Annotated in this window: 71 protein-coding genes and 1 riboswitch; of the genes, 9 read left to right on the top strand and 62 right to left on the bottom strand. The window is 41.0% G+C overall.

From position 1 onward, the window contains the following. Positions 1–255 precede the first annotated feature (255 nt). A complete protein-coding gene (locus BLP87_RS13900) occupies positions 256–1,458 on the top strand; it encodes an IS110 family RNA-guided transposase (protein WP_074462992.1) in 1,203 nt (400 codons plus the stop codon). 766 nt (positions 1,459–2,224) lie between these two features. Here the strand turns inward: BLP87_RS13900 and BLP87_RS13895 are convergent. The 11 genes from BLP87_RS13895 to rsxC form a co-directional block, all read right to left on the bottom strand. After that, a complete protein-coding gene (locus BLP87_RS13895) occupies positions 2,225–3,208 on the bottom strand; it encodes an ArsR/SmtB family transcription factor (RefSeq protein WP_074463201.1) in 984 nt (327 codons plus the stop codon). 14 nt (positions 3,209–3,222) lie between these two features. Next, on the bottom strand, positions 3,223–4,032 hold the full coding sequence (locus BLP87_RS13890) for an ABC transporter permease (protein WP_074463200.1): 810 nt from the start codon (positions 4,030–4,032) through the stop codon (positions 3,223–3,225). Beyond that, a complete protein-coding gene (locus BLP87_RS13885) occupies positions 4,029–5,024 on the bottom strand; it encodes an ABC transporter ATP-binding protein (RefSeq protein ID WP_074463211.1) in 996 nt (331 codons plus the stop codon). Before BLP87_RS13885 ends, BLP87_RS13890 begins: the two co-directional genes overlap by 4 nt. Positions 5,025–5,031: 7 nt before the next feature. Further along, positions 5,032–5,844 (bottom strand): ABC transporter permease, encoded by an 813-nt coding sequence (locus tag BLP87_RS13880; RefSeq protein ID WP_074463199.1) that lies wholly within the window; start codon positions 5,842–5,844, stop codon positions 5,032–5,034. A gap of 258 nt (positions 5,845–6,102) precedes the next feature. Then, a complete protein-coding gene (locus BLP87_RS16125; RefSeq protein ID WP_176756658.1) occupies positions 6,103–6,258 on the bottom strand; it encodes a hypothetical protein in 156 nt (51 codons plus the stop codon). 125 nt (positions 6,259–6,383) lie between these two features. Next, positions 6,384–7,178: an RnfABCDGE type electron transport complex subunit B gene (locus BLP87_RS13875; protein WP_074463198.1), complete on the bottom strand. Its 795-nt coding sequence runs from the start codon at positions 7,176–7,178 to the stop codon at positions 6,384–6,386. 27 nt (positions 7,179–7,205) lie between these two features. After that, positions 7,206–7,793, bottom strand: a complete 588-nt coding sequence (locus BLP87_RS13870) for an electron transport complex protein RnfA (protein ID WP_330390080.1) — start codon at positions 7,791–7,793, stop codon at positions 7,206–7,208. After that, complete coding sequence (rsxE, locus tag BLP87_RS13865) at positions 7,790–8,485, bottom strand: electron transport complex subunit RsxE (protein ID WP_083334627.1); 696 nt, start codon at positions 8,483–8,485, stop codon at positions 7,790–7,792. The genes BLP87_RS13870 and rsxE overlap by 4 nt, the downstream gene beginning before the upstream one ends. Further along, positions 8,482–9,102 carry an RnfABCDGE type electron transport complex subunit G gene (locus tag BLP87_RS13860; protein ID WP_074463197.1) on the bottom strand — a complete coding sequence of 207 codons (621 nt, stop codon included), beginning with the start codon at positions 9,100–9,102 and terminating at the stop codon, positions 8,482–8,484. The genes rsxE and BLP87_RS13860 overlap by 4 nt, the downstream gene beginning before the upstream one ends. Continuing rightward, on the bottom strand, positions 9,099–10,049 hold the full coding sequence (locus BLP87_RS13855) for an RnfABCDGE type electron transport complex subunit D (RefSeq protein ID WP_074463196.1): 951 nt from the start codon (positions 10,047–10,049) through the stop codon (positions 9,099–9,101). The genes BLP87_RS13860 and BLP87_RS13855 overlap by 4 nt, the downstream gene beginning before the upstream one ends. A gap of 13 nt (positions 10,050–10,062) precedes the next feature. Beyond that, positions 10,063–11,379, bottom strand: coding sequence for an electron transport complex subunit RsxC (rsxC, locus tag BLP87_RS13850; protein WP_074463195.1), 1,317 nt, complete (start codon positions 11,377–11,379; stop codon positions 10,063–10,065). Between the two features lie 213 nt (positions 11,380–11,592). Here rsxC and BLP87_RS13845 point away from each other — a divergent pair, with 213 nt between their 5' ends. Then, positions 11,593–12,801, top strand: coding sequence for a ribonuclease H-like domain-containing protein (locus BLP87_RS13845; protein WP_074463194.1), 1,209 nt, complete (start codon positions 11,593–11,595; stop codon positions 12,799–12,801). Between the two features lie 63 nt (positions 12,802–12,864). Here the strand turns inward: BLP87_RS13845 and BLP87_RS13840 are convergent, their stop codons facing one another. Next, positions 12,865–13,647: a CheR family methyltransferase gene (locus BLP87_RS13840; protein WP_074463193.1), complete on the bottom strand. Its 783-nt coding sequence runs from the start codon at positions 13,645–13,647 to the stop codon at positions 12,865–12,867. A 344-nt stretch (positions 13,648–13,991) separates the two neighbouring features. On the opposite strand from BLP87_RS13840, the gene BLP87_RS13835 reads away from it, so the two are divergent. Then, positions 13,992–15,884, top strand: a complete 1,893-nt coding sequence (locus BLP87_RS13835; RefSeq protein ID WP_074463192.1) for a right-handed parallel beta-helix repeat-containing protein — start codon at positions 13,992–13,994, stop codon at positions 15,882–15,884. Between the two features lie 149 nt (positions 15,885–16,033). Here BLP87_RS13835 and rpsA read toward each other — a convergent pair whose 3' ends face one another. The 15 genes from rpsA to BLP87_RS13765 all read right to left on the bottom strand — a co-directional run bounded on the left by rpsA (position 16,034) and on the right by BLP87_RS13765 (position 31,503). Then, a complete protein-coding gene (rpsA, locus tag BLP87_RS13830; RefSeq protein ID WP_026654116.1) occupies positions 16,034–17,173 on the bottom strand; it encodes a 30S ribosomal protein S1 in 1,140 nt (379 codons plus the stop codon). Next, a complete protein-coding gene (gene ispH, locus BLP87_RS13825) occupies positions 17,154–18,008 on the bottom strand; it encodes a 4-hydroxy-3-methylbut-2-enyl diphosphate reductase (RefSeq protein ID WP_074463191.1) in 855 nt (284 codons plus the stop codon). The genes rpsA and ispH overlap by 20 nt, the downstream gene beginning before the upstream one ends. Positions 18,009–18,018: 10 nt before the next feature. Further along, on the bottom strand, positions 18,019–18,681 hold the full coding sequence (gene cmk, locus BLP87_RS13820) for a (d)CMP kinase (RefSeq protein ID WP_074463190.1): 663 nt from the start codon (positions 18,679–18,681) through the stop codon (positions 18,019–18,021). Between the two features lie 21 nt (positions 18,682–18,702). Then, positions 18,703–19,989: a BaiN/RdsA family NAD(P)/FAD-dependent oxidoreductase gene (locus BLP87_RS13815; protein WP_074463209.1), complete on the bottom strand. Its 1,287-nt coding sequence runs from the start codon at positions 19,987–19,989 to the stop codon at positions 18,703–18,705. A gap of 26 nt (positions 19,990–20,015) precedes the next feature. Beyond that, positions 20,016–20,954 (bottom strand): MurR/RpiR family transcriptional regulator, encoded by a 939-nt coding sequence (locus BLP87_RS13810; protein WP_074463189.1) that lies wholly within the window; start codon positions 20,952–20,954, stop codon positions 20,016–20,018. Next, positions 20,951–21,502: a TetR/AcrR family transcriptional regulator gene (locus BLP87_RS13805; RefSeq protein WP_026515001.1), complete on the bottom strand. Its 552-nt coding sequence runs from the start codon at positions 21,500–21,502 to the stop codon at positions 20,951–20,953. The genes BLP87_RS13810 and BLP87_RS13805 overlap by 4 nt, the downstream gene beginning before the upstream one ends. A 110-nt stretch (positions 21,503–21,612) precedes the next feature. Beyond that, entirely contained in the window at positions 21,613–22,716 is a 1,104-nt protein-coding gene (locus tag BLP87_RS13800; RefSeq protein ID WP_074463188.1) for a tetratricopeptide repeat protein, read from the bottom strand. A 14-nt stretch (positions 22,717–22,730) separates the two neighbouring features. Continuing rightward, on the bottom strand, positions 22,731–23,120 hold the full coding sequence (locus BLP87_RS13795; RefSeq protein WP_074463187.1) for a RidA family protein: 390 nt from the start codon (positions 23,118–23,120) through the stop codon (positions 22,731–22,733). Positions 23,121–23,154: 34 nt separating this feature from the next. After that, the gene (locus tag BLP87_RS13790) at positions 23,155–23,397 is read right to left on the bottom strand and encodes a hypothetical protein (RefSeq protein ID WP_074463186.1); all 243 of its coding nucleotides are present in this window, start codon (positions 23,395–23,397) and stop codon (positions 23,155–23,157) included. A gap of 14 nt (positions 23,398–23,411) precedes the next feature. Beyond that, positions 23,412–24,338, bottom strand: a complete 927-nt coding sequence (locus BLP87_RS13785) for a GDSL-type esterase/lipase family protein (RefSeq protein WP_074463185.1) — start codon at positions 24,336–24,338, stop codon at positions 23,412–23,414. 14 nt (positions 24,339–24,352) lie between these two features. After that, positions 24,353–25,636, bottom strand: coding sequence for an MBOAT family O-acyltransferase (locus BLP87_RS13780; protein ID WP_242871873.1), 1,284 nt, complete (start codon positions 25,634–25,636; stop codon positions 24,353–24,355). A gap of 132 nt (positions 25,637–25,768) precedes the next feature. Then, positions 25,769–27,154 carry a tetratricopeptide repeat protein gene (locus BLP87_RS13775; protein WP_074463184.1) on the bottom strand — a complete coding sequence of 462 codons (1,386 nt, stop codon included), beginning with the start codon at positions 27,152–27,154 and terminating at the stop codon, positions 25,769–25,771. Beyond that, positions 27,154–27,318, bottom strand: coding sequence for a hypothetical protein (locus tag BLP87_RS16120; RefSeq protein WP_034461884.1), 165 nt, complete (start codon positions 27,316–27,318; stop codon positions 27,154–27,156). The genes BLP87_RS13775 and BLP87_RS16120 overlap by 1 nt, the downstream gene beginning before the upstream one ends. 13 nt (positions 27,319–27,331) lie before the next feature. Then, a complete protein-coding gene (locus BLP87_RS13770; protein ID WP_176756657.1) occupies positions 27,332–28,696 on the bottom strand; it encodes a bifunctional folylpolyglutamate synthase/dihydrofolate synthase in 1,365 nt (454 codons plus the stop codon). 134 nt (positions 28,697–28,830) lie between these two features. After that, positions 28,831–31,503 carry a valine--tRNA ligase gene (locus tag BLP87_RS13765; protein ID WP_074463183.1) on the bottom strand — a complete coding sequence of 891 codons (2,673 nt, stop codon included), beginning with the start codon at positions 31,501–31,503 and terminating at the stop codon, positions 28,831–28,833. A 592-nt stretch (positions 31,504–32,095) separates the two neighbouring features. Here BLP87_RS13765 and BLP87_RS13760 point away from each other — a divergent pair. Continuing rightward, a complete protein-coding gene (locus BLP87_RS13760; RefSeq protein ID WP_074463182.1) occupies positions 32,096–33,091 on the top strand; it encodes a hypothetical protein in 996 nt (331 codons plus the stop codon). Positions 33,092–33,476: 385 nt separating this feature from the next. On the opposite strand, the gene BLP87_RS13755 is transcribed toward BLP87_RS13760, so the two are convergent. Beyond that, positions 33,477–33,932, bottom strand: coding sequence for a hypothetical protein (locus tag BLP87_RS13755; protein WP_074463181.1), 456 nt, complete (start codon positions 33,930–33,932; stop codon positions 33,477–33,479). Continuing rightward, complete coding sequence (locus BLP87_RS13750) at positions 33,922–39,366, bottom strand: DUF6531 domain-containing protein (RefSeq protein WP_074463180.1); 5,445 nt, start codon at positions 39,364–39,366, stop codon at positions 33,922–33,924. The genes BLP87_RS13755 and BLP87_RS13750 overlap by 11 nt, the downstream gene beginning before the upstream one ends. 378 nt (positions 39,367–39,744) lie before the next feature. On the opposite strand from BLP87_RS13750, the gene BLP87_RS13745 reads away from it, so the two are divergent. Beyond that, positions 39,745–39,939 (top strand): antitoxin, encoded by a 195-nt coding sequence (locus tag BLP87_RS13745; protein ID WP_074463179.1) that lies wholly within the window; start codon positions 39,745–39,747, stop codon positions 39,937–39,939. Positions 39,940–39,977: 38 nt separating this feature from the next. On the opposite strand, the gene BLP87_RS13740 is transcribed toward BLP87_RS13745, so the two are convergent. The 14 genes from BLP87_RS13740 to BLP87_RS13680 all read right to left on the bottom strand — a co-directional run bounded on the left by BLP87_RS13740 (position 39,978) and on the right by BLP87_RS13680 (position 55,483). Next, a complete protein-coding gene (locus tag BLP87_RS13740) occupies positions 39,978–40,160 on the bottom strand; it encodes a hypothetical protein (RefSeq protein ID WP_074463178.1) in 183 nt (60 codons plus the stop codon). Positions 40,161–40,226: 66 nt separating this feature from the next. Then, a complete protein-coding gene (locus tag BLP87_RS13735) occupies positions 40,227–40,772 on the bottom strand; it encodes a prolyl-tRNA synthetase associated domain-containing protein (protein WP_026654094.1) in 546 nt (181 codons plus the stop codon). Continuing rightward, positions 40,697–40,858 (bottom strand): hypothetical protein, encoded by a 162-nt coding sequence (locus BLP87_RS16115; protein ID WP_176756656.1) that lies wholly within the window; start codon positions 40,856–40,858, stop codon positions 40,697–40,699. The genes BLP87_RS13735 and BLP87_RS16115 overlap by 76 nt, the downstream gene beginning before the upstream one ends. 180 nt (positions 40,859–41,038) lie before the next feature. Beyond that, on the bottom strand, positions 41,039–41,992 hold the full coding sequence (locus tag BLP87_RS13730; RefSeq protein ID WP_074463177.1) for an ABC transporter permease: 954 nt from the start codon (positions 41,990–41,992) through the stop codon (positions 41,039–41,041). Positions 41,993–42,004: 12 nt separating this feature from the next. After that, positions 42,005–43,501, bottom strand: coding sequence for a sugar ABC transporter ATP-binding protein (locus BLP87_RS13725; RefSeq protein WP_074463176.1), 1,497 nt, complete (start codon positions 43,499–43,501; stop codon positions 42,005–42,007). A gap of 11 nt (positions 43,502–43,512) precedes the next feature. Continuing rightward, positions 43,513–44,460, bottom strand: a complete 948-nt coding sequence (locus BLP87_RS13720) for an ABC transporter permease (RefSeq protein ID WP_074463175.1) — start codon at positions 44,458–44,460, stop codon at positions 43,513–43,515. Positions 44,461–44,595: 135 nt separating this feature from the next. Next, complete coding sequence (locus BLP87_RS13715) at positions 44,596–45,795, bottom strand: sugar ABC transporter substrate-binding protein (RefSeq protein WP_074463174.1); 1,200 nt, start codon at positions 45,793–45,795, stop codon at positions 44,596–44,598. Positions 45,796–45,872: 77 nt separating this feature from the next. After that, positions 45,873–46,322 carry a hypothetical protein gene (locus BLP87_RS13710; RefSeq protein WP_074463173.1) on the bottom strand — a complete coding sequence of 150 codons (450 nt, stop codon included), beginning with the start codon at positions 46,320–46,322 and terminating at the stop codon, positions 45,873–45,875. A gap of 142 nt (positions 46,323–46,464) precedes the next feature. Then, complete coding sequence (locus BLP87_RS13705; RefSeq protein WP_074463172.1) at positions 46,465–47,073, bottom strand: ECF transporter S component; 609 nt, start codon at positions 47,071–47,073, stop codon at positions 46,465–46,467. 21 nt (positions 47,074–47,094) lie between these two features. Next, positions 47,095–48,684: a response regulator transcription factor gene (locus BLP87_RS13700; protein WP_074463171.1), complete on the bottom strand. Its 1,590-nt coding sequence runs from the start codon at positions 48,682–48,684 to the stop codon at positions 47,095–47,097. A 49-nt stretch (positions 48,685–48,733) separates the two neighbouring features. Further along, a complete protein-coding gene (locus tag BLP87_RS13695) occupies positions 48,734–50,533 on the bottom strand; it encodes a cache domain-containing sensor histidine kinase (protein ID WP_083334624.1) in 1,800 nt (599 codons plus the stop codon). Positions 50,534–50,564: 31 nt separating this feature from the next. Next, positions 50,565–52,202, bottom strand: a complete 1,638-nt coding sequence (locus BLP87_RS13690; protein ID WP_074463170.1) for a GGDEF domain-containing protein — start codon at positions 52,200–52,202, stop codon at positions 50,565–50,567. Between the two features lie 451 nt (positions 52,203–52,653). Continuing rightward, the gene (locus BLP87_RS13685; protein ID WP_074463169.1) at positions 52,654–55,119 is read right to left on the bottom strand and encodes an ATP-dependent DNA helicase; all 2,466 of its coding nucleotides are present in this window, start codon (positions 55,117–55,119) and stop codon (positions 52,654–52,656) included. A 154-nt stretch (positions 55,120–55,273) separates the two neighbouring features. Next, positions 55,274–55,483: an HPr family phosphocarrier protein gene (locus tag BLP87_RS13680; RefSeq protein ID WP_242871872.1), complete on the bottom strand. Its 210-nt coding sequence runs from the start codon at positions 55,481–55,483 to the stop codon at positions 55,274–55,276. Positions 55,484–55,773: 290 nt separating this feature from the next. On the opposite strand from BLP87_RS13680, the gene thiT reads away from it, so the two are divergent. Then, the gene (gene thiT, locus BLP87_RS13675; RefSeq protein ID WP_074463167.1) at positions 55,774–56,475 is read left to right on the top strand and encodes an energy-coupled thiamine transporter ThiT; all 702 of its coding nucleotides are present in this window, start codon (positions 55,774–55,776) and stop codon (positions 56,473–56,475) included. A gap of 1 nt (position 56,476) precedes the next feature. Here thiT and hflX read toward each other — a convergent pair whose 3' ends face one another. Then, on the bottom strand, positions 56,477–57,808 hold the full coding sequence (gene hflX / locus BLP87_RS13670) for a GTPase HflX (protein ID WP_074463166.1): 1,332 nt from the start codon (positions 57,806–57,808) through the stop codon (positions 56,477–56,479). Between the two features lie 253 nt (positions 57,809–58,061). Between hflX and asnA the strand changes: the two genes are divergently transcribed. The 3 genes from asnA to BLP87_RS13655 all read left to right on the top strand — a co-directional run bounded on the left by asnA (position 58,062) and on the right by BLP87_RS13655 (position 61,248). Continuing rightward, on the top strand, positions 58,062–59,072 hold the full coding sequence (gene asnA / locus BLP87_RS13665; protein WP_074463165.1) for an aspartate--ammonia ligase: 1,011 nt from the start codon (positions 58,062–58,064) through the stop codon (positions 59,070–59,072). A gap of 152 nt (positions 59,073–59,224) precedes the next feature. After that, complete coding sequence (locus BLP87_RS13660; protein WP_074463205.1) at positions 59,225–60,589, top strand: TrkH family potassium uptake protein; 1,365 nt, start codon at positions 59,225–59,227, stop codon at positions 60,587–60,589. 14 nt (positions 60,590–60,603) lie between these two features. Then, complete coding sequence (locus BLP87_RS13655) at positions 60,604–61,248, top strand: potassium channel family protein (protein ID WP_074463164.1); 645 nt, start codon at positions 60,604–60,606, stop codon at positions 61,246–61,248. Between the two features lie 76 nt (positions 61,249–61,324). On the opposite strand, the gene BLP87_RS13650 is transcribed toward BLP87_RS13655, so the two are convergent. The 18 genes from BLP87_RS13650 to BLP87_RS13565 form a co-directional block, all read right to left on the bottom strand. Continuing rightward, positions 61,325–62,698, bottom strand: coding sequence for a glycoside hydrolase family 53 protein (locus BLP87_RS13650; protein ID WP_074463163.1), 1,374 nt, complete (start codon positions 62,696–62,698; stop codon positions 61,325–61,327). Between the two features lie 28 nt (positions 62,699–62,726). Beyond that, the gene (addA, locus tag BLP87_RS13645) at positions 62,727–66,440 is read right to left on the bottom strand and encodes a helicase-exonuclease AddAB subunit AddA (RefSeq protein ID WP_074463162.1); all 3,714 of its coding nucleotides are present in this window, start codon (positions 66,438–66,440) and stop codon (positions 62,727–62,729) included. Further along, positions 66,430–69,975 (bottom strand): PD-(D/E)XK nuclease family protein, encoded by a 3,546-nt coding sequence (locus tag BLP87_RS13640; protein ID WP_074463161.1) that lies wholly within the window; start codon positions 69,973–69,975, stop codon positions 66,430–66,432. The genes addA and BLP87_RS13640 overlap by 11 nt, the downstream gene beginning before the upstream one ends. Positions 69,976–69,991: 16 nt before the next feature. After that, positions 69,992–72,145: a GGDEF domain-containing phosphodiesterase gene (locus BLP87_RS13635; RefSeq protein ID WP_074463160.1), complete on the bottom strand. Its 2,154-nt coding sequence runs from the start codon at positions 72,143–72,145 to the stop codon at positions 69,992–69,994. A 213-nt stretch (positions 72,146–72,358) separates the two neighbouring features. Beyond that, positions 72,359–72,922 (bottom strand): TIGR01440 family protein, encoded by a 564-nt coding sequence (locus tag BLP87_RS13630; protein ID WP_074463159.1) that lies wholly within the window; start codon positions 72,920–72,922, stop codon positions 72,359–72,361. Positions 72,923–72,935: 13 nt separating this feature from the next. Then, the gene (locus tag BLP87_RS13625; protein ID WP_074463158.1) at positions 72,936–73,481 is read right to left on the bottom strand and encodes an ECF transporter S component; all 546 of its coding nucleotides are present in this window, start codon (positions 73,479–73,481) and stop codon (positions 72,936–72,938) included. 141 nt (positions 73,482–73,622) lie between these two features. Beyond that, positions 73,623–75,053: a MocR-like pyridoxine biosynthesis transcription factor PdxR gene (locus tag BLP87_RS13620; protein ID WP_330390077.1), complete on the bottom strand. Its 1,431-nt coding sequence runs from the start codon at positions 75,051–75,053 to the stop codon at positions 73,623–73,625. Between the two features lie 6 nt (positions 75,054–75,059). Next, entirely contained in the window at positions 75,060–76,397 is a 1,338-nt protein-coding gene (locus BLP87_RS13615) for an ATP-binding protein (protein WP_074463157.1), read from the bottom strand. A gap of 339 nt (positions 76,398–76,736) precedes the next feature. Next, positions 76,737–77,915 carry a phosphoribosylaminoimidazolecarboxamide formyltransferase gene (locus BLP87_RS13610; protein ID WP_026654067.1) on the bottom strand — a complete coding sequence of 393 codons (1,179 nt, stop codon included), beginning with the start codon at positions 77,913–77,915 and terminating at the stop codon, positions 76,737–76,739. 92 nt (positions 77,916–78,007) lie between these two features. Continuing rightward, on the bottom strand, positions 78,008–78,715 hold the full coding sequence (locus tag BLP87_RS13605; RefSeq protein ID WP_074463156.1) for an IMP cyclohydrolase: 708 nt from the start codon (positions 78,713–78,715) through the stop codon (positions 78,008–78,010). Positions 78,716–78,944: 229 nt separating this feature from the next. After that, positions 78,945–79,030, bottom strand: a riboswitch (ZMP/ZTP riboswitch). Between the two features lie 356 nt (positions 79,031–79,386). After that, on the bottom strand, positions 79,387–79,656 hold the full coding sequence (locus BLP87_RS13600; protein WP_074463155.1) for a hypothetical protein: 270 nt from the start codon (positions 79,654–79,656) through the stop codon (positions 79,387–79,389). 95 nt (positions 79,657–79,751) lie between these two features. Beyond that, positions 79,752–80,831: an FtsW/RodA/SpoVE family cell cycle protein gene (locus tag BLP87_RS13595; RefSeq protein WP_074463154.1), complete on the bottom strand. Its 1,080-nt coding sequence runs from the start codon at positions 80,829–80,831 to the stop codon at positions 79,752–79,754. Between the two features lie 151 nt (positions 80,832–80,982). Next, positions 80,983–81,789, bottom strand: a complete 807-nt coding sequence (locus BLP87_RS13590) for a hypothetical protein (RefSeq protein WP_074463153.1) — start codon at positions 81,787–81,789, stop codon at positions 80,983–80,985. A gap of 26 nt (positions 81,790–81,815) precedes the next feature. After that, complete coding sequence (locus BLP87_RS13585; protein WP_074463152.1) at positions 81,816–83,312, bottom strand: hypothetical protein; 1,497 nt, start codon at positions 83,310–83,312, stop codon at positions 81,816–81,818. Between the two features lie 109 nt (positions 83,313–83,421). Next, positions 83,422–83,604: a hypothetical protein gene (locus BLP87_RS13580; protein WP_026654061.1), complete on the bottom strand. Its 183-nt coding sequence runs from the start codon at positions 83,602–83,604 to the stop codon at positions 83,422–83,424. A 209-nt stretch (positions 83,605–83,813) separates the two neighbouring features. Continuing rightward, the gene (locus BLP87_RS13575; RefSeq protein ID WP_242871871.1) at positions 83,814–85,985 is read right to left on the bottom strand and encodes an ATP-dependent helicase; all 2,172 of its coding nucleotides are present in this window, start codon (positions 85,983–85,985) and stop codon (positions 83,814–83,816) included. 82 nt (positions 85,986–86,067) lie between these two features. Further along, complete coding sequence (locus tag BLP87_RS13570; protein ID WP_074463151.1) at positions 86,068–87,099, bottom strand: hypothetical protein; 1,032 nt, start codon at positions 87,097–87,099, stop codon at positions 86,068–86,070. Between the two features lie 217 nt (positions 87,100–87,316). Beyond that, positions 87,317–87,585, bottom strand: a 269-nt coding sequence (locus tag BLP87_RS13565; RefSeq protein ID WP_242871870.1) for a hypothetical protein, incomplete at its 5' end; no start/stop codon positions are given.

Below are 87,585 nucleotides of genomic sequence, written 5' to 3'. Positions count from 1 at the left end.
TTTAGTACCATAAAAGTGTAGTTGTTAGAGAGTAATTAACTCTGACATCTGCACTTATTTTTTTATAATAAGGGGAGTAATTGGTCTGACGTGGCTCTTTTTGGATCAGCGCATCCGTCATATAAACCGTTAGCCAACCCCTTATTATAAGCATTCGCTTAAGCAGGTAGGGAGAAACACCCGCGTAACCAACTAAACTGAATGGTAATAAGTGTGGCTGGAGCAATTACTATTTACAGTTGGAGGAGGTTCAGAATGATTAGTGTTGGAATTGATGTATCAAAAGGAAAAAGCACTGTCTGCATACTTAAGCCGTATGGAGAAATAGTGTGCAGTCCTTTTGAAATGCAACATGTTGAGAAGGGGCTAGACGGACTCGATAGTATTCTCCAGAAGTTAGATGGTGAAATACGTATAGTCATGGAAGCAACGGGCATCTATCACTTGCCAGTATTGACTTATCTTACAGAAAAAGGCTATTTCGTATCTGTAGTAAATCCTTTTGTGATGAAGTCATTCGCAAAGGATAACAACTTTAGGGGTGCAAAAACTGACAAACTTGATTCGGTCATGATTGCTAATTATGGAATTGAAAAGTGGTTTAAACTCCAAAAGTATGAAGGTGCCGAAGAGGTATATGCTGAGCTGAAGCTGCTAGGGCGCAGATATAGGTACTATATGGAACTCCATGTTAAGGCTTTACAAGAATTAACTCATATCCTCGATTATGTCATGCCTGGAATCAAGAAAAAGTTTAATAGCTGGAACGAATCAAGCAACAAGGACAAGTTAAGCGATTTTGTGGAAAAGTTCTGGCATTATGATGTAATTACTTCCATGGGTCTTGAAAAGTTCAAAGATGAGTACCTTCTCTGGGCAAAAGAAAAGAAATATCACCGGAGCATATCCAAAGCTGAAGAAGTCTATGAATTAGCATCCGGTGGCATTCCTACACTATCTTCCAGTACCCCATCGACCAAAATGTTAGTACAGGAAGCAGTATCAGTATTAAGGGCTATAGATAGCTCCTTGGCTACTATATTAGCACGAATGCAGGTTCTTGCTAAGTCCTTACCAGAATACTCTACAGTTAGAGAAATGGGTGGTGTTGGAGATGTGCTAGCGCCAAAACTAATTGCAGAAATAGGAGATGTAAGAAAACTTCATAGTGCAAAATCTCTCATTGCTTGTGCCGGTATAGATCCACCGCCTTACGAGTCAGGACAATTTGTGGGCACAAATCGAAGGATGACAAAGAGAGGATCATCAACTTTACGAAAAGTAGGATATGAAGTAATGAGGGGACTTAAGAGTCATCCGGCGCCCAAAGATGCTGCTGTATATAATTATATAATCAAGAAAGAAAATGAGGGAAAGTGCAAAAAACACGCTAAAATAGCGGGATTAAATAAATTTCTACGTATATATTATGCAAGAGTAACCGCAGTCTACAAATAAGTAGCAACAGCTATAAAAAGGCTGGAATTATTCATCCAGCCTTTTTGTGATGCTTAAAAATGGTAAAATTGAAAACACTTAAAAATAAGCCGTTTCGCTATTGACATTTGTTAGCAGGTTTATATTCGCAGATTTTCTTCTATCTTACAAAAACTCCCCACACCCCGAGGGTACGCAGATGCAGTATTTTTGATGCAACATCTCAAAGCATTATATTGTCCGTGAGATTGGATAAGCATATGCTGCGCTTCATCAACTCGCAAATGCACCTTAGGAATTCCGTCTGCTTATGCAGCTTCATTTTATACCATCGTTTGTTTTTCTTAAGGTCAAAGACCACTTTCCTGCATGCGGAGAAAAATGTCTGAAGCAGGACGCCTAGATGTATTAAAGCGGTCATGGTCATGTCCGCAAAGCGGACTTCCACAACAAATAGAAGCACGAACTTCCGAGCTCATCATTTCGAGTTCGGAAGTTCGTGCTTTTATTTGTTGTAGGCGCTACGCGCCGTATGACCATGACCTGATAAAGTTTATCGGGGCGTCCTGCAAGTTCTTTTCGGAGCATGCATAAAAGGAAAGTGGTCTGACCTTTAGAAAAACACCGATGGTATATCGAAGCTGCACAAGCAGATGTAATTCCTAAGGTGCATCTGCTCAGACAACTTCGCGCAGCATATATCCAATCTCCCGGACAATATAATTTCGATGAAAGCATCAAAAATACTGCATCTGCGTACCCTCGGGGTGTGGAAAGTTTTTGTATCTTACATAAGATATTCATATATGCGATAAGTCAAAAAGTCCAAAGCGGTTTCATCGACGGAATATATCATATAATTCCCTTGTCGCCTCTTTTTAACCAGTCCGCCTTCGCTTAAAACCTTAAGCTGCTTGGATACAGCCGCCTCCGATATGCCAAGTTTCTTAGATAAATGCTTTGTTGAATCGGGCATATGCTTTAAACTTCTTAAGATCTTAAGTCTTGTCGCATCCGCCAATCCGTTATACAGCTCAACAAGCTCTTTGGGCGGAGAACTCTGGATCTTTTTATTATTGAAATACTTTACAGTAAAAAGCTCTTTGTTATTATGCCCCATGATAAGATGCGGGCTTAAAAAAGTGCTTCCGGTCAGATAGATTTTATCAATATCGTCATAGGCATAATGAAACTCTCTGTTTTTATAAAAAACAATTTCCCTATCCGATAGTTTAAGCCTGTCATGTATGGATGAAAGTTCCTTTGCCATTCCTTCTTTTTCCCACGCTTTAAAAACTTTTCTAAGCGCAGCGATCATAAGCGGCTCTATGATCACTGCTTCATTCCTGAAATACTCTTCATAAAACCTGCGCGAAACTTCAATTATCCTCTTCTTCTGAGATAAAGTCACATCCCTTTCGTTTAGTTCAAATATTCTTTTCCATCGTCTTATATTATATCCGTCAAGAGTAAAAAGAGCCTCTTCGATATCCATGTTTCTTATATCTGTGCGGTCGTCAAACAGCAAAAAATCAGGCGGTGCCAGCCACTCTCTTGTACACTCCGAAAGTGCCCTTATCTCATCCAGAAGCTCTTTATCAACAAGGCGCTTTACTCTCTCACACCATTCAGCCCTTCCCGTATGATGCTCCGGATTGCATATCACATGCATTGCCGCAAACATCTCAAGAAGCGGAGAAAAAAATATCTCTCCGCTCATACCATATGTCCAAGATCCTTCAATTCTGTCTGTATATATACCAATCTTCATTTACTTCCCTTTTTTCAGAAAAGGATAAAATTTCCTGTCTTTCTCATATGTCTTTCAACTACATATATTGTAATCAATGTTGCCGAAAAGAGCACCAGAATTATTATAATGCTGATGATAAAGACTTTTTTCATATCACCTATCCCCGCTGCGTTTAGCGTAACCTGCCTCAGTGCCTCCAATGCATATGTAAGCGGAAAAATGCAGCTTATAAGCCTCGCCCACTGCGGAAAGATATTTACAGGAATCTTTACTCCCGCAAAAATCTCCATTGGCTCCTCAAGAACGGTAAACAAAAAATCCGAATCTCTTGAATACAAAAAGCAGGCATTCATAAATGCTCCCCAGCACAGCGACGCGCACAAAAAGATCGGAATCACCGCCATAAGCCCGAAGAGATTTATATTTAGCGCCGCTTTATTATAAAAAATAAGTAGCATCCCAAAAACAACCATAGCTACAGAGCCCTCAAACACCGATGATAAGGCATTTCCAAAGATCACGGCTATGCGGCTTGCAGGAGAAAGATAGATATATTCCAGAGTCCCGCCTTGTCTTTCCTGAGAAAAGTGCCACGCCGACTGGACCACGGACCTGAAAAAGCTCATCCCCATATAGCCGATAAGCAAAAATACCGGCATATTTCCTCCGCTGATATATGAAACAATACTTCCTTCAACATCAAAAGCCTTGTAACTGTAGTAACTTGCCATAAAACTCAAGAGCGGCCACAAAAACAACGATACATATATCAACATATTGTTAAAATAGTTCCTGTGTTGCTTGTGGCATTCCGCAATAAGCACCTTGATAAAATTCTTCATGCGATATCAATCCCCTTATTTTCAATATTTTGAGAAAGTTTTATCACTGCCTGCTCAAGTGAAGGCTCAACCTTGTGAAGCTCATTTATCACAAGCCCTTCGTCAACCGCAAATGCTGCAATATTGGACGACAGCTCTGCCTTTGAACTTATCACTGCATTTCCCCCTAGATGCTCGACTTCCGATTCAAAGTCGATACCTCTTAAATAATCTCTCAGCTTAATAACTATCGCTTCATCCATTCCCTTTACGGAAAAGATATATCGATTTCCCGAAAAAACATAGTCTGTAAGATCCTTCTTAGTTCCCTCAAATACAAGCTCCCCGGCGTTTACCAGATATATATAATCACAGAGTTCTTCTACTTCAGACAGATAATGTGATGTCAATAAAATCCCTTTCTCCTTCTCTTTTGCAAGCCTCCTTATCTCCTTGTGCAGTTCCTGAGTAACTATGGCATCCAGACCTATTGTGGGTTCATCCAGAAATATGTACTTCGGATCGTTTATCATCCCTCTTGCTATCTGCAATCGCTGCTTCATTCCCTTGGAAAATGTCTCAACGGGAAGATCTGCTTTTCCCTCAAGCCCGACAAGCTTAACGAGTTCTTCAATCCTTTTTTTCAAAAGATTATTCTCTATTCCGTAAAGCTGCCCGTAGTACCAGAGGTTCTCATAAGCGGTCAGTTTCCAATATATCATCCTCTCACCGCCGGCTATCATATTTATCTGTCTCTTTACAATGTCGGGATGGGCTATCGCATCAATCCCGTCAAAGGTATATGTCCCTTCCGTAGGCTCTATAAGCGTTGTCAGCATCTTTATGGTAGTCGTCTTCCCTGCTCCGTTTATTCCGAGAAGTCCCACAATGCCGCCTTTTTCCATCCTGAGCGAAATGTTTTTGACCGCTTCAATCTTCTCTTTTTTTATGAAAAAAAACTTTTCTCTTCTCTTTACTTCATATATCTTCTTTAAACTATTAACTTCTATCATATCTGCTTTATCCTTCCATCTTTTCAAGTGTTATTTTTTCCAGCTGTTTCATGAGCGGTAGACCCGTAAAAACGTACACGGTTCCCGCTATGAATACTTTGATCCCTATATGAATAAACCTGTCCGTAGAAAGCCCACCGAAAAACGCTGAGCGTATAAGCGTCAGACTGTCTGTGACAGGTATGATATCCCCGATCATTTGGAGTATCTTCGGTAAATATTCTTTTGGAAAAGTTATCCCGCATACCAGAAATATTGCCGCAAACAACGTGTTCTGGGAAACATAGGTATCCCTTGCATAGATCATCACGCATCCCAGAATAAGAGACAGCCCAAAGAATCCGTACAATGACAAAAGCACAGCCGTTATAAATTTCCAAAGACAGAATTCATGTATCCTAAGTCCAAAGAATATGCCTATTATTGCCGCGATGACCGTCTCTCCCAAAGTCATGATCGTCTGCAATATCATATTTCCCACAAAATACGATGTTCTTCTAAACGGTGCGAGCATAAGACTTTCAAGTGTCCCCTCACGAAGTTCGGTAATAAGCCTTCTGCTTACGTTAAGGCACGTCCTTACAACAAACAGATATACCAGACTTCCTACTATCGCATAGCTCATATAATCGCTTGTTCCTGCAAGATCGGCGAAATCTGTCGCAAGTCTCTTTCTAAAAAAATAATGGTACATCATCCAGGCACCAAATACGGTATAGAAAGATGTCAAAATACATCCCACCATAAAATCGACCGGATAAGCACGAAGCCGTATCTGAAACTCTTTCCCGATTGTCGCCCTTAAAACTTTTAAATCCATTTGCGCTCCTTCTGATTAACTGTTTGGTTAATCATTTTATTTTTTCCAAAATTTGAACGCATTTTAATCAGTCTCCTGCGATTTGTCAATCGTATAATTTCCCCGTAATACACAAAAGAGCTGCCACACTGTTCTAAGTGTGTACAGCTCTTTTTAGACCTTACGTCTTATTATTAAATTTCAATGTTTTCAAAAAATATATCCCATATGTTTCGACGGACGATTCCGTATCTCTAAACTCAAGGATTTGGTAATCAATTAATAATTCATACTTTTAAGCATTTCGATAGCGGTCTTATTTCTTCCATCGGAAACGGGATACTCGTACTTCTTCAAAAGTCGCTCCCTCATCTCCTCAGGATGATTATATAATTGATCCATAATTCTATCAAAAGCTTGTCTCCATTCGCCCATACTAATGTACCTCCATTTGACAAACAACGATAGCGTGTACAATAGTATAGTTTTTTAGAGATTTAATCAATAGGTAATTCAACCAAAAATATGAAATAATTTTTTGCCAACTTCTATTCTTGAAGTCAGATTGCAGCAATAGCCTTCTTTGGACACTTTGAAACGCAGGTGTCACAATGTACGCACTTATCCTGATCGATACTAGCAACATTGTTCTCCACAACTATTGCGCCTTCAGGACAGTTTTTCTCACAAATATGACATCCGATACATCCCACTTTGCAATATTTATTGACATATTTACCCATATCCTGTGACTTGCAGGTAACAGCCTCTCTTGCATCGTAAGGAATGAAATCGATAAGGTGTCTCGGGCAGATATCAACGCACTTTCCGCAAGCCTTACACTTTTCCGTATCTACAATTGCAACACCGTTTACTACATGTATCGCATCAAATTTGCACACCGATACGCAGCTTCCACCGCCAAGGCATCCGTATCCGCATGTCTTTGCTCCGCCACCGGGAGCCTGTGCCTGGAATCTACAGTCCGGAGCGCCCTTGTATTCATACTTCTGGGTTGCCTGCTCGCAGTCGCCGCTGCAATGCACAAACGCAACCATTCTCTTTGTTTTTTCAGCCTTTACACCCATTATCTCAGAGATTACCTCTGCTACCGGTGCTCCACCGACAGGGCACTGATTTACAGCCGCTTCTCCTTGTGCTATTGCCGTCGCACAACCCGAACATCCCGGATATCCGCAACCTCCGCAGTTATTACCGGGAAGTGCTTCAAGGATTGCAGCTTCTTTTTCATCAATATCAACATGGAGCTTAAGATCTGCCACACCAAGGATCAATCCTATGGCAACTCCAACGCCTGCAACAACAATCGTTGCTATGATTATTCCACTGATCATAAGTCATTCTCCTTCTTTCAGCCCTTATTACTTCAAAGCTGAAAATCCCGTAAATGCGATTGCCATAAGTCCCGAAGTAAGGAGCACAAGCGGCATTCCCCTAAAGCTCTCAGGTATGTCGTTATACTCCATCTTCTCACGAAGTCCTGCCAAAATAACTATCGCAATGGTAAATCCAACGGCTGTTGAGAAGCCGCATACCGTACTTCCCTCGATGGTATAGTTGTCTGTAACGTTATTAAGCGCAACACCGAGAACCGCACAGTTTGTCGTGATAAGAGGAAGATACACTCCAAGTGCCTTGTACAGTGAGACCATATATTTTTTCAGTATCATCTCAACAAACTGAACAAGCATCGCAACAACAAGAATAAACACGATTGTCTGCAAATATCCGAGATCAAACGGTTTAAGAACAAACCAGTAAATTGTACTACATACAAGTGATGAAAGAGTCATTACGAAAATACACGCTCCGCCCATTCCAAGCGCAGTGTCGATCTTTTTTGAAACACCGAGGAACGGACAAAGTCCGAGGAACTGACTCAAAACAACGTTATTGATAAGAGAAGCGGAAAGTATGAGCACAAGAAATTCCCTAATTGTATCTGTCATTTTTTCTCAGCCTCCTTCTTTGCTACTTTTGCTTTCATTCTGTTCATTGCCGCAATAAGAAACGCAAGTACAAAGAACGCGCCCGCCTGCTGAACAAAAATGCTGATAGGTTGATATTTTGCAAGATATCTTCCGACAATTCCCGTGATAACCGTATCAGGGCCAAGAACAGGCACATTAAAAGCCGTTCCCGCACCGATGAGCTCTCTGAAAAGACCTATAACGGTGATCGCGCAGGTAAATCCGATTCCCATTCCGACTCCGTCAAAAAATGAAGGAACAATGCCGTGTTTACTTGCATACGCTTCCGCTCTTCCGAAAATGATACAGTTTACAACGATAAGCGGTATATACACACCGAGTGCCTTGTTAAGTGTCGGCACATATGCCTGCATAAGAAGCTGAACCAAAGTAACAAACGAAGCGATTACGACAATAAACGAAGGAATCCTGACCGTAGCAGGTATAATCTTTCTTAATGCCGAAATTACCGCATTACTGAGTGCCAAAACAAATGTAGTCGCAAGTCCCATTCCAAGTCCGTTTGTAGCGGAAGATGTAACCGCCAGTGTCGGACACATACCGATCATCAATACAAGTGTAGGGTTCTCAGCAATGAGACCGTTAAAAAATCTCTCGGCGGGAGAATCCTGTTCCAATCCCAGCGCGCCTTTCTTTATTTCTTTACTCATTGCCTTGCTCCTTTCTTCAATGCCTTTTCAAAATATGCATTGGCAACGTCCACACCATCCGTAATTGCCTTAGACGTAATTGTTGCTCCGGATATTGCCTCGATCTGGGAACCTGAATCCGAAAGCTGTCCCGACTTCACAACGGAAAACTGCACGGCATTTTTTCCCGCAAACTGAGGTGCGATGATCTTCTCCGCATTCATTCCCAGTCCCGGTGTCTCCGCGATTGAAATAATGGAGATTCCGTTCATCTTTCCGCCGTTGGTTATTCCGACCGTGAATATTATCGAGTCACCATAACCTTTGGTCTTGATCTGAAGAACGTATCCGAGAAGATCTCCGTTCAGATCGAGCGCCTGCTTTATGCCCTGCAAGCGAACTCCTTTAACACCAAGTTCATCATACACATCTTCCAATATGCCTTCATCCCACCTGATGTCATTGAATGTGATAGCATCACTGAATACGGACTGGTTGGCCTTGTTCTGTGCCAGCATATCCTGATAAGCTATCGGATCTTTTGTAACCTGATATACAAGTCCAAGCAAAGCTCCGGCAACCAAAGTAATGATAAAAAGTATTAAGGCGTTTTTTATCATGCCAAAGAATTCTCTCATGCTTTTCTCGCCTCCTTTTTAGCTTTTCCTCTGATTCCGAACGCTCTCGGAATAGTCACTCTTTCAATAAGCGGCACCAAAAGATTTCCGATTATGATAGCATATGAAACACCCTCTGCATTTGCTCCGAAAATACGGAAAAGTCCGGTCAAAATACCTAATATAATTCCGTAAATATATCTTCCCTTAGGAGTAATGGGGCAGGTTACATAGTCTGTTGCCATAAAGAATGCACCGAGCATAAGTCCGCCGCCCGCAAGTTGTGCGGCAATATATCCCCAGTTAAAATGATAGGTTCCGAACAGACCTACAAAAGCCACAAATGAAACAATATAGCTGAATGGAATAACATAATCTATTACTCCCACAGCAAAAAGGATGATTGCTCCGATAACAATACAGAGCATAGATGTCTCTCCTATTGTTCCCGAAGTATTTCCTATGATCATGTCCTTGATATTAACCTGAACGCTGTTCTTAAGGTTAAAAAGCGGTGTTGCTCCGGAATATGCATCACAGTTAAAATTCGTCATTATTGCCGGAAATGAGATCATCAAAAAGCATCTTGCACCGAGAGCAGGATTCATAAAATTCTGTCCTACGCCTCCGAAAAGCTGCTTAACCATAACGATCGCAAAAACTCCGCCGAGTACGGGAACCCAGAGCGGCGCTGCAGGTGGCAGGTTAAGTGCAAGAAGAAGTCCCGTTACCACCGCGGTAAAATCACCTATGGTAATAGGCTTACGAAGCACCATTGCGCTTATGATCTCAGAAGCAACGCAGGATGCGATTGAAACTCCGATCAAAAAGATAGTGTAAACACCAAAATTGTATATTCCATATCCGGTAGCCGGAAGAAGCGCGATAAGTACCCAGATCATAATATTTGAAGTGGTCACGCTTGATCTGACATGCGGATTGGATGACACCTTTCTCAATTTATCCATCAAAATGTCCCCCTTACTTTTTCCTGTTTGCAAGCTGTATTTTTCTCATACCTTTGATCATCTGAGTAAGCTGTCTCCTTGCGGGACAAATATAACTGCAGCATCCGCACTCGCAACATTCCATTCCATATAACTGTAAAAACTTTTTCTCATCGTTGTGTTCTACCGCATCCGCAAGATTCTTGGGAATAAGTCTTTCGGGACACACTTCGACACATCTTGCACAGTTGATGCAAGCCGATGGTTCAAACTGTGAAACCGCATCTTTTGTAAGACACGTAAGTGCAGATGCAGTCTTAGTTGTGGGAACATCGAGATCGAATATGGCAAATCCCATCATGGGACCACCGGATATTATCTTTGCAGGCTCCTTGTGGAAACCTCCGGCATCTTCCAAGAGCTGGGAATAGCTTGTTCCAATCCTTACTTTGTAGTTTCTCGGATTTTCAACAGCATCACCTGTAATGGTAACGATTCTCTCCATAAGAGGTCTTCCCTCTTTTACAGCTCTGCAGACAGCACAAAGAGTATCAACATTATCAACGATACAGCCTGCATCCGCAGGAAGCATGGATGAGTTGATCTCTCTTCCCGTTACGGCATAAATAAGCATACGCTCGGCGCCCTCGGGATATTTAGTCTTAACAGCTTTTACGCTTATATTTTCCAAGTCCTTTGTAAGATCTCTGAATATCTTGATCGCGTCCGGTTTATTATCTTCAATCGCAAGTATTCCTCTGGCATTAGGGAAAATGCTAACGGCAATCTTCAGTCCTTCCAAAAGCAGTTCAGGTTCCTCGATCATACGTCTGTAATCGGAAGTCAGATACGGTTCGCACTCTGAGCAGTTAGCAATTACATAATCGATCTTATCGGGTTCCTTGGGTGATAATTTAACAGCGGTAGGAAAGCCTGCGCCTCCCATACCTACCACGCCGGCCTCTCTGACAGCTTCAATCTTGTCTTCTGCTGTCATCTCGTCATAACGCTTGCGCGGTCTGAATCTCACCTCATCATATCGTTCATCGTTTTCAACGATGATACTCTCACACATAGCTCCCGTAGCAAGTCGTCTCGGTTCGATTGAGACAACGGTACCGGAAACAGTTGCATAAATAGGCGCAGAAACAAAGCCGTTTGCCTCCGCAATCTTCTGTCCGGTCAAAACATGGTCTCCTACGGCAACAATGGGCTTTGCTGGTGCACCAATGTGCTGTGACAAAGGATAAACCAAGTCTCCTTTTGGTAGCACTGATTTTATGGGCTTATCCTTAGTTAACTCTTTGCCTTCATAAGGATGTATACCGCCCTTAAAAGTACCTTTTGCCATTTCCTACCCTTCTTTCGATTGTTTTAGAAAAATATTTACCTGAATAGATAATTTCAGATTGGTCTTTATACCACTACTTTAATTGTATCAAAATTTTAATCAAAATTAATGATTAATCTCAAAAATTGCGGTTATTATTTTAACAAAATACTGCTTTAGTTTTTGTGGTACAATTATTTATAAGGTGATTTTTGAAAGTAGGTATAACGCAGCATGAAGAAAAGTATCAAAAACATCACATTTTCAGACGATCATATCATCCACAAACTGCCTCAGATACTCGGATGCAGTAACAGCGATATATTATTTATAGATATAGAAACAACAGGCCTTTCTCCCAGAAATTCAGATATATATATGATAGGCCTTTCTTATTGTGAAAATGATTCCTGGCGCATAGTCCAGCTCTTTGCCGAAAATGCAGGTGAAGAAGCCCATATTCTCAGGACTTTTGCAAAAAATTTCGGTAATCATTCCAAAATAGTTAACTTTAACGGAGACAGGTTCGATCTTCCTTTTTTAAAAAGCAAATTTGATAAACATAAAATTACAAATCCAATTGAAGATGCCGATTCGGTCGATCTGCAAAAAATCATTCGGCCTTATCAGGATCAGCTGGGCCTCATAGATTGCAAGCAGAGAACCATCGAGATGTACCTTGGAACCACGAGAAAAAACAAACACGACGGAAAAAGTCTTTTGCCCATCTATGCATCATATAAAAAGACAATGGCAAGACAGCCGCTTGAAATCCTTTTCCTTCACAACTATGAAGACGTAAAAGGTATGTTTGCTCTCTTACCCATGTTCCTGTTTCTTAAATTCTTTTCACTTTTCAGGAACTTGCCCGCAACGTCGATCAAGACGGATGAACCCATTTCACCGGAGAGATACTTTAGTCCCGACTCACCGGATGAAGAGATTGTTCTTCCTGTAAAAGCAAAAAAGGTCCAGGCAAATTATTACAATGATTATGAGGGAAATCTTAAAAAAGAGATTTTTATGAAGCTCGCCCTTCCCTTTGCATTGCCCTCATCTTTGACAGGGCATATTGATGACTGTTATTTCAAGACAGACAAGGATGAAGCAATTCTCCGGATTCCGATATATGAGGCGGAACTTAAGTATTTCTATTCCAATTACAGCGATTATTACTATCTTCCGAAAGAAGATACGGCAATCCATAAGTCAATCGCATCATTCGTTGACAAGAAATACAGGGAACAGGCCAAGCCCGATAATTGCTACACCAAGAAAAACGGGCAATACCTAAGAGAATGGGATCTTGTATTTACGCCCTTCTTTAAATCAGACTACAAGGACGAAAGATTATTCTTTGACCTAAATGCAAATCTCAAACAGAGCCGCTTTGCTTTAAGCGTCTACGCATCGCACATAATCGCACATATTCTGGAAATCTAAAAGGCTGTCGCACAAAGAGTGTGGCAGCCTTTAATGATCAAATGAGTTTTTGATAAAAAAATCTTACATGGGCCTCTCGTAATAGAAGGAGTTCTTTCTCACATAGCCCATTTCCTTATAATTTATGATCTGCTCCGTGCTTCCGATAAAGAGTATTCCGCCGGGTGCAAGGGAATCATAATATTTTCTGAATATCTCATCCTTAGCTTCTTCCGTGAAATAGATAAGGACATTTCTGCAAACAAGAAGATGACAATCCTTCGGATAAGGATCGCGCAAAAGATCTGCCTGCTTAAATGTAACTCTTGACTTGATTTCTTCCGAAACCTTCATCTTTCCGTCAGGAGTCTCTTCAAAATATTTACTCTTAAATTCTGCAGGAACCCCCGCTACTTCCTTCTTATCGTATATTCCCGCTTTGGCCTTCGCAAGAACAACCGCGTCAAGGTCTGTTGCCAATACATTGATCTGATTAAGCGGCATGTGCTTTGAGAGCATCATTACGATAGTGTACGGCTCGTCGCCTGTAGAACATGCAGCGCTCCAGATCTTGAGATTCTTACCAAACTTCTTCATAAGTTCGGGAACCATCTCTTTATCCATAAGATTCCACTGGTCTGCATTTCTGAAAAACTCAGATACATTGATAGTAAGATAGGATACAAAAGAATCAAGCGCTTCTCTATCCTTCTTGATCAGATCAGCAAAGCCATCATATCCTTTTACATCATACTTCCCTATGAGGGTATCGATTCGCCTCTTCATCTGTTTTTCTTTGTATGAATTGAGGTCAATCTTAGTCAGATCATAGACTGCTTTTTTAAACCACTCATAATCATATGCCATGGATAATCCTCCTGAAATATAATGTTAATTCATGCTCATAAAGCACAGAAATTTTCAATACCATTTTATAATAGTTCGAATTATATGTAAAATTAAAAAAACATAAATACGTCTCACAGTCTACTGTTTAAAGCTTTTTCCCATAATTTGGAATTATGTAATGTTAATTTCAAATTACCTAGCTTAACAATTTCTGCAACATTTTAAAAAATGCAGGCAATTGATATGCGCTTAATTCGCCGTTATACTATATATATTGCTTTATATTCATTGCTTTAAAATTGTTACATCATGTAAACTTTGTTAACTATATCAATATGTCGTTTTATTTAAGGAGGACCGTCATGCATAAAACAATCAAAAAAATCCTTTCGGCAATCTTGACTTTTTCTCTTGTTGCCGGAATTACGATTGTTGCCAAACCGCTTGAATCTCAAGCAGCAACATCTACATCGTGGAACTTTAAAAATACATCTTTTAAAAATCTTGGGACAATTAATTCGACGATCACTATAGATGATCTGACACTTGTAGCAACAAAAGACTTGACCATGAAAGTAAAATCAAAGAAGGCTACAATCGGAGATATCTCTTATACTTATGCACTTGCACTCTGCGGAAAGGGCGATAAGAACGGAAGATCCGTGAAAGTTCCCGTAAGTGGAAATGACACGATAAAAGTCACACTTTCCAGCTCTTCAAACTCATCTGCCCGTACACTTATTCTTGCAAATGAATCAGGCACTCAACTCGCGACAATGAATGCCGGAACTTCCGCCTCTACAGAGTCTTTTAACTATGTCGGTTCAGATAACTATATATGGCTGTATTCGCAAAATAGCGGCATAGATATTTTTAAGATACAGGTAGATTCAAAAGGAAATAACCAAACACCTGTAAAAAACGATGATTCTTCAAGTGATGCCTCAAGCCGGCAAGATATTCCCGAAGATAAATCTCAGGATAATTCGGAACCACCTAAAGCTCCCACTGAAGCTCAAAACACATCTGACGGAAAAGTGGTAACAAGTTTTAAAGAGCTTGTTTCAGCAGCTTCTTCTGCACAATCATCGGGCGGCGGAAAAATATATGTAAGCGGAACTACGATTCCCTGTGACGGACAGCTTGCCCTTTCATCATCAAATGCAAATATACAGATTATCGGACTTCAAAATAATGACGGTACTTATCCGGTACTTGATTTTACTCCGTTTATGAAATCATATATCGGAAAAAAATCCTCTGATAGCGCTGTAGGAATCAGAGTAAGCGGTTCAAAATACACGATCAAAAATCTCATCATAGAACATGCGCCCGATAACGGAATTCAGATAAAAGGCGGTTCTGCAGGAAATAATACAGTTTCAAACTGTATTGTACGCTACAATAACGACGCCGGCCTTCAGGTAACCGCAGGCGCATATAACAACAACATTGAATATGTATGCAGTTATCGTAACTGTGATGTATATACCAGAGGTGGAAACGCCGATGGATTTGCTCCCAAACTCGGTGCAGGTAAAGGCAATACATTTTCTTATTGTTACGCCTGGGACAATTCCGATGACGGATGGGATTCATTTGATAAAAGCGGCGAAGAAACACCGGATATATCTTACAAATACTGTGCTGTATGGAATAACGGAAATCCTAATGTATTTACAGGAAAATATGATTTTGATAAAGGAGAAAAGCTGGATGAAAACCTACTGTTGGTCAACTTGATAGAATCAAAAGATCCATCTTTTGCATCAAAATATAACAGCAGAAATTTTGCTCTTCCGAGCGGAAATTTTATCGCAACAGATAACGGTAATATTTCGCTGTCAGCATGGACAGGTGATAAATACGGCGGCAATCCCAACGGATTTAAATTAGGTTCCGCAAAGTCAACTTCAAGATCAACACGTACACTTTCATATTGCCTTGCATTTGATCAGTCAAAAAAAGCATTTGATAATAACAACAGTGCATTAACAGCAAGCTTTGATCACTGCATTGCATTTGATAACGGATATAATTACTATATTCCTCCATTCAAGATCACAGGCTGGACAAACATAGTCGGCTTCGGCGGAAAATCAGCAGATAAGCTTCCAAGCGGATATTCAGTAACAAAACCCTCGTCCTCAGATGAGTCAAAAATCAGAAATACCGTTGAATCCACAAAGAATTCTATTATTTCAAGCTGCAAAAAGAATGTGATCCCCGGCAACATATACTTTAATATCTTCTAAACAGCAAAGTGCTCCGTAAGACGCTCGTCATGCGTATCTTACGGAGCACTTTTAACATCATAGTAAAGGATTTATATTATGATATTAAAAGGAGGCTGTGAAAAATGATAATCTCATCTTTCACAGCCTCTTAAATTTCTACTTATAGATCAGTTCTCTTCCTGTTCCTGCTCAGCGATAACCTTATCGATATCTACAGAAACAACGTCTCCGCTCTCAGCCTCTTCTTCCTTCTCAGGAGCGAACATAGCCTTGATTGAAAGGCTAATCTTCTTCTCCTCTTCATTGAAGTCTACGATCTTAGCTTCAACTTCCTGACCAACTTTAAGTACGTCAGCCGGCTTCTCAACATGCTCTTTAGCAATCTGAGAAACATGAAGAAGTGCGTCGATACCGGGCTCAAGCTCTACGAATGCACCGAAATCAGTCATTCTGGCAACCTTACCGGTTACAACATTGCCTACAGCATACTTAACTGTAGCATCCTTCCAAGGATTCTCGTTGTCGAACTTTCTTGAAAGCGCAATCTTGCTACCATCGATGCTCTTAACGAGTACCTTAACGGTGTCGCCGATCTTGAATGCTTTCTTAGGACTCTCAACACGTCCCCAGCTCATTTCTGAAATATGAAGAAGACCGTCTGCTCCGCCAAGATCGATGAAAGCACCGAAATCTGTAACGTTCTTTACAACGCCTTCTACAACATCGCCAACTTTGATTGAATCAAAGAGCTTCTTAGCCTGCTCAGCCTTCTCAGCTGTAACAAGCATTCTTCTGTTACCGATGTATCTTCTTCTCTTAGGATTGTACTCAGTAACAACGAATTGGATCTCCTGATCCTGATACTTTGAGAGATCTTTCTCATAACTATCGGAAACAAGGCTTGCTGGTATGAAGATTCTAACTTCGTCAACAACAACCGTAAGTCCGCCTTCGAGAACCTGTACAACCTTGGCTGTAAGAACTTCCTTGTTATTGAAAGCTTCTTCGATTCTCTTATTTCCTCTGTCAATAGCGAGTCGCTTGTATGAAAGAATAACCTGTCCGTCTGCGTCATTTGTCTTGAGCACTTTGACATCCATAGTGTCACCGACTTTGACTACAGTTGTAAGGTCAATACTGTTATCGTTGCTATATTCGTTCTTAGTCAAGATACCATCGGACTTGTAACCAATGTTAAGAATTATCTCGTCAGGCTTAACGTCAATAACAGTTCCCTCAACAACCTCCCCCGTGTGAATTGTTTTGAAAGATGCGTTAAGCAACTGTTCAAAAGTTTCTTCTGACATAATTCTGAACCTCCTCAATAATGTTCTTTGGGGTTGATGCCCCGGCGGTAATCCCCACTAGTTTAACCGCTTCATTTCTATCTAGATGCAAGTCATCCAGTGTCTGAATAAAATATGTTTTGGCACATCTCTGATTGCATATCTCGTATAGTTTTCTCGAATTAGAACTGTGTGCCCCTCCGATCACTATCATCACATCTGCCTTGGATGCAATTTCTTCAGCTTCGGACTGACGCTCGTCAGTAGCGTTACATATAGTATTCACAATATTAATATTGTAACCGTTATTCCCAAAGATTTCAACGGTTTCTTGAAATTTATTCTTGTTAAATGTAGTCTGAGAAACTATAGTATACTCTTTTTTGCGGTCACCACGGAACTTTTCGGCACTTTCAGGTGAATCGATAACAAAAACTTCACCATCGGCATAACTTACAATTCCTTCGACTTCGGGATGGTTCGCACTTCCGACTACAACTATTGATTTTCCCTTCCCGCTCTCCTCAGAAACGATCTTATGTATGCGTTTTACAAAAGGGCATGTCGCGTCAATGATCTCAAGCCCCGTCGCAGCTATTTTTTCATGAACTTCTCTGGTGACTCCGTGGGATCTTATCACTATTATACCGCTTTTTATTCCCTCAAGTTCATCAACGGACTCAATGACTTTAACGCCCTTTTCTTCCATATCTTTTACGACTATCTCGTTGTGGATTATGGGACCGTATGTATATATATTCATTCCGGGGTTATTCTTTATCTGTTCATAGACGGTATCCACCGCTTTTGTGACTCCAAAGCAAAAACCCGCATGTTCGGCCAGTATTACTTCCATCTGTTTCCTTTCAGACTCCCTTGTAGAGCTCAATAATCTTATCCTTGACTTCATCTATCGTCATATCGGACGAATCAAAGAATACCGCATCATCAGCCTGTTTAAGCGGAGACAATTCTCTGTGCATGTCTCTGTAATCTCTGTCGATTATATCCTTTTCAATTTCTTCAAGGTTACACTCAACGTTTTTTGCAACAAGTTCCTTGTATCTTCTCTCCGCGCGAACGCGTGAACTAGCGGTAAGATAGATCTTAAGGTCTGCATTCGGAAGAACCACGGCTCCTATATCTCTTCCGTCCATCACGACATCGGTAACTTCCGCAAGTTTTTTCTGCAATCCGACAAGCTTCTCTCTGACAGCCGCATTTACGCTTATGGCAGAAGTCATTTTTCCGACTTCCTCTGTCCTTATAAGACCGTTTACATTATCTCCGTTTAAATATACAACCTGCTCGTTGTTTTCATGCTTTATGGTAACGTCAGCCCTCTTGCAGGCACTTACGACATTATCTATATCGTCTGAAGCGATTCCTTCCCGTATCATATAAAGAGCCAGCGCTCTGTACATAGCTCCCGTATCAACATAAATAAATCCAAGCTCTTTAGCCACTCTTTTTGCGATAGTACTCTTACCTGCACCTGCAGGTCCGTCAATAGCAATACTTCTAGCCATTGTAATTATTTCCTCCTAAAATCAACCGTTCATTCCGGCGCATTCTCCCGCAAGTCGTCCCGTAGACCACGCAACCTGCAGATTAAATCCTCCGGTCTCGGCATCGATATCCAATACCTCTCCCGCAAAGTAAAGCCCTTTGACAAGCTTTGACTCCATTGTTGAAGGATCTATCTCTTTAACATCAACACCGCCTCTTGTTATTATAGCTTCATTAAAGTTTCGTGTCCCATTAACCGTCATTGGCACACTCTTTATAAGCTTTACAATATTCTGCCTCTCCTCTTTGGTGATATCGTGAACTGCTTTTTCCGGATTGATACCTGAGAGTTTAATCATAACAGGAATAAGCTTTGTTGGAAACAGTCCGCCCAAAGCATTCTTAAATTGCTTATTTATAGCGCCTTCAAAATCTCTGAGAATTCTTTTATCAAGCTGTTCCTCTGAAAGAGCAGGCTTTAGATCAAGCAAAAGCCTTGCCTTTGCATTTTCTTCATAGTGGCAGCTGGCCGTAAGAACGAGCGGTCCGCTGACTCCAAAATGTGTAAAAAGCATCTCTCCAAAGCCGTCGTAAACAGGCTTATCCGCTTTTTTCTTTTTACCGGCAGACTTTTCTTTTTCATCGCCTTTTGACAAAAAGAGCTTCAAGCCTACATTCTTAAGCGAAAGCCCCTGAAGTTCTTTGCACCAGTCCTCTTCTATAACAAAAGGAACAAGCGAAGGTACGGGTTTTACAACCGAATGTCCGAGGTTCTTGGCAAATTTATATCCATCTCCCGTAGAGCCGGTCGAAGGGTATGATGCACCACCCGTGCACACTATAACAGAATCGAACTCTTCTCTTGTGATCGGATCGCCGCCCTTTGCATAAGTAACCGCCGATACAACACCCGCACTGCTTTCTACAGACAATACCTCTGTATCAAATAGAACCTTCACTCCCGCCTTTTTTACTGCGTTATAAAGAGTCCTTATTATATCGGATGAGTGGTCCGAAACGGGAAAAACCCTGTCTCCGCGCTCAACCTTAAGCTTACATCCGTTATTTTCAAAAAAGTCCATGACAGCGCTGTTATCATATCCGTAAACCGCGCTGTACAGAAATCTCGGATTTCTTTTGACATGTTCAAAAAAATCCGTCACATCACAAGCGTTTGTAACATTACAACGCCCTTTGCCCGTTATATATATCTTTTTCCCGGGCTTTTCATTCTTCTCAAAAACAGTGACGCTCGCGCTGCTATCCGCAGCAGCAAGCGCCGCCATCATTCCGGCTGCACCACAGCCGATAATTGCTATTTTTTTCATATACTGCCAATCCTTAAAAACTGCATTCATGCCGGACTGTCGTCACGGGCAATGATATTTCCGATCATCATCGGATTATCGGAAGCAAAATCTATCTCGTCATTGAGATAAACCTGATAGTTATTCCAAGCTTCTTCGAGCATCTTAAGATCCGCCTTGACTTCATTCGGCTTTCTCATACAAAGCGCAACCACAAGAGCGTTTATTACGCTGAGCGGTGCCACGAGCGAATCTACGATTGACGCCATCTCGCTTCTTGCAAGAAGATTGCAGGATGAATAAAGATTCATAGGCGAATGAACGGAATCCGTTATGGTTATTACCTTCGCATTCCTGTCATTGGCAAATTCCATGCACTTAAGCGTTCTCATGGAATATCTGGGGAAGCTTATACCGATTATAGCATCCCTGTCGCCAATCCTTATCATCTGCTCGAACATTTCCGAGACACTTGTAGTTTTGATTATAACATTATTACCTCTTATCATGTTGAGATAAAAATGCAAAAAGTCTGCCAGAGGCTCACAACTTCTTATACCTACTATATAGACCGTCCTCGCCTTTAAGATGATATCAACGGCCGTCTTAAATGCGGCGACATCTATATTGTTGATGGTATTTTCGATATTCGCCATATCTGACTGAAGAATTGTCGAAAGTATCTCACCTTCGCTGCTTTTCCCAAACTTTCTTCCGACTTTTTCAACGGAGCCAAACTTATCGCTCACCCATACCGAAAGTGCTTTCTGAAAAGCAGGATATCCGTCATATCCAAGACTCATGGCAAATCTGACAACGGTCGATTCACTCATACCTACGATCTTACCGAGCTCCGCCGCGGTCATAAACACAGCCTGCTCGTAGTGATCACAGATATAAGTGGCGATAGACTTCTTGCCCTTACTCATCTTGGAGTAACATTCATTTATTCTTGTTATTACATCTTCATCATTTTCAAATTTCATAGACTGAATGCCTTATACGCCGATTCAAGCATAGAAACCGAAGTTGCCTCATCAAGATCGTAGTCACCCGTAACTGCCATGCAACCCGCTCCGTGAATATAGATCCACATCTTCATAAAAAGTTGCTGTGCGTTGGAAATGCCATCATCAGACGCTCTTTTGATTTCTTTTACCACGTTCTCTTTTGAACCGTTTACAAGATCATACATACTCTTCTTCTCGTCACCCTGTTCGGATACAAAAAGAAGTTTAAATAAATAGGGGAATTTCTGGGCGAACCCAATATAAGCAAGACCAAGGTCCACAAACGGAACCTCATGATTTTTGGAACAATCGTTGTAGTAATCTTCATAGTATGCGGCCGCTTTGTCATAGACATCTTTCTTAAGCGCATCCATACTGTCATAAATACGGAAAATAGGCTGTGTGGAACACCCTGCCGCTGCTGCGAGCTTTCTTGATGTTATCTGCTCGAAGCCTTCTCTCTTGGTAATCTTAAATGCTGCATTTACAATCTCTTTTTGCGTAATTGTCGCTTTCCTGGACATACAATCCCCTCCCAACATAATTCTGCATAGATAGATTCATATAAAAGCATGCGTTATCATTTTACAGAATTAACGATAGAGTGTCAACGAATTTCACTACTACCCATACATTATCGGGTCTTTAAAAAGATTCCTTCATCAGCCGCAACCTTATCCAAAGGATATATCTGCATATACTCATCCATAAGACTTTTTGCACCCGCAAAATCTCCCTTGTACTCATATGCACATATCCTGTTAAACATAAGTGCCTGCTGCACCGCGCTGTCATTAAGTCCTATAGCGGCATCAAAAGTAACGATTGCTTCCCCAAACGCATTTCCGGCTTCTTCATCATTGCCGGAATCAAGATAAAATTTTCCCTTGTTGATCTGGCACATGCCAAGCTGATTACTTATATTTGCACTCTTGGAATTAGACTTCAAATATTCCTTATAAACACTGATAGCATAGTCATACTGCTGCAATCTCTCATAAGAGCGCCCCAAAAGAAGCACCACAGACTCTTTTGCATCGTGTCCGCCGTTCTCTTTGTTGGCCTTGCTGAGATAATTCTGCGCCTCTGCATCATTTCCCAGGTAAAAATACATCTCACCCTTCTCGAAATTGGACATGGTCTTCTCACCATTGTCAAGCGCCTGCTGAAGTATGTTCTTGGCCTTATCCTGCTCGCCGTTTTCGGCATAGGCCTTATAGATCATTACTATCATCGAATAATCTTTGTCATTAAGACGGATTGCGCTGGTGAAATCGGCATCTGCGCTTTTTTCCTCACCGTCGCCCGCCTTAAGTTCGCATACTCCCCTGAGGTAATATGCGGTCGGATCTTTGTCTCGAAGGCTCAAAATGGCATCATAAATTCCTTTTGCCCTGTTGAAATCCTCGAGTTTCATGTATGCCTCGGCAAGGTAATAGTTGGTGTCAAAGTCCATGTCATCAACTATACCGTCGTCCTCAGCAAGAGAAGCCAGAAACTCCTGTGCTGCCTCCTCATCTTTATCACTGTATAAGTATGCTATTCCCTTGCCTCTATGAACAAGGCACGCGTCTTCACCGTCCTCTTCAGCTTTTTCAAAACTTGCCAATGCTTTTGCATACTCATGACTGTCTATGTAAGCAAAACCGGCATCTATACCATGTCTGCCTGCAAAAGATCCGCATCCGCTCAGAGTAACAGAAATACATATTGCGCCCGCAATAATCCTGTACTTCACATTTAACCCCCTAATTATCCCAAATATGCAACAACCTCTACTTCACAAAGAACATCCTTGGGAAGTTTCTTAACTGCAACGCAGCTTCTTGCAGGCTTTCCTGTAAAATACTTCTCATATACACCGTTAAATGCCGCAAAATCGCCCATCTCTGCAAGGAAACATGTTGTCTTTATTACATGCTCGTAGTCTGTTCCGGCTGCCTTCAAGATCTCGCCGATATTCTGACATACTCTCTCAGTCTGATCTTCGATAGTTGTTGTGTCGATCTGACCTGTTACGGGATTGATCGGAATCTGTCCCGATGCATAAAGAAATCCACCTGCCTTTATTGCCTGTGAGTAAGGTCCGATAGCTGCCGGAGCCTTATCTGTAACAATGTATTCAATCGTATGTTCGCTCATTTTGTAAATCCTCCTCAAAAATATAATTTTCTATTTATTCGTTCTCGCCCCCAAATACTGCGGTAACGTAGAAACCTCTTGCATTCTCTTCAACCTTCGTGACAACTCCCTCTCTCTCGAGCATGCGCTCTCTGAAAGGAAAATTACCCGACATGGCAAGAGACGGATCGATCGTATAGTAATAGTTACTCGGAAGCACTCCCTCCGTGACCGTGACACGATCTCCTTCTTTTAACAATCCCGGTCGTTCCATTTTAAATGACATTTCTCTAGACATTTTAACACTCCTGATCAGTCTTTTACAATCGCATGCTTAAGCAAGTACTGATGCCATCTTTCATAAGATGAAGCCTTCAAATGTATATCATCTGTAGATAATTCTTCCAATAAATTTCCGTTTTCATCATCCACAGCTTCATTCATATCAAGATAAAAAATATCCACATTATTTGCCAAATGAGACAGCGCCTCATTTCTCTCATTTATTCTCTCGTTGGTAAATATCTTATCATTGCTGCTCTTATTTTCGGTAACATGCATGATACTCTGTATATAAATAATCGCATCCGGCTGAAGTTCCCTTATCCTTGCAAGAACTTCGGCATACTTGGCAACAAATGTCTCCGTTGTACCCGTTCCAAGCTCGTTAAGTCCCAGCATGATATAAATCTTGCCGTAAGGCTCATCCTTTTCAAGAGCCTCCTCAACAGTCATCTTCTTGCCCTCTTCATCTTTAAGGAAATCGTTCTCAAGAACACTGTGAATACTAAGCGACACCTTTGCATAAAACATCGCCTGTTCATCAAGTCCTTCACAATACTCCGAAAGGCCTACCGTTCTGGAATCTCCAAGGAAAAGAGCGTCTGCAAAATAATCGTCCGTTACTTCCTTAAAAGTAATCTCTTCCGATGCAACATCATTTCCCGAAACATCGTTTCCCGAGATGTCATTCCCTGAAATATCGGCAAGAATCGCCGCCGCATCTCCCATATCTTCTTCCTTTGCGGCCATAACGCTTTCTTTATCGAAAATCTTCCAAGGCATAACACCGCCCGAAATACCTTTTATCATGACAACAAAAAGAGGCTGCTCCGCGGGATCGTATCCTTCCGAATAAGCGGCATAGATAGAGCCCTTCGCAACAAATGTCACAGCGGATATAAATATTGAAAATACAACCACGCCCGTCACCAGCGGACAAGACTTAAAAAAATTCATTACATACACTTTCTTCAGAATGCAAAATACATAAACGGATTACCTGCCGAATTGGTCAAACTGTAAACCGAAAACCAAAACAACACAAACAAGCATATCATTATCAGCGGATTCTTCCTGTGTTTTTCAATAAACTTAAACACATGCGGAATCAGAAGAACCACTCCAACGGCCAAAAGACCTCCGTATATTCCAAGATTTTTAATATAATCATTGTCATTTACAGCGATACCTGCTCCAAAGAACGGGAAAAGTCTCTTAAAATAATTAAGCAGCATTCCTGCATCTGATATTGCAAATATAACCCATGTAAGCGGGATAAGAACAAGCACATTAAATCTTCCGACTATTGTCTTAAGCACTCCCGGAAGCTTGAATACTATAAAGCGCTCGCACATTATTATCACAAAAAGAATGATTCCCCACAAAATAAAATTAAGGGTTACGCCGTGCCAAAAGCCCGTAACAAGCCATACAACAAGGAGATTTAATATTATCCTTACGGTACCGACTCTGCTTCCGCCCATCGGAATATAAATATAATCCCTAAACCACGATCCGAGTGTTGCGTGCCATCTTCTGTAGAACTCAGAAACACTTGCCGAACCGTATGGATGATCGAAGTTAACAACAAAAGGAAATCCGAGCATTACTGCGATTCCCGATGACATAAGTGAATATCCCCAGAAATCAAAGAACAACTGGAGTGAATATGTCACTGCTCCAATCCATGCAAACGGAGTTGAGATACTCTCATATCCGATCGTCCCTATCTCCTTCCAGAGCATTGCGTAGTGATCCGCAAGAAGAACCTTCATTGCAAGACCTGCGATGAAATACTTAAATCCGTCTTCTATATTCGCAAGTATCTCTTCTTTGGAACTCTTGGACGCTCCAGGTATAAGTTCAAGGTTATCACTGTAATCTGAAAAGCGCATGATAGGTCCCGATACAACCTGCGGGAACATGCAAAAATAAGCCGCAACATCCTTAAAGAGCGGCTTAGAATCAATCTTACCGTTATATGAATCCGCCTGAAAAGAGATCATCTTGAAGGTATAGAAACTGATTCCGATAGGTATAAGGCTACCGTCAACAAACTGTCCCAAGAGTTTAAATGTAATGAGCATAACCGCATCAAAGATCACGATCAGAGCAAGAAACACTTTCTTTTTCTTGCCCTCAGCGTTTCTGACAGCTCTCGCAAACAGATAGTTGACAACAACCGCTCCCAAAAGAGCCGGAAACATTTTAAAGTTTCCGACAGAATCGATGCTTCCCACGAGATAAAATATCAAACTTCCCAATAACAAGGTCCATGTCCTAAATTTGACGGGAGTCACATAAAACACTATTAAAAAAGCAGGTAAAAACCTAAAAATAAATGTTATATTCGAAAAACTTATCATTTAACATAATTCCCAAAAATACTAATTACCGGTGTTATCGGAGTTATCAGAGGTACTGCTCTTTCCGGCGCTTGAATTGTTGATCTCCGCAAGTTTTGTCTTGGAAGACGTAGCACACTTCGACTTGGGGAAATTACTGATGATCAGATCGTACTTCTCCTTCGCCTTTTCAATGTCTCCGTTATCATAATAAGAATTTGCAAGATAATAAATTATATTTTCATCATCTTTATAATACTGATAAGCCTTTGCAAATTTCTCTATAGCAACCGTATAATCCTTTTTCTTATAAGCTTCTTTTCCTTCATCATAGTAGATATCTGCAAGACGCGATCCGACTTTCTGCATGAGCGCACCGTATAAATCCTTAAACTCTGCAGAAAGATCTTTTTCATTCTCATCGACATTTACTTTTTCAAGCGCAAGCGCAATTCCGTCAATGTTGGTCGGATCTTCCATGTAGATCTTAACCGCCTTCATAAGACATGTGCTTGCGGCATCCTGATTTTCGCCGACTCTCTCATTAAGATCTTTAAGCTGCTTATTGAGTTTAGCAATCTGCTGCTCGTACTCACCTATCTGTGCCGACTTCGAATCAGATACTTCGCTTATGCCGGTGATAGTCCTGTTATTGTTGTTTGTAATATTTTTTATCCTCTGAGGAAGTATCAAAAAGCATGATACAGCTATTCCAAGCACAATACCAAGGACAATTCCCCAGATCGATCCTGACTTTGTAAGAACAGACTGCTTACGAGGCTGTATTATCATCTCGTTTCCGCTGTTATATCTGATTGTCTCGTTATTTCCGGATGATGCGGCATCAGATACAAGTTTGCCGCCGTCTCCGGGAAGGAGCATATTATCGGCCTCCTTAAGATATCTTCTTGCCATGAGATTACCGGTATCAAGCTTAAGAACCTTCTGTGCCTCAACCTTGGCCCTGTCGAAATTGCCGGCCTTAAGATATAAAAGCGCCAAAAGAAGGTGTGCCTTAATAAATCCCGAATTTAAAGAAAGCACCTTCTTAAGCTGGATTACCGCAAGATCCAAACTGTCCTGACGGCAATAATTATATGCGATATTAAACTTCTTTATAGTCTGATTGATGTCCTCAAGTTTAGCCGGACTGTTTCTGACCATATCCATGTAGTCATCAGCAATATTGTCTTCAGGTCTGAAATTCTTACTGATAACCCATTCCGAAAGCGCAGCAACAACTTCGCCCATCTCATAATAAACAAGTCCCAAAAGATTTCTCGCATCGATATTGTTCTTGTTCATCCTAAGACTCTGCTGCAAAGACTCTATAGCTCCCGTTAAATCTCTGACTCCCGCCTTTTCAAGACCATCGTTATAAAAAAAGTTTGATAAGCTCTCAAGTTTTTTATATGTAGCGATAGCCATTACTTACTCCTTTTTGTACTCTCTGATTCTTGCTTGGCATCCTTAAGAAGCTTTATAAGTACATCCGACATATCATCAAGATCCTGATTGTAGATAATGTCTTCGGCATCTTCAATTTCCAAACTGGGTTTGAACTTCTTAAGTTCTTCTTCAAAATTTATCATTATTCTTCCTCGTTTATAACATCTGTTTAAGCTGTCCCGCAAGATACAAAGAACCTGCTGCAAACACAACATCTTTAGACTTGCGCACAGTAATAAAATCCGTCACGGCATCTCTTACATTACTGTAGTATTTAATGGGAACGCCTATTATATTGTGCTGTTCCTTACTCTCTTCAAAGGCACTCTTAAGCTCCGATACGGAAACGGATCTCTCTGTTTCGAGCACGGTTACGAATATCGCATCAAACACTTTGCTGGTAAGCACTCTGTCAATAATGTCTCTGTACTGCTTATCAGCGACCATGCCAAACAACAGCATCTTTCTTCCTTCCGAATCAATTGCTGTTGCACATTTAATAAACGCTTCTATTCCATCCATATTATGAGCGCCGTCCACATAGACACCGGGCCTTACTTCTTCCATCCTTGCATCCCACTTGGCACTCATAAGGCCTTCTCTGATGTCAAGTTCAGATATCTCAGCACCTTTATCGCGCAAAATTTCTGCCGAAGCAATAGCCAAAGCGGCGTTTTCCGCTTGATATACAGCTTCGGTAGTAACTTTTAACTCAACATAATTATCATATAAGGAATTATATGAAAAAGCAACGTATTTGTTCCCTGCTTCATCCTTCACAGTCTTCACATCCGTAATGCTTTTATCGTCCACGGACACGACTCTGGAATCCATCTCAAGGGCTTTGCTTTTAATGACATCGCTGCATTCTTTTCTCTTATCAAAAAATACAACAGGAACTCCTTTTTTGATTATCCCTGCTTTTTCTCCCGCAATCTCGGGAAGTGTATCTCCAAGATACTGCATATGATCGAGGCCTATCTCGGTAATAACGCAAAGAAGCGGTGATTCCACGGAATTGGTCGCATCAAGTCTTCCGCCAAGTCCCGTTTCAAGCACGAGATAATCCACCGAATATACATCATAAAGAAGCATTGCTTCAAAGAATAAAAACTCAAAGTAAGTTGGGAAATATTCTCCGTTCTTATACTCCATTATCCTTTTTAAAAGTTCTGTAAACACTTCCGCAAAAACGCCGTCAGTCACCATCTTGCCGTCAATGCAGAATCTTTCGTTTATCTTCATAAGATGCGGAGATGTAAACATTCCGACTTTATATCCCGCTTTCATCAGGATATTTGACAGGTAGCTGCACACAGAACCTTTTCCGTTTGTGCCGGCTACATGTATTATTTTCATGTTCTTATCGGGATTCCCCAGAAAAGCCAAAAAATCTTTTGTATCTTCTATAGTATGCTTGTCGGTAAAACCCGGAACTGTATTCAGAAATTCCTCACACTCTTTAATATCCAACTTTTCGTCGTTGTCAGAGCGTCTGATGAACTCCTCCACTTTTTTCATTAATTCATTATGCATAATCACACCATTAAGCTAATACACATTAGTATACCGTCTTATTCATCATGAATGAGACAACACACCGAACACTGCTCACATCCCCCAATGTGAGCAGCATCCCATATAGTCTGTGTAATTTATTTTGCCAGTTGCTTAAGTCTTTCTGTAATCTGATCGTAAGTCTGCTGGTACTTCTGCTGTTTTTCTTTTTCCTCAGCGATCTTATCCGCAGGAGCCTTTGCAAGGAACTTCTCATTGCTTAGCATATTCTGTGAACGCTTAAGTTCGCCCTCAAGCTTCTTCTGTTCCTTTGTAAGACGTTCTATCTCCGCAGAGATATCAACAAGATCCGAGAAAGGAATGTATACCGTTGCTTCCGCAAGTACTACGGAAACAGCATCATCCGCAATGCCGTCCTTATTCTTCTGGCATACAGACTCTGATGCATACGCAAGTGATTCAAAGAAAAGCTTACCTGTTGAGAAAATATCAAGCACTTCGTCATTGTCGCTTACAACAAATACTTTGGCCTTTCTTGAAGGAGCAACGTTCATCTGTGTACGAACGTTACGGATTCCTCTTACAGCTTCCTTAATTGTCTCGATAGCCTTCTCATCTGATGCAAAGTTCCACTCATCCTTGTAAACCGGCCAGTCAGAGATCATGATTGACTCTTCCTCGTCCTGAAGTGTGCAGAAAATTTCTTCGGTAATGAATGGCATGTAAGGGTGAAGGAGCTTAAGCGCATTTATAAGCACTGTCTGAAGTGTCCAAAGTGCTGCCTTGTGTGACTCCTTGTCATCTGAATTGTAGAGACGGGGCTTAACCATCTCGATATACCAGTCGCAGAATTCATCCCAAATAAAGTCATAAACCTTCTGAACCGCGATTCCGAGTTCGAAGTGATCCATGTTATCTGTAACTTCTTTAATAGTATTGTTGAGCTTTGAAATAATCCACTTGTCAACAGGCTCAAGTCCCGCAGGTGCAGGCTGATGGATAGCACTCTTTTCGCCATCCTCCATGTTCATCATGATAAATCTGGATGCATTCCAAACCTTATTTGCAAAGTTACGGCTGTTCTCAACTCTTTCATTATAGAAACGCATGTCGTTACCTGGTGCGTTGCCCGTGATAAGTGTGAGTCTGAGTGCATCGGCACCGTAGTTCTCGATAATATCAAGAGGATCGATACCGTTTCCGAGTGATTTACTCATCTTTCTTCCCTGAGAATCTCTTACAAGACCATGGAAAAGAACTGTCTTGAACGGGAATGTTCCCATATTCTCATAACTTGAGAAGATCATTCTGATTACCCAGAAAAAGATAATGTCATAACCTGTTACAAGTACGTCTGTAGGGAAGAAGTACTTAAGGTCTTCAGTCTCATTGGGCCATCCGAGTGTCTCAAAAGGCCAAAGGGCTGATGAGAACCATGTATCAAGAGTGTCGGGATCCTGTGTAAAGTGAGTCTTGCCGCACTTAGGACATACTGTAGGAGCCTCTTTTGATACAACAACTTCTCCGCACTCATCGCAGTAGTATGCAGGGATTCTGTGTCCCCACCAGAGCTGTCTTGAGATACACCAGTCACGGATATTGTCTGTCCAGTTGAAATATGTCTTCTCCATTCTCGGAGGAATAAGCTTGATATCGCCGTCTTTTACAGCCTTAACAGCGGGCTTAATGAGCTCGTCCATCTTAACGAACCACTGTGCCTTAACCATAGGCTCAACTGTTGTATGGCAACGATCGTGTGTTCCAACGTTGTGAGAATACTCCTCGATCTTAACAAGAAGTCCCATCTCATCAAGCTCTTTTACAATAGCTTCTCTTGCCTCATATCTGTCCATTCCGGCAAACTTACCGCCGTTGGCATTGATTGTGGCATCGTCGTTTAATATATTGATAACTTCAAGGTTATGACGCTTTCCAACTTCGAAGTCGTTAGGGTCATGTGCGGGTGTGATCTTAACTACACCTGTACCGAATTCCATATCAACATAAGAGTCTTCTACGATAGGAAGCTCTCTGTTCACGATAGGAAGAAGTACCTTCTTGCCCTTGAAGCTCTTGTATCTGTCATCATCAGGGTTAACTGCAACAGCTGTATCTCCGAGCATTGTCTCGGGACGTGTTGTTGCAAACTCGATAAACTCTGTCTTTGAAACAGTTCCGTCAACATCGATAACAGGATATTTGATGTGCCAAAGATGTCCGGCCTGCTCCTCGTACTCTACCTCTGCATCAGAAATAGATGTCTTACAGATAGGACACCAGTTTACGATACGGCTTCCTTTGTAAATGTAGCCCTTGTTGTACATCTTAACGAAGACTTCGTTGACAGCTTCATTACAACCATCATCCATTGTGAAACGCTCTCTGTCCCAGTCACATGAAGAACCGAGCTTTTTGAGCTGGGAAATGATGGTTCCGCCGTACTCTTTTTTCCACTGCCAAGCTCTCTCAAGGAACTTCTCTCTGCCAAGATCTCTCTTGTCGATTCCCTCAGCTTTGAGCGCATCGATGATCTTAACCTCTGTCGCAATACTCGCATGGTCTGTTCCGGGCTGCCAAAGCGCATTATATCCCTGCATTCTCTTGTAACGAATAAGGATATCCTGCATTGTATTATCAAGGGCATGTCCCATGTGGAGCTTACCTGTGATATTTGGGGGTGGAATTACGATGGTAAAAGGTTTTTTGCTTTTATCCACCTCAGCATGGAAATATTTCTTTTCCTCCCATTTGGAGTAGAGTCGGCCTTCGATTCCCTTGGGATCATAGGTCTTGGCAAGTTCTTTGTTCATAGTCTTCTCCTTCTTTATAATCATTTGATCAAGCGCTCTGCTAATTGGGATATGTACTAAACTCGAAAATACCTCGTTAAGTACATCCCCATGGCTCGCACTAGCTTCGATAAAACCTCAGCAAGTGCTCTGCTCAAAATATAAAAGTCCCTAACAGCGTTAAGCTGTTAAGGACGTTAATAACGTGGTACCACCTTAATTCACAGAAGATCCTATAGACTCTTCTGCCTCATTTTGCATCATTCAATGCAATGGTCCTTTAACGCAGACAACGCGGGGACACTTATTGAAAACTCTTATCAATTTCCTTTCTGGGTGCCCGGTTCAGAAGCTACCTTCCACACACCGCAAGTCTGTATCCTCTCAGCGCGAATTCATCGCAGATACATTCTCTTTAGACCGCAAGCTGTATGTACTCCTCTTCCTCACAACCTTTAGAATATTGTTTGAATTTTAGCTTATCAAATAGGACATAGCTTTGTCAACATTACTTGCACTTCGAATGATTCGTGTTGTATCATTCGATATGAATTTATTTGCAAAAAAAGTATTGTTTAAGGAAACTTTGTTTCCAAAAGGAGAGTTTAGTTCTATGTTCAAAAAAAGATTACTGCCTTTACTTTTCAACTTGGTATTCATCTCAGGTTGTACTCCGCTTCTTAATCCCGACATTGCTTCTCAGAGCATGCCGCAGGAACAGGTAAAAGAAGACATTGATAAAGTATTGGCTGATGAAGAACCTATTACAGAAGCATCCACAGAGGCTACAACAGAAGAAGCCGCTGGGGACGCAAGTGCCGCTATAAGCGCCTCAACTTCAGAAACCCAAGATGCCGCTGCAACAGCTGCATCATCCGCATCTTCGGCAAACGCTGTACCTCATTTTGTACAAGCACAGAATGCCGCTTCTGAAAAAACTGCTCAGAATAATGCTGCATCCACACCTGCTTCTACGCAGAACACTCAGGATACTCCCGCACAGACAACTTCTGCAGAATCAGCTCAGCCTGCTCCCGTTCAGAGAAATCTCGGAGCTGTGGGTAAAGCCTATGAGAAAGCCGCAAAAGATTTCAACGCTAACTACAATAATTATAAATATGACCTGATTTACAGCGACGATGACAACACACCTGAGCTTGTAATAGACACAGGAAAAAAAGTCACAATTTATACCATTACAAACAACAAAGCCCGCCTCATCGTAAGAAATCAGAATACCGCAAAATGGAAATATGGCACATCTTCTTTCTGCTATGTTCCCAAAAAAGCTTTATTCTTTGACAATAACAACAATTGCTTCGGATGCATTTGCGAAGACGGACATGTAGGAGACGGATCCATGCTTGTGTCTTACACCATCAACAACATGAACATTTATCCGAAAGTCAGCGAAGTTACTCCATCGGCAGGTGCAGACTATCCCGATTCTTCTCAGCCTGCAAGCTATAGAAACCAGAAAGACAATTCAGTGTCTGCAGAACAGGCGCAAAACGAAATCCTGGCAATCTTTAACTATGATTGGCAAAAGATTCAAGGAACCATGGATTTCAATGCTCTGCTCGCAAAACTTGAAGAGATGGGAGTATGATATAAAAAAGAATAATTTGCAGAATAAAAGCGTGAAGGAGCCATCCTGGCTTCTTTCACGCTTTATTGCATCTGCTACTGTATAACTTTTATTTTATAACTTTTTCACTAACCTTTTTCATCAGCCTGTCTGCGTCCTGCCATGTTGCATTTAATCCAATCATATCCCTTTAATTAGATTTCCAAATTCACTGAACTCCATCAACTTCAACAATAATAGATTTTGATAGTCCCAATAATCCTCCATCAACTACTCTTTGAGAGGCGATTCCATTGCGTACTTTTTCGCTAAAATTCCTTTAGCTTTCATCACCCCTCCAACTGCTAATGCATTAACATCTGCGCCTATAATCTTACTTACTTTTTATACTTCATTTTCATAACATTTATATGCTGATGTCTTTGTCCTCTTCAACATCAACAACGTTATAGTTTTCTCTCATATATTTTTCAAACGAATCAAAATCCCGATATAACTCTGAAGCAAAATATATTTTTTTGTTTATGACTATTCCAATAGCTCTTACAAAGCCATATCTTTTATTAAAACTAACATTATGCGCCGAAATTGCATAAACCCTTTCAACATCAGAAAGAGGAAAAGTTTTCTCTCCACAATAAAGCCTCATACTCAGCTCAGTATCGCTAACTTTAAAGCTATATATTTCATTCAGAATTTCAACAACGCCTTTTACCGTCAGTAAAACTAAAAAGACTGTTCCAAATAAAATATATAAGGATTTACCAAAGCAATTTCTTATCAAAAACAAATCAAATAATATCACACATAATATAAAAATAACTTTCCCAAATATAACTTGTTTCTTTTGTTTAATTACCATTTCCCGCGCAAGTCCCCTCTCCTGTCATAAACAAATTATCAATTGCTCCAAAAAACTGGTTAATTGCTTCTCCAAAACCATCAGTATATGTCGGCATTAAATCAGTATATACATTACTTGTACAACATGACATAAATGTTCCCGGTAAACTCCACAACGCGCCATTAATACCTGATACAATTGTATTATTCATAATCTCTTTTTCAGTATACTTAGCAGATACTGTTTTATCCATATTATCTAATCTATTAGTGATATTCGTACCAATTGCATTTCCTAACGCTCCACCAACTTCATTTCCTATAGGTCCCATAAACTTTGCTCCCACATACTGTATTGCACCAGCAACTGCTCCTCCTACGAATCCATTTGTATAACTTCCTCCATGTTTCTCATTTACAAATCCAGAAACAACTCCCGCGCAAGCAGCACTCGCTGCAAATCCTGTAGCAACAACCGCTATTGCTGGCGCAGAAACCGCAACTGTAGCAACAGCTCCTACCACTGCAGCAGCTGCTGCTACCACAGTGACAGCTTTAACTGTATTTTCAATCCATTTAGCCCAGTTTCCATTCCCATCAACCAATACGATTGGATTGCTAAAACAATAACCATAATGATTGATTGTAAACGGACTGTCAATGAATCCCTTTACATTATCTTCAGACTGAAATCTACCATTATCTGCGCTATAGTATCTAGCCTGCGCAAACTTGAGCCCTGATACTTCATCTTCCTGATAGCCTGTGAACACAAACGGCTGAATAATGTTGCCATTTGTCGTGTAAGTATGCTTCTGATTTTTGCCTCGTCTCTTTCCTGTGAACGGATCCATGTTTCTTCCAAAGTCGTCGAAAGCATATGAACTTACAGCCATTCCGTCTGTACCTGTCATGTACATAGGTGATCCGAGTTCATCCTGAAGGTAGTAGAAGTTATTTCCGCTCTTTGACATCGAGATCACGTTGTTATCGTAAACAAAACTCTCTGTCTCTCCGTTTACTGTACGTTCTAGAAGGTTATAGTAATCCCTTGAAAGGTCACAGAGGTACTCAATCCTTTCTTCAGGTCTTGTGGATGCTACTCTAAATCCAAGTCCGTTATAATGGTTCTCAAGTTCTCCCTTATCCTTATCAACTACCTTTGAAAGCATGTTTGTAGCATCAAAAGTAAAGGTCTTCTGTAAGAGGCCGTCTATGAACTCTTTTGTCTGGTTACCACGCTTATCATAATCGTAAGTCTTAAGGATTGCCTGCGAGTTATTAAGTTCCTTAGCTTCTATAAGTCTGTCTAGGACATCATATGTGTAAGATGTCCTTGTCTCTGTCTCAGACATGCTTGTTCTGTTACCAAATGCATCGTATTCGTAGGAAGCCTTTACCTGTCCGTTAAGACTTGATCTTGTAAGACGTCCGATAGCATCATAGCTATATTCATATCTTCCCGATACTTTATCAAGACCGCGTCTGTTTCTATCGATACCACTGATAAGTCCGGCATTATTGTATGAATAGAAGTATTTATCAAGTACGCCCTGTTTATCGGTACTTGTCATACTCTCAAGATTTCCGCCCGGCATATATGTATAAGCCTGGCTTACGCCGTTAGCGAAGTTCTTGCTTACAAGTCGGCCAATCTCATCATAAGCATAGGTTGTCTCTTCTCCGTTTCCAACGATACTTGAAAGCTGAAGCTTATCGTCATAGTTATAAGAAACTACCCTTCCGTCAGGATATACAAGTTTCGTTCTTTCTCCTGTAGCACCATACTCATAAGCTACCGTCCTGTTCTTAAAGTCTGTTACCTTTGTAAGGCGTCCTAAGATATCATTTTCAAGAATTGTCTTTCCGTACCAGTCATTTATCTGACTTAACTTATTAAGCTCGTTATAGGAGAATGCAACGCTTCTTCCATCAGCATATCCCACCTTTGTTACTACACCGGCATTGTTATACTCATATGTTGTTGCATAGTTATCCCTGTCAGTCTTTGTCTTAAGACGTCCATACTGATCGTACTCATAAGTTTCCTTCTGCCCAAGAGCATCTGTTACTTCCGTAAGCTGGCCTGAAAGATCATATGAATAGATTGTTACTCGTCCATCTTTTCCAACTGTAGGGAATACGTTTCCTGATTTCTCTTCATCACTTACAAGGCCTTCTGCTCTGTGTACGCTCTTTAAGTTATCAAGCGCATCATAAGTATATGCTGTCTCATTTCCAAGAGCATCTACAACACTCTTAAGGCGTCCTGTAGCTGTATATGTATAAAGAGTTGTGCTGCTTGCGTCAGTTACCTTTACAACTCTTCCCATTGAGTCATACTCATAGGATACAGTTCTTGAATCAGATCCTTCTACTTTTTCTACTCTGTTGAGGGCATCATAAGAATAGCTGATCTCGTATCCATCAGCAAAACTTCTCTTTTCTACTCTTCCAAGCCTGTCATATATAAGTTTCTGCTCAAGTTTGTCACAGAAGTATGTAGCTATGAGCTGACCTTTTCTATAGTCAAACCTTCTTACTCTTCCTTCGGCATCTGTAACACTCTGTACATCGCCTGTCTTTGTATATGTGTAGGCTGTGCTGTTTCCAAGAGCATCTGTTTCTTTTGTTATTCTTCCAAGAGCATCAACTTCTCTTGTGTATCTATTACCTGCTGCATCGGTAACTGCAATGAGGTTTCCGTTCACATCGTAGTCATACTTATTTACATGACCGAGAGCATCTGTCTCTGATGTAACGTTACCGTTAGGGTCATAGGTAAGGCTCTTTACCTTGATATCACCGTTATACTCAGCAATTACATTTCCGTTCTCATCGTAGTCATAAGATACTTCCCTATGCTCAGGATCTGTAACCTTTATGAGTCTCTTTAAAAGGTCATACTCATAAGTAATCTTTCCTCCATTAGGGAGTGTTATCTCTTCTTCATCCCAAACGTTGTTATATTTTATCTGTGTTGTTCTACCTGCTTCATCTGTATACTCAGATACCTTACCGATGTTATTGTGGTCCCATGTCTTTACTGTCTTATCTGGATTTATAACCCTTATAAGCTTACCTGCTATGTCATAAGCATACTCAGTAACGTTTCCAAGAGGATCAGTTACCTTGCTGATTCTGTCCATGACATCGTATTCATAAGTAGTCTCTGCACCAAGAGCATTCTTAGTAGAGATAACTCTTCCGAGGTTATCTCTTTCATAAAATGTCTCAACACCTTTACCATCCTTTATATAGCAGATATCCTTATTATCATCATACTTAAGGTATGTATAGTTTCCTTCCGCATCCCTTATTCTCTCTACCTGACCATTGTCATCATAGTAGATTCTATTTTCTTCATTAAGGGGATTTACTACATTTGTAAGTTCACCGTAGCTGTTATAGGAATACTTGTAAGTTGCTCCATCAGGTCCCTTAACAACGATAGGTTTTCCTGCAGCATTATAAGTAATATTAGTTATATTACCCTTTGCATCGATGACCTTTGTAAGGTGCCCTCTGTTGTCATAGCTAAGCCTTGTGGTATAGCCTCTTTTATCCGTTGCTGTAGTCTTCTGATTTTTGTCGTTATATGTAAAACTCTCACCTATTCCCTGCTCAGGATATCTTGTTCCTATATGGCGCCCAAACTCATCAGAAAGGTACTCAACTTTAAGTCCGTTCTGCTCTGTTGCAGTTGTTATATGATTCTCTTCATCATATGAGTATGTAATCACACCTCCATCAGGGAAGCTCTGCTTTGTGACACGCTTCTTATCGTCATACTCATTCTTAAGAAAGGTTATATCACTGGGATTTGTTACTTCATCTATTATTCCGGCGTCATTATAACTATACTTTCTTGTCGCACCGTCAGGGTATGTTACAAGTGTAATATGATTTACACCTTCTCTTTCTTCATACTCATATCTTACAGCTCTTCCTGTATTATCCTTTGCTGTGCAAATGCATCCGTTATCATTAAAGTAAAGTCTTATATATCTATATTCATCGCAGATACCAAGAGGACGCTCGCCGTCATACTCAACTCTTGCAAGTTCTGTCCTTTCGTTACCAAACGCTGATATTTTTCCATCTTTTCTAAACTCAGTATAGGCCCCGTCATCCTGAATGAGTCTGTAATGATCCTTATACTCGATAAGTCTTCCACTCTCACCGTGTTCTTCTATATATTCTTTCTCTTCATTCTCGTAATCTTCTTTTACGACAGCACGTCCGTCTTTTGTAGTTACAAACTCGATCTCGCCAATTTCATCAAGATCATATTTCTTGCTGTCTTCTTCGCTGGAAATTTCATTATCTTTTCTCTTTTTCTCATTTGTTGAAGCCTTGGTAAAGTATCTTACATAGCTTCCCTCATGCCCATCCGAGAAGAGGATTTTTATCTTGCTGTCATCATCTTCACCTTCTTTAGTAAGGTGCATGTCAAAAAGGCTCGTCCAGCCTTTGCCGAAATAACCACTATTTTCACTCTGTGCATTATAAAAACGCCTTACAGATAACGGGAATACACCTGCAATGTTAAGGTCTTCCCTGTCATTTATGTAGTTTCCGTTATTAAGGTTTACGGGATCGTAGAGATATACCTGGCATCTTGGGATCATTCCCTTAAGATAAGCCTTGTAGCTCTCAAAGAATTTAAGGTACTCTTCGGCATCTTCAGGCGCAAGGATGTCCTTTGGATCCTTCCAGCTGATGTTGTCTTTAGTACCATCAAAATTTGTTATATCTAAAGCGCCCTTGTTCATACCTTCTACTATCTCATGGAGATTATGAACGATAGTATCAAGAAGGCTCTTGAACGCACTCTTTTCTATGTCATTGGAATGTTCTTCATGGAATGCAAGGAACTTCCTTGAAAACTCAGGAACAAAACCACCACTCTTATCGGGAGTCGTGATAGCATCAAGTGCAAGATGGGATTCTCTGGGGTTAGGCCATGTGTAGCTTTTCCTTGAGATAACGTCGCATCCTCTTGCAATATTTTCTACTTCTCTATGTATATGGGTAATCTTGGGATAAATCTCATTAAAGACTGAGTTGTAACCTGCAAAGTCTTCTGCAACCTTATCAAGATGCTGCGTCTTAATTACTGCATCTTCATGTTCTGCAAGGTCAGCAATGAAATCTTCAAGAAGTGGCACTTCACTCTCAAATCCCGCTCCCTGCATCATGCTCTGGAGCTTTTGGATACAATAGATAGTATCTTCTACAAGTTTTATCTGCCTCTGATTTACAAAACTCTTTGCTGAGTCAGCTTCAGGTCCTGTATGTGTCTCATCAGTTACAAAAGCTGTAAGTGCCTGTATAAGTTCAGATGACATATGAAGAAAAGGATCATATACTTCTCCAAAACAATCTGAAAAATATTTCCTTATTTTCTCCTGATGCCACTCTATGTTTCCGCCAAAATTATTGTTACTCATAATTCTAAACTACCCCAATCTTTTGTAATGTCCCCTCTGATGTTAAATATAGCAAAACAATATTTAACACAAAAATTATACGATTATCAGAAGCTAAATGCAACAACATAAACAGCAAAATAAACCCACTAGCATTTTTGTCGGGGTGCTAGTGGATTCATTTTAATAGCAATATTTAACTCGAATGTATGGGAAACATAAGTTATAATATTGAATAGCATCAGAGATATATTGACACTTTATTAATAAAAAGTCAATATTTTTTTGACTTTTATCATTTTAACAATGCGCTATGAACTAGAAAAATAATATGGCAGTGCACTTTCATTAACGTAGTATATATTGGGTACATATTATTGTCAGAAGGAGGTAATACCCATGATAACTGCAAAAGTTCTTGAAACCAGAGAAAATCAGACTGTATTATTGCCTGAAAATTGCCGTTTTTCTTCCGACGAGGTGATAGTTAATAAGATAGGCGATACAGTTTTGCTAGTTCCGCCCAGTGATAAGTGGAACTCTTTTATGCAAGCTATAGACATGTTCTCAGATGACTTCATGTCAGAAAAATGAGCAAATTATTCATATCATCAAAATATGACAAAGAGCAATTACTCTTTGTCCCATTTTGATCCGATTTCCAGACCATTCTCTATAAGCCACTCATCTTCAACCGTGACATATCTCACTTCACCCGCTTCGTTCTCAAGCGTCACTGAGACCTTAGGCTTCTGTCCCGGCTGAAGTTCCTCGCAACCATAGTCACCGTCAAATATCTGTTTTATAGTCCACATAGTTAGTCCAATCGCTTTCTAAAAATCTATTTCTCATGCTATGTCTAATCTCAGTATAGCCTTACCTCAGTCTTCCCCGACAAGATGCACTACCACGGGTTCATGTCCGACTTTGGGAAGGAACTTATTGAATATATCATCCGTCTTTATCTTCAAGCTCGATGTGCAAACACAGGGATGACATCCGATATACTCGCCCTTCTTTACATCTTCGTCGACTAGCAGCTGCACGGCATGTTCTTTATCATTCATAAGCCCCATTATGCTTACTGCACCCGGCTCTATATCAAGGAATTTAAGCATATCATCCGCGTCTGCAAAAGAGAGTCTTGCAGAGTTGATCTGCGATGAGAGTTCTTTTGTCTTAAACTTCTTATCTCCCGGCATCATGAGCAGATAATACTGAGTCTTCTGCCTATTGCAAAGAAAGAGATTTTTGCATATCAGAACTTCAAGCACTTTATCAATCTCATTGCACGCTTCCATCGTATTCGCAGGCTCATGATCAGTCCTCTTATATTCTATTCCGAGCTCGTCTAAAAAGTCATATGTACGAACTTCTCTCTGAAGTCTTCCTTCTGTATTTTCAGGTCTGCCGCTAAACAATTCCATGTTGTCTCTTCCTTTCCGCTGTATTTAACATCATATCCCATGATACCACAATTCTTTTCACCAGTCCTTGCACCATACAGTTTCATTCTACTCTTCCTTTATTGCGCAAAAAACAACCGAGGCCCCCCGCGGGCCCCGGCTGTTATATTAAATTCTATTTGGAATATAAAGTATTCCAAATAAGGTTATTTAACTAATTCATCTAACAAGCATAATCTTCGTAAGCTTCAATTTCTATCTTCCTCGGACTATCTTTTTATGCCATCTTACTTAACGATCATACCTGTCTCTCTGTCGGCAAATACTGCTACCATTACAAGGAAGACAATTCCCATGATGAGCTGCTGTGTCTTGGGCTCGATACCGAGCATTACAAGTCCTGCGATAAGGATCTTGTAGGTCATTGCACCAAGGATGATGTTGTAGAACTTAACCTTAGCACCGCCGTTAACGGGCATTCCACCAAGAACAAGTGCGATCATGATCTGTGTCTCAAGCTGATTACCTGCTGTTGAAGTAACAGATCCAACCTTGATACTGTTGATGAATGCTGCAAGTCCTGTGATCATACCTGCTGCCGCGTATACGAGCATCTTGGTCTTTTCAACTCTTACACCTGCAAATCTTGCTGCAGTCTCACCTGCACCGATAGCTTTAAGTCTGTTTCCAAGTCCTGTGTACTGGAATACAGCAAAAGCAATAAGGAGGATTGCTATCGTAAATGTAAGATTTACCGCAAGTGTGTTATAAGAAGTAATGTTTGATGCTCCGTATACGGGAGTCTTTGTTGTTGCATAAGCAACGATACCTCTTATAAGGTACATGTTACAGATAGTAACGATGAATGATGTGATCTTACGCTTTACATTGAAGAATCCGTTTATAAATCCAATGATTCCACCTGTAAGCACACCACACAAAATTGCAAGCACTATATTGTAATTTGACAAGTAGCACACAACAACCGAGCAGATACCAAGCATAGAGCCCTGTGAGAAATCAAGTCCGCCCATTGTCATAACCATAAACACGCCAACGCATGAGATAAGAAGCACATATGATTGTGACAAAAGAAGCTTAAGACTTCCCATTGAATAGAGCTGACCTTTGGTAAGTACCGCAAAAAGCAACACAATAAATATAAATCCGGCAAAAGGCATTATACTTCTTATGATCGGCCGCTCCATGAAAGGTGTTTTGATTTTTTTCTCGTTTTCCATAATCGGCCTCCCTTATACCATATTCGCAATAAGATCCGTATCCTTCAGATCTTCTGAACGTTTAAACTCACCACTTTGGCGACCGTCTTTCATGATAATGATTCGGTCCGCCATACCAAGCAGCTCTGAAATTTCTTCAGATATCATGATGATCGACTTACCATTCTTTCTCATTGTGTCCATCATCTGATAGATATCCGCTTTAACCTTTACGTCGATACCACGTGTAGGTGAATCAAGGATGATTATGTCTGAATCTTTACCGATCCATCTTGCCAAAACAACCTTCTGCTTGTTACCTCCGGAAAGAGCTGACATAAACTGATGCACACCTTCCATCTTGGTACTCATCTGCTTAGCAAACTTCTCCGCAAAAGCCTTCTCATCCTTTGCGTGAAGAATATGGTTCTTCTTGATGTCTTCAAGCGAAGGAAGACAGATATTGTCCTGAATAGTGTCATTTATTACAAGTGACTCGTTATCTCTGTCCTTTGACGCATATGCGATACTGTGATCTATAGCAGTCTTGATGTCATTTATCTTAGTTCCGTCCGCAAGAGTTACACTGCCCTGTCTGTCATAAGATGCTCCAAAAAGAGCTTTTCCGACTTCATGCATACCGCATTCGGAAAGTCCGCCGATACCGATAATCTCTCCTTTATGAAGCTCAATACTGAAATCATCGATCTCATCCGGTACCGTGAGGTGTTCACCTTTTAATACAACCTCATCGGAAACTCTCTCGTTATAATCCGTGCGATAATAGTTGTTGCTCATCTCACGTCCTACCATAAGTTTCTTTAGATCATCAGTGTTGACATCATCACTCTTAACCGTTCCGATAAACACACCGTCTCGAAGAACACTTATGTTGTCAGACTGCTCAATTACCTCATCAAGATCGTGTGAGATAAAGATAACGCATCTTCCGTCATCACGTGTCTGCTTCATAACCTTGAAAAGCTCGATTCTTCCTTTTTCACCAAGAGCCGTCGTAGTCTCGTCCACAACAAGGATCTGTGGTTTAAAGTGTGTTGCCTTAACAATCTCTATAAGCTTTCTGTCCTCAAAGTTATAATTATCTATAAGGTCTGTAGCCTTGATGTAATTAAATCCATAGGAATCAAGAAGTTCCTGTGCTTTTTTGTTCATGGCGTTTGTGTTCTTTACGCCAAATTTTGTAAATTCATCTTCTTTTCCCAAAAAGATATTCTCAGCAACGGAAAGTCCCGACAAAGTTCCGATTTCCTGTACGATAACCGCAACTCCCTGATAATTTCCGTCTACCTGGTTTTTTGCATTGACTTCTTTTCCGTTTAATGTAAATGTACCGCTGTCCTTATGGTAAATTCCCGTAAGACAGGATGTAAATGTTGATTTACCCGAACCGTTCTCACCGATGAGTGCATGGATCTCGCCCTTGTAAAAATCAAGGGTGACATGATCAACGGCATGTGTGACACCAAAGTTTTTGTCGATCTGTTCGGCATGCAATAATACTTCGCTCATGTCTGCCCCCTTTACTTTACAACTGCACCCTTAACGGGTTTGATGGTCATAGTTACGATTGCAAGAAGTACGATACCTGTTACGATATTCTGTACCGTTGTAGGAGCTCCGAGAGCAACGAATCCCTCGAACAACAGCTCAATGATGAACTCTCCTATTACTATAGCTACTATCGGATGTCCGTATTTCTTGAATGCAAGTCCGAAGAACGTTCCCATAAGAGGCGGGAAGTTACGGCTCATTGATGCAAGATTTGATGCACTTGTCATTGATGTTCCGTATGAAATTGTAAGGATTGATTCGATTCCTACAAACAAGCCGCAGAGAGTGAATGCCACAACCTTATATTTGTCTACATTAACGCCCATATTCTTGGCAACAACTTCATTTGAACCGATAGCGTAGGTGTATGTTCCTATCTTTGTATACTTAAGGATAAATCCACAAAGGAAGAACGCTGCAAGTGCAAGAACAAGGTTCCAGGGATAATCTCCGAATGCTCTGTAGTTGGTTGCAAGGATTGCTTCTTTTCCGTTCGTGGCATAGATGGAAAGAGCCTCATAAACAAGAGATAATCCCGCTGTTACGATAAGAGATGAAATTCTAAGTTTGATATATACGATTCCGTTGAGGAGTCCTACAAGAACTCCGCTTATGATAGGTGCGATCAAAAGACCTGCATAACCGAACTGTTTACTCATATTTACCGCAATCACCGATGAAAGCACGATGTTTGCGCCCACACTCATATCAAAAGGTCCCATTACGCAGATAAAATATAATCCGCAACCGCCAACCGCATAATAAAGGGCTGTCTTTAAATAGGTTTGTAATTTATTGAAATCGCCGAATGTCTCAGGAGCGAGCATTTTGAAGAACGCCCAGAATACAAACGCGATAAAGATCAAAAGTAATAGCCCAAATGCCTGGCTCTGTTTAAATTTTTGAAACTTACTCATATAATCCTCCCGCAAGAGTTTTTGGTCCAGATACTATTTTTGATATATGCCGTATTTTCCATTCGCGGAAAATACGGCATATCCATGTTTTTTCCTAAAATATATATCTTTTATAAGCGTTTAGTCTTTGTTTTATCAGTTGCTGTGACGAGAAATAACATCGTCGATTGAAAGATTTGAAGCGGCTTTGCTGAGGTCTTCGAAGCTGTAACCTGCCATCTCAACCATTTCTTCTTCTGTATAAGGATCGTCATTTACAAAGTACTTCTCATAGTTTGCATAATCATCGGGTGATGATACATACAGATAAGGGAAGAGGATCTCATAACCGAATGTACCTTCTTCTTTTACGTAATTGCCCTTAACTGCGTTAAGTACAAGGAAGAATGCGAACAAAGGATCACAGAAGTGTCCGCCTGACTCAGCAAACATTCCGCCTGACTTAAGCTGATCTGCAAGGTCATCAAGGAAGTCTGTTGATACAACGTCGATCTTACCCGTAAGACCTTCGTTAGCATATGCACCGATAGAACCTACAAGAGGATCTCCGCCACCGCCGGCAACGATAAGTGCATCCATCTTGGGATTTGAATTGTAAAGTGACATAGCTGCCTTAGCACCTTCTTCTGAAGATGTATTTGCATATACAGGCTCTGTGATTGTAGCCGGGTCGTCAGCATGTGCTGCGTTCCACTCTTCAACTGCCTTCTTATATCCCTGCCATCTGAGCTGGAATGTTGCATCACCTACTGTCCAAGCCTCAAGTCCGATATTTCTGTCACCCTTTTCAAGAAGAAGATTAACAAGTGTATATCCGTTTGTTATTTCATCTTCGTGAACGGCACCTACGTAATACTTGGAATTGCAAGCTGTCTTGTATACTTCGGGACTGTTCGTTTCTGAAATAATACGGAAGAACTGTGCGATGTAAACTCCATTCTCTGTACATGTGTTGATTGCTGATGTCATCTCTGAATCGGCTGAGTTACAAATGATGATTCCTTTACATCCTGCTGCACAAAGCTGCTCAACAGATGCTGTAACCTGCTCTGAAACGTGGCCCTGATCAACATACTGAACTTCAACACCGTTTGCTTTAGCTGCCTTATCAACGATCTTCTTACACTGGCTTCCGAGAACGTCTGTTGAACTCCAGATCGATACACCGATCTTGATATCTCCGGTTGCTGCCGGCGCTGCCGCTCCGTCTGCCGATCCCCCGGCACTATCTGCAGGTGCAGAACCACCCGATGCCGAACCACAACCAACGAGCATAGATGCAGCCATAGTTCCGGCAAGAAGCATTGCACCTAACCTTTTCATTTTCTTTTTCATAGATCTACCTCCTTTTGAAAATAAGAAAGAAATATAATAATCGGTCCGCACCTCAACGGATCCGACTTGGAACCTGATTACTTCTTGAGCCCTTCAACTTTAAAGCTCCTGTCCTTCTCTTCTCCGAAAACAACACCTGCCGACTGAGCTGCTGTTTCGTCGTATGTAACCGATACAACCACTTCATCCCCGTTTGAAAGTTCTTTATTCTTGTCTATGCTAACCGAAATGGATGAAACAGCATTTATATACTTTGTGAGTTCTGTAAGATCTCCGAGTTCATCGAGCTCTTCAATCTTCTCTTTTCCTCCGACCATCTCTGTTTCCATTCCGTCATAGTCAACATTCACAAACGCGGTTCCTTCACCGTTCCTGCCGCTAAAGTCAACAGTCACATAATCAAGAATATTTGTGATTCCGTCGGTTGTATTTATCTGTGTTTTTTTCTCCGCGCCGCAGCCAGTAAGTGCAATCATCATGCTCATGCCTGCTGCCGCCGCTACTATAGCTTTTTTAAATTTAAACACCGATTATCCCCTCCCGAAAGAAGTTATTTGCTTCTTCTATATCAAATGAAAAAGCTTTGCAAACAGAAATGAAATAATATTTCTTGTTTACAAAGCTATTTTATCAATTAAGTTTTTTCATAATTAGCACAATTTAGAAAATCTAACTATCACTTTTTTGAAAAAGTGATAAATCCCGCTTCACTGCTCGTTTTAGCACTGTATAGACAAAAAATACATATGCAAATCCGATGCAAGCCGTCAAAAATTGTACTACCGAAAATGTCTTCTGAAACACAGGCATTTTATTTCTCAAAGGGCTGTTCTGCGGAATAAATGTGGGAAGCAGCCACATGGATATCGTAACTCCCATAAATACGCCTTTTGCCAGCGAACACAAAATTGCCCTTGCCATGTTTGATATCCTAAACACATTGTTTCCGGAACCCATGAATGACTTTTTGAAAAGAAATTCCACAGTCACGGCAAGCACGATATTTCCAAGCATTATGAAAATAATTATTGCGGGAACCGCCATCATAACGGGACTCATTGCGATCATATACGCAGTTACCGGAGTGATTATGCTCAAAATAATCCCACACGGTAAGTTGACCATAAGTACCGCAAGTACTATACAAGTGTTTACGATCGGTCCTGTAATAAAAATGCTAAGATTCTTAAACACCTGACTCACGATACAGATTGCCAAAAGAACTGCCGTTGTCGCAATCTGCCTTGTTCCAAAGTTGTTTTCTTTGCTTCTTTCCATACTCCCCCACCTCCGCACTTTTTATTTTACGTTTTTCTTCCTGTATTCACTCGGACTTATGCCCTCAAGCCTTCTGAATACGCGGCTGAAATAGTTATAGTCATCGTATCCGACTTCAAAAGAAATCGCTTCGAGCTTGTTCTTTTCATCCTCCATAAGCTTTTTTGCCCTGTCCATACGACATCTTGTAATATAGGTCGTTATGGTCTCGTTATATTTCTGCGAAAACTTACGTGAAAGATAGGTCGGTTCAACAAAGAATTGCTCAGCAAGCCCCGACAGTGACAGGTGTTCCATATAATGCGTCTCGATATAATCCCTGATATTCTCAACCTGACTGCTTATGGAGTTGTTCTCATTCGCTGATTCGCCCTGCGCTATGGAAAGAGCAAGCTCCATGTTGTCTGTTATTATCTCTTTATTAAGAGAACGAAGCCCGTAGTTTATCGCATCCTGAACTTCCTCATAGGCACGTTCGTCGCTGTTCTTATCCGAATCCGCGATCGTATTGAGTGCGCCCGTCGTAAACTGCGTCACTTCAAAAAGACTCCACTTCTGCTCGTCGCACTTTTCAAGCCCTGCCGTTTCCATGAGTATCGTCTTCGCGCGACCGATATCTCCTTTTCCCAAACTATCGTTAAGAAGTGATTCGATACGACTCGTATATCTGTCATTAAAAGCCAGTGCCTTCCTGCTGCCCGTGCACACAACCGTACTGTGATCTCGTCCAAAAGGCCTGGTGACAAGATTTGCGATCATTTCTCTGTAGACAGCGGCGATATCGTCAAGTGAAGTTGCCTTGTCGTGCAGCACTATGGTGATAGGCCCCTGCTTTTCAACGGGAAAAGCTTCAAGAATGCGGTCCGCGATAAAATGAAGCCTCGTCGGAGTCGCATTTAGTTCTATCACAAACTCATTTACCTTATCTGTGTAGTTGAAAACAATGGTTCTTTCATTTCCGACAATCTTGCGAAGCTTTTCCTTCAAGTCATATGACATTCGAAGCACATCTTTTTCATAGCTCTGCTTTAAGATCTCAACATCATGGAACTTCACAAGTATGGTAGACATCTCGGAAAAGACCTTTGTGCTCGGCACATGAAATTCTTTTCCCGGTCTGAAAAGTTTGCCGTTTAAAAGAGATGAAAATTCATCATCCTCAAGAAAAGATGAAACATATGTCTCCCTAAGGCGACTGTCCTCTTTTACCGCTTTCTCTGTCTCTCTTTCCTCGAGCGTCTTGAGCGCTTTGCTGAGCGAATCGACAAGCTGTTCCCTGCTGACGGGTTTTAACAGATAGTCGATACCTCCCGACATGAAAACGCCTTTTACCTTTTGGAAATCATCATATCCGCTTACAGCCAGTGTGATAATATCGGGATATTCCTCTTTTATCCTGTCAAGTAGCTCAAGTCCGCTCAAAAACGGCATATTGATATCCGTGATCAAAATATCCGGCTTTTCTTTGGGGATTCTCTCAAGCACTTCTTCCCCATCACAAGCAGGCTCAAGAAATTCTATCGAATAATCCTCCCACGGCAACATACGCCTTATATTCTCACGGCTCCAAAGCTCGTCATCCGCCGCCAATACCCTATATTTTGCCTTCACCCTCTGTTCCTCCTAAATACATCTTAAACACCATAGCTTTATCACGGCGTCAATCAATACCTGTAACCATTTTTACCGTCGGCAATATGATAATTGCCTTAGTCCCCGTTTCGTGATCGCTTTCATAGCGAATCCCGTAATTGTTCCCATATACATTTTTGATGCGGGCATTTACATTCATTATACCAATGGAACGCCCCATCTCAATCTGCTTTAAATCAGCCTTTTCAAGCTGCTCATTCATCGCATCCGCATCCATTCCGGCGCCGTTATCCTCTATTGTAACAAATAATTTTCCGTCATCATGCTTTGCCGTAATTATGAGCTCTTTGTCTTTTCTCCTGGTCATGCGAAGCCCGTGCTGAAGCGCATTCTCAACTATCGGCTGAAGCGTTATTCTCGGAATGCTGTCCTGCAGCGTATCCGTATCAATATGATAAGTGTATTTTACGGAGTTGCCGTTTCGCACATCCATAACATACAGATAATTGCGAACATGAGCCATTTCCTGCTGAAGTGTCGCCTGAGTATCGGAAATATCCAGACTGTACCTGAAAATAGCCGAAAGAGACTGACACAATCCGCTAACAAGCATACAATCCTGTGACGCGGCTATTCCGCTCATCGTATCAAGCGTATTGTAAAGAAAGTGAGGATTTATCTGTGCCTGCAAAACTTTGTACTGCGTTCGCTCCATCAGCACCTTTGCCTCATATTCTTCCTCAACCATCTTTTGTATCCTGTCGAGCATCTCGTTGAACTCTTCGCCCATTACCTTAAGTTCATCGCTCCATCCGTCCGTCTTAACCCTAAGCTCGGTATCTCCGTTCTTTATCCTTATCATCGTACTGCTTAGCGCTTCCACCGGCCTATAGATAAAGCCCGAAATAAGTGTTCCGAGTAAAAGCATCAGCAAAATGATTATTCCGGCTATCAGCAAAAGAGTCCGTGCCAACGCGCTCTGCGTTTCAAGAAGCAGAGACTGCGGCGTCAGCATGACTATATGAAGGTTATACTTTCTCATAGCTATGCTGTTCAGATAGAAAGATCCATATTCATTTTCAAATTCCGGGAATTCACCAGATGAGGTTGCAATTGTCTGTGTTAAGTCGGAAAAGATCTTGCTCTCTTCCTTCGTGATATTTCCAACCTGTGCGATTGAAATATCCCCTCTTGGCTGAAGCCACACGTACACATCTCTCGATGATATATATTTACTCATAAGGTCCGATATATTCTGCGCATTAAAATCACAGACAATATATCCGTACTGAGATCTATTATCATCATATGTATGGAGTTTCAGACAAAAACGTAAAATATCGCTGTTTGCGGCTTCGTTGTGATAACCCGAGATCATTACAGCATAATTATCCGATTCCAGATATCTTCTAAGATGTGATTCATTGACGTACCGATCGCCGTCGTAAAGATCGAAAGGATAGGCAACAGGCTGCTTTCTCCATGAACTGATCAGCTTATTGTCATTGTTGTAAATATACATTGCAAAAAGCTGATCTGCCGAATCAAAGCGCGCTTCAGAAAGACGCCAGGCGCTCCAATAATAATTTAATATTTCGCCCTGCGTCGAATCGTCCCTTCTCATAGCGGCAATCAGTTCAGTTTCTGTATAGATGGTCTGCATCTTGACAATAAGTCCGTGAATATACGAATTGAGTTCATTCTCGATACGCTGAAGCGTCTCATCGTTACTCAACAGACTTTCTTTCCTGATCTGCTGTCTGGATGTCACTTCAAACGCAACAGTCTGTGCTATTACGGCAAAAAGCGTGCATCCGATGACCATACCAAGAATTGCCCGACGCATTGTCCATTTGATTTTTTTCATAACCCGTCCTTATTCCCCAATAAGGATATAATTAACTGTATTTTGCTTCATCAAGTGATTCCTGAGAAATAAGCACCTTGTGAAGCATAACAATCTCGCCCTTCCTATGCTCTTTTACCTCATAAAGAGCATTGTCGGCGGCATACATGTAATCCCATAATTTGTTTGTCGATATGGGAACAGAGTTGCATATTCCCTGTGATATCGTAACAAGCTTACCGTACTCTTGTGAAGGAGCCAACAGATTACGCTCCTTTATCCCCAATCTGATATTTGAGGCATACCACATAACCTCTTCATCAGTCATATCTTCATAGACGATAACAAACTCATCGCCGCCGTATCTGAAGGCGCGTATCTTGTTATTACCGCCGCATTTTTCAACTATTATCTCAGCTATTGTCTTAAGACAGGTATCTCCCGCCTGATGGCCGAAAGTATCATTGTACTGCTTGAAATTATCAACATCGAGAATTTCAACCGCAAGCGACTTCTGATTAGCATATGCGTTATCAAAAGCCTTGTCGGCATACTCATTAAGGCCGTACCTGTTTCCGAGCCCCGTAAGCGAATCCGTTTCAGCCTTTTTCAAAAGAGCGATATTCTCACGTTCCATTTCACTCAGCTTCTCTCTGATATCCGTAAAGAACCTGTAATTTGCGATACCCTCTTTCTCCTGAGCCATTGAATACGTATAAAACTCCTCATACGCCTTATATTTCTGCTCATCATCATTCTTAAGAGAATACAGTTCGCACTTTATCTTCGCATACTGCTTTCTTAAATAAGCAATACTGATACTGCTTATTGTAGCTTCAACATTTTTTACTATATCTTCAACTTCATCGACTCTTCCTATCTTCATAAGGAATCTGCAGGCTCTGTAAATATCGTCGATGTTATCTACGGAAAAGAAATTTTCAGTCTGTATTGTTTTTAGAAGAAGCTCAGCGTATTTTTGGTACTCTTCCATGTTTCCGAGAACATAATTTCCTCTCATACGCACATCAAGTACAAGAATATCCTGGAAATAATCACTCTTCACCCTCGGATCCGATTCAAGCCTCTTTATTGCAAGAAGACACTTCTTGACAGACTCAGGTTTGTCCAGAAGAATGTAACATTCCGCTTCGTTACAATAGCACAAAAGAACATTCAAATAGTAAAGACTGTCTTCCTTATTCTTTCGAATATGTTTATATCCCGACTGGATATATGAAAGCGCTGTCTCGATCTCGCCTACATCATAATAGATAAGACCAATGTTGCACTCTACAAATCCGACAGCTGAATTTTTATCATATTCATCGCAATCTCTTATTCCATTTAAAAAGAAATCCAATGCCAGTTCTATATTTCCGTGATTAAGCGCATCGATACCAAAAAGATTGTAACATCTTATGATATGCTCTTTGTCACCGCACATCTGAAGATACTCGATCGCTTTAAGGAGATTCTCATTAAACTTGCGATACTCCGTACTTAATTTGTAGTAAGCATCCGCAAGATAATAATATGCATAACCTATAAGATTGATGTCGCCAACCTCTTCCGCTTTCTCAAGCAGTCTGTCACATACCCCCACAAGGTCGTTGGACATATTCGTTCTGGCAGTCATCAACTCACGGTTTATAATTTGAACTTCGTTATCATAGTTTTGAATATTCATGAATTTGTAACCTGTTTAAAAAAAGCAAAAATACGCTATTCTGATTATTTTCAATTTTATATCATACTTTTCACTCTTGCAAGATAAATGAACTATCCTGACACACGTGACAGGTAAAAAATGTGGTTTACATATAACTTTTGACCTGCTCGGTCATAAGATTACTTTTACACTTTATTCCGCTCAAATTTGTCACAGTATTTAATACCAGTCGTCTTGCGCTTTCCCGCAAATCTGTTTCTGAATAATCCCCCATTTCCACAAAGTTATCCACATGACATTAACGTCATTTGCATATGACTTTTGTATGATTTTTCGGCCATTATATACAATTGTGTATAATATAGATACAATTCTTTATAATGTCAGGTTTACATAAATTGCAACTTTTCAATTTTATGTAACCTCAGTATTTCACTTTTATCAACTATGCCGTCAATATCATCCTGTTTTAATCATTAAATCCGCACCAAAACTGAGAAACAGCATCTTTGACCGACGTGGTCAAAACAGGCTTCATTTTTATCCACTCCCTCGGGAAAAGCGCTCTGTATCCGGCTTGCGTGAATCTGTCATCCAAAAGTGCCACAACTCCCTTGTCTTCTTCTGTTCTTATAACTCTTCCCGCTGCCTGAAGAACTTTGTTCATTCCGGGATATCTGTAGGCGTAATCGAATCCGTCAACGCCTTTTTCTTCAAAGTAATTTCTAAGTATCTCGCGTTCGTTGCATACAAGCGGTATTCCCGTGCCGACTATGATCACTCCGATCAGGCTGTCGTTCTTAAGATCAATGCCCTCACTGAATATGCCTCCCATAACACAGAATCCGAGAATATTCCTGTCTTCCTCGACCTCTATGTCCATGTGGATAAATTCATTAAGGTTCACGTCATTTCCCTGCGAGAATCTGTCAAGGAAAGACTCCCTTGCTTCTTCGGTCATGTAGCTTTTTTGCACCAAAAGCTCCGTTGTTCCGGCATCCCAAAACTCTTTTTCATAAATATCGTAAACTTCATCAAGAAAACTGTGCGACGGAAAGAATATAAGATAATTTCCGCCTCTTGCTTTAATAATATTGTGGATATATGAAGCTATATTGTAATACTGCTCACTGCTTCGCCTCGAATACCTGCTTGTCACATCTTTTCCTATAAAGATTCCGAGCCTGCTTGGATCAAACACGGATTTTGCATATATCTCGAAATCCTCATCGGTTCCGCCAAGAAGCTTTTTATAATACTGAATCGGAAGGAGTGTTGCAGAAAAAAGTATCGATGAGCGTCCGCGTCCCATGCATTCCGCAAGATTTAGAGACGGATCGACGCATGAGAGCCTTAATATAAAGCTTCCGTCTTCTGCAAATTCGCTGTAAATGACATAATGATCGTCGACTTTGTCATATATTGTAAGAAATCTTGATATATCAAAATAGAACAACAAAAGTTCCTCTCTGCAAGGGCCTGTCGTATGCTCCTCCAGATACTCCGATATTATTCCCGACAGGCGGTTCAGAGCATTTACAAACTTTTCTATGCTGTCTACAACCGTACATCCGTCGCAATTTCTTTTAAGCTCCAAAAGTTCTTTGTTACACTTATCAAGGTGTCCGGCAATTCTTGGATGAAATTCCTTTATCGTGCTCTTTAATTCCAAAAAGCTCTCTTTTCGAAGAGCCGCGCTGTACATATCCCTTCCCCTGTCCAGAAGATTGTGCGTCTCATCGACCAGAAATACGTAATCGGACTTAACTCCGTCCGCAAAGAATCTTCTCAGATAAACAAAAGGGTCGAACACATAGTTATAATCACAGATAACGCCGTCGGCCCAAAGGCTCATGTCAAGCGACATCTCAAACGGGCATACCTCATGTTTCTGCGCATACTTTACTATCTTCTCCCTGTCAAAAGAGTCCTCATTTGTCAAAAGATCGTATATCGCGTCATTTATCCTGTCATAATGCCCGTTTGCATAAGGACATGCCTCTGGATTGCACTCTCTTTTATCTTCTTCCAAAAAGCAGATCTTGTCTCTTGCCGTTATAGTCACAGTCTTAAACTTAAGATCCTGCGACTCTCTCAGCGTATTGTAAGCATCTTCCGCAACGGTCCTTGTTATCGTTTTTGCCGTAAGATAGAAGATCTTGGATGTCTTTCCCTCTCCCATCGCCTTGACCGTAGGAAAAACAGTCGTGATTGTCTTGCCGGTTCCCGTAGGAGCCTCCAGAAAGAGCTTTTTTCCATGAATGATAGTCCTGTAAACACCGGCGGCGAGGTCTTTCTGTCCTTCCCTGTACGAAAAAGGAAACTGCACAGCCTTTATCGATGCAGTTCTGATCCCGTCCCACTCGTACTCAAAGTCGGACCACTTCAAATATTTTTTTATCAGATTTTCAAACCATGCTGTTATTTCTTCGGATGAGTACTTGTAATCAAAATACTTCATTTCTTCAGTATCCATGTTGCAATAACTCATTCTTACTTTGATTCCGGGACAGTTCTTTTGTCCCAGATAGATTGCGGCGTAACACTTCGCCTGCGCAAGATGAACTTCAACCGGCTCTTTCATCTTTTTGAGATCTCTGTATGTTCCCTTGATCTCATCGACAAGAGGCAGATCTTTTCCGCCCTCAAAAAGAGATTCCTGAGCATCATATGAAGCTTCATTAAAGAATTTATCCAGAATTCCGTCGGCACGCCCTTCTATGATAAGGTCGTATCTTCCGGTGTTATATGTGTACTTAAGCGGCACTTCGGCGTGATAATCGGGTCCCATGCTCTTCTGGATCATGCGATGTATCCGACTGCCTTCCTGCATCGCATCGGCGGAAACCTGATGTATTCTGTTGTCTATGCTTCCGCTTCGCAGTACAAACTCAACCAGCCTGCGGACTGAAATTTCTATCGAATAGTTTTCCATAATAGTAAAACTCCCCATGGCATATTTTATACCATGGAGAGCTTTACTACCACAATGAACAATTATTTTCTTATTGAAAGGTATTACACAACCTCTCTTGATAAGTATACTGAATCGTCCAAAATTAATCAAATAATGAACGCTTCATTCAAACTTAGCTGGCAATTGCCAATTTCTGCAAATAATTTTCAAAATCGCTGTTATATCCGCGATATTCTACTGTAAGAATCTGGGAAAGATCAAGTCCAAACACTCCCAGGATTGACTTAGCGTCAACAACATACCTGTTATAATATATATCTACATCGAAGTCACACTTAGTTGCGGCGTTGACGAAGTCTTGTACCTGATTGGGTCTAAGCATAATGTTTCTCTTAACACATCCAAACATCAAATGTTACTCCTTTTCTGTACTGCTTTGCATTACTTAAATTTAACCTCTAAAATATACATTCTACGCGAGAAAATGTAAATGGAAATTTGTTAAAAAACTGTGAAAAAATTGCGGAGATTTTATGTCCGGAGTTTTGTTATTTCCATCAAAAGTGTGACAAATGCCCGAAAACATTGACAAATCGCAATACTGATAGTTTAATTGATATAAAATCATACTATTTTTTTGCAATGTAACTTGCTATCAAGGAGGAAAAAACAATGAATCTTTTTCTGGAAGAAATCTCATCTGAAGAGGGCGTGGTATACAATTTAACCACAATGGGATATGCAGGTCTGGTATTTCTGATATTTGCCGCACTTGCAATAATGAGTTTCTTCGTTAATAAGGAGGGCAAGGGAAAACTCAGCATCAAGCAGATCACGGTATCGGGACTTTGTCTCGCTCTTGCATTTGTTCTTTCTCACTTCAAATTTGCAAAGCTCCCGATGGGCGGCTCAATAACACTTTTCAGCATGTTTTTTGTCACCTACATCGGATACATCTACGGCCCCAGAGTCAGCATCGCATCAGGTATTGCTTACGGACTGTTGCAGCTCATTGAAGATCCTTACATAGTAAGTATTCCGCAGCTGTTTTGCGACTATATCCTTGCTTTTGGCGCACTTGGCCTCGGCGGATTATTCTATGAAAAGAAACAAGGCATGATAAAAGGTTATATCGCCGGAGTCATCGGCCGTTACTTCTTTGCAATATTATCGGGCGTTGTTTTCTTTGCATACTACGCCCCCGAAGGAACATCACCGCTTGTTTACAGCATCACTTACAATGCAACTTATATCGTTCCTGAATTTATCCTTACAATAATTGTTCTGTCAATTCCCGTTATTAAGAGCACTCTCAAGCGCATCAAGCTTGAGGCAAACGAAAAAGACATCAGGAAGACCGTTCAACTCGGATAATTCAATCCACAATATAATCACTGTACTGTGAAATGTCAGCCCTTTGGAGCATCGCTCTTATGCGAATTCCGGAGGGCTCATATTTTGTCTCTTTTACAATACCTCTGTTTTCAAAGGCATTCACTATACCACCCTCGGTGTAGGGCAAAAGAAGTTCGCACTCCTTCTCATCTTCGCTTAACTTTCGCTCTATTGCCACGATAAGTTCATCAAGTGAAGCATCCTCTTTGGCACAGATATATATCCTGTCACCGGAAGCCTTCGGAACTTCCATAACAAGGCGTCCGCTCTCTTCCTGCTCTTTTTGAACAAGATCTGCCTTATTAAATACATATATGACGGGAATATCTCCCGCTCCTATCTCAGCAAGAGTCTTCTCCGTTATTTCCATATGAAATCTGTACTCGGGATCCGAAAAGTCAATTACTTCCAAAAGAACATCTGCATACTTTGCTTCTTCAAGTGTTGACCGAAATGCTTTGACAAGTGCATGAGGAAGTTCGCTTATAAATCCAACCGTATCCGAAAGTAAAAATGGTCTTCTTCCGGATGGTGTTATCTTCCTGACAGTAGTGTCAAGTGTCGCAAACAACATATCTTTTTCAAGGACAGTTTTGTCATCTGCGCTCTCTGAGCCGTATAAGCGAAGCAGATTATTCATAACCGTTGATTTACCTGCGTTTGTATAACCGACAAGCGCGACACGTGCAATATTTGATCTTAGTCTCCTGTTTCTCTGAGTTGTTCTTTCTTTTTCAAGATTTTTTAGTTCGTTGGAAAGTTCACTTATTCTGTGCTCAATACGTCTTCTGTCAAGCTCAAGCTGCTTCTCGCCCGATCCCTTATTGGAAAGTCTGCCGCTTCCGCCGCCCTGCCTCGACAGAGTTTTGCCCATTCCGACAAGTCTCGGAAGCATGTACTGAAGCTGCGCAGACTCAACCTGAAGTCTTGCTTCTCTTGTTCCGGCTCTCTTTGCAAAAATCTGCAAGATAAGTCCGGTCCTGTCTATAACTTCCGTATCAAGTATCTTCTCAAGGTTCCTTACTTGCATGGGTGAAAGCGAATCGTTGAAAATAATTATGCTTGCATCAAGCACGTCAAGCGCCGCAGCAATCTCCTGAACCTTGCCGCTTCCTATATACGTACCTTTGTCCGGAGTATTGAGCGACTGAGTCACTGTTGACGCAACCTCTATATCTATAGCCTTTGTCAGCTCTTTCAGCTCATCCATCGAACGTTCAAACTCATCATCACTCCTGCCCGTATTCAATCCGACCAGGATAGCCCTTACGTTCTCTACCTTCTGAGTATTTTCATACAATTCATTTTTCATATCTATCTTATTCCTTGCTATTTTTTCTTGTTGGCGGTTCACTTCCCATTCATTATAAGTAATGAACGATGCACTCTCAATAACCGATATGTTATATTTAAATACTTTACGACCGACTGATGTAAAGGTGCATAAATAATCATTTTTTTCTTGCAATATGAAGGAAAAAGCGATTTAATTAACTGTGAGACATTTTTCATGGGAAAGCATTTTCTGTGGAAAAAGGAAACTATATAAGAAAGTGGAAAAGATTATGGAAAACCTTAAAATTCCCAAGAACTACAAATCTGCTCTTGATCTCCACGATACACAGGTAGGTATCAAGACTGTCAAAGATTTTTTTCAGGGCATGCTCTCAAATAAGCTCAATCTTCAGAGAGTAACCGCACCTCTTTTTGTAACACCCGAATCAGGACTTAATGATAACCTCAATGGTGTTGAACGTCCCGTTTCTTTTGATATTCTCAATGAAAATGAGCGTCCTGCAGAGATTGTACACTCTCTTGCAAAATGGAAGAGATATGCGCTCAAGAAGTACGGCTTCAATGTCGGTGAAGGTCTTTATACCGATATGAACGCTGTCCGCCGCGACGAAGTTCCGGATAATATCCATTCTATCTTCGTTGACCAGTGGGACTGGGAAAAGGTTATAAATAAAGAAGACCGCAATATCGATTTTCTTAAAGAAACAGTAAAAAATGTATACAAGGTCCTCAGAAAGACTGAGAAATTCATGTCTATTCAGTATGACTATATCGAAGAGATCCTTCCTGAAGATATTTTCTTTATCACAACTCAGGAGCTTGAAGATATGTTCCCCGAGTATTCTCCCAAGGAGCGTGAATACTACATTGCCAAGGCTAAGGGCGCTGTATGTATCATGCAGATCGGTGATGTCCTTGCATCAGGTGATAAGCACGACGGCAGAGCTCCGGACTATGATGACTGGGCACTTAATGCCGATATCATCGTATATTTCCCTGTTCTTGACATCGCACTCGAATTATCAAGTATGGGAATCCGTGTAGATGAGAACTCGCTCAAGACTCAGCTTGAAAAAGCAGGATGTCCCGAAAGAGCCGAGCTTCCTTTCCAGAAGGCAATCCTTAACAAGGAGCTTCCTTACACCATCGGTGGCGGAATCGGTCAGTCAAGAATTTGCATGTTCTTCTTAAGAAAAGCTCATATCGGTGAAGTACAGTGTTCCATCTGGCCGGATGAAATGGCTGAAGAAGCCAAGAAGAACGGAATACAGCTTCTGTAACACCAAGAGACAGACCGGCAGTATTTACTTCAAAAGAACAAATAAGGTTGCGGATTTTTCGCAACCTTTTTCATTGAATAGGAAATTTCTCTGAAATTCCCTATTTGACACGAGGTATTATGAAACCTTTCTCAATATTAAAAAACAAAATAATGAAGCAAAAAAAATTATCTCCGGCGCATACTATCCCGATAAGTTTTCTAATAACAATTCTGATCGGAGCACTGCTACTTATGCTCCCCTTTTCGTCAGCAAGCGGAAAAGCAACGGATTTTCTGACCGCACTTTTTACAGCAACAACTTCCGTCTGTGTTACCGGCCTTGTTGTGGTTGATACTTACGCGCACTGGAGCTTTTTTGGCCAACTTATAATTATGATACTCGTACAGATGGGCGGACTTGGAATGATCGCTATCGCTGCAACGCTGATGCTTCTTACGCACAAGAAGTTTTCACTCGGCGACAGAATGTTACTTCAGGACTCTTTTAACCTAAGTTCAGGAACAAAACTTCTGACTTTCCTTGTACGTGTGCTTAAGGGAACGCTCCTCACAGAAGGAGCCGGTGCCATCCTCTACTCGCTTGTTTTCATTCCGAAGTTTGGCTTTATTAAAGGTCTGTGGATCTCGATCTTTAATTCCGTATCGGCATTTTGCAATGCGGGAATGGATGTTATCGGTCAGGGAAGCCTTGCAAATTACAGAAACGATCCCATCGTTATGACAACCACGATGATGCTCATTATAATGGGTGGTCTTGGCTTTGTCGTATGGTTCGATGTTCTTCATGCGGCAAAAGAGGGCGTAAAAAAGAAGTTCTCTCCCATCACCGTTATAAAAAGATTTTCCGAGCACAGTAAGCTTGTTCTGAGTTTTACGCTTATACTGATAACGAGCGGCACGCTTATTTTTCTTTTGACCGAATATAACAATCCGGGAACCATCGGGAATATGGGATTTGGGCAAAAACTCGTAAACAGCCTGTTTCAGTCGATAACTCTTCGAACTGCAGGATTTACGACCATACCGCAGGAAAATCTCACGGTTGCATCCTGCCTCGTCTCATATCTGTTCATGTTTATAGGCGGATCGCCTGTAGGAACCGCAGGCGGCGTCAAAACGGTAACGATATTCCTGCTGTTCATGAACGTGCGCTCTTATGTAAAGAATGAAAATCAGAATGTCATCTTTAACAGGCGCGTTTCTGTGGATTCAATGCGAAAAGCAGCCGCAGTCGTGTATGTGAGCGTATTTGCAACCCTGTTACTGGCTGTACTCTTGTCAGTATTTAATCCCGTTCCTATGGAAGATGCTTTGTTCGAAGTCGTAAGCGCCTGCGGAACCGTCGGCTTATCAAGAAATCTGACGGCTGCGCTCAATCCAATCGGACGGATCATAATAATAATCGCAATGTTCCTTGGAAGAACGGGTCCGATATCGATGGTTGCTTTCTTCTCGGGAAATGAATCAAACAAAAACAACATCAACTACTCCGAAGGAGTATTCTACGTCGGATAAACGGAGGTATTTAAGTGAAAAAATCAGTAGCAGTTTTGGGGCTTGGAAAATATGGTCGAAGCGTGGCAAAAAGCCTTTATGCCATCGGTGAAGATGTCCTTGTTGCAGACAAAGACGAAAGACGCATTAGAGATATTTCATCAAAGGTAACTTCCGCAGTTTGCGCGGATCTTGAAAATGAAGACGAAGTCATGGCTCTGGGACTCCAGAACATGGATATAGTCATAACCGCAATGGGCGGAAATATCGCAGCAAGCATAATGGCGGTATCTATCGCAAAAGAAAAGGGCGTTCCGCTCGTAATCGCCAAATCCTCTTCTTCCCGTATGGCTACGATTCTTCAAAGAGTCGGTGCAGACAAGATAGTCGATCCCGAGAAGGAAGGCGGTGTGCGCTCGGCAAGAATCCTTGCTTCACAGTCAATTCACGATTACATTGAGCTTGACGACAACCTGTGCCTGGTTGAGCTTCAGCCTAGAAATTCATGGCTCGGAAAGAGTCTTATTGAGCTCGACCTTCGTAAAAAACACAACATGAACGTCGCAGCAATCAAGGAAAAAGGCGGCAACTGGAGATATATCAACCCTTCCCACAAACTCACCGAGAACAACCTTCTTATGGTCATTCTTGAGAAAAAAGATATCGAAAAATGGAAATAAAAAGGAAAGTCCACACCCCGAGAGCGTGCAAACGCAGGGGTGTGGGCTTTTTAATTTTCGACTTATTGCACCTATATCATCGTATATATTTAAATACCCTCATCGATTCCAACGGATGCCCGTCAAAATCAAAGAATGCCTGATTATCCCATGAGCTTCCGCCGTAATATTTTGCGGCATCTGCATCGTAGTCCGAGGCGAAACTGCTTGCCCAGCCACTTCCGTACTTTTCCCAGATTGGCATATTATCTGAACTTGCGGAACCGACAGGAATCCATGCGCCTTCCCAATAGAATACGCCTATTCCTCCGGCGCTGTTTACGTCCCGATAAAGGTCATGCATAAAAGATGCCTGTCCGTCAATAGTTGCGGGATAACCTTCCACCAGATCACTCTTTGAAACTCTGTTTGCAAAACCGTCTCCGTCTTCCATGCTATAGCAATAGGATGTTTCCGCGATAAATACTTTCTTGCTGAAATGCTCGCCGATATATCCGATAACATTTTTCATATTATCCAAGTCGCCATGCCAGAAAGGATAATAGCTAAGCCCCATCATATCAAAATCAAGACCGCCGTTTACAAGTTTCTCTATAAGTGAAAAGACGGCTTCTTTCTTGTTTATATCCGTGTAATGAACCACGATGCCGATATCCTTGCCGCGCTGTCCCGCCACCTCACGAACAGCCCTGCTTCCTGCCTTCAGCAGTTCGATCACGTTATTGATATCGCTTTCGCCTGACATTCCGTTATTGATCTCATTTCCGATCTGTACCATTCCCACATCAACGCCGGAATCAAAGAGCTCTGCCAGACTGTTTTTTGTATAATCGTAAAGAGCTTCGGACTTCTCACTGAGGCTCATACCTTTCCATGCTTTTGGAGCATACTGCTTCTGAGGATCCGCCCAGAAATCGGAGTAGTGAAAATCGATCAAAACCTTCATTCCGTAATCTGTAGCTCTTTTGCCCAGTTCTATTGCGGTTGGAAGATCGTTGTTACCACCGCCATAGCCGTTTCCGTTCTCATCATAGGGATCGTTCCAAACGCGAATACGGATGTAATTTATACCTGAATCGGCAAAGGTTTTAAGCGCATCCTGCTCATTGCCGTCAAAGTCATAGAATTTTACTCCGCTTTTCTCCTCTGCAAGCAGTGAAGATACATCCATTCCAAAGATAAAATCATCTGAAAGACCATCAATTGCAGTTTTCCATGTCTCCATATCGGCCTCCTCACCTTCCGGCTCCACCATATCCTCAGTTGCAGCCACAGTTGCACTCATAGCACCACTAGGTGCATCACTCGTCACACCACCGGACACATCCGCATCTATGGCCGTTTCTGCGTCTGCACCCACTGTGGAACTATCGGCACCGGCACATCCACTCACGGCACAGATTGTCAAAAAAGCTGTTGTAACAAAAGTTTGCATGCTCCTTAGCTTCATCTTTCGGCGTCCCTCCTACTTATCAAAATCAGTATTTCCCCAGATTCACCTCTTTTGCCAATGCGAAGGAATAAATATATGTGTCTTTAACTTTCTTTCCCGTCGATGCTTCCAGCGCTCTTTTATAAAGTTCAAGCTGAATCTTGTATCGCTTTACAAGCTCCTCTTCATCCTTTGTGCGGTCTGTCTTGTAATCGACAAGCACGATCTCATCATCCTCTATGAACCACGCGTCGATGATACCCTGAATAAGAACAAGCTCATCTGAAGGGAATTTCTTATCAAGTTCGCTCGCGGAAACTCCCATCATAAACGGTTTCTCTCGCATAAGAAGCCCTGCGTTAAAAGCTGCTCCCATTCGCTTTCCGAGATCAGTCCCCAGGAATTTTCCGATATCCTCCGTCTTGATACAATCAGCAGAAGCCCTAGTTATCCTGTCTTTCTGAACAAGCTCGTCAAGGAACATTCCAAGCTCGGCAGCACCGCTTCCCACGCTGTAATCAAGAAGCTCCATGATCCTGTGGTACGCCGTTCCTCTCTCAGCTCCCGTAAGCCCGGACGCCTCAGATACTTTTCTTTCCGGCTCCAAAAAAGACTCACCATTTTCCAGCGCATAATTGCTACTTTCCGCGGCTTCATCATACTCCGCTCCGTACTCTTCCTCTTTGGTAAAATGCTCGCCGTTCTCTTCAAGAATATGCTTTTTAAGCTCTGTAACCGTAGTCTTGGTATAAAGCCCCTTAAGATGCTCAAATCCATATTTGGAATCAAGCTTTTTTTCCAGCTTCTCGGCAAGCTCTTTGTCATAATAAGCCTCGATATTATCAAGCCTTATAAGACCTTTCACACTTTCCTTCTCACCAAATGCATTTATATCATCCGCACTCACAGACTTAACGGCAAATTTAGGCACATTTTCCGCGCTGTCCATAAACTTATCCGTTATAAGCTCCGACAATCCGTACTTTTCGGCAATATCATATATTGCAGGATGCCTTACAAGCGAAGGAAGCACAAGATCAAGATAACTTGACGCTGCAAGCCTTACAGAAAAAGGCATAAGCTCTTTTCCCTGCGATACTCCGTGCGCAAGCTCGGGAATAAGCTTAAGCTCCTTTGCAATAAGCTCCGGAAGTTTTTTGACCGAAGCAGTCATTATAAGTTTTTCTTTTGCCCTGGTAAGTGCAACGTAGAGCACGCGCAGTTCTTCACCGAGGCTGTCTGTGTTCATCTTATCTGCGATTATCACGCGCTTTAAGGTTTCGGACCTAAGTCGCAGCTTGGAATCAACACACTTAACTCCGATCCCGAGATCCATATCCGCGATAAGATTGCCCTTGGTATCGGTCTTATTGAACTGCTTGGACATTCCCGCGATGAATACAACCGGAAACTCAAGTCCCTTACTCTTATGGATACTCATGATACGCACAACATCGGCGTTTTCATCGATGATACCCGCTTCGCCGTAGTCAACCTGCACGACCTTGATGTGCTCAATGTATCTTACAAAATGGAACAATCCCTTAAAGCTCGTCTTTTCAAAGCTTTCAGCCTTAGATAAAAGAAGTTCTATATTCGCTCTTCTCTGGTTTCCCGCAGGCATGGCGCTTACAATCAGCTCAAATCCCGTGACATCGATGATATACTGAAGCAGCTCATGTACGGGGGTATATGCGGACATATCTCTGAGTTCTTCTATAAGTGAGACAAAATCAGAGAGTTTATTGAGTAACGACTGATTTTGAATACTTCCCGTATCTTCGCCTTTTCTGCGCACAAGTTTCAATATTTCTTCATACAAAGAAGATGCTGCATCGTCCTCTTTGTTTTTATTAATTGTAATTTTAATAAGTGCAAGCTCCTCGTCTGTAAAGCCTCCTATAGGAGAATGCATTACGGCAACAAGTGGTATGTCAACGGTAGGATTGTCTATTACCGACAAAATATTCAGCATGACAGACACTTCCCACGCGTCAAAATATCCGCTCTTTGACTCTATGTATGAAGGAATCCCCTGCTCTTCGAGTGCTTTTTTGAACACATCATCCCAGCCCGAATTCGTCCTAAGCAAAATTACAATATCTTTAAACTTTAGCTCCGGATCCTCCCGCATAAGCTCAAGAATCCTGTTTCCTATCACATGAGCCTCATTTTCTCTTTCACCCTCGGGATCGTCTATGAGAATAAGCTCGGGAGTCATGTCAAAAGAAGGATCGTCAAACCCTGCACCCGTAACAAGCTCAGCGTCCTTGTCATACTCAACACTTCCGAGGTCCTTACCCATTATCTTTCTGAATATATAATTGGTTCCTTCAAGAACCTCCGCTCTGCTTCGGAAATTCCTGTGAAGATCTATTCTCCTGTCGCTCGCAGATTCATCCTTACTGTATGTTGCAAGCTTTTTCATGAAAATCTCGGGACGCGCAAGCCTGAATTTGTAAATACTCTGCTTAACGTCACCGACCATGAATCTCTCGGAAGATCCCGCTTTTATTCCTGATATCGCCTGCAAAATAAGCTCCTGCACAGCGTTACTGTCCTGATACTCGTCAATTAAGACTTCTTTAAAAAATTCCCTGTATTCAAGCGCAACCTGCGTAGGCGCTCCCTTCTCATAATCAATAAGAATATTAAGCGCAAGATGCTCCATATCGGAAAAGTCGATCAGACGCTCTTCTCTTTTTCTTTCATCAAAAAGCTGTATATAGCGAAGCGTAAGTCTGCAAAGCTCTTTCACCGCCCTGTCGCAAAGTTTCATCTGCTCTGCAACCATATCGGAAGTCAGAACGAGATAATTCTCCGTCACCTTCTTTAAATCCTTCTTTACACTGTCCCTCAGCTCTTTTGCGCGTTCTTTCTTATCGGGCGATACGCTGTCGTCCTTCTTCGAAGGCAATCTGTCAAAAGAAATCCCTCTGACCGCGTCATACAGCTCATCATACGAATCGCAAACAGCGACACGTTCCATCATCTCCGCTTCTTTTTCCAAAAGCTCTCCGTACATGTATGGTCCGTCGGGCAAAAGAGTCAGCTCATGGGCGGTACTTAATTTGTCCTTTGCTTCCAAGAGAATACGCTTTACGGATGTGACACATTCTTTTACCCATTCAAGTTCATCAAAATTCTTGTCTGAAATATCATAGTCAAGCGCTCTTTCTTTGATATAAACTTCCGGCCACGGCATGCTCATGGAAAAACGATAAAGCCTCTCAATATATTCTTCAACAACCTTATCGCTGCTTCCGGTGCCAAAATATTCCATGCAATATATGAAATCTTCATTACTGCCTTCTTTTGCCTTTACATATTCTTCCTCAAGCATATTCTTCATTACATCTTCCTGAAGAAGTTTGAGCTCGCCTTCATCTCCGACATTGTATGAAGGATCCAGTCCAACGAAATTAAAGTTATTTTTAATAATGTACTGACAAAAAGAATCTATCGTGGTTATCTGTGCATTATGAATAAGCGTCTCCTGCTTCTGCAGATGTGTATTCTGAGGGTCCTCCAGAAGTTTGTTCTGGATGGCAAGAGTAATCTTTTCCTTCATCTGCGAAGCTGCCGCTTTGGTAAAAGTCACGACCAAAAGGTGGTCGATATCAACACCTTCATTTATCATCTGTATAATGCGCTCGACAAGAACAGCGGTCTTTCCCGAACCCGCTGCCGCCGAAACAAGCACATTACATTTTCTGGCGTTTATTACCGCCTTCTGTTCATCAGTAAACTCAACTTTCATTCTTTATAAGCTCCATTGCCTCTTTATCACTAAGTTCAAGTTTTCTCTTTGAATATCCGGGAATCTTGTTGTCAAATCCGCATATTCCCTTGTACTCACAGTATTTGCAGGATTCTCTTGAATCCATCTCATAGGGATTGACCTTTATATCTCCGTTTAAGATGGACTTTCCAAACTCTCGTATCTTCTTATCCACATATTTGGAAATAGCGAGATAATCCTCGTTTGAAACGGCGCTTGAAGCCGCCGTAAGTTCTCCGCTCTTATTAAATCCGATTGGTATGACATCCGATGTACCGCTAATGCTGTCATCAAGCATGTTTATGATATCTCTGTTTCCGTTGACCAATCCGGTCGTTCTGAGTGCCTTTATTATCTCCTTATTGATAACATCAGGTTGTAAATCTCCCGAGCCGTTTACCATCGGATCATCCACATGATAATAAAGAACCGCGGCAGGCACCGCTTCTTTTCCGTCATAAATCTTTTTACTTGCGGCAACCGCAACATTCATATACATGACAAGCTGAAGCTGAAGGCCGTAATAGAGTGAAGCCAGACTTATCTTTTTTCCGCCCGATTTAAAATCAATTACCTTCACATAAACATGATCCGAATCTTGGCACAGATCGACACGGTCAATTCTTCCGTGCAATTTCATGCTCTCAACTATTCTGTGTTTCTCATCTTCAGAAAGAGTTATATCTATCTCATCAATCTTGCCGGCTTCCCTAAAATCCATCTCGACATAGGAAGGCTCGAAACTCCCTTTGGATATCTGGTATTTGAGCGTATCGACCGTTCTTATAAGTATCCTTTTTATACGCTCTACCATGAATTCATTACGTGCGTTACTTAAAAGGATTGTCTCTCCGTACGCATCGACGCACTCTGTTAAAGCTCGATTTAACATCTCGTCGGATTCCTCTTTGGATAAGTCTTTCCACGATATGTGCCTGTTTATTATCTCAGCGGTATATTTTTCAAGAACTTCATGAAAGACATTTCCAAGATCAGACGAAGCAAAATCATATTCTTTTCTCTCGGAAAGCCCGATACCGTATCTCAAAAAGTGCGCATAGCAACATGAAGCAAACTTCTCAAGCCTGCTCACGCTGTTCTCAAGATTTGCCCCGTATAATGCAAGCGCAATGCTCTTTGCAAGAGGCTTGTCTTCATAGTGCTTAAATGCAGCCTCTGTCAGCTTATCCAAAAGAGTCTTCTCTTCGCACTTTCTTTTGATGATCTCATAGATTGTCGAAAATTCAGTCTTTTCCTTATCACTCAGTATTCCGAGCGAGTATTCCCTCATCATATCCGCAAGATTGTCCATGCTGTCATTGACACATGAAACCTGCTCTTCAAAAGGTGCATCCTCAGGCCTTTCAACTTCTATTCCGTCAAACAGCGCTTCTATCTTTGATATCAGATACGCGGGGCGAACGCTCTTTCCGTCGGTTCCAAGTTCCGAATACGACAAAATAAGCCTGTCCGTCGGCTTTGTGAGGTTCATATACAGATAGAGCCTTTGAATATACATCTGCTGCCTCGGTGTCGGTGCAAGCTCAACTCCCGTATCGAGTTCAAGAAGGAACTGTCTGTCCATATCGGATAAAATTCCGCCGCCACCTGTATTTGCCGGAATAAGTCCGTCGTTTACTCCCATGAAAAACAGTGCCCTGATCTCGCGGAGCCTCGTTCTCTCGATGTCTCCTACAATAACCCTGTCTACATCCTGAGGTATTGTTCCAACTTCGATATCGCCGAATCCGACCTGCAAGATATCCTTATATTCTTTGAGTTCAAGCCTGTCATCGCCGATAAGCGCGGCGATCTGCTTAAGAATATCCTCAACTTTACGATATACCTGGTCGTACTCTTTTGCTTTTTCTCTATCTCCGAGCTTTTCAAACTTCTCTTTGTATTGCTCAAGTTTCTTACTGCAATCATTGCCCTCTATCATCTTTAAAAGAGCTTCCGTAATTTCTGCGGCAGTACCCTGTTTTGCTTCAAAGAGTGGCTTTAGCTCAGAGCTTATGCGCGCCCTCATGCCGTCAAGCTTATTTATAAGTTCAAGCTCCGAAGTATCGTCTTCTCCGCCGTTTTTCTTTCTCTTAAACTTCGTCGGCATCCTGCGCATAAAGCGGTCTTCCCACTGCTTTCTTCCCTTTATGCCAAGCGCTCTTACATAGTTTTCAAGAATATCGGTATCCTCTTTGGAAAAATCTGTCATTCCGCTTCTCATATAGTGGAATACATCTTCATATCTGTATCCCGAAATAACTATATTTATCGCACTTGTAATATATTCAATAAAAGGATTCAGCAAAAGTCCCGTATTCTGATCGATATATACGGGAATGTCAAATTTTCTCGCAGCTCTTTTCACAAGATTTCCGTATGAAGTGAGTCCTCCGCACACAACCGCGATATCTCTGTATGCGTAGCCCTCATCCCTGACAAGAGAGCGGATCTTTATCATGGTTCTTCGAACTTCTTCTTCGGTTGTCTGAGTCTCAAATATCCGTATAGAATCCTGGTTCCCGGTATATTTGCAAGAATTATATCTGAAAAGATTCTGCTCAAGAAAAGCAAGCGGCGGATTGTCCTTAAGCCTCACAACTTTCTCATCTTTGATAAAGATATCTCCGCCCGTTTCTTTCCTACTCATCTCATCGTTTCTGATATTTCGCCACGCCTCAAAATCAAGTCCGCTCTGCGCGATAGCACCCGTCTCTTTGCACAGCTCATATTCTATCTTTTCAAGATCGTAAACCGTCTTCTTCGTGAGCATAAACAGTTCCTGTTCTTCAAAAGAGCCTGAATACGGGTTTTCTTTCGGGCCTATCGTAAGGGATACGCACACTTCTTTGGACACTCGAAGAAGCTCTTTTATAACCCTGTACTGAATGGGCGTAAATCCAGTAAATCCGTCAAATACAATAACGCAGTCTTTCAAAAGAGATGACTGCGGAACGGCCTTACATAAAATATCAAGCGTTTCTTCTGTGGTTATGAATTTTCCTCGAATGTAGGAAAGAAATTCGCTGTATAGAAGTCTCAGATCTTTTATCTTGGAATTGAGTGCGGCCTTTGAGGAACACTTTTTTTCAATGATCCCAAGTGACTCATCATCTATTCCATACTGCATAAACTCTGAGATTGTGGACTTTACTTCATCGATATATCCGGGTTTATGCATATTTGCGCCGATCACGGGGAGTCTGTCACCGAGAATATCCGCTACTCGCCTTAATACAAGGCTTTTTCCCACATCATCAAGCACAGAAAAAGAGCTTCTGGACGTTTCCTCCAACACTCTGTGAGAAAGACGTCCAAAGCTCAATACGTCAATATTCATTATTGCGTGCGAAGGGTGCATCCTTACTACATCCTTCTGCGTCTGCATTGTAAACTGATCCGGAACGATAAGTAAAAAATCATCACCGGTGTTATTAAAACTTCTTTTAATTAGTTCTTCTATCAGTCCCGTGCTCTTCCCCGCACCGGACGCCCCGAAACAAAACCTAAGCATTTACGATATGTCACCTCTATTTGTCCATCTGTTCCAAAACATCTGCGAGAGTATCAAGTTGATCAATATACCTGCATCCCGCAATAAATTTCCACTTACCATTATAGTAAAAAGGCAGAATGATGTACATTAGGATTCTGTCCTCCTCTCCGGGAAGCGCAGACTTATAATAATCAGTAAGATAATGCCTGCCGGTATTGTCAATCCGCTCGTGGACAGTGTTTATATCAAAGAACTTTCTAAAGCGTTCCCTGTCCTCCTCTCTTATGTGCATATTTGAATAAAGCTGCACAGCCGTGGTGGACCTTCGTTCAACATCAGAAAGCATCTTCTGATTACCGCTGATAAAGATGTTTTCTACAGTGCCCTCTTCTTCAAATATATCTATTCTGTTGTAAAGATTCATAAGATGCATGACAACAGCGCTGTAATCATCTGCCGTATGCGCAGTCTTTTCCGCCGTGATATTTTTTGAAACCAGCGCAAATGCAGCCTTATCGCCATGTCTTGAAAGAAATCTGACCTTAGTATTTACCACATTGCCGTTGGCGACAAGATCCGCTTCACTCCTATGATTGTAGGAAGTCTCAGCCAGTTTGAGGATATTGGCAAGACCTCTGCTGTTGTCCATTTCCTTTGACACACTAAGCTTATTTGCCTGTTCAAGGTCTTCCGCACCGATATTTTTCATAAATTCGATGTAGGCCTCATTGGCATATATGAAAGTCACTTTATCATCGCACAGCTCAGCTATTGCGATCGGAAGTTTTATCATTATCTCCATCGTCTTGGTGCGAAGCGGCGTGCTGTTTAAGAAATTCACGGTTCCGATATCATCGTAATATGAACTGAAATCAAATTCCTCACAATTTTCGGAGCTACAATCAGCGCTCCTTACAAATTCAGAAACAGGCTTGGGCTTTCCAAAGAGATACCCCTGCATCTTTTCACATCCTATTTTCAAAAGAAATTCATACTGTTCTTCCGTCTCCACACCCTCTGCAAGTGTGTGTATTCCGAGCTCTTTTGCCATATTGACGATGGATGCAAGAATTATCCTTGATTTCTGATTCGTCTCAAATTCACGCAGGAATCCCATATCTATCTTTACAACATCAAAATCATAGTCTTTCAGGTTGTTAAAAGAGCTGTATCCCGCGCCAAAATCATCCATCCAGACTTCATATCCGGCATCCCTGAACTTCTTTATGTGCTTGCCGAGAAAATCTGCCCCCGCAGCTATCGCACTCTCCGTGACCTCGATATGAAGGAGTTCCTTTGGTATATCATACTTTGCTCTGCACTTATCAATCTCGCTCATGATGTCGCAAAGCTCAAAATCAAGCCTCGAAAGATTGACCGATATCGGCTCAACTTCATATCCCGAATCGATATCATCCCTCAGATCCGAGCATACCTGATCTATCATATATATATCCAGCCGGTGTATCAGGTGAACGCTCTCAAGCACTTCAATAAAAACAGCGGGAGAAATGATTCCATACTGTGGATCGAGCCATCTTGCAAGTGCCTCGTATCCGCAGACTTTTCTTGTTACAGCTCTTATCTCTTTCTGGTAATAAACCTGAAAATATCTCTGTTTAAAAGCGTTTTCAAAATTATCTATAACATACTGACGAAGCTCATTTCTTTTGTCCAGTTCTTCCGTGTACAGGTTGTTGTCTCTGTCATAAACTCTTATGATGTCATCGCACGCCATTTTAGCCCTGTCAACCATGATAACAGGGTCTTCTTCGTCACCTTTGGCGCAGTAGATGCCGGCCTTTATCTTCATCTTAAGGCCCTTTTCATAATTATGCACAGCCTCTCTGAATTCTTCCAGTTTTTCGAGAAGCTCTTCTTTTACAATGGATTTTCCAAGGACAATAAACTGGTCGCCGCTTGTTCTCGCAACCAATTCATCAGGGAAAAGATTTTTAAGTTCATGTGCCATTCCTCTCAGAAAGTCGTTACCTCCGGCGAAGCCGTACTTCTGATTGAACACCTTAAAATTCATGACATTTATATAGATGATAACGGTGCTGTCGGATGCGGAATATTGATCATGTCCCTGCAGATGTTCCAGGATTCCCGTAAGATTATGCAATCCCGTGAGTTCATCTATATGATTTTTTTCTTCGATAGTTATAACATCTTCAATTTGCTTCATAATGTTTCTATAGCCTCCAAAAAAGTAAGCCGACACTTATTAACGCAAATAAAAATATCAATTATCGTATAATTATAAATATTATAACATAAGATTTACACAATAATTGATATTTACAGTAATTTAAGATGTTTGCTATGTTTCGTTTACCAGATATGAAATATTATACAAACACTTCAGGGACGCTTTCGCTCCACCTCGCTCATCCCCTCCTTACATGAGGTTTTCATCGTAGATGGCTCTCTGGCCGCCGACGTACTTCGGACGGTGACGAGCACAAATAATCGGAGCGGCTCCGATTTTTCTGAGTGAGATTCTCATTGGAACAACAACCGAATGCAAGTGCATACCGATCATGGTTCCGCCGATATCTATTCCTGCGTCTGCCTTTCCGTTGATCGATTCTACGAGAACAGGATTTTTGAATCTCTGATAACAAACGGTTGCAAAAGCTCCGCCGGCGTGATTTGGCTGAGGAATTGCATTAACCTGTTCAAAGCCGTATTTCTCCATGGTCTCTCTTTCAACCACAAGTGCTCTGTTGAGGTGCTCGCAGCACTGCGCTGCCATAAAAATACCTTTTTCCTCAAGCACGGGAACAATCCCATCGAATACCGCATTCGCAGAATCCAGATTTGTAGCGGTTCCTATCTGGTCTCCCAGTATCTCACTTGATGAACATCCAACCACAAAAATTGATCCCGGCGCAAGATTCGCCTTCTCAAGTATCTCTGTTACCGCCTGTTTGCTCTGCTCTGTTATCTCTTTAAAATCCATAATTTCATCCTCTTTATTCAAATTCCATTCGCCTGAATATCTTCATAAGTCCAAGCTTATAGCACAAAAACAGCGAGCCCACAACTCCGAGTAAAGCCTGCGCTATCTCGTAAGGAAGCTTGATCATGGCATATTCAAACGTACTGTACACATATATCTTTCCAAGTGTATATCCAACAACCATTATAACAGCGCCTATCAGTGTTGCAACAACCGATGTGATAAAATGTGTCTTCTTTATCCTTCCAAACTTTGAACTTACTATAATCGAGATGACCGCAGCCTGAAGCCCGTGTGTCACAAGCGATACAAACATCGGTGCCGGGTAAAAGAGAACATCTCCCAAAAAAGATCCGATTCCTCCAACCACGAAAGCCGCAAGCGGGTCAAGCAAAAGCGCCGCGGTGCATATAATAAGATCGCATAAATACAGATGCCCTCCGGGAACCGGGATTCCGAAACTCGACATAATAATGTTAAGTCCCATAAACAGTCCCGTCAGCGCTATCCATCTTACATAATTTTTGTTTTTAAGATTGTTTGTCTGTGTCTGAGTCATATTTTTTCCGCCTTTAGTCCTTTTATTTTAAGCACCTGCACATGTTTTCACGAAAAAACTCTGCGCGGCTTTTAAAATATAACACCGTCATGGTATTTATATAATACATAATTTTATATTATTTTTTAATACCACTTTTTTTCACAGGCAGGACCTTAACGTTTGCAACGCTTTGGGCAAAAGACCTGTATCAAGATTGGAATAGTCTATTATAAATCGCCCCTGCAGCCGCTTATCGGGAGTTTCCATGCAGTAATCCGAAACCGCAGAGATTTTTATCCTGCTTTTTTTCAGCATATCTTCAATCTCTTTGTCCGTATGCTTTGTAAAAAGCTGCAAGATAAAATGCAGACCGGAATCATTCTCGATAAGTCTGTAATCTACGCCGTCAAGCTCTCTTTTTATTATCTCAAGGACGCTCTCACGCTTTCTTGTATACTGATGCCTCATCCTGTTTATATGCTTCTCGAAATATCCTTTTTTGATAAAATCCGATAAGTTGTACTGATCGAACGTAGGGACCGTGCAGGAATAAAAGGACAGCTTCTCGTAAAAGCGCTCCGCAAGATGCGCGGGAAGCACCATGTATCCTATTCGTATCGTGGAAGTAAGCGACTTGGAAAAAGTATTGATATATATAACTTTCTCTGACGTATCCATGCTCTGCAGCGGCGGAATGGGGTTGCCCCTCAGCCTGAACTCACTGTCATAGTCATCTTCGACAATGTATCTTCCTTCCTCTTCCATTGCCCATGCCATTATCTCGCCGCGCCTTCCTATGGGCATTGTTATCCCCGTCGGAAAGTGGTGTGTCGGGCTTATATGCGCAATATCAGCTTTTGTCCTCACAAGTTCCGAGACAAGAAGCCCTGAACTATCCATCTTGCCAAAAGCATGTTTTACTCCTTCAGCTTCGTAGATCTGGCTTATCTTTCGGTAGCCGGGATCTTCAACGCAGTATTTCTTGTCTTTTCCAAGAAGCTTTATTATAAGTCCGTAAAGATACTCGGTTCCCGCTCCCACGACAATCTGATCGGGTGATGCATGGAGTCCCCGAAATGACGCAAGATGCCCCGCTATAGCCTCTCTAAGCTCATAAATACCGCTACTTTCCGAAACTTCAAGAAGTTTGTCGCTCCTTCCCGCAACATTCTCTCTTGTCAGCTTCGCCCACACCGAAAAAGGAAATGTCTCCGCCGCCGGACGGCTCAAAGAAAAATCAAAGTCATACTCGTCCTTCGTTTTCTTTGCCTTCGCTTTATAATCACTTTTTTTCTCCTCGGGAAAAGAAATCTTCAAAGTCTCGGCAACGAAATATCCCCTCTTTGGCACAGCCTCTATATATCCCTCTTCCACAAGCTGATCGTAGGCATTGTCCACCGTTACCGTGCTTATCCCAAGATTTCCCGACAGACTCCGCCTCGACGGAAGCTTTTCCCCGGGCAAAAGAACTCCTTTGGTGATGTCAGCTTTTATAAAATTGTACAGTTTCTGATAAAGGGGGCCTTCCCCTTTCGAAAAATCGTATGTAAGCATAGTTATAATATAATATGAATAATTTTTATTTGGCAAAATATATTACAGTTCTTCTATTATAAACGGAAGCATGTAGATCGGCTTTAAGTGTAAGTTATTATCCTTTCCAACATCCTTTTGCGACAGAAGCACTGCCTGCGAAACATATTTTGAATACTTCTTGCAAAATGAATCTATGGACTCATGCCTTTTGGTAACTGAAGACTTTACTTCCAAAGGGAGCAGTTTTGTCTTATCCTGAATCAAGAAATCAACTTCATAATAATGTGTGCTGTTTTCTTTTTTCCATGTATGGTAATATGCTGCTCTGTTTGTTGCGGTTATCATCTGTGCAACTGCATTTTCATAAAGATATCCAAGGTCTGCCGGCAACTTATCTCCAAGAAGCTTGCTATATATACTTTCATCTGTCTTAGGTGAAGCATTAAAGATCATTGTTGTAAACAGACCAATATCAGACAGATATAGCTTAAACGTATCTTCATCTTTAGACTGTGCCAATGCTATGCTGGGATTATACGTGTTATAACATGCAATTACTGTCTTTGAATCCAAAAGATCGGACATTCTTTCCACATCTTTATTTGTCTTCCGCTTTCCTGTCGCCTTTGCAATAACATATTTCTTCTTGTTTGTAGCCAACTGGCTGGGTATAGACTCATACATCTTGCCAATAATCCCCGAGCTGTCTATTTTTTTGAAATCATCAATGTAAAGTTCAATTATGTCACGTTTTACTCTGTCAATTTCAGAAAAGTTTTTTCCACTTACATAGGCTTCTACAGACTGAGGCATCCCGCCCACAGCCATATATATTCTAAAATCCCTCATTAGTTTTCTGTTTGTCCCATTTCCCACTTCCGTCCCCATCTTATATAGGTCACGGAGTAATGGATATGTGTCATTTCCTATTGCCCACATGAACTCTTCATAATCCATCGGATACACAGGAATCTTATGCTCCTCTGAAGGTATAACGATGTCTTTAACATTTTTCTTTATACTGATAAGTGACCCTGTTTCTATATAGTCGTATGTGCCATCAGCAACCAGATATTTTATTGCCTGACGTACCAGTGGTTGACGCTGAATTTCATCAAAAATTATTACCGATTCCCTTCGATATAGCGTAACGTTTGTCACAGCCTGTAATCGCAAAAAGAACATCTTATGATTGGCTATATCCGTGAATACGTCCAGAAGTTCCTGCGTAATGTTAGCAAAGTCAATCTTTATGTATGATCTGTAGTTTGCCTTTGCAAATTCTTCCGCTATGGTAGATTTTCCCACTCGCCGTGCACCCTCAAGCAAAGCTGCGTATTTTGGTGCATAGTTGTTTTTCCAATCCGTAAGTTCTTCAAATACTTTTCTTCTAAACATTTATTGACCTCTTTGTTAACGATACAGGGTTTATTACATTTTATCAACATAATTTTATTATAAAAATGTCGTTTCTTCAATATTTTTATTGTCAGAAAATGTCATTTCTTCACTTTTTCTTTTTTCAAAAAATGTCATTTCTTCACTTTTTTATTTTGCAAAAAATGTCATTTCTTCACTATTTTTATTTACAAACTGCGCCAATACAAGATAAAGCCGATAAACTGCCTGTTTCGTCAGGTCAGCCTACCGGCTTTATATCTGTCGGAAATCTTCGACATGCTGTCATATAAGATATCCGTATGATTCATGTACTGATCAAGTTTTTATCTGTGCGCATCAATGATGGAAAAGTCTGAGTCCTGTAAATGCCATTACCATATCGTGGCTGTTTGCTGCCTCGATAACGTTGTCATCACGAACAGATCCGCCGGGCTGTGCAACATACTTAACACCGCTCTTGAATGCTCGCTCGATGTTATCTCCGAAGGGGAAGAAAGCATCTGAGCCAAGTGCTACGTCTGTGTTCTTGTCAAGCCAAGCTCTCTTTTCAGCCTCTGTGAATACTTCGGGCTTCTCTTTAAAGATGTTCTGCCACTTGCCGTCTGCAAGAACATCCATGTAATCTGCACCGATGTAAAGGTCGATTGCGTTGTCTCTGTCAGGTCTCTTGATGTTATCAAGGAAAGGAAGGTTAAGAACCTGAGGTGCCTGACGAAGGAACCAGTTGTCAGCCTTAGAACCTGCAAGTCTTGTGCAATGGATTCTTGACTGCTGTCCTGCTCCGATCCCGATAGCCTGTCCGCCCTTTACGTAGCAAACTGAATTGGACTGTGTATATTTAAGTGTGATAAGTGCGATGATAAGATCAATCTTAGCAGACTCGGGAAGCTCTTTGTTATCTGTAACGATATTTGTGAGCATGTCCTCACCGATCTCGATAAAGTTGTGTCCCTGCTCGAAAGTTACGCCGAACACCTGCTTCTTCTCAATCGCATCGGGAACATAGTTCTCGTCAATCTTGATAACAGCGTAGTTTCCGCCCTTTTTAGCCTTAAGGATCTCAAGTGCCTCATCTGTGTAGCCTGGAGCAATGATTCCGTCTGAAACTTCTCTTTTTACAAGCATTGCTGTGTCCTTGTCGCACACATCAGAAAGAGAGATGAAATCTCCGAAAGATGACATTCTGTCAGCTCCGCGAGCTCTTGCATAAGCGTTTGCAAGAGGTGAAAGCTCGCCAAGATCCTCTACCCAATAGATTTTCTTTTCAATATCTGAAAGAGGTGTTCCTACAGCGGCACCTGCAGGTGAAACGTGCTTGAAAGAAGTTGCCGCAGGAAGTCCTGTAGCTTTCTTAAGCTCAGAAACAAGCTGCCATCCGTTCAAAGCATCAAGAAGATTGATATATCCCGGTCTTCCGTTAAGTACTTCGATGGGAAGATCTTTTCCGTTTTCCATATAAACCCTTGAAGGCTTCTGATTGGGGTTACATCCGTATTTAAGTTCGATTTCGTTCATATTGATTCTCCTGTTATATGATATCCGAATTACCGTGTTCCTTCTAAAAACGTGCAATCATGCGCGTTACAAATAAAACTTGCGATATTATATCACTTGTTCTTATTGATGATTCTTGTCTCGTACTTACCTGTCTCGATGTCAATGAATCTTGTGAAAAGAGATACCTTATTATCTTCGTTAAGGGCTTCCCACACATTATTTGTGAAAGTATCGATGTCTCCCTCGATGTTTACAAGTGTAGGCTCTCCTTCGTAGCTGGGAAGGGGATTTGCGTCCTTCATATATGTGTGAATGAAGTATCCCTCGCCTGCCTTGGGGTTCTCATATGAATATGTAAATCTCTGGCATGATGAAGGATCACCGTTGTTGCTCTTTAAGATAGACATTGAAAAGTCGTACTTGCCGTTTTCAACGTTCATGATACCTGAAATACGAGGTGTGTAGTTAGGAGCATCGGGCTCAAACTCTCTTGTGCGAAGAGCCTGCTCAAATGTCTTACCCTCTTTCATAAGGTCATATACTGTATCAGTCTGATCGCCGTTTGTAACGATCGTTGAATTTCCAAGAACACGTACAGGTGCATAAATGATAAGGCTTGGATCTTCCATCTTGGAAGGATCGAATGCCTGTGTACGGATTCCCTCTCCGTCTTCAACAAATACTCTGTTTCTGCTATTCTCACTTCTTCCCATGATGAAGTAAGCACAAGCTGCCTTCTTGCCGTCAGCTGTAAAGCCGATAACAATACCTCTTCCCGGGTATGTTGTGCGTGAAATTTCCTGCTTCAAATCTACCATTTCTTTTCCTCCGTATATATCACTGAACTCGCTTGTAACAAGGAAGTTCCGCTCTCGCATTCGCTCGCCGGAACTAAGTAGTACACTACGGTTCGAAAATACCGAACCTAGTGATTACTTAAAGGAAGTTCCGCTCTCGCATTCGCTCGCCGGAACTAAGTAGTACACTACAGTTCGAAAATACCGAACCTAGTGATTACTTAAAAAAAACCGCCTGAGCATCCACAAAAGCGGTTGCCCAGGCGGTCGACATTCATAATATATTTCCATACTCCCATGTGGTTACCCACTTATCCGCCAGTTGTATGAACACATATAGCGTACACTTTTACCACCAAAAAATCAAGGAAAAGAATCCTGCTTTTTATCTATGATATTTTTACTTCTAAACAGCTGTTTTTTCATGTTCACAGATAAATTGCCTCATACACACTTTTTCTATCTGAGTTTTTTCACCTCATAACACTTGTTATTTTACATTTTCACAGATAAATCGCTCCATACATACTTTTCTATCTGTGTTTTTTTGCTATTTCTTCAATTTTTCACAGATAAATCACTTCAAATACACTCCTTCTATCTGTGTTCTTCATTTTTAAGCAGCGTAGAGTGAAATTTTCAAGCAGTTTTTCAAAGAGTTATTTACAAACCCATATTTCCTTAACCTACCGTCACTCCTCCACTGTTTCAGGCACGTTTTTTTCTGTATATTCTGAATCGTTTGTATATAATTTATCGCCTTCGCCACCTACATTGAGACTAAGATATATCTTTCCGCTATCCGTCATCACAGCCTTATATTCCACGCCATAAGTAGGGACAATGCAATCCACAACTCTGCACTTCTCGCCTGTCTTGGTTTCGGTATCCTTATAATCAACCGCTCCTATCTCAGTTCCAAACTTAAAGTAATCATCGTACACTTCATCGTCGCCGATCATCTTTTTTATCTCCGATAATTGAGACTCGGTGTAAGCTTAGATAAAAAATACGTTTCTTATTCATCATCTCTTCTTGCTCCTCCAACTTAAATCATTCAGTAGCGCATCAAGTTCCTTACAGCATATCTAAAGAACCTGTCTCTTGTGCCTTTTCCTTTGCAAACACTGAGTATTATTCCCACAAAGATATAAGCCATCACAATATAACTCGTTTGTGATGAAAAGAACGGCAAGAACGTATCAGTGTATGGTATCGTTCCGGTATTTTCAAATATGTTGATCACTGTATTTTCCAAAAGGACGTTAAGACACCCTGTTCCCATCAGGAAACTGAGATCGTTTTTACACCTAAAGACCGACTTGTAGCCAAATGCGATAACAGCTATAACCAGAAGCGCAATGCCGATCGCCGGTAAAAGTCCATATCGATTTGCCTGATATGCAAGCAGATAATCCAGGTCGGGCTTTGGTAAAAATTTCAAATTCTCTTTTCCCGAACTTCCGACAAGATTCACATCAAAGAAAGATTGAACCGTTGATTCGTCCAGTGAAAAGACATTGCTCATTGTTTTATGTCCCCATCTAGCGATCACTCCGGTCTTATCGACAAATACCGATGCAGCAAACACGATAACAGCAAGTGCTGCCAGAGACAAAAGAAAATTTATCTTAAACCATCTTTTCTTGATACAATACAAAAGCTGCATGATCATAGCCGACAAAAGCACAATCTCCGTCATCACGCGCGTGCTTTTATGTATGATCAAAATGGGAACAATCATCCAAAGTATTGCCTTTAGAAGCTCCAAAATCCCGCCGCGCCTGTATTTATGCAGAACCGCTCCGTAAACCGGAACATAAAGACACATCACCGCCGCAGTCAAGACTTTCACAGAGCCAAATCCAAGATACATATTTTCAGGTTGAAACCTAAGAAATACCAGAATCAGTATTATGCCTACCGCAATCTCTTTTGCCCGCTTTGCTATCAGATTATGGCCTATCATATACACCGCAATCATGACAATTATTCCAATGCCAACACTTGTATAGAAAGTACTGTTTCCGGTTAGTTTTATTGATTTATCTTTTCCCATAAACCAATGTACAATGATGCTTATAACTCCTATAAGCGCTGCTGTAATAACTACATCCCACTCAATCTTACGATGCATATAGAAAAAATTTCCTCCTGAATTATGATATATAAAAAAGTTGTACATTATCATAATGCCGCTGTAAAGCGAATACAGGCAGGATTCACAAAATTTTCATATCATGCGTTATTATTCGATAGCTATAGTCTTTATTTATGTAATACCATGGTTAATCCTTGAAAGGATGAAGTTGAAACTTTGGTCTGTTATATTTTTGCTCAAGCTCTTCGTTCATCTCATCATACTCTTTTTCAGTCAATTCACGATTCTGCAAAGAGCTGTCATAATAGTAGAAATGATTCTGAAACACGTCATCAGACCATTCGAATTCATAATGTATACCTTCAATAAGATCCAAGTTTCCGGCCTTGCACCTATAATATTCAACACCATAAGGCATAGGAGGAAAGTTAAAATCATATTTAACTACACCATCTTCGCATAATTCATAGCACTCTCTTTCTGAATAGCTTTCAAATACAGGATCAACTTTTCCGTCTCTAATGGTGTACATATTGTCAATATACGCATCATTTGGATTTTCTTCCGAGCCGGTAGTTCCCAAAAGTAATTCGTCTACTCCGTCCCCATCAATATCCACTTGTAAATATCCAAAACTATCGTTGTTTAAATCCTGCCACATGCAAAATGTAAACCATTCATACTGCTGCGCCCGATCAAAAAAAGTATCTGTATCCGATTCTCCCATTACATCCAGGAAGTTCTTTATATCTTCAATAAGTTCATCGTACGAATTATAATCTGCAATATGCTTCTCATATATTCTTGGGGTGACCGAAGATTCTTCCGAAGCAGCATCTTCAGTGTTTGCGGTACTCTCCTCATTGCTTAAAACTATTGCTGCTTCGTCGGTCACGCCGGACTCGTTGTCTGAATTCTTATTTGAACCACATCCTGCGGTTATTATTAAAATCATCAATGCTATGCCAATGGCTGTTATGTTTTTCTTCTTCATGTCGACCTCTTATTCATGGCTACAGATCAATAAGGCGCGGAATAGTAGAACCATTTTTCTTTATCATACATCACTCGATTTTGGAAAAAATGTTCATTAGGCTCTTCTATAAAGAATCCATCTTCTGTAATATCGGTTTTTTCAGCATCCCCCCACCCGGTGCTTGCCATGTAAGATGAATCATAATATGCATAAATTTTTTCTCCCTGCTTACTCAGAATTATACGAATAGAATCTTCACTATCTTTTTTCAGAACATAAAAAATACATTCATACACATTATCTAAATTAAGATCTGCATATGTTATATCCTGTATTTCCGATTGAGAATGTTCTATTTTTTTTAAAAAGTCACTAAAATGAATATCTTTGTAAATCGGATCGTTTCTGTACCTGGATACTGCATTCAGAATATTGTCTTTTTCCATGATTTCCGAGTAAAAATTTGGATTATTATTCGGGAAGGTATAATTCGCATTGTCTTGAGATGGCACATATGCTGAGATAATCTCATATTTTTCTATCGGAATTACATTATCAGGCGCAAATGATGTAAGAAAATATGCATCAGGCACTACATTCCTTACAGGTGTGAAATTTATATCATATTCTCCGGTTTCCGGATCTTCATACTCAGTACTTCCGGAATATAATTCTTTTGCTGTTAGCTCATTATTATTTAAAGAAAAAAGGGTAAATTCTTCACCTCCCATATGAGCCCAATATTGCAGTATTCCATTGCCGCTTGGATATGCATAGAACTCACTGTGACCGGTGCCTATCTCATCAATGCACTTAACTTTGTTATCAGTATATGTAAATACAAATGCATGATAATTAGCTTCACATTCACCATAGTGTACAATTAATTCAGGTATCGAATCTTTGTCGATGTCATATATAGAATATGAACCTCCCGGGTAACCATATTCATCAACTCCACACTCATCAATAACCTTAAGAAAACCAATATACGCCGCCTTGTAATCACTATACGTAACTTCTTGCGCCGCACTTATCGCCCTTTCCGCTCTTTCCGCGTTGATCTCTGTCGAATAAGATGCGCCTTTCGACAATATATTCTTTAATGTGACCATAGAAAAATCATCATCTAACGACTCATTAATAGCCGCTCCCACACTATTCCATCCGGAAAATACCTCATACTGATATTCAGACGTAGCCTCATATATTAAAACCATGTTTTCAGAATCCGAAACACCTATAACTGCAATGTCTTTTATTCCGTCATCATTAAAGTCAAAACAATCCATATCGGTAACTTTATCCAGATGGCGATATGTATTTATGGTTGCTTTGACTTCATTGTCTTTGATTATATCAATGTAGGTATAATTCTTTTTCTTGCCATGATCCATATAATCATCATTATAAACACTGATCTGAGCACTTCCCTGATCTTGAACAAGCTCAGATTCCATTTCGATCAGTTTTTTATTTTGGGATTCACATGCGGTTGCAAGTATAAGTATAGAAAGCGGAAGTATTATTCGTAATCTCATTGTTTGTCCTTTTCAAGTAATATATTTTATGCTATTTCATTCTGGTAAGTTCCGCATGTCCGTTTAATTCTTCATAAGATACATAGATCCTACAGAATTATCACCGGTCTCATAATAAACAATCTTTCTGCTCAGATTCCTGCTTGGTATCACCACCCGTTCCGGTTTCTTCATTCTTTGCAGAACTGTCCTGCTCTTTCGCTGCCTCTGTATCTGTCGTTTTGCCATGGCAAGATGATAAACATAATGTAAAAACAGTGAGTAAAAGTAACGGAAATATTTTTCTTTTCATTTTTAGCCTTTCTTGCGATAGTAAATTTCCATAACCATCAGACTCTTTCCCAATATTTATATCTTGTTTTAATATCTTCTGTCATTATTCCCCAATGTTTTCCACGTCCAAAAATAGTTGTACATTATCGCATTACTGCTGTAAAGCAGATGGGCGCAGGATTCACAGAATTTTCATAACACCTGTTGTTCTATAATCAAGTGCGGTCCTCATTGTTTTATCCTCATCCCGGTAGTAAATGCAAAGGGATATACAAATTTCCTTTCTATTCCATTATCGAATTTTACGGTGAACTTGGTCGGCACTTCATCATCATCCCAAGAAACATCTGTTATAATGCCTTCTCCGTATTTTGTCTGAATTATCCGTTCTCCGATAATAAGATTGTCCGGAACGTTTACGCCGGATGTAACCGGAACAGATTTCTTTTTTAGAAGCGGAGTCGATTTTAACAAAACGTTTTCTACCTTTTTCGCATTTGCATGCGTTTTTGCCGTATCCTTCTTTTTCTTGGGAGAAAGCTCGCCTGTAAATACCGATGGTGCATCATCGTATTTAAGTATTGTCAGATTATCTTTTGCTCTTGTGATGCCCACATAAAAAATTCGGCGCTCCTCTTCGTAATCGCGCTTTTCTTGTGGTGTTGCGCTCTTAAAGTTCTTGATCATCTTGCCGGGAAATACGCCATTTATCACGTCCATCAGAACAACATTATCATATTCAAGCCCCTTGCTGGAGTGGATGGTCGAAAGAATAAGTTTTGCCCTATAGTCTTCTCTCTTTTCCGTCAGTATCTTGCGAAGCAGGTCGAGCCTTTCAAGGAAACCGGAAATGGTCTTTTCTTTTTTTGCCAGCATCTTTAATATAAAGAGCTTATTTGTGGCAATGTTATTATCTTTCAGATAATCACCATATCCCATATATTTATCAATACGATTAAGTGCTTTGACCGGAGGCTCCATAGCCATGTTTCTAAAATGTGTTCTGAGAGACCTTACATTCCCGAGGACTCTCCCGTTTAGATCAATACTCTCTGCGGCATCCAAAATACCGATGTGCTTTCTGTCTGCTATATAGATCATTTTCTCTGCATCAGGTTTGCGAAGATATGTTTGGAACTTGAAGTAGATATTCATAAAAAGCGCAGGATCCGACGGATTTAACGCAAATTTCAGTATATTGGCAATATCAACCACTACTCTGTTTGAGAAAAAAGACATATCAGTGCTTTTTATTCTATAAGAAAAATCTTCTCTCTCGAGAAGATCAATAAGCGGAATAACACTTTCATTATCTCTATAGAGAATCGCAAGCCCTGAATCACTTGCCCCGGCCATTTCAAAAAGATATTTATATTGCGATTCTCTGCTCTTTAATGTTACATAATTTACTTCTGAAGAAGCTTCTCTTTCTGCGCACATATGCTTATTGTGGCGGTTAAAGTTCTTTTGTATAAAAAGATCTGCCGTCTCAACAATCTTGGCATTTGATCTGTAGTTTTTATTCATTACGAGAACTCTTGCACCTCTATGGTCTTTTTCAAAATTAAGAAGTGCATCGGGGTATGCAGCTCTAAAACCGTAAATACTCTGGTCTTCATCTCCCACCATGAAAAGATTACCGTTTTCTCCGGCAAGAAGTGAGATTATCATATGCTGGCTTTTTGAAGTATCCTGTGCTTCATCTACGCATATGTATTTGTACCTGTTCTTGAAAAAAGAAAGCATCTCCGAAGAGCTTTTGAGCATTCTATAGGCATAGATCATCTGATCGTCATAATCCATCAAACTTCTTGCTTTTAATTCTGCATTGTAACGATCGTATATTTTAAAGAGGTCTAGTCCTTCGTCTTCTCCGCGCTTTTTTATCTCTTCTTCCGTAAGAAGCATGTTCTTACAATATGTTATAAGAGTGCGAACGTTCTTTATATCGCTTTCTGTGGGATACTCATCCATTACGTCGATATATATGTCTGTAAGGATTTTTCCGGATAACTTATCGTCCGTTATAAGATCAAAAGGTTTTTTGCCGATACGTCTGCCATATTCTCTTATGACCTCGTAGCAGATTCCATTAATTGTCCTAAATTCAAGTAAATTAGAGGAAGCTCTTCCAAATACAGATTCAAATCGTCTTGCCATATCCTTTGTTGCGGCAACGGTATAGGTAAGAGTGAGTATATTTTCAGGTCGTATTCCTTTTACATAGAGCATATATCCGAGACGATTTATAAGGACCGTTGTCTTGCCGCTTCCCGGAACTGCAAGAAGCAGAACGAAGCCCTCAACCGCTCTTACAGCTGCAATCTGCTCATTATTAAGTTTTTGTCCGTATTTATCAATAAATTCCTTGTCTGTCATTATTTCCTTTTCGCTTACCATTTCCTCAGATACCATCGAGCCTATCATCTTCAATATCAGCTAAGCTCGCGCCTGCTTCCTTCGCGCCGGTGTGCAGATGTATTTAATCTTCTCCCCAAATCTCTACAAACTTGTCAAAATGCGGAAGTCTGAGCTTCATATATCCTCTTATTTCGTCGCTGACAAGATGTTTGTTTATCAATCTGCTCCTATAAACCGAATACGAAGCTGCATTCGCCATAAGTTTTTTAATATCTTCAGCTTTACCGTCTTTGGTCTTACATATGCATCTGACAACTTCTTTTTCACCGTTACTCAAAGATTTCCAAACCAGATCATATGAATCTCTAAACATTATCCTTTCAAATTCGGGAATGATATCGTTTAGTGTCTCATTCTTCTGTTTACCGAAATAAAGAGACCCAAGTACCTGATATGCATAAGCATATCCTTTGGTTTCCTCTTCGATTTTTTTTGCTTCCACAGCATCTATTTTCAACAGTTTCTGATACATGGCCGTAATATCATATTTGTTTAATCCCTTTATCTCAAGTTCATCTGCTCTCTTGAAAAAAGTAAGGTTTTTTTCTGATGAAAACTCCTCAATATTTTCAGCCAAACCTGTTACCAGCAAATAAATATGCATTCCTTCAAGTATCATCGAACCTATCATCGATAAAAGTCTGATCATTTCCGACGTCTTGGAAATATCATCTACTCCAACCAAAACATTATATTTTTTCTTATTTGCTTCTGCTACCATCTTAGTAAGCATCGCTTCATCAGAATAAAAATGCTCATTATCGGAAACCTTTTTCCCGACACTTACCTCAGTTACCCTACTCTTGGAATCTATAAAGCTCTCCATACTGAGTTTGGATATAAGAGTCTTAACAGCATCTCCTGCAGCAGAAAGAGGATATACCAGCCACTTCTTATCAGCTTTAAGCGCACGTATAACATTCCCGTATTCTACCGATTTGCCGGATCCCCTTATACCGGTTATCTTATAAACATATTTCGAGGACTCCTCGCTTGTAAAACTATTGATGATCTCATCAGCTATACATGTATCAATATAAGCCGCTCCTGCAATCCCCGGTGTTCTGGTAAACGGATCAACTCGCTTTTCCATCTTTCCTCCACTTTTATCCTTGTACTTCGTATTTTATCTTTTGTTATTATTATACTATATTTTTTATCTTTCGTTATTATTTATTATATTTTGTTATCTTCAACATGCTCTCACTTCCAAAATGACAGCTGTTTCTTCATTCATAACTTCCAATGTTTTTACCACTCAATGACCAAAATAATTTCAGCCGGAATTGAACTCCAATCCCGGTTTCTGTTTATTGTTTTACGTTAGACCAGAAACAATCAAGCAGATATGGAAGATTAGCATTAAGCATCCTGACATGACTTGAATAACTATAAATGACTCCCGGCTGATCAAGACCTTCGGAATGAGCAACGCAAACAAAACCGTCCCCTTCATAACCTATATACGTATGAACTGCTTTTGTTTTACCAGCTTCATTCTTCGTAACTATATTCACGAGTGTAAGACCATCTCCTATATCATATAGATCGACTTTACGCTCTGAAGGTTTATATTTAT

This window comes from Butyrivibrio hungatei, assembly GCF_900101605.1.
GTDB classification, from domain to species: domain Bacteria; phylum Bacillota; class Clostridia; order Lachnospirales; family Lachnospiraceae; genus Butyrivibrio; species Butyrivibrio hungatei_B.
The sequence above is the reverse complement of the archived record's forward strand: the minus strand, read 5'-3'. Positions and strand labels throughout refer to the sequence as shown.

Bases quoted from the DNA above. Each gene is read 5' to 3' on its own strand.
- BLP87_RS13590 (WP_074463153.1), bottom strand. From the start codon at position 81,789: ATGAAGAAGAAAAACATAACAGCCATTGGCATAGCATTGATGATTTTA.
- BLP87_RS13765 (WP_074463183.1), bottom strand. From the start codon at position 31,503: ATGAACAAAGAACTTGCCAAGACCTATGATCCCAAGGGAATCGAAGGC.
- BLP87_RS13695 (WP_083334624.1), bottom strand. From the start codon at position 50,533: ATGAAAAAAATCAAATGGACAATGCGTCGGGCAATTCTTGGTATGGTC.
- BLP87_RS13680 (WP_242871872.1), bottom strand. From the start codon at position 55,483: ATGCTTAGACCCAATCAGGTACAAGACTTCGTCAACGCCGCAACTAAG.
- BLP87_RS13585 (WP_074463152.1), bottom strand. From the start codon at position 83,312: ATGAGATTACGAATAATACTTCCGCTTTCTATACTTATACTTGCAACC.
- BLP87_RS13870 (WP_330390080.1), bottom strand. From the start codon at position 7,793: ATGACAGATACAATTAGGGAATTTCTTGTGCTCATACTTTCCGCTTCT.
- BLP87_RS13900 (WP_074462992.1), top strand. From the start codon at position 256: ATGATTAGTGTTGGAATTGATGTATCAAAAGGAAAAAGCACTGTCTGC.
- BLP87_RS13835 (WP_074463192.1), top strand. From the start codon at position 13,992: ATGCATAAAACAATCAAAAAAATCCTTTCGGCAATCTTGACTTTTTCT.
- BLP87_RS13810 (WP_074463189.1), bottom strand. From the start codon at position 20,954: ATGAAATTTGAAAATGATGAAGATGTAATAACAAGAATAAATGAATGT.
- BLP87_RS13720 (WP_074463175.1), bottom strand. From the start codon at position 44,460: ATGAGTAAGTTTCAAAAATTTAAACAGAGCCAGGCATTTGGGCTATTA.
- BLP87_RS13840 (WP_074463193.1), bottom strand. From the start codon at position 13,647: ATGGCATATGATTATGAGTGGTTTAAAAAAGCAGTCTATGATCTGACT.
- BLP87_RS13880 (WP_074463199.1), bottom strand. From the start codon at position 5,844: ATGGATTTAAAAGTTTTAAGGGCGACAATCGGGAAAGAGTTTCAGATA.
- BLP87_RS13785 (WP_074463185.1), bottom strand. From the start codon at position 24,338: ATGAATTTTTTTAAGTCTTGTCCGCTGGTGACGGGCGTGGTTGTATTT.
- BLP87_RS13895 (WP_074463201.1), bottom strand. From the start codon at position 3,208: ATGAAGATTGGTATATATACAGACAGAATTGAAGGATCTTGGACATAT.
- BLP87_RS13755 (WP_074463181.1), bottom strand. From the start codon at position 33,932: ATGGTAATTAAACAAAAGAAACAAGTTATATTTGGGAAAGTTATTTTT.
- BLP87_RS13875 (WP_074463198.1), bottom strand. From the start codon at position 7,178: ATGATCAGTGGAATAATCATAGCAACGATTGTTGTTGCAGGCGTTGGA.
- BLP87_RS13640 (WP_074463161.1), bottom strand. From the start codon at position 69,975: ATGCTTAGGTTTTGTTTCGGGGCGTCCGGTGCGGGGAAGAGCACGGGA.
- rsxE (WP_083334627.1), bottom strand. From the start codon at position 8,485: ATGAGTAAAGAAATAAAGAAAGGCGCGCTGGGATTGGAACAGGATTCT.
- BLP87_RS13580 (WP_026654061.1), bottom strand. From the start codon at position 83,604: ATGAAAAGAAAAATATTTCCGTTACTTTTACTCACTGTTTTTACATTA.
- BLP87_RS13600 (WP_074463155.1), bottom strand. From the start codon at position 79,656: ATGATCGGCGACGATGAAGTGTACGATGATTACTTTAAGTTTGGAACT.
- BLP87_RS13860 (WP_074463197.1), bottom strand. From the start codon at position 9,102: ATGAGAGAATTCTTTGGCATGATAAAAAACGCCTTAATACTTTTTATC.
- BLP87_RS13815 (WP_074463209.1), bottom strand. From the start codon at position 19,989: ATGAAAAAAATAGCAATTATCGGCTGTGGTGCAGCCGGAATGATGGCG.
- BLP87_RS13615 (WP_074463157.1), bottom strand. From the start codon at position 76,397: ATGTTTAGAAGAAAAGTATTTGAAGAACTTACGGATTGGAAAAACAAC.
- rpsA (WP_026654116.1), bottom strand. From the start codon at position 17,173: ATGTCAGAAGAAACTTTTGAACAGTTGCTTAACGCATCTTTCAAAACA.
- BLP87_RS13610 (WP_026654067.1), bottom strand. From the start codon at position 77,915: ATGAACGAAATCGAACTTAAATACGGATGTAACCCCAATCAGAAGCCT.
- thiT (WP_074463167.1), top strand. From the start codon at position 55,774: ATGAATCTTTTTCTGGAAGAAATCTCATCTGAAGAGGGCGTGGTATAC.
- BLP87_RS13795 (WP_074463187.1), bottom strand. From the start codon at position 23,120: ATGAGCGAACATACGATTGAATACATTGTTACAGATAAGGCTCCGGCA.
- BLP87_RS16115 (WP_176756656.1), bottom strand. From the start codon at position 40,858: ATGAAACTGTATGGTGCAAGGACTGGTGAAAAGAATTGTGGTATCATG.
- BLP87_RS13660 (WP_074463205.1), top strand. From the start codon at position 59,225: ATGAAGCAAAAAAAATTATCTCCGGCGCATACTATCCCGATAAGTTTT.
- BLP87_RS13885 (WP_074463211.1), bottom strand. From the start codon at position 5,024: ATGATAGAAGTTAATAGTTTAAAGAAGATATATGAAGTAAAGAGAAGA.
- BLP87_RS13775 (WP_074463184.1), bottom strand. From the start codon at position 27,154: ATGGCTATCGCTACATATAAAAAACTTGAGAGCTTATCAAACTTTTTT.
- BLP87_RS13715 (WP_074463174.1), bottom strand. From the start codon at position 45,795: ATGAAAAAGAAAATGAAAAGGTTAGGTGCAATGCTTCTTGCCGGAACT.
- BLP87_RS13650 (WP_074463163.1), bottom strand. From the start codon at position 62,698: ATGAAGCTAAGGAGCATGCAAACTTTTGTTACAACAGCTTTTTTGACA.
- BLP87_RS13690 (WP_074463170.1), bottom strand. From the start codon at position 52,202: ATGAATATTCAAAACTATGATAACGAAGTTCAAATTATAAACCGTGAG.
- BLP87_RS13625 (WP_074463158.1), bottom strand. From the start codon at position 73,481: ATGACTCAGACACAGACAAACAATCTTAAAAACAAAAATTATGTAAGA.
- BLP87_RS13740 (WP_074463178.1), bottom strand. From the start codon at position 40,160: ATGTGGACTATAAAACAGATATTTGACGGTGACTATGGTTGCGAGGAA.
- BLP87_RS13750 (WP_074463180.1), bottom strand. From the start codon at position 39,366: ATGAGTAACAATAATTTTGGCGGAAACATAGAGTGGCATCAGGAGAAA.
- BLP87_RS13730 (WP_074463177.1), bottom strand. From the start codon at position 41,992: ATGGAAAACGAGAAAAAAATCAAAACACCTTTCATGGAGCGGCCGATC.
- BLP87_RS13635 (WP_074463160.1), bottom strand. From the start codon at position 72,145: ATGAAGCAAATTGAAGATGTTATAACTATCGAAGAAAAAAATCATATA.
- addA (WP_074463162.1), bottom strand. From the start codon at position 66,440: ATGAAAGTTGAGTTTACTGATGAACAGAAGGCGGTAATAAACGCCAGA.
- asnA (WP_074463165.1), top strand. From the start codon at position 58,062: ATGGAAAACCTTAAAATTCCCAAGAACTACAAATCTGCTCTTGATCTC.
- rsxC (WP_074463195.1), bottom strand. From the start codon at position 11,379: ATGGCAAAAGGTACTTTTAAGGGCGGTATACATCCTTATGAAGGCAAA.
- ispH (WP_074463191.1), bottom strand. From the start codon at position 18,008: ATGGAAGTAATACTGGCCGAACATGCGGGTTTTTGCTTTGGAGTCACA.
- BLP87_RS13805 (WP_026515001.1), bottom strand. From the start codon at position 21,502: ATGTCCAGGAAAGCGACAATTACGCAAAAAGAGATTGTAAATGCAGCA.
- BLP87_RS13595 (WP_074463154.1), bottom strand. From the start codon at position 80,831: ATGCATCGTAAGATTGAGTGGGATGTAGTTATTACAGCAGCGCTTATA.
- BLP87_RS13760 (WP_074463182.1), top strand. From the start codon at position 32,096: ATGTTCAAAAAAAGATTACTGCCTTTACTTTTCAACTTGGTATTCATC.
- BLP87_RS13790 (WP_074463186.1), bottom strand. From the start codon at position 23,397: ATGTCTAGAGAAATGTCATTTAAAATGGAACGACCGGGATTGTTAAAA.
- BLP87_RS13855 (WP_074463196.1), bottom strand. From the start codon at position 10,049: ATGGATAAATTGAGAAAGGTGTCATCCAATCCGCATGTCAGATCAAGC.
- cmk (WP_074463190.1), bottom strand. From the start codon at position 18,681: ATGGCTAGAAGTATTGCTATTGACGGACCTGCAGGTGCAGGTAAGAGT.
- BLP87_RS13630 (WP_074463159.1), bottom strand. From the start codon at position 72,922: ATGGATTTTAAAGAGATAACAGAGCAGAGCAAACAGGCGGTAACAGAG.
- BLP87_RS13570 (WP_074463151.1), bottom strand. From the start codon at position 87,099: ATGGAAAAGCGAGTTGATCCGTTTACCAGAACACCGGGGATTGCAGGA.
- BLP87_RS13575 (WP_242871871.1), bottom strand. From the start codon at position 85,985: ATGGTAAGCGAAAAGGAAATAATGACAGACAAGGAATTTATTGATAAA.
- BLP87_RS13845 (WP_074463194.1), top strand. From the start codon at position 11,593: ATGAAGAAAAGTATCAAAAACATCACATTTTCAGACGATCATATCATC.
- BLP87_RS13745 (WP_074463179.1), top strand. From the start codon at position 39,745: ATGATAACTGCAAAAGTTCTTGAAACCAGAGAAAATCAGACTGTATTA.
- BLP87_RS13685 (WP_074463169.1), bottom strand. From the start codon at position 55,119: ATGGAAAACTATTCGATAGAAATTTCAGTCCGCAGGCTGGTTGAGTTT.
- BLP87_RS16125 (WP_176756658.1), bottom strand. From the start codon at position 6,258: ATGGGCGAATGGAGACAAGCTTTTGATAGAATTATGGATCAATTATAT.
- BLP87_RS13605 (WP_074463156.1), bottom strand. From the start codon at position 78,715: ATGGTAGATTTGAAGCAGGAAATTTCACGCACAACATACCCGGGAAGA.
- BLP87_RS13770 (WP_176756657.1), bottom strand. From the start codon at position 28,696: ATGAAAAAAGTGGAGGAGTTCATCAGACGCTCTGACAACGACGAAAAG.
- BLP87_RS13725 (WP_074463176.1), bottom strand. From the start codon at position 43,501: ATGAGCGAAGTATTATTGCATGCCGAACAGATCGACAAAAACTTTGGT.
- BLP87_RS13735 (WP_026654094.1), bottom strand. From the start codon at position 40,772: ATGGAATTGTTTAGCGGCAGACCTGAAAATACAGAAGGAAGACTTCAG.
- hflX (WP_074463166.1), bottom strand. From the start codon at position 57,808: ATGAAAAATGAATTGTATGAAAATACTCAGAAGGTAGAGAACGTAAGG.
- BLP87_RS13890 (WP_074463200.1), bottom strand. From the start codon at position 4,032: ATGAAGAATTTTATCAAGGTGCTTATTGCGGAATGCCACAAGCAACAC.
- BLP87_RS16120 (WP_034461884.1), bottom strand. From the start codon at position 27,318: ATGATAAATTTTGAAGAAGAACTTAAGAAGTTCAAACCCAGTTTGGAA.
- BLP87_RS13705 (WP_074463172.1), bottom strand. From the start codon at position 47,073: ATGGAAAGAAGCAAAGAAAACAACTTTGGAACAAGGCAGATTGCGACA.